The following is a 113,845-nucleotide window of genomic DNA, read 5'->3' as shown; positions in this document are numbered from 1 at the left end:
CCCAGGAGTACACCCCGTTCGAGGGCTTCGAGCTGACCGCCCGGGTCACCGACACCTTCGTCCGCGGCAACCGGGTCCTCGACGGCGGCAAGATCGTCGGTGACCCGGTGGGCCGCTACATCCACCGCCCCACCGGCATCGCCTGACCGGTTCCTGCACGCCGGGCCCCGCTCGAAGAGCGGGGCCCGGTCGCGTTCGTTCGTGGCCACGCCGCTTCGAACGCCCGGTGACCTCTCACAACCGGGAATGCGTCGAAAACGGCAGTGGTCCCGCGAGGCCGGCGAGGAGTTCCGGGAGTGCGGGTTCCGGACGGCACGACGGCGGTGAGGCGTTCGCGCCGGGCGTCCTCGCGGGAGGCCGGCGGTCAGGTCCTCAGAGCGCTCTCGTCATGAACGCGCTGTTCGGGTCGGGTGCGTAGTCCGCGAACGGGTCGCAGTACTCGAACCCGAACTTCTCATACAGCTTCCGAGCGGGCAGGAAGAACTCGGTCGCCCCGGTCTCGAGGCTCAGCCTGGTGAATCCCATGCGCCTGGCCTCGGTGACGATGTGCTCCAGGAGGAGGGAGGCGATTCCGCTCCGCTTGCGCGTCGGCCTGGTACGCATCGACTTGATCTCCGCGTGGCCCGCGTCCAGCCTCTTGATCGCGCCGCAGCCGACCAGGCTGTCACCGTCCATGACCGACCAGAACGTGATCTCGGGCCTGCGCAGGCTCTCCAGGTCGAGGGCGTGCTTGCTCTCCAGCGGAGTGATGGACCGCATCTCCTGGACGTGCTCGTCGAGGAATCCGGCGATCTCCGGACCGGAGAGGTCATCAACTACGATCTTCAATTCCGCGCCCATCCTCTCGTGGGAACAATCGATCTTCCCACCGAACACCGTGAAACCAGAAGGCGGGTGCCGCGGAGAACCGCAGCCGTCCTGAGGGCACGACCCACTCGCGCCGCTGGGCGGCGAGACCTCCTCGATCGCGCCGCGCGGCCCCTTGCCGCCCCGGTCGGGTGAGGGGTGAACGCAACCTGAGCTCCACGGGAAGTCCATCCCAAGTTATTGCAAGTTAGTTGCAAGTGATAGAAGTTCTCTTGTGACAAAACTTCTCCAGAAGTCCGCCACGTTGTGCGTCGTCCTCGCCCTGGCCGGTGCGGCCTGCTCCGCTCCCCAGGGGCCGGCCGACCCGCCGGATGACACGTTCGTCATCGGTCTGAGCTCGGAATTCGACAATTTGAGCCCGGTGCTCGGGTTCTCCCCTGACGGGGGCTCGTTGATCTTCGACGGGTTGATGAGCCGGGCACCCGACCTGACGATCAAGCCCGCGCTCGCCGCTGAGCCGCCCACCGTCTCCGAGGACGGGACGACCGTCACCTTCACCTTGAAAGAGGGGCTGAAGTTCCACGACGGCAAGCCGCTGACCAGCAAGGACGTGGAGTACACCTACGAGGCGCTGCTCGATCCCGGCAACAACTCCACGATCAGGAGCGACTATTCGGCGATCAAGGACGTGGCGGCTCCCGACGCGCGGACCGTGGTGTTCGGCCTCCGCTACCCCTATGCGCCGTTCGTGCAGCGCACCACGCTCGGCATCGTGCCGGCGGGCACGATGGAGAAGACCAGGCCGGTCGGCAGCGGCCCCTACCGGTTCGTCTCCTGGACGCCCGGAGACAAGATCGTGCTGGAGGCGAACAAGGAGTACTGGGGTGCCGCTCCGGCGATCTCCAGGCTGGTGCTCGCCTTCGCACCCGACGACAACGTGCGCGCGACCCGGGTCCGGGCGGGCGAGTTCGACGCCACCGTGCTGCCGCCGAAGGCCGCCGCCGGGCTGCGCGGCAGGCAGGACATGACCGTGTACGACGTGCCGAGCGCCGACTATCGCGCGATCGTGTTCCCGATGACCCGGCCGGTGACCGGCGACCTGGCCGTACGCAGGGCGTTCGGCCTGGCCCTCGACCGGCAGGCGATGGTCGACACGATCCTGGCCGGCGCGGGCGTCCCCGCCTACGGGCCGATCTCGCCCGACACCGGATGGCACAACCCCGAGGTGACCGGCGGCACCGACCCCGAAGCCGCCGGCAGGCTGCTCGACGAGGCGGGCTGGACCATGGGCAGGGACGGCATCAGGGAGAAGGACGGCAAGGACGCCGAGTTCACCCTGATGTATCCGGCGGGCGACTCGCTGCGCAAGGAACTCGCGCTGGCCGCCGCCTCCGACGCCAAGAGGATCGGCCTGCGGGTCGAGCCGATCGGCCTGGACTGGGACGCGATCGAGGCGCGACTGGACAGGGACGCGGCGGTCATGGGGTTCGGCAGCCCGTACGACCCCGACTACGTCAACTACGAGCTGTTCCACTCCGACTTCAAGGGCCAGGGCTTCTTCAACCCGGGCCGCTACGACAACCCCGAGGCCGACAGGCTGCTGGAGCAGGGCAGGGCCGCGGGCGAGCAGGCGGAACGCGAGCGGATCTACGCCGACTTCCAGAAGGTCGTCAGGGACGACGAGGTCTATTCGTACCTGGTCTTCCTCAAGCACGTGTACGTGATCCGCGGCAGGTACGAAGGGATCGTGCCGGGCGTGGACGGCCACGAGCACGCCACCGGCGGCCTGTTCGCCGGCATCCACACCTGGAAGCCGGTCGCGTGAGAGCGATACTCAGGATGGTCGCCTGGCGGACGGCCTTCGCGGTGCCGCTGCTGGTGGCCGTCACGATCGGCATGTTCGCGCTGGCCCAGGCGTCCCCCTTCGACCCGGTCAGGCAGTACCTCGGCGAACGCGCGCTGGTCACCTCTCCGGAGGTGATCGAGTCGATCAGGCGGAACTGGGGCCTGGACCGGCCGTTCCTCGAGCAGTACGCCACCTGGTTCGGCAATCTGGTCAGCGGCGAGCTGGGCGAGTCGCGCTCCTTCCACCGGCCGGTCAGCGAGATCATCGGGGAGCGGCTGGGCTGGACCCTGCTGGCCACCGGCTCGGCGCTGGTGCTGATGTTCGCCGGCAGCCTGGTGGCCGGCACCCTCGCCGCCTGGCGGCGTGGCTCCTGGATGGACCGGGTGATCACCGGCGGCGCGTTCGCCAACGAGGCCGCCCCGGTGTTCTGGCTGGGGCTGCTGGCCATCTGGGTCTTCGCGGTCCAGCTGGACTGGCTGCCGGCGGGGGGCCTGACCGACGCGGCGTCGACCACGACCAGCCCCGCTGACGTGGCCGCGCACCTGGTCCTGCCGGTCACGGTGCTGGCGATCTCCCAGTCCTCGTGGCTGGTGCTCTACGTGCGGGAGTCGGTCATCGGGGTGCTGCGGGAGGACTTCGTGATCGGCGCGCGTGCCCGTGGCCTGCGTGAGCGAACCGTGATCCTGCGGCATGCGCTGAGGTCGGCGCTGCTGCCCTTTCTCACCCTGCTCGGGACCCGGATGCCGGAGCTGGTCACCGGCGCGATCCTGGTCGAAACGATCTTCTCTTGGCCCGGCGTCGCCGCGGCCTCGGTACAGTCGGCGCTGGCCATGGACTTCCCGCTGCTGGCGGCGCTCACGCTGCTGGGTACGGCGGCGGTACTGGTCGGCAATCTGCTCGCCGACATCGCCTACACCGTGGCCGATCCGCGGGTGCGCACGCTGGGGGTGGGCTGAATGCCGGTGAGATTCGCGATCGGCACCCTGGTGCTGCTGGCGCTCGCCGTACTCCTGGTGCCGCCCGTCGTGCAACTCGACCAGAGCCTGGTGGACCTGCGCGCGGCCGGGCAGCCCCCCTCGCTCTCGCACCCCCTCGGCACCGACGAGGTCGGGCGGGACGTGCTGATCCGGTCGATCTACGGCCTGCGGGTCTCCTTCCTCGTGGGCCTGGTGGCCGCGCTGGTCAGCATGGTGATCGGCGGACTCGTGGGCCTGGCGGCGGGCACTCTGGGAGGACTGCCCGACCGTCTTCTCATGCGGGTGGTGGACGGCTTCAACGCCCTGCCGCACCTGCTGTTCGGCATCTTCATCGTCGCGCTGTTCGCGCCGAGCGCCGCCGCCGTGGTGGTCTCCGTGGGTGTGACGCACTGGACCACGGCGGCGCGGATCGTGCGCTCCGAGGTGCTCTCGCTGCGCTCGCGCCCGTTCGTGGAGGCGGCGATCTCCGGAGGCTCGACCAGGACGCGGGTGGTCCGCCGCCATCTCCTGCCGCACCTTCTCCCTCACCTGATGCTGGCGACGGTGCTGATGATGCCCCACGCGATCTGGCACGAGACCGCGCTGAGCTTCCTCGGCCTGGGACTCCCACCGCACCTGGCCTCACTCGGCAACATGATCAACGATGGGCAGCGCTCGCTGCTCACCGGCGACTGGTGGTCGAGCCTGATGCCCGGCCTGTTCATCCTGGCGCCCACGCTGGCGGTGTCGGTGCTGGCCCAGCACTGGCGCGACCGCCACAACCCCCGCTGGAGATCGGAGCTGGAACTGTGACCGGCAGGAGACGGCTACGGGTGCAGGGGCTGAGCGTCAGCTTCCGCATCCCGGGCGCGCGGGTGCAGGCGGTCAGCGAGGCGACCTTCGAGGTGCGACCCGGTAGCTGCCTGGCCCTGGTGGGCGAGTCCGGATGCGGCAAGTCGGTGCTCGCGCACGCGCTGCTCGGCCTGCTGCCGGACAACGCGACCGTCTCCGGCCAGGCATGGCTGGAGTGCGGCGAGAAGCCGGTGGAACTGCTCGGCGCCTCGCAGACCGTACTGGCCAGACGGGTGCGCGGGCGCGAGATCGGGCTCATCCCGCAGAGCCCGGCCACCCACCTCACGCCCGTGCGCACGGCACGGGCGCAACTCCAGGAGGCCGTACGCGAACTCGGCTCGCGTGCCACGGCCGATGACCTGGCGGCGCGGTACGGCCTGCGCCCGCGGGAGCTGGACCGCTACCCGCACGAGCTGTCGGGCGGCATGGCCCAGCGCGTGGCGAACGCGATCGCGCTGGCAGGCGACCCGTGGCTGGTGCTGGCCGACGAGCCGACCAGCGGGCTGGACCGGCCGCTGGTGGACCGGGCGATGGGAACGCTGCGCGAGCTGTGCGACGAGGGACGTGCCGTACTGCTGATCACGCACGACCTGCGCGCCGCCGAACGGGTCGCCGACGACCTCGCGGTGATGTACGCCAGCCGCCTGGTCGAGGTGGGGCCGGTGGCCGAGGTGCTCGGGCGCCCCCGTCATCCGTACACGGCGGGGCTGGTGGCGGCCCAGCCGGATCGGGCGTTCGTCCCCATCCCCGGCCTGCCGCCCGAGCTGACCCGGCTGCCCGAAGGGTGTGCGTTCCGGTCGCGCTGCGGCCACGAGACCGGGCGGTGCGCCGTGCCGCCGCCGATGGACGGCGGCGTGGCCTGCCATCACGCCCTGGAGGACAGGCATGCTTGAGGCGTCCGGAATCACCGTCAGGTACGGCGGGCACACCGCGCTGGACGAGACGTCCCTGACGATCACGCCGGGTAAGGTGACCGGCCTGGCCGGGCCGAGCGGCTGCGGGAAGTCGACGCTGGCCAGGGTCATGGCGCTGATGCTGCGTCCGGTGTCGGGCACGCTCACCGTGGACGGCGCGGTCGTGACGCGCTGGCGGCAGCGCGCGGCCCGCGACCTGCGCACCCGGGTGGCCCTGATCTACCAGCAACCCAGGCTCTCGGTGGATCCGCGCCTCAAACTCGCCGAGGTGATCGGCGAGCCGCTGGCCGCGAACGGCCGGCCGGACGAAGGGCGCGTCACCGAACTGGCCCGGGAGACAGGGCTGACCGGCGAACTGCTCACCCGGTGGCCGCACGAGGTCTCCGACGGGCAGTTGCAGCGGGCCTGCGTGGCCAGGGCACTGACCCTGGAACCCCGCTACCTGCTCTGCGACGAGATGACCACCATGCTGGACGCCTCCACGCAGGCGCACCTGGTCGGGGTGGTGAACGCCTACCGGGAGCGTACCGGGGCGGGAGTGCTGGCGATCAGTCACGACCCGGTCCTGCTGGATCGCTGGGCCGACGAGGTCGTCGGTCTCGCCGGACCCGGAGAGCCGTCTCCGTGACGAACACGATCTTGTACGTGGATCGCACCGGCATCCCGGCATCGCAGGAGCGAAACGGGGTGGGAACGGCCCCGTGACCCCCGGCTGTCCGGCCGCCTCGCCGGTGCCGATACTGGAACGATGCTGAGCAGCCAACGCCTGCGGGTGCTTCTGGAGATCTTCAGGACGGGAAGCATCGCGGGAGCCGCCCGAACCCTGCGGCTCTCGCCCTCCGCCGTGTCCCACCAGCTCTCCAAGCTGGAGGAGGAGGCCGGCATGGGCCTGGTCGAGCGGGGCGCGCAGAGCCTGCGGCTGACCGCGGCCGGGCGGCGGCTCGCGACCCGGGCGCAGGAGGTGCTCGACATCATCGAGGCGGCGGAGAAGGATCTGCTGGCGCAGGCCAGGGCCGACGCCGGGCAACTGCGGATCGGTTTCTTCGCCTCCGCGGGATACCGGCTGCTGCCGCTGGCACTGTCGACCTTCACCGCCCGCCACCCCGCCGTGGAACTCGACCTGGTGCTCGGCCAGCCGCACGAGCTCCTGCCCGACCTGGAGCGCGGCGCGCTGGACGTCCTGGTCGTCTTCGAGCACGCGCTCGATCCCTGGAAGCCGCCGGAGGGGGTCGAGGTCATCCACCTGTTCGACGAGCCGCAGCTTCTGGTCGTGCCGCCGGGCCATCCGGCGGGGCAGCGGCAGCGGGTACGGCTCGCCGACCTGGCCGGCGAGCCGTGGATCACCACGTACGGCACCGACACCCCGGTCTCGGTGCTGGAGCGTGCCAGCGCGCTGGAGGGGTTCAACCCGATGATCCGCTGTCGCAGCGACCACTACGAGGTCACCCTCGGACTGGTCAGGGCCGGGCTGGGGGTGGCGCTGGTGCCCAGCCTCGGCGCGCAGGGGGCCTCGGGCATCCAGGTGTGCAGGTTGGACGGGCCCCGCCTCTATCGCAGGATCGGCGCCGCCACCCGTCCGACCAACCCCAATCCGGCGCTGCGCTCCTTCATCGACTACCTGCGCGACGCCTCGGCCCAGATCCGCAACGCCCTGCGCTGACTCCTCGACGACCCGGCCGGACCCGGGATAGGACCCGCGGCGCCGAGCACGGCGGAGCTCCCGCGAGTCGCCGAAGCCGTCGAGTGGAGCGGCACCGGCTTCCAGCGGCGCCGCGGGCACCCGCGCGGGCGGAGCCGTCGTCGTCGAGGTGCCGGGGGACACGCCGGCATGGCCGGGGCCGGCCGGCGTGTCCCGGGTCAGCGGTCGAGAGGCAGGCCGGCCAGGCGGCCGATGGCCAGGCCGGCCTGGCGGGCACGCCCCACCAGGGTGTGCTCGCCGCCGGCGGGACCGTTGGCCAGCACGGCGTAGCCGATCCGGCCTCCGGCGCCGATCATCACCCCCACGTCGGCCCGCACGCCGACGTCGGTGCCGGTCTTGTTCGCCACCCAGACCGTCCCGGCGGGAACGGAGCCGGGGATCTCCCGCGCCTCCGGCTCGCTCGGCAGCAGGGCGGGAACCAGGCTCCGGTCGGTGTTGCAGGCCATCCAACCAAGCAGGAGCCGGGTCCACTCCCGCCGGCCGTCGAGCCCGGCCGCGAACCGGGCGAGCTCGCCCGCCGTACCGACGGCGAAGGTCGGCGGGTGCGAGGGCAGGCGCGGCTCGCGGATCCGGTCGAGGATCCGGGTCCGCGCGAAGCCGAGCGCGGCGGCGCCCTCGGCGACCCGGTCCAGGCCGAGCCGGCGCAGCAGCGCGTTGGTCGCGGTGTTGTCGCTCACCGACGCGGTGAGCACGGCGAGATCCCCGATCGCCCAGCGGCGGCCGGACAGGACGCCGAGGAGACCGGAACCCCCGCAGCGGTCGTCCTCCCGCAGCTCCACGATCTCGGCGGGGTCGAGCTCCCCCTCGGCGATCCCCCGTGCCACCACGGCGAGCAACAGCAGCTTGCCGGCACTGGCGAGGGTCAGCTCGACGTCCTCGTTGACGGAGATCAGCCCCGGCACCGACACGGCCACCCTGATGATCGCCGCGGTGGCGTCGCTCCCATCCCGCGGGCCGAACCCTGTCATCGCCTCATCCTTCCGTGGTCACCGTGGTCACCGTCACCGTCGATACCGTCGATCACGTGGCCAGCACCGTCCCCGGCCGGGCGCCGGTCCCGGCGCCGTCGCGGACCACGCTCTCACCGGCGACGATCACCAGGTGGACTCCGGTCGGCGGGACCAGCGGCGCGGCGAAGGTGGCGCCGTCGGCGATCGAGCCGGGATCGAAGACGACCAGGTCGGCGTGGGCGCCGTCACTGATCACGCCGCGCCCCGTCAGCCCGAACCTGGCCGCGGCCATGCCGGTCATCTTGTGCACCGCCGTCTCCAGGCCGAGCAGTCTCAGCTCCCGGGTGTAGTGCCCGAGCACCCGGGGGAACGTCCCCGCCCAGCGCGGGTGGGGGCGGCCGCCGGGCTTGGGCACGCCGTCGGAGCCGATCATCGAGTACGGCGCGGCCAGCACCCGCCGTACATCGTCCTCGACCATGGAGTGGCTGATGATCGTGACCTCGCCCCGCTCGGCGACGAGCAGGGCGGCGGCCACGTCGAGGGGGTCCTGGCCGCGGGCGGCGGCCAGCTCGGCGATCGTGTGCCCCTCCGTCTCGGGGTGGCGTGGCGCGCAGGCGATCGAGATGCGGTCCCAGCCGCCGTTGCCGACGGTGTTCTCCCAGCCGGGGACGCCCTCGGCGATGGCCCGGCGCATCCGGTCGCGCTGGCCCGCGTCGGTCAGCCGCGCCATCAGCGCGGACAGCCCACCGTCCGAGGCCCAGGGCGGGAGCATCGCGCCCAGCGCCGTGCTTCCCGCGGTGTAGGGATAGACGTCGCAGGTCACGTCCATGCCCTCGGCCCGCAGCCCGGCGATTCTGGGCAGGGTGCGCTCGGTGCGTCCCCAGGCGTACTTGCCCGCCGTCTTGTGGTGGGAGATGTGCAGCGGGGCGCCGCTCCTGCGCGCGATCTCGACGGCCTCCTCCAGCGCCTCCTCCACGCGTGACATCTCATCGCGCAGATGGGTGACGTACGGCTTGCCGTGCCCGGCCGCGACGGCGGCCAGCGCGACGACCTCGTCGGTGCTCGCGTAGGTGCCGGGGGTGTAGATGAGCCCGCTGGAGAGCCCGGCCGCGCCCGCCGAGAGCGCCCGGTCGAGCAGCGCGCACATGGTATCCAGCTCGCCGGGGGTGGCGGCCCGATCGACGGGACCGATCACTCCGGCGCGGAGCGTGCCGTGCCCGACGAGGGAGGTGAGATGGTTGGCGCGGGGTACGGCCGCGTGCGCGGCGGCGAACTCGGCGAAGCCCTCGTACATCCCGACGTCGCCGCCGAAGTAGACCCGGCTCTCCGCGCGCATCGCGGCCAGCCGTTCCGGCAGGGCGGGAAAGAGGCTGGAGCCGCAGTTGCCGCAGATCTCCGTGGTGACCCCCTGCAGGACGGCGGCCCAGGCCAGGTCGCCGCCCGGTTCCCCGTCGATCAGGGTGACGCCGTCGGAGTGGGTGTGCACGTCGATGAAGCCGGGGGCGACGACGAGGCCGGTCACGTCCTCGGTGTGGCGGGAGCCGGCCGGGGTTCCCGGGGGCAGCAACGTGAGGCGACCGGCGAGGACGCCGACGTCGGCGGGGCGGGCGGCATCGGGCGCCGCCGTACCGTCGACCACCAGGCCGCCCCGGAGCAGCAGGTCGAAGTGGGTCACAGGACCTGCCCGAGGAAGGCGCGGAAGCGTTCGTGGCGCGGGTTGGCGAGCACGTCGCGGGGGTGGCCCTGCTCGACGATCACCCCGCCGTCGATGAAGACCAGGCTGTCGCCGACCTCGCGGGCGAAGTTCATCTCGTGGGTCACGACCATCATCGTCATCCCGCTGGCGGCCAGATCCCGCATGACCGCGAGCACCTCCTGGACCAGCTCGGGGTCGAGCGCGCTGGTCGGCTCGTCGAAGAGTATGAGCTTGGGGTCCATGGCCAGGCTGCGGGCGATCGCCACGCGCTGCTGCTGGCCGCCGGAGAGCTGGGCGGGGTAGTGGTCCGCGCGGTCCGCCAGGCCGACCCGTTCCAGCAGTTGCACTGCCCTGCTCCTGGCGTCCTTCTTGGAGACGCCCTTGACGACCACCGGGCCCTCCATGACGTTCTCCAGCGCCGTGCGGTGCGGGAAGAGGTGGAAGCGCTGGAACACCATGCCGATGTCCTGCCGCTGGCGGCAGAGCCCGGCGGGGCTCAGGTGGTGGAGCCGGTCGCCCTGTTCGGCGTAGCCGATCAGGTCGCCGTCCACCCGGATGCGGCCGGAGTCGATGGTCTCCAGCCGGTTGACGCAGCGCAGCAGTGTCGACTTGCCGGACCCGGACGGGCCGACGACGCAGACCACGCCGCCTACCGGCACGTCCAGGCTGATGCCCTTGAGCACCTCGACGGAGCCGAAGCACTTGCGCACCGAGCGGATGCTCACCATGGGCTCGGCCATCAGACGTTCCCCCTGCTGAACGGCCGCAGGTTGCGGCGGACCCTGACCTGCAGGGCGTGGTGGCCGCGCTCGAACCGCTTCTCGATGAAGTGCTGGCCGACGCTGGCGATGGTGGTGAGCACGATGTACCAGATGGAGGCCACGATGAGCAGCGCGATCACCTCGAAGTTGCCGAGGTAGATGCGCTGGGAGACGGTCAGCAGCTCGGCCCCGGCGATGACCGAGACCATCGAGGTGGTCTTGAGCATCGAGATGAACTGGTTGCCGGTGGGCGGGATGATCACCCGCATCGCCTGGGGGAGCACCACCCGGCGAAGCACCTGCCGGTGCGACATGCCGAGCGCCTCGGCCGCCTCACGCTGGCCGGGGTCCACCGAGCGGATGCCCGCCCGGACGATCTCGGCCATGTAGGCGCCCTCGTTGATCGCCAGACCGAGCAGGGCCGCGGTGAAGGGCGTGATCAGCTCGTTGGCCTGCCACTCGATCAGCTTGGGGCCGTCGAACGGCAGGCCGATGCCGAAGGTGGGGAAGACCAGCCCGATGTTGAACCAGAAGATGAGCTGTACCAGCAGCGGGGTGCCGCGGAAGAACCAGGTGTAGAGCCCGGAGGCGCCCCGCAGCACGGGGCTGCCGGACAGCTGCATCACCGCGGCGAGGACGCCCAGCGCCAGGCCGATCACCATCGACAGCACGGTGAGCTGGATCGTGACCCACAGGCCGCCGAGGACCCTGCCGTCCATCAGGTACGCGGCGATGACGTCCCAGTGCAGGTTCTCGTTGACGATGATCGTGTAGGCCAGCCAGACCAGGACGAGTCCGGCGGCCGCCGCCGTGATCCACCGGCCGGGCCGGGGCGGGCGGAGCGCGTCGATCGGCAGGTGCGGATTCTCGGTGTCCGCGGCCGTTCTGGTCATTTCCATGGCTTGGTGTTGACCGTCACCTCGGACACCGCGTTGCTCGCGACGCCGTACTTCTCCAGGATCGCCTGGTAACCGCCGTCGGCGCTCAGTTCCTGCATGGCCTTGGCCACGGCGTCGCGCAGCGCGGTGTTGCGCTTGTCGATCGCGATGCCCCAGGGGCCGGCGTCGTACTGCTCGGGCAGCACTTCGTACTTGCCGGTCTCCTTGGCGTACATCGCCGCGACGGGCGAGTCCACGATGGTGGCGACCGCGCGGCCGGAGTCGATGCTCAGCAGGCCGGTCGGCGCGTCCTCACTCTGCATGATCTGCATCTTCTTGGCGCACTTCTCGTCCTGCCGTTGCCCGATCGCGAGGTTCGAGCTGCCCTTGGCCAGCACGACGGTACGGCCGCACAGGTCCTCAAGGGTCTTGATGCCCTCGGGGTTGCCCTTCTTGACCATGATGGCCCCGCCGGCGTTGAAGTAGTCGATGAAGTCGACGGCCGCGCGGCGCTCCTCGGTGTCGCTCATCGAGGACATCACCACGTCCCAGTTGCCCGCCTGCAGGCCCGGGATCAGGCCGTCGAAGGCGGCGTTGGTCACCTTGGCCTTCAGGCCGAGCTTGGCCGCGATCGCCTCGGCGAGGTCCGGGTCGACGCCGGTGAGCTGCTGGGTGCCCGGCTTGTACATCTCCATCGGCGGGTAGCCCTCCGAGGTCGCCATCCGGAGCTCGCCCTTCTCGCGGACGGCTTCGGGCACCAGTTCCTTGGCGGTCTTGCCGGCCGCCGAGGTGGCGCCCGCGTCGGCGTCGGTTCCCGACGACGAGCGCCCGCAACCGCCGGCGAATGCCGATACCGCCAGCGCGACAGCAATGACCGAATAAAGGCGCTTTGTCACGAAATCTCCTAGTTTGCGAAAAGTTGAGTTTATGGTGTCGACGGGAGGTAACGGCCCCAACACACATGAATGCTTGCGAGTCTCAGCATCGAAAACTTCGCCGCTAAGACCGGACAAAAGCCATCAGTCTCTACCTTCGACACCATGACCTTGGTGATGGAGAACGGCTGGCCGCGCACCGCGGCATGGACCGGCGGGGAACTCCGCATCGGCGGGATCGGCGTACGGGAGCTCGCCGCCGAATTCGGCACACCCGCCTACGTCCTCGACGAGGAGGAGTTCCAGGGCCGCTGCGCCGAGTGGCGGGAGGCGCTCCCCGACGGAGAGGTGCACTACGGCGGCAAGGCATTCCTCTGCCCCGAGGTGGTGCGCTGGCTGGAGGCGGCCGGACTCTGCCTCGACGTGTGCACCGGGGGCGAGCTGGCCGTGGCCCTGGCCGGGGGCATGGACCCCGCGCGGGTGGTCTTCCACGGCAACAACAAGTCGGTCGCCGAGCTGCGCCGCGCCGTCACCTGGGGCGTCGGCTGCGTGGTCGTGGACTCCTTCACCGAGATCGAGCGCCTGGCCGCCCTCGCGGACGAGGCGGGGATACGGCAGCGCATGATGATCCGGGTCACCCCCGGGGTGGAGGCGCACACCCACGAGTTCATCGCCACCGGGGGCGACGACTCGAAGTTCGGGTTCTCGCTCGGCGCCGGACTGGCGGCCGAGGCGGTCCGCCGGGTCCTGGCCACCACCTCACTGGAGCTGACCGGGCTGCACTCCCACATCGGCTCGCAGATCACCGATCTGGGCGGCTTCACCCTGGCCGCCCGCCGGATGGCCGACTTCCTGCTGGCCTGCGAGCTTGAGCACGGCGTGACGATCCCCAAGCTCGATCTCGGCGGCGGCCTGGGCATCGTCTACCGGCCCGGCGACCCGGTCCCGCCCCGCCCGGCCGAGGTGGTCGCGGCGCTGCGTGAGGCGGTACCCGCCCAGGTGCGGCTCGCCGTCGAGCCGGGCCGCTCGATCGCCGGACCCACCGCCGTCGCCCTCTACGAGGTGGGTACCGTCAAGGAGATCCCCGGCGTCAACACCTACGTCAGCGTGGACGGCGGGATGAGCGACAACCCGCGCCCCGCCATGTACGGCGCCGCCTACACCGCGCTCCTGGCCTCCCGCTCCTCGGACGCCCCCCCGCGTGAGGTCACCGTGGTCGGCAAGCACTGCGAGAGCGGCGACGTGCTCGTCCGGGACCTTCCGCTGCCCGCCGACGTACGGCCCGGCGACCTGCTGGCGATCCCCGCCTCGGGGGCCTACCAGCGGTCGATGGCGAGCAACTACAACCACGTGACGCGGCCCCCGGTGGTCGCCGTCCGCGACGGGGTCGCCAGGGCGATCGTGCGCCGGGAGACCGAGGAGGACCTGCTCCGCCTCTACCTGCGTTGACGGGTAGGAGAAACGCATCGTCTCGGCGCTCAACGCGCTGAACGTGCCGGGCTGGGATCGTTTCCGGCCCGACTTCCTGCTCACCGACGAGGAGCACTGATCGGCCCGGCGGATGCCCGGGTGAGCGGACACCGTTCTTCGCCCCGAGGTCGAGAACAGGCTCGGGGCGAAGAACCTCCGCTCAGTCGATGATCGCGGTGGCTTCGACCTCGACCAGATGGTCGGGTACGTCCAGTGCCGCGACGCCCAGCAGCGTGGCCGGCGGGACCGGGGTGACCCCCAGCCTCGCGGCCGCCCGAGTGATCCCCTCCAGGAGCAGGGGCATCTTGTCGGAGGTCCAGTCGACGACGTGGACGGTCAGTTTCGCCACGTCGTCGAAGGAACCGCCGACCTCGGCCAGGGCGGTGCCGATGTTGAGATAGCACTGCTCGACCTGGGCGGCGAGGTCGCCTTCGCCGACCGTGACCCCGTCGGCATCCCAGGCGACCTGCCCGGCGATGAAGACCAGCTTCGACCCGGTCGCGATCGACACCTGCCGGTAGGCATCGATTTCCGGCAATCCGCTGGGGTTCACCAGGGTGATGGCCATGCTGCCTGCCTCCTCGTCATGAGAGCCCGTGGGCTCGCCTCTACCAACCGAGACGCTCTTGGTCTCTTGTGGTTACTCAGGAACTGTAGGAGAGTGGCCGCTGACATGGAAGAACGCACTATTCAGTGACTGGGGAACCTTATGGTGACCAAGCAGTTCAAGGGCTCGCCCAACGAGGCGGACCTGACGCGCGCGGACTCCTTGGCGAGGGAGATCTTCTCGGACGTCGCCAACAAGTGGGCGTTCCTGATCATCGAGTTTCTCGGTGAACGCACCCTGCGCTTCAGCGAGTTGCGGAACGAGGTCGAGGGCATCAGCCACAAGATGCTCACCCAGAACCTGCGCATGCTGGAGCGCAACGGCCTGGTCGAGCGGCGCGTGTACCCCACCGTGCCGCCGCGGGTCGAGTACACCCTCACCGAGCCGGGCCAGGCCCTGCGGGCGACGGTCGACGGAATGTGCGGCTGGACCAGCCACTACCTCGGTCACATCGAGGCATCCCGCCGCCGCTTCGACGCATGAGGAGCGGAGCACGGCCACGGGCGGCCTGCACGGTCGGCCCGGAACGGACTCACGGAGAGATCCGCCCCGAGCCGACGTTTTCTCAGGCTATTTCAGTAGTAGAGATAAAGGGCGAAGCGGGAGCCTTCGAGGTCACACCTGTAAGCCTGGACGATGCCGCCGTTGGTGATGGCTGTGAAACCGGTCCTGTTGCAGTCGTTCTTGTACTGGTAGTAGCCCGCGAGGTGCCAGGATGGGGCGGCCTGCGCGGAGGCCGCCGTGGTGGCGGCCGCGGCGGGGCCGGCCATGGCGCCGAAGACAAGTCCACCGGCCACCAGTGCCGCTGTGGCCAGACGACGAGCTCTCATTTTCTTCCTGCCCTTCGTGAAGAAACACGTGCCAACTGAAATACGACTCCCGCGAGAATCGCGTCCCGAACACGTGACGTCCTGCCGGCAGAGTGTGTGATCTTCCTTGGAAGACGCTTGTGAGCCGCTGGGAAGGCTGGTGGGGCCTGTGCTGAGTTCGGATGGGCGAGCGGCCGGGGTCCCGCGGTCTGCCTCTGGCCTCAGGAATTCAGGTCGCCGGGTCTGGTGCGGGACGAGTGGTGGAGGCCGGTGAGTTCAGGACGTCGTGCAGATCGAGCGCGGCGGGTGGCGGGAGAGGCCCGGCCTGTTCGGCGCGGAAGGCGCTGAGCAGGTAGGCGACGAGCCGTCGGGACGCGGCCAGGGCCGCTTCGGCGGATTCGGTGATGACGCCGCAGTTGGCCTTGAGCAGCAGGGCGAGGTCGTCCTGCGCGAAGTCGGCGCGCAGCCGCCCGGTCGCCTTGGCGCGTCGCGTCAGCTCGGCGAACCCCTGTATGGCGCGGTCGCGTTCCTGCTCGATGTCGACCGCGTCGGGGAACGCCGCGACGAAGGCCGTGCTGAAGCCGCGGTCGACGGCCTGCATGGTGCACACCTTCTCGATGGCCGTGCAGAACCCGCGCCACGGGTCCGGATCGGCCAGCGCGTCGTCGAGGACCGACACGCATGCCTTGAACTGATCGGCGAACACCTCGGTGACCAGCGACTCCTTCGTGGGGAAACGGCGGTAGAGCGTCGCGATCCCCACCTGGGCGTGCCGGGCGATCGCGGCCATCGGCACGTCGAGTCCGCGGTCGGCGAACAGTTCGCGGGCGACCTCGACGATGCGGTCGCGGTTCTGCCGCGCGTCGGCGCGCAACCCCGCGGCCGCGTCGGGGACGGTCGGCATACGAGAGGTCTCGGCGCTCATGTCTCTCACTTTAGGCCAAGTGGATGGGGCTCTCCACTTATCGGGTTACGCTGGCCGGCAGTAGACACCCGTCATGATGGAGGTTCCGTGCGATACCGGAGAGCACTTCCGAAGCGAGCGGTTGGCCGTTTCAACTCCTGTGTCCTGACATTGCGCTCCTCGCCCCGATGGGGCCGGTTCATCAGCGGACACCTCACGGTCGTCACCTACACGGGACGCCGCTCGGGACGCACCTTCAGCACACCCGTCGCCTTCCGGCGTTCGGCCGACACCGTCACGATCGGCGTTCAGTTCCCCGACGCCAAGGTGTGGTGGCGCAACTTCCTGGACGAGGGCGGCCCGATATCGCTACAGCTGGACGGGGCCGACCGCACCGGGCACGCGGTCGCCAGACGTGACGAAGCGGGCCGCGTCACCGTCACCGTCCGGCTGGACGGCTGAGTCCCGTGTCAGCGACCGCGCGGGCCAGGCGCCGGTTGAGTCGAGGTTCTCGACCACGACCGTGCCATAGGTGGCCGCCGGACGGGCGGTGAACCTGTGCGGGCCGTCACACACGGGCGGGCGCCTTCCGATGTTCACGATCGCTCTCCAGCGGACCCGCATTCCGCACCCGGCCGACCGGTTCGGCCACGCAGCTGGATCATCGAGCTCGTCACCGGCCCGTGGCCTCCCACTGATCGACAAGTCGCTCACCAGTCGCGGTCTCTAGCTTCTCTCTGATCCCGCGCGCTCGAAGCGGCGCGGCAGGAGCAGATACAGACCTACACGTGACACCGGGAGGAAGAGCGGATGGCTGCGGCGATCACCGCGATGGCGTTCGGGCAGGCCGGATTCCTGGTCGTGGCGCGCGAGGACGGGCGGATCGAGTCCTGGGACCTCGGATCCCCCAGCACGGTGCGTGTGGTGCGCGACGACTCGGACGACCCGGTGCTGGACCTGGTGGCCGACGGCCCGCGAATCCTGGGCGTGTCGGCGCGGCGTGTCATCGCCTGGAATACGGCAATGGAGGTCGAGGCCGACCATGTGCTCGACCATCCCGCGCACTTCGTCACGGTGACACCGCGCGACGTGTGGCTGGCGGGCGACTCGTACGTCGCCCGGCTCGACCGCGAGCTGGGAGAGTCGACATGGACGCCGATCGCCGACGGAGAGACCACCGACTTCGACGTCCATCCCTCGGGGCGGCGCCTCGTGGTGGTCAAGGACCGCCTCCGCGTCCGTGTTCACGACGCCCGCACCGGCGCCGAACTCCACGTCTGGAACCGCGGGGGCAGGGACGGAGTCCGGCAGGTGTCGGTGCGCTTCGCCGACAAGCCCGATCACCTGTGGGAGGCCGACAATCCAAGCTGGCGGCTGCGGCGTGTCTCCGCGAAGAGCGGGCGGCAGACCAAAGACCGAGACCACCGGAAACTGGCCGGCGCATGGGCGGGCCCGCTGGCGTTCAGCCCGGACCGCGGGCATCTGGCGGTCCTGCAGACCGGCTGTGACGTTCAGGTCTGGGACCTGGAGGCCGACGCCGCCGTCTTCTACGTGGAACCGGTGGCCGACCGTTCCCAGGAGAAGGTGCTGGCCTCGCTCAGCCGCGTCCCGGAGTTCGCATCCGCGGGACAGGGGGTCCTCAGGCGGACGGGCAGCCGCCGCCAGCCCGACCGCGACGCGGCGGTGACCGCCCTCGCGGTCGCCGAACGGGGCGCCATGGTGGCCCTCGGCGGACGCGACGGCGTCGTCCACCGCTGCGACACCGTGACCGGAGCGATCGAACGCCTCGGCGAGCCCCGACTCCTGGCACCTCCGCGAGGTGCGGCGATCACCCGCTGGGCCGAAGGCGTCGCGCACGGCGCTCGTGACGGCGAGCACTGGATCGTCCGCGAGGGCACGCTCGCCAGGCTCGACTTCGAGCGGCCGGATCGGATGCGGGGGGTGGCCCTGGAGGACTTCCCCGCTCTCGACAGGTTCGTCAAGCGCCAGGCCACGCTGTTCTTCCGCGGCGACCTCGTCTGGCACACGGCCTGGGACACGCTGCGGGCCTGGGAGGTGGCGACGGGACGGCTCGTGTGGCACGCCCAGACCCCGGGGCCGCCGCAGATCGCGGGCGACACCGCCTACATGGTCGACGGCCACTACCACCCCCGGCCCGGTTTCCCCCTGCTGCGAATCGATCTGAACACCCGGGAGAGGACGGACCCCCAGAACTTCGCGATCGACGAGGCGTCCATCGACCTGAGCATCGCTCCGGTCAACTGGCCGAGGATCTCCGCGATCGGGCCGCACATCGTGCTGGAGACCTACTCCCGCCCGGAACGGGCGTTCCTGATCGATCCCGAGCGGTGCCTCCTGCTCCACGAACTGCCCCGGGACATCGGCCGGGACCCGCACGACGGCCGCCACGTGCTGCACCGGATCCCCGGCGGCTACGCGGTGATCGACCTGGAGAACCCGGCCGCTCCGCCGAGGATCCGTCAGTTCCCCGACCCGATCGGCGCCGTCCACTGGCACCAGGAGATCGGCGCCGACCGCGTCATCGGGTGGGACCGCGACGCGCGGCGCGTCGTCGTCGCCCGCACGAGCGGCGAACTCCTCGACCACTTCGTCGGCCACGGTGAGGAGGTGTCGGCCTTCTTCGTCTCGCCCGACGAGCGCACCCTTCTGTCGGTCGACCACGCGGGCTTCGTCCGCGCATGGCACCTGGACCGGTAGCGCTTCGTCAGGTCGGCGTGTCGTGGGGTTGCCGGGTTCTGTTCGTCGTCCGTCTGGATGGCTGAGTCCCGCGCCGGCGGCGCAGGACCCGCTCATGATCGACCCCTAGTCGAAGTCGCCGTTCCTGATGCCGTCGATGAAGGTGGTCCATGCGGGGGCGGTGAAGAGGAGAGCGGGGCCGGCGGTGTTCTTGCTGTCGCGGACGGCGTGGCGTCCGCCGGACAGCCTGGCGACCTCGACGCATTCGCCGCCGTTGCTCGCCGATCGGGTGGACTTGGTCCACGTCGCCGCTGCCAGTTCCCGGTTCAGGTCCATCGCTTGATCGTCTCCTTGATGAGTTTCAGGGATTCGCGCTGGGACAGTGCTTCGACGCGGATCGTCTCGTACCTCAATGCTAGGACGGCGACCTCGTCGGGTCGATCGGTTACCTGACCCGCACCGGCCGACTCGACATAGGCCGCGTTGAGCATTCCCCGGTGCGCCTGCGCGATGACAAAACCTCCGCTGACGCCGGTCGTCGTGCGGGCCCGGGTCGGGAGGACTTGGATCGCGATGTCAGGACGTTCGCCCGCCTCGGCGAGGTGCTTGAGCTGCGCCGCCATCACGTGGTCCTCGCCGACGGGACGGAACAGGACGCTCTCGTCGATGACCGCCCACAGCATGGGAGGGGTCGGCCGGCTGAGGATGGTCTGGCGGTCCATCCGGGCCGACACGTACTCCTCCAGTTGCTCGGGGGTGATGCGTGGCTCGCCGCGCAGCATGGCCTCGGCGTAGTCACGGGTCTGAAGCAGGCCCGGAACGACGAGAGGTTGCCAGGCCCTCAAGGTCTCGGCCTCCCGCTCGATCTCGATCCAGGGACGGAACCAGTCGGGCAGGTGGCTGCCCACGTGGTTGAGCAGGTCCCACAGATCCGTGAGGGCGGAGCCGAGCTCCAGGACCTCGTCGATCTTCTGGGCCATCTCCCGGGGCGCCTTTCGATGTCCGAGCTCGACCATGCTGACCAGGCTGGTCGACCAGCCGATGAGGTCCGCCAGCTCCTTCTGGCTGAGCCCCGCTTGCTTGCGGTATTTGCGGAGCTCTGCGGCGAAATATTCCTTTGGGGAGACTGTGGGGCTAATGCTCGGGGAGATGGACATTTCCCTTCCTTTCATCAACACACGGCCCTCCACATATATCTGTGTAGTGACCGTGAGTCCGGGGTTACTACCGAGCGTAGCCTTTTTTTGGGAATCTCGGAATGGCATCGGGCAGTCTCCGGGATGTATGGCGAGAAAGTCCGAAAGGCGGATCTGTGGGTTGGCGGAAAGGTCATCGTGATGCAGCCGATCGGAAAGTCAGCGGAGATCTTCCTGCGCAGAGAAGTCGAATCGGTTTCGCGCGCACGGGAATTGGTTCTCGATCTCCTGGGTGCCGATCATCCGGCTTACGAGCAGGTGCGGCTGGCCGTCTCCGAGATCACCACGAACGCCGTCGAACACTCGGAGTCCGGACCGGTGGGGGACCTGGTCATGGTCGTCCTGAAGGTGGTCGACGACTTCGTGCGGATAGAGGTCACCGACCCCGGTTCCGAGTCCAGCAAACCACACATACGGGAGAATCAATCCACGAATGCGGAAGACGGGCGAGGGCTTTTCATTGTCAACCAGCTTTCATCGGGAAACTGGGGCATTCGCGACTTCGGGGCCGGTGGCCGGACGGTATGGTGTGCGATCCCGGCGAATCCCTCAGGCTCCGATGAAATTCCCATGGATACGTATGCCATTCCCGCCGTCCAGCCGGAGGCGTAGCATTCGGTGATTTTCTTCAAGCGCGGCATGCGCTCAAAACCCGGTCCTCGACAGGCGTGGTGTGTACGTCTTCCTTGGGAAGAGCAGCCCCGAACCTGAATCGGCGGGGCCGCCGCCTCCACGCCGGGTGAGGCGTAGCTGTGAGGTCCTCTCCAGGCCCCGCCCCTGTCGCGGTTCCCTCCTCCGTCTCGCGAGGCACCACCTGGCCGATCCTCGCCACGGCGAGATCCGCCAGGCAGGGCCCGGTGCGTTTCGACTCTCCGCTCTGACGGGTCACGGATGTGGCGCTGAGATGTCCCAGAGTCGTGTCGCGCTGTCGTGGCCCGCGGTGGCCAGCAGGTGGCCGCCGGGATGGAAGGCCACCGCGCGGACGGACGCCCAGGAGCTGTGCCGGATGAAGGCGGAGTGCTTCCGGACGCCGTCGGGCGGGGCGGCTCGCGGGGACAGGCAGACATCGGCAAGCCTCTGCTTGACCTCTTCGGCCAGCTCGGAATCGAAGCCCTCGATGGCCAGCAGATCCCGTTCGCCGAGGGCGACCAGTTCACCGTAGGTGTGGAGGCCCACGCGCTTGAGGCGATTGTACGCACGGACCGTGAGGTTGAGTTCCTCGATGGGCAGAGCCAGGTCGTCACCCGACGAGTACCCCAGGCACAGTGGGTCATGGTCCGTCGTCCATGACTGGCGTAGTGACATCGTGGACCTTCCTTAAGATCACACTCTCCCCGGCGGGGAGTCTTTCCGCCGCCTGCCGAGGTGTCAACCCGCGTCGTTCCGCGGGGCGCCCGTCAGGGTGGGGGCAGGCCCTGTGCGCGCCGCGGTAGGTCGGCGACCCGGGTGAGTCCGGCTTCGACGGGACGGGTGGTCGCTCCCGGGAGGGCGCCCGTGCGGGTCGTTCGGCGGTGGGGCGAGGTCGTCGTGGACACGTTCCGTCACGGTTGTCCGTGGATCCGGGGCGGGCCGTGACTTGAAACCTACTAAACCAGTATGGAACTATGGTTTTTATGTTCGCGGCACTGACCACGTACAACAGGCGTCGCGTGCCGGAAATCATGCTGGTGCGCTGCCTGTTCGTCGACTTCGTACGGACCGACGGCGCCATCTGTCGCTGAGGCTGCACATCACCGAGCGTCAATGACGGCCCACGTGGGCCCGTCCTGCCTCGCCTCGACGGCGACGTCGCGGGGGCACCTCGTCTCTTTCTCCACCCGTCTGGCGAGCACGCCGTAGGAGATCTTTCGCATGGCCCTTGTGGTAGCAGTGATCGGCGGCCCGGTCCCGGGTTCCGCCACCGCGGCCCTCGCCGAGAACGTCGCCGAACGGCTGGAGTTGGAGGGCCACACCACGGTGCTGATCAGCCCGGCGGACCTGCCGCCCGCGGCGCTGATCGCCGGGGACTCCGCCGATCCGCAGATCCGTTCCGCGATCGAGTTGATCGAGCAGGCGGACGGGGTCGTGGTGGCCACCCCGATCTTCCAGGCGTCCTACTCGGGGTTGCTCAAGACCTTCCTGGACGTGCTGCCTCCGGGCGTGCTGGCGGGCAAGGCCGCGCTGCCGCTGGCCAACGGCGGCAGCCGGGCGCACCTGCCGGCCGTCGACCACACGTTGCGGCCGGTGCTGAGCGCGCTGGGCTGTCCGCAGGTGGGGCAGGGGGCGTTCGTGCTCGACACCGACATCATCCGGCACTCCTGCGGGGTCAGCCTGATCGGCGCGAGCGAATCCCGCGTAGCGGCGGTCTGCCGCCAGTTCGCCCACGCCCTGATCCCCGACCGGACCTCCGTCCGGTCCTCCGACCGGTCACTGTTCTGACCTCGGCCTTTCTCTCCTTCAACGACCTTTCCAGGTCGTCCTTTTGACAAGGGTTTCTCATGTTCGGATATTCGTTGTTCTCGACTTCCCCCGTCCGGGCGGCAGCCGCAGGGGCCGCGCTCGCGCTGCTGGCCGTCGGCTGCTCCTCTGGCGGTGAGGCCACCGCGGGCGCGGGCGGCGCCGACAGCGGCACGCCGGTACAGGGCGGCAACCTGACCATCGCGGTCTCCAGCTTCCAGCCGTGCCTGGACGTCTCGCTCACCGGCGGCCGCAACAGCACGGTCACCCACCAGATCCTGGACACCCTCACCGACCAGGACCCGAAGACGGGCGAGATCATCCCCCGGCTGGCCACCAAATGGGAGGTGAACGACGACTACACCGTCTTCACCTTCCACCTGCGCGAGGGCGTGACCTTCAGCGACGGCACCCCCCTGGACGCCAAGACGGTCGCCGACAACTTCACCACGCTCGCCGGACTGGTCGGCGAGGGCAAGACCGACACCCTGACGCTGAACGCGCTCAACAGCTTCTCCGGCGTCGAGGTGGTCGACCCCCTGACCGTCAGACTGAACTTCAAGCTGCCGGAACTGGGCTTCCTGCGCAACGCCAGCGACCCCTACCTGGCGATCCTGTCGGCGTCCACGCTGGCCACGACCACCGAGGAGCGCTGCGCGGGCAGGCTGGTCGGCACCGGCCCCTTCGTCTTCGACCAGATCGTCAAGGACAAGTCCATCACCCTCAAACGCCGCGCGGACTACAACTGGGGCGCCGACGGCGTAATCCAGCATCAGGGGCCGTCGTACCTGGAGGGCATCGTCTTCGAGGCGGTGCCCGAATCGGGAGTGCGGGTCGGCGGCCTGGTCAGCGGCCAGTTCGACATCAGCGACGACATCCCGATCACCGATCTGCCGCAGCTGCGCTCGGCCGGGCAGACGATCGTCTCGCGGGTGGTGCCCAACCTGGTCCCGGGCATGCGCCCCAACCCGTACAGCCCGCTGGGCTCCGACGACGCGGTCAGGCGGGCCATCCTCAAGGGCACCGACCGCAAGGAGATCACCGAGACCCTCTACCCGGAGATCTACAAGGCACCGACCAGCATCGTCTCCTCCGGCACCGCCGGGTGGAAGGACTTCGGCACGGACCTCGCGTACGACCCCGAGGGCGCCAAGAAGATCCTTGACGAGGCGGGCTGGAAGCCGGGTGCCGACGGGGTCCGGGAGAAGGACGGCGTACGCCTGGAGCCGAAGATCACCTACATCATCGGCAACTTCTTCGGCGCCACCCAGCAGGAACTGGAGCTCGCCCAGCAGCAGCTCGCCAGGATCGGGGTGAAGGTCGAGATCAAGGCCAACACTCCCGCCGACAACGCCGCGATGCTCAAGGACATCTCCAAGGCCGACTACGACTTCCTCACCGGCTCGGGCGCGAGCAAGGACATCGACTTCCTCGCCGGGCTGTTCAAGAAGAGCAACTCCGCGCTGCTCAACGCCGAGCAGCCCGAGCTGGAGGCCGTCGCCGACGCGCTGAACGAGGCGGCCACCCCCGAGGCCCGCACGAAGGCCGCGGACGACCTGCAGAAGTACGTCATCGACCACGGCCACTGGATTCCGCTGCGCGAGCAGACCAAGGTCGTCGCGGTCTCCCCGCGGGTCAAGGGCTACGTCCTCGACACCTATGCCGCGCACTTCTTCCACGACACCTGGCTGGCCGGCTGACCATGGCCCGCTACCTGCTGCGCCGCGCGGCCCAGGGCGCCTTCGTGCTCTGGGCGGCCTTCACCGCCGGCTTCGTGATCCTCTATCTGCTGCCCAGTGATCCGGTGGAGATCATGCTCGCCTCCACCGGATCCATGGGCGAGCTCGATCCCGGTGCGGTGGCCGCGCTGCGCGCCGAATACCACGTCGACGAGCCGTTCTACGTCCAGTACGGCATCGCGCTGTGGCGGTTCGTCCAGGGTGACTTCGGAACCTCCATTCCCCAGCGGCTGCCGGTCACCGAGCTGATCGGCCAGGCGCTGCCGGAGACCCTGGGCCTGGCCGCGCTGGCCTTCGCCGTCGCCGTGCTGCTCGGTGGGGGACTGGCCCTGCTCACCGGCTACCTGCGTGGGGGACGGCTGCGGCGGCTGCTGCTGTCGCTGCCCCCGCTGCTGGTGTCGATCCCCTCGTTCTGGGCGGGGTTGATCCTGCTGCAGGTCTTCTCGTTCCGGCTCGGCTGGTTTCCCGCGATCGGGAACCGGGGCTTCGCCTCGGTGGTGCTGCCCGCGGTGACGCTGGCCCTGCCCACCGCGGCGATCATCGCCCAGGTCCTGATCAAGAGCCTCCGCCAGACCTGGGACGAGGCGTTCGTGGTCACGGCCACCGCCAAGGGCGCCTCCAGGCTGCGCATCCTCTTCGTCGACGTGCTGCGTCACGCGAGCCTGCCGAGCCTCACCCTGGTCGGCATGACGGTCGGCAACATGCTGGCCGGGGCGATCGTGGTCGAGACGGTCTTCTCCCGGCTGGGGGTGGGCCGCCTGGTCGAGCAGGCCGTCTCCGCGCAGGACATCCCGATGATCCAGGGCCTGGTCGTGCTGTCGGCCCTCGTCTTCGTGGTGGTGAACCTGGTGGTCGACGCCGTCTACCCGCTGCTCGATCCGCGCATCCGGCCGTCGCGGGCGGCCACGTGAAGGAGCTGAGCGTGTCCGATCCCGCCACGACCCTCCCCGGCGGCCTCGCGCCGCACGAGCCATCCGATCCCGGGGCGCCGGGCCTCCCGCCCGGCCCCGACTCCGGCCTCGGATTCGCTCCTGTCTCCGAGCTCGGCTCCGAGCCTGGTTCCGGCTCCGATCTCAGGCCCGACACCGCCTCCCGCCCCGGCCGGCCGCGCCGTGGCACCGGCGGGGCACGCGCGATCATACGGCGCCCCGGACTGACACTCTCCGTGCTGTTCCTGGTGCTGGTGCTGGCCTGGGCGCTCACACCCGGGGCCTTCGCCCCCTTCGACCCGCTGGTCGGCTCGCCGAAGGACAAGCTGCTGCCCCCGAACGGCACCTACTGGTTCGGCACCGACCACCTCGGGCGCGACCTGTTCTCCCGGGTCGTGCACGGGGCCTCGCTCTCGCTGACCGCGACCGCCCTGGCGGTGCTGGTCGGATTCCTCGCCGGGTCGTCCCTGGGCCTGCTCTCGGGGTACCTGGGCGGCCGGTTCGACGACGCCGTCATGCGCTGTGTCGATGTACTGCTGTCGATTCCGGGACTGCTGCTCTCGCTGGCCGTGGTCACCGTGCTGGGTTTCGGCACGCTGAACGTGGCGGTCGCGGTCGGTGTGGCCGCGGTGGCCGGTTTCGCCCGGGTGATGCGGGCCGACGTGCTGCGCGCCCGCACCCAGGTGTTCGTCGAGGCGGCCGAGGCACTGGGCGTCGGCCGATGGAGATCCCTCATCCGCCATGTGCTGCCGCACGCGGTGGGCTCGGTGCTGGTGATGGCCGCCCTGGAGTTCGGCACGGCCATCCTGGCGGTCTCCTCGCTGAGCTTCCTCGGCTTCGGCGCGCCGCCGCCCGCTCCCGAGTGGGGGTCGCTGGTCTCCGAGGGGCGCAACTACCTGGTGAGCGCCTGGTGGCTGACCACCCTGCCCGGCGCGGTGATCGTGTTGACCATGCTGGCGACCAACCGGGTCGCCCGCGCCCTGGACACCGGCAGGGGAGACGACCGTTGAGTACACAGCCCCTGCTGCGCCTGACCGACCTGCGGGTCGGGTACGGGCCGGCCCGGCGCGGTGGTGAACGGCACGAGACGGACGCGGTACGCGGCGTCAGCCTGCGGGTGGACCGGGGGGAGGTGGTGGCGCTGGTGGGCGAGTCCGGCTCGGGCAAGTCCTCCACCGCGCACGCCGTCAACGGGCTGCTACCCGCCACCGGGCGGATCAGCGCGGGACGGGTCCACTTCGGCGGGCAGGACATCACCGGATGGCCGGACCGCGCGATGCGCCACCTGCGCGGCGCCGAGATCGGGTTCATCCCCCAGGATCCGGCGGTCGCGCTCAACCCGGTACGGCGCATCGGGCACCAGGTGGCCGACGTGCTGCTGCTGCACGGCCGGGCCACCCGCAGGAACGTCCGGGGACCGGTCGAGGCGGTCCTGGCGGAGGCCGGGCTGCCGGACCCCGCCGACTACGCCCGCCGCTACCCGCACGAGCTGTCGGGCGGCATGCGCCAGCGGGTGCTGATCGGTATCGCGCTGGCCTGCGCGCCCCGGCTGGTCATCGCCGACGAGCCGACCAGCGCGCTCGACGTCACCGTCCAGCGCCGCATCCTGGACCACATCCAGCGCCTGACCTCGGCGAACGGCACCGCCGTGCTGCTGATCACGCACGATCTGGGGGTGGCCGCCGACCGGGCGGACCGGATCGTGGTCATGCGGGAAGGCCAGGTCGTGGAGGAGGGGCCGACCGAGCGGATTCTCGGCGGCCCTCGGCACGCCTACACCCGCCGCCTGCTGGGCGCGGTCCCCACCCTGACCGGGCCGACGCTGATCGCCACCTCGTCGCCGGGTCAGGCGGTCCCCGGCGCACGCTCCGAGACGGAGACGGCCTCGGAGCCGCGTCTGGAATCGCGACCGCGCGCCGAGGCGGGGCCGAACCCGGAGACGCGTTCGGAGACCGATACGGAGACGGCGCCGCTGCTGGAGCTTCGGGGTGTCACCAAGGAGTTCAAGCGCGCCGCCTCGGTGACCGTTGCTGTCAGCGACGTGGACCTTGTCGTCGGCCGGGGCCGCACGGTCGGCCTGGTGGGCGAGTCGGGCTCCGGCAAGTCCACCACCGCGCGGATGGCGCTGCGGCTGGAGACCCCCACCCGGGGGCGGGTCCTGTTCGACGGCGTGGACATCACCACGGCCACCCGCGGGAAGCTGCGTCCGCTGCGGCGGCGCTTCCAGCCCGTCTACCAGAACCCGTTCGCCTCCCTGGACCCGAGGCTCTCGGTCGCGGCGCTCGTCGACGAGCCACTGGACGCGTTCGGCGAGGGGGACCGCGCCGCCCGGCGCCGCCGGGTCGCCGAGCTCGTCGACCAGGTCGCCCTGCCCTCGTCGGTTCTCGACCGGCACGCCACCGAGCTGTCCGGCGGCCAGCGGCAAAGGGTGGCCATCGCCAGGGCGCTGGCGCTCCGCCCCGAGCTGATGGTCCTCGACGAGCCCGTCTCGGCACTGGACGTCTCCGTACAGGACCAGATCCTGCGGCTGCTCGTCGAGCTGCAGGCGCGGCTGGGGCTGAGCTACCTGTTCATCTCCCACGATCTGGCGGTCGTCCGCCAGATCTCGCACGAGGTCACGATCCTGCGCTCCGGATCCGTGGTCGAGAGCGGTCCGGCCGAGCGCGTCTTCGACAACCCGCACCACTCCTACACGAAGGAACTTCTCATGGCGGTACCCGGACAGCTGGACCACGGCACGGACGCGAGCCCCCGATGGTGAGCCCGCTGACCGGCGCGCGTACCGAACGGCAGGTCCTCGCCGCGCTGCAGGAACTGGTTCCGGCGATCTCCGCCCGGGTCGCGAGGGAGGACCGGCCGCACGCGGAGACCTTCGCCGACCTCAGGGCGGCGGGCCTGCCCTCCTTCGTCATCCCGGCCGCGTACGGAGGCGGGGGCGCCACCCTGCCCCAGGCCAGCCGGGTGATCCGGACCCTCGCCGCCGCCGACGCCTCGGCCGCGCTGGTCCTCGCTATGCACTACATCCACGGCACGCGCCTGCTCTCGCCGCAGGTCCCCGGCCGGGGAGCCGCCGAGCTGGGCCGTACCCTCGCCGTCACCGACGGCCTGGTCAACTTCGCCAGCAGCGAGCGGCTGAGCGGCGCCCCCAGCAGGGGCGGCGCCGTCCAGACCCGCGCCACTCGCGGGGACGACGGGTCGTGGCTGCTGAGCGGCCACAAGCGCTACGTCACCGGCAGCATCGCTCTGGATCACCTGCTGGTGTCGGCCACTGTGGACGACGACGGCGACGACACCGCCGCCGAGCCCGTGGCGCGCACCTTCGTCGTCCCGGCCGACGCGGACGGGGTGCGGATCGAGCCGACCTGGGACACCTTCGGCATGCGCGGCTCGGCCTCGCACGACGTCATCCTCGACGGCGTCACCGTCTCCGCGGACGCCGTCGCGGAGGCGTACGACCCCGAGGTGGCCCCGGAGATCACCCGTACCTTCGGCGCCTGGTGGGCGCTGCTGCTGGCCTCGATCCACCTGGGCATCGCCGAGGCGGCTCGCGAGGCGGCACTCGTGTTCGCCACCGGTCCCCGAGGCGACGGCCGTCCGGGCAGCCGCGCCGAGCAGCCCCGCACCCAGGAACACGCCGCGCGCGTCGAGCTGGCCCTGCTGCAGGCGCGTCTGCTGCTGGAGGACGCCGCACGCCGGTGCGAGGGTGTCCCGGAACCCGCCGACGTCGTCCAGGCCACCGCCACCAAGCTCCTGGTCCACCGGCACGCCTCGGACGCCGTCGACCACGCCTGCCGCCTGGTCGGCGGAGCCTCCGTCTGGAACGCCTCACCGCTGGGACGCCACTTCCGTGACCTGCGCGTCGCCCTGTTCAACCCGCCCAACGAGGACGTCGTGATCGACGCCGTCGGCCGCGCCGCCCTCGGACTGAACGAGAAAGGCACCTGGACGTGACCCCGTCCCGCCGTACGATGTCGCTGAACTTCAACCTCAGCGGCGTCGGCCACCACACCTCCGCCTGGCGCCACCCCGACAGCCGGACCGACCAGGCCCTGGACGTCGAGTACTACGTGCGGCTCTGCCGGACCGCCGAGCGCGGCGGGTTCGACTCGATTTTCATCGCCGACACCCCGGCGCTGCGCGGCGACCTGAACGACGCCCTGGCCAACACCCCCTTCGAACCGTTGACCCTGCTGTCGGCCATCGCCACCCGCACCACCCACATCGGTCTGATCCCCACCGTCTCCACCAGCTACAGCGACCCGTACACCGTCGCCCGCCAGATCGCCTCCCTCGATCTGATCAGCAAGGGAAGGGCGGGGGTCAACCTCGTCACCTCCGCGGGTGACCACGTCGCCCGCAACCATGGCAGGGAGCGGCACATCCCGCACGCCGACCGCTACGCCCGCGCCCGGGAGTTCGTCCAGGTGCTGGAGCGGCTGTGGGGCAGCTGGGCGCCGGACGCGGTCCTGGCCGACCGCGAGGCCGGCACCATGATCCGTCCCGGCGGCATCACCCCGATCGACCACGTCGGCGAGCACTTCTCCGTGGCCGGGCCGCTGACCGTGCCGCCCTCGCCGCAGGGACGCCCCCCGATCGTGCAGGCCGGGGCCTCGCCCGCCGGGATCGAGCTGGCCGCCGCGCACGCCGACGCCGTCTACGCCCGCTCCATGTCGATCGACGAGACGCGAGGTGTCTACCGCTCCATCAAGACGCGGGCCGTCGAGCTGGGCAGGGACCCGCACTCGATCAGGGTCCTGCCAGGCGTGGTGCCCTACGTCGCGGCCACCGAGGCCGAGGCCAGGCGGCTGGTGCGGGAGATCGAGTCCCGGTTGGTGACCAACCCCAACGCCCTCACCGCCCTCGGCGTGATGCTCGGCATCGACCTGTCCGGATACTCCCCGGACGACGCCGTCCCCGTGCACCTGCTCCCCGCTCCGGAGGACTTCAACGGCTCGGTCACCGGCTTCGTCGAGCTGCGCACCATGGCCGTCGACGAGGGTCTCACCCTCGGCCGCCTCGCCGGTCGCCTCGGCGGCCTCGCCCCGCTGGGCATGTGGGCGCTCATCGGCAGCGGGGAGCAGGTGGCCGACCAGCTCCAGTACTGGTTCGAGAACGAGGCGGCCGACGGCTTCAACCTGATGATGCCGATCGCCCCCGGCGGCATCGAGTCCTTCGTCGAGCACGTCGTGCCGATCCTGCGGGAACGCGGCCTGGTGCGCGCCGGCTACCAGGGCGCCACCCTGCGTTCCCACTTCGACCTGTCCCTCGACACCCCGTCGCCACTTCACTGAGAGGAAGACCATGACCGTCTCGCCCGAGGACCTGCTCATCGACCCCGAGCAGGCCACCGGAAAACTCGCCGCCGGTGCGCTCTTCGTCGACGTGCGCCGCCCCGAGGCGCGCGCCGAACACGGCCTGCTGCCCACGGCCGTCGCCGTGGAGAAGGTCGACGTCCTGAGGAGTTTCGACCGGGAATCTCCGGAACTGCTGGCCGACGCCGCAAATCCGGACCGGGAGATCGTCGTCTTCTGTTCGTCGGAACGCGGCTCGGGGCCGGTCGTTCAGAAGCTCGCGGAGTTGGGGTACACCAACGTCACCCATATTCTTGGCGGGTTCAGCGCATGGAAGGAACAGGGCTTTGCGACACACCCCCATGACGGCGCGGTCACGGATGCCTGAACACCCGCAGGCACAGCCGTCCGCGTGCGACCGGGCTCGCTGAGGCCCAGGTGCGAATCTCGGCCAAGACCGACTACGCCCTGCGCGCCCTCACGCAGCTCGCGGCGCACGCGGACCGCCCGGTCAGCTCCGAGGAACTCGCGCAAGGGCAGGAGATCCCGCACAAGTTCCTCGAAGCGATCATGGCGGAGCTCCGGCGCACCGGGTTCATCACCAGCCAGCGCGGCACCGGAGGCGGGCACCGGCTCCGCCTCCCCGCAGACCAGGTCGTCATCGCCGACGTCATCCGTGCCCTCAATGGGCCGCTCACCGTCATTCGCGGAGAATGTCCTCAGGACATCGAGTACGGCCCGCCCTCGGAAGGGCTGCAAATCGTGTGGATCGCCATGCGTGCCACCCTCAGGTCCATCCTCGAATCGGTGACACTCGCCGACATCGCCGGGGGAACACTGCCCGGCCGTATTCGCGAACTCGCCGGTGACCCGGATGCCTGGGTGACCCACTGGTTCCAAAGTCCCGGCCAGATTCAGGAAACAGGCCGCAAGGTCTGATCCACGCCGTATTCGAATGTCAGAAGGACGGAACGTCGACATCCTCCCCGCCCTGAAGGGCGGGGTCTCCACGCTGGGGGTATTTGATGAGTGAGAGCCCGACCGGACTGATCGGTGCGGACGAGCTGGCCGAACGGCTCAGGTCTGGGGCGCGGGTCCGGCTTCTCGACGTTCGATGGCAGCTCGGTGACCCGCACGGCCACCGCGCCTACCTCGAAGGGCACCTGCCGGGAGCCGTCTTCGTCGACCTCGACGGCGAGCTGGCCGCCCCGCCCTCCGCCGAGGCCGGACGCCACCCGCTGCCGGACCCGGACGCGCTCCAGCGCGCCGCCCGCCGCTGGGGGCTGGACGACGGCGACGAGGTCGTCGCGTACGACGCCGGTGGCGGCCTGGCCGCGGCGCGCGCGTGGTGGCTGCTGCGCTGGGCGGGGGTGTCCTCGGTGCGGCTGCTCGACGGCGGCCTGCGGGGCTGGACGGAGGCGGGCCATCCGGTGGAGACCGGCGAGGTCCGGCCCGAACCGGGGAACGTGACGCTGGCCTCCGGTGCCCTGCCCGTCCTCGACGCCGACGCCGCGGCCGAGCTCGCCGGCACCGGCGTGCTGCTCGACGCGCGGGCCGCCGAGCGCTACCTCGGCCACACCGAGCCGGTGGACCCGCGCGCCGGGCACATCCCCGGCGCGGTCAACGCCCCCACCGGGGAGAACCTGACGCCGGATGCGACCTTCCTCGACAAGGAGGCGCTCGCCGGCCGCTTCGGCGCCCTCGGGGTGAAGGAGGGCAGCGAGGTCGGCGTCTACTGCGGTTCGGGGGTGACCGCCGCGCACACCGTCTTCGCACTGGAGCGGATCGGGATCCGCGCGGCCCTGTACGCCGGGTCGTGGTCGCAGTGGTCCAACGACCCCGAGCGGCCCGTGGCCACCGGCTGACGGGGACCCGGCACGGGGGCACTCGCCGGGACGACGGGCCGCGTTGTCGCCATCGCGGCCCGCCGACCCGATCGGGTGCCCGGTCTCGTCACGAGCTCCGAGGGGCGCCGGCCGCCCGCTCGTGCTCGGCCTCGGCCACGCGGAGCTTGATTCCGGTGATGAATCGCTCGACGGCGTAGCGGAACTGGCGCGCCATCGTCTGCACACCCGCACCCGGTGCGTATCGCATCAGGTTGGGGTACGGCGGCCCGGAACCCGCGGTCTCGCCCTCCGCCCGAGCCTCGCTGTAGCGGGGATTGCCCGGCGAGGTGCGCTCGCCCGCCACGAACCCGAACAGCAAGGTGATGAGCGCCATGTAGGAGTCGCCCACCTCGTCATCCGGCAGGCCGCTCTCCGCGACGAGCCCGACGAGGGCGTCCGCCACCCTCAAGGTCTCGGGCCCGAGTTCCCAGGCCGCGCGCCAGAGCACGTCGACGAGCGCGGGGCGCGGCAGCAGTGCCTCGTGGCAATGGACGAGGGTCTCGAGCAACCGTACGTCCCAGGTGCCGGCGGCGGGAACGGTGACCTCACGGAGGGTCTCGTCGAGGATGAGCAGCAGCAGTTCGTCCTTGTCCCTGACATGCCAGTAGAGCGTCGACGAGCCGGTGCCCAGTGTGTTGGCGAGCTTGCGCATGGACAGTTTCTCGACACCCTCCGTGTCGAGAAGCCGGGTTCCGGCCCTGATCACGTCCATGCGGGTGAACGTCAGCCGGCCTTTGGCGCGGGCCGAATCCGACCGGCGCCGCTCTGGTTCGAACTCTGCTCGTGACACACGAGCAGTGTACTGTCACTCGACCCGGTTCTCGGCGATCATGTCGTGGCGGCCTCTGCCGGGGGGCGACCCGGGTCCGTCTCCGTACCCGGGTGGCCAGGAGAGCACGGAGACGGGGCGAGGTCAGGCCCCGGTCCTGATCTCCGTCCCCTGGGCGGAGACGAGGCGCCATCCGGCGCCGGAGCCGGCGACGAAGACATGGGTGTACCTGCTGCCGCCGGTGAACGTGCTGCCGTCGGGGTTGGTGAAGTTCATCCCGGTCCGCCCGACGACGATGCCGACATCGCCGATCCGGCGCACGACGGCCTCGTCGGGAAAGGACTGGACGGCCGGGAACCGGACGGCTCCCGACGACACCGCGTCCAGCAGGACGGAGCCGGGTACCGCCGCGCCGTCATTGACGCTGACCAGGATGAAGTCGTCCGCCAGCAGTTCGCTCAGGCGGGCCGCGTCGCCGGCGACCAGGGCGTCGAAGAAACGCCGGTCGTGGTCGAGAAGGGACGCGCGGTCGTCAGGGGTGGCCAGGGTGTTCATCGGACTCCTCTTCTGCGATGGGGAGCGTCACCGCTCCTTGCTGATCGAACAAGCGGGAGCACCCGCCGGTGCCTCCGTGGAAGCGGCGCCGGGGTCGCCCGGCCGCCGTTTGGGAACGCTGATCGTGCTTCTGGAACAATGATATTGACACACGAGCACCGTTCGAGTGATAGTGGGCCCACCTTACCCGCCGCGCCTCCGGGCGGCCAGTCCTCGCTGGTCGAAGCCACGGCCGCGGCCATCTCAGGAGGTTCACATGACCCTTCGCACCTGCGTGCTGGTACACGGCGGCTGGCACGGCGGCTGGCACTGGGACGACGTCGCGGCGAGGCTGCGGAACGCGGGCGCCGACGTCCACGCGCCGACGCTGACCGGTCTGGCCGAGCGGGCGGGTGAGGCCACCGCCCGGACCGACATGTCGACGCACGTCGCCGATGTCGTTCGTGTCATCGACGAGCACGGGCTGGACGACGTCGTACTGGTCGGCCACTCCTACGGAGGGATGGTCATCACCGGTGTCGCGGCCGAGCGGGGCGATCGGCTGGCCGAGCTGGTGTACCTGGACGCCTTCGTGCCCCAGGACGGCCAGTCCGTGGGCGACCTGCTGGGCCCGGACTTCACCGCGGCCGCCCGGGCGTTGGCCGAGGCCGCGGGCACCCCCTCACTCATCCCGCCCATGTTCCCCGTCGAGGACACCACCGGCTGGTCCGGCGAGCGCGCCGCCGCGATCGCGCGGCGGCTGACCTCGCACCCCATCGGCACGATGGAGGAACCGGTACGGGCGCCGGCCGAACCGGCCGCCCGCCGTACCTTCGTCTACTGCAACGCCCGCCCTCTGGGGATCGTGGAACCGTACGCGAGCGCGGCGCGCGAGTCGCCGGACTGGGACTACTACGAGCTGGCCGGCCCGCACGACGCGGTACGCGTCATGCCGGCCACGGTCGCCGGGTTGATCGAGTCGCTCGCCTCCTGACGCGAGAGATCCCCGCACCACCACGGTCGTGGCCATGGCGGCCACGAATCCCCACCACCCCTGCCTTTCGAACAGGCCCGCCAGACTCAGATGGAGATTCCGCGATGACTCCCACACCGTACGCGCACCCGGCCGGCGAGGCGGGAGAGCCGAGGCCGCCGCTGACCCGATCCTGGTGGCCCGCCGAGGTGACGTCGCCGCTCGCCGACCTCACCGTCGGCGCCGCGCTTCGCGCCGCGGCGCAGGACAGCCCCGGCTCCGTCGCCCTCGTCGAGGGCGTACCCGACGCGGCACGACGCCGCCGGTGGACGTTCGCGCAACTGCTAGAGCAGGCGGAGGCCGTCGCCCGCGGCCTGCTCGCCCGTTTCGGGCCCGGCGAGCGAGTCGCCGTCTGGGCCGACAACCTGCCCGAGTGGGTGCTCCTCGAGTACGGCGCCGCGCTCGCCGGCATCACCATCGTCACCGTCAACCCGGCGCTGCGCGCGGAGGAACTGCGTCACGTCCTCAGGCAGTCCCGGGCGGCCGGGGTGTTCCTGGTTCCCGGCTACCGTGGCTCCGATCTCGCCGGGATCCTGGCGAAGGTACGCCCGGACCTGCCCGGCCTGCGGGAGGTCGTCAGTTTCGCGGACTGGGACCGGTTCCTGTCGGCCGGGCGGCCGGACACCCCGCTTCCCCGGGTCGACCCGGGCAGCGCCGCGCAGGTGCAGTACACCTCGGGAACCACCGGGACCCCGAAGGGCGCGGTGCTGCACCATCGCGGGATCGTCAACAACGCCCGCCTCTACGCCGAGCGATGCCGGCTCACTCCCGGCGGGGTGCAGGTGAGCCCGATGCCGCTGTTCCACACCGCGGGCTGCGTGGTGAGCGTGCTCGGCGCGCTCGCCGTTCGCGGGACGCTCGTGCTCCCGTCCGCCTTCGACCCGGCGCTCATGCTGCATCTCGTCGAGTCCGAGAGGGCGGACACGCTCATCGGCGTGCCCACCATGCTCATCGGGATGCTGGACCACCCGGAGTTCGCCCGCACGGACGTGTCCGGGCTGACCCGGGTGATCTCCGGGGGAGCCGTGGTGCCGCCCGAACTCGTCCGGCGTATCGAGACCCGGACCCCCGCGGTCGTCAGCGTCCTCTTCGCCCAGACGGAGGCGTCGCCGGTCATCACCGCGACCTCGTCCGAGGACGGCGGGCAGGACCGGATGGAGACCCTCGGCCGTCCCCTGCCCCACACCGAGGTGCGCATCGTCGATCCCTCCGACGGCACGACCCTCCCCGTCGGCACCGTCGGAGAGCTGTGCACCCGCGGGTATCACGTCATGACGGGTTACTTCGACGACGCCGTGGCCACCATGTCGGCCATCGACGCCGACGGCTGGCTGCACACCGGCGACCTGGCCAGCATGGACGAGCGCGGCTACTGCCGTATCGAGGGACGCCTCAAGGAAATGATCATCCGAGGCGGCGAGAACATCTACCCCCGCGAGATCGAGAACGTCATCTTCCAGCATCCCGACGTGGCCGACGTGGCCGTCGTCGGGGTACCGGACGACACGTGGGGTGAGCAGGTCGCCGCCTTCGTCCGCCCGGCGCCCGGTCGTACGCCGGACGTGGCGGGGTTGCGCGAGTACTGCCTGGCCCGGCTCGCTCGCCACAAGGTCCCGAAGCAGTGGTCCGTCGTCGAGGCGCTGCCGCTCACGGCGTCGGGCAAGGTGCAGAAGTTCCGGCTGCGCGAACGGCTCACGGGGGAGCGGACGCACCGGTCGTGAGCACGTGCCGGCGGCGACCGGTCGAGCCGGTCGCCGCCCGCGTGTCCCGGTACAGGGAAGTATCCAGACCGTCCGTGCCGTCCCCGCCGGCGAACACCGACAGGAGTGCGATGTGATCAAGCTGTTCACGCTGTGGAACCGGCGTCTCGACCAGACCCACGGGGAGGCCGTCGACTACTGGACGCGGGTGCACGCCCCGAAGGTGGTGGAGGCGCATGGTGAACGGTTGCTGCGCTACGCGTGCAATGTCGGGATGCCCGCCGACTATTCCGGCTGGGCCCCGGACGAGGCCCCCGCCTGGGACGGCGTCGCCGAGGGCTGGTACGACGTCGACGACCCGGCCGAGCTCGCCGCTCTGGTCGGCGAGACGTCCGACCGGCTGCGCGACGGCGAGCGAGACTTCATGGGCACCTTCCAGCACATGGCCACCGACCAGCAGGTCCACGTCGACAGGGCGCGTGCCCACCGAGGCGTCAAGGTGCTGTTCATGCTGGCGCGCCGGCCCGACATGACCCCGGCGCAGACGGCGGCCCGCTGGCGCGAGCGGCATATGCCTCTCGTTCGGGACGTTCTCGGCGACACGCTCGTCCGCTACACGACCAACGTCGGCCTGGCCGCCGACTTCCGCGGCTGGTCGCCCTATGAGGCCCCCGCCTACGACGGCATCGCCGAACTGGCCGTCGACAACCCGGTGTCCGACCACATGGCGCTGCTCCAGGCCCGCCAGGACGTCCTGCTGCCCGACGAGCACGTCTTCATCGGCACGTACCGGATGGCGTTCACCCGTGAGGTCCTCGTACTCGGGCGGCCGGACGAGCCTTTGCCGACCACGGCGGGTTGACGACGGGGCTTCCCCCCGGGCCGCGCATGGGACGTCGGCCTTGGGACTCCTGCGACGACGGTGGGGGCCGCCGCGGGAGCCCTGGGCCGGCGTCCTGTGTGACGATCTCCACATGGGCGAAAGTGCCCAAGGCGGTGGCGGACGTGCTCGCCGGGGCGGCCGGGGAAGGCCGCCCGTCTCTCACCTCCTGATCAACAACGCGATCTGGTAGGAGCCGATCCCCACCCCGAACAAGACCAGGTAGGGCGTGTCGACGACGTCGGCGGCGGCGGCGAGCGTCACCGCCGCGGAGGCGATGGTGAGGTTGCCGTAGTCGCTCAGCGTGTCGTGGTAGCGGGCCGGACGCAGGAGATCCCGCCAGTGCTCCAACAGGACGTCGGAGGCCTGGTGGCCGATCACGGTCACCTCCCCGAGGTCGATCCCGTGACGTCCGAGCAGCCTCCGGATCAGGTCCGGCGGCCCGTCCATCCCCGTGGACCGGAACGCTCCCACCCCCGCGTCGGGCTCGATGCGGTAGACGGGCCGGACGGTGTCGCCGGTGTCGCCGGCGTCCCGGCGGACGGCCATCGTCATGGCGCCGTACTCGGTGCTGCGCGTCTCGTGGATCCAGTCGACGATCACCATCCGTTCCGACCGGCGGAGCACGGCCGCACCCGCGCCATCCCCGATCATCCCCGCGTGCGGGTTTCGGGCGTCCACGTGACGGCTCCAGTTCGTCCCGACGCTCACCAGCGCGTGGGTGAAACGCCCGGCCCGCATGGACTCCCAGGCGAGCGCGAGCGCCATGACGAAGGTGCCGAACTCGCAGTTGACCGGCACCACGAGCGCGTGGCTCCCCAGTCCCAGGTCGCGGTGCACGCGGAACAGCCCGTTCGGGCTCAGGAATTCGGAGACCGTTATGTATCCGTACAGGCTGTCGATCTCGTCCACGCGGACACCGGCCTCCTCCAGGGCCCCGCGGCACGCCGACACCGCGAGATCCTCGATCGCCTCGCCGTCCGCCAGGACCCGGCGGCTGCGGGCCCCGCTGAACAGCCCGCTCTCGGCCGAGGGCCCGCTCCCGGTGGAGACCGCCTCCGCGACCGTCGGCGGCAGGGCCGATCCCAGTCCCGCGACGCCGATGCCGGAACGCGTCTCCCCGGTCATCGGGCGTCCCCCGCGACCGCGGCGAACCGCTCACCGTAGGGGGGACTCACCCGGTAGTCGATCTTGACCACGACCACCTGGGGTCGCGACCACCTGGCCGCCGCCGACCTGGCCTCGCCCATCGTCCCCCGCAGGGCTTCGGCCTTCTCGACGACGTAGGCGTCGGCGCCGAGCGCGCGGGAGAACTGGGCGAGATCCACCGCCCCCAGCCCGTAGAAGTCGTCATCCAGGGAGAAACGTCCACCGTTCTGCGCGTGCTCTCCGTGGTTGACCATCCCCAGGTAGCCGTCGTCGAGGACGATGAAGATCGCGCCCACCCGGTTCTTGGCGGCGGTCCTGACCTCGTTGCCGTTCATCAGGAACGCGCCGTCGCCGACGAGCGCGGTCGCGACACGGTTGCCGTCACCGATCCTCCCGCCGACGGTCGCGCCGCACGACCAGCCCATCGACGACAGGCCGCACGGGTAGAAGACGCGGGTCGGCGGATCGATCACCAGATGGTGGGTGGCCCACGCCGTGCAGTTGCCCATGTCGATGTACAGGTCGTCCTGACCGGTGAGCAGGTCGTTGAGGGCGAGCATCACCGCCGCCGGCGACACGCCCATCCCGCTGTCACGGGGAAGCGGCACCGGCGTCGGCCGCGAGGAGGAGGGCGAGAGCGTGGGTGCCCGCTTCACCTCGCCCAGCCCGGGCAGCTCGCGGCGCAGACCACGCAGGAAGACCTCCGCGTCGGCCTGAATGTGCTCGCCGCCCCTGAGGAACTGACCGAAGACCGTGGGATCCAGGTCGACGTGGAAGTACGACGAGACGGCCGCGAGATCGCGGTCGAAGCTCCTGGTCGCCCATTCCCCCAGACCGCTGCCGATCACCAGGAGGGCGTCGACCCCCGCCGCGGCGTAACTCGCCGCCCGCTCGCTGCCCGCCGTCCCCAGCACGCCGAGGCAGAGGTCGTCGCTCTCGGGGAAGACGCCCTTGGCACGCATGCTGGTCACGACGGGAACCCCCAGTGTGTGGACGATTTCCCGGAGCGCCGACTGATCCGAGCGCAGCGCCTGCCGCGCTCCGTTCCCCAGGAAGATCAGGGGACGTCGTGCCTGCGAGAGCGCTCCGAGGACGCGCCGCGCCTCGGCGGGGTCGAGTTCCATGCCGGGCCGCCGGGCCACCACGGTGGGCTTCTCGTCCCCGACCGGCATCCGGGCGATGTCCGCGGGAACCGACAGGTACGCGGCGCAGGGGCGGGGACCGGTCGCGACGTTGATCGCCTGGGAGAGGATTCGGGGAAAGGAGCCCGGGTCGCTCAGGCCGGTGGAGAACCCGGAGACGTGGGAGTACATCGCGGTCATGTTGGTGCCGAGATCGCTGCTGTCCTGAAGCGCCCTGAGGCCGAAGAGATCCGTCCGGACCTGACCGCCCACCACCAGCAGCGGAACCTGGTCACGGTGGGCGGAGGCGACCCCGGTCAGCGCGTTGAGGGCGCCGGGGCCCGCGGTGACCAGGCACACGCCCAGCTTTCCCGTCGACCGCGCGTATCCGTCCGCCATGAAGGCGGCTCCTCCCTCGTGAGAGGCGATGATGAATTTGATCTTCGGATGTTCTCGCAGTGCCTGAATGAACGCGGATATGTTTCCGCCGGGAATGCCGAAAACCGAGTCCACCCCCAGGACGTCGAGCTGCTCGAGGAGAAATTCGGCCACGGTCAGCTCGCTTACCGAATCTGTTCTGGTGTTCAGCATAACTGTTCCCCCCCGGGAAATGGAGCATTGGGATATCTAACGGGACAACGCGATATCTAACGACATATTCATCATCCGTTCGCCCACCGGGCATCACTCTCCAGGCGGACGCCGGATCACCCGTGCGGGGGAGGGGAGGGCCGCCACCGATCATCCGCACGGTGGAGAGGGGTGCTGTCGCCGGCGGGCGGGAGTCCGTTTTTCCAGGTCAAATGCACGGTGCGGGAATGGCGGCGTGGAGGGGCGCCCGCCGTCGAGGTGACGAACGCCCGGCATGCTCGAAATTCCCGGAGAACATAGAGTTAACAAACAAAGTGTTTATCGGGTGAATGGCGCTGTTTTGTAAAATCCGGAGACGTGAATCACGGAGACGGCCGAGACCGGTGACCTGACGCGTGAGGCCCTTTCCCGCCGCGGCGGCCACCGCCTTCGGGGAAAGGCCTTCCCCGGTGTCCGTCCGGCGCGTGAGGTCTCCCCGTACGGGCCGCCGAATCGGGGCCGCGACGCGGGACGGTTCCGGCGTGGTCCCGGCTCCGGCACGGAACCATGCCCGTCCACGGCGCGGCGGCGGAAGGCGTACCCGGGGCGGATGATGCGGAAGGGGGCATGGGACACTTGTCAGGACGACGGGGCGCGTTGTTGACATCGCAGCCCGTCGGCCCGGGACGATCATGCCCCGTGCCGCGCCTCCTGCCGCCGTCACCGCCGCACAGCGCGAGCGGAGACCCGCGGAGAAGCCTCTCGTGGATCACCCCCCTGTCACGCCCAACGCCCTTGCGCAGCCCAGGGCTCTTCCTTCTTCCTCATCCCTGTCCGAGACCCCCGCCTCCGCTTCCTCAGACGCCTGGCCGGAGGCGCCCGCCCCCCGGCTCGGAAGGGTCTTCGTCGCCCTGCTGCTGGTCACCTTCCTGTCCGCGCTGGACCAGACGATCGTCGCCACGGCCCTGCCCACCATCGTCGGCGAGCTCGGCGGCCTGGAACACATGTCGTGGGTCGTGGCGGCCTACGCGCTCGCCGCGGCGGTCGCGATGCCGGTCTTCGGGAAGCTCGGCGACGCCCTGGGGCGCAAGTCGCTGCTGCTCGGGTCGATCGTCGTCTTCCTGGTCGCGTCGGTGCTGTGCGGCGTGGCCCAGGACATCGTCCAGCTCGTCCTGGCCCGCGCCCTGCAGGGGCTCGGCGCCGCGGGACTGATGATCCTGTCGCAGGCCGTGGTCGCCGACCTGGTCCCGCCGCGCGACCGGGGCAGATTCCTCGGACCGCTGGGCTCGGTCTTCGGCGTCGCCACGGTGGTCAGCCCGCTCATCGGCGGGACGCTCACCGACGGTGCCGGATGGCGCTGGATCTTCTGGCTCAACCTGCCGCTCGGCATCGTGGCGTTCGCCCTCGCCGCCACCTCGCTGCACCTTCCCAAACGGCGCCTTTCGGCCCCCCTCGACGTGACGGGCACCGTTCTGATGGCCGTCACGACGACCGCGCTCGTCCTGATCGGCACCTGGGGTGGCACGCTCCACGGCTGGGCGTCCCCGACGATCCTGGGCCTGGGCGCGTTCGCGGTGCTGGGAACGTTCCTGTTCGTGCTCGCCGAGCGCCGCGCCGCCGACCCGCTCATCCCGCTCGGCATCCTCGCCGACCGTACGGTCCTGGTCGCCGGTGGACTGAGCCTCGTGGTCGGCGCCGGGCTGTTCAGCGTGGTCAGCTACGTGCCGTCGTACGTCCGCATGGTCTACTCGATGAGCGCCACCGCGGCGGGCCTGTTCCTGGTGCCGCTGACGCTCGGCCTGCTCGCGACGAACATCGGCACCGGTCTCCTGATCAGCAGGTTCGGGCGCTACAAGATCTACCCGATCGCCGGCACCGCCCTCGCGGCCGCCGCGATGTTGCTGCTCGGGTCGATGACCACGCAGACGCCCTCGTGGCTGCTGGCCGCCTACCTGGTGCTGCTCGGCCTCGGGGTCGGCTGTTTCATGCAGGTCTCGATCACCGCGGTGCAGATCGCGGTGCCCCAGTCCTCGGTCGGCACCGCCACCTCGACGGTCGTCTTCGTACGGGAGATCGGCGTGACGGTCGGGGCGGCGGTGATCGGCTCGGTGTTCGCCAACCGGGTGGCCGCCGGGCTGGGTCCCGCGCTCGCCGGCGCCGGCGACCCGTACCGCCTGACACCCGAGGCCGCCGCCGCGCTGCCTCCCGCCACCCGCGCGCTCGTCGCCGGGGCGTACGCCGACGGGCTGGTGCCGATGTTCCTGTGGCTGGCGGTGGTGTTCGGGGCGGGTCTGGTGCTGGCGCTGCTGCTCAGGGAACGCCCGCTCACCGGATCGTCCGACACGGCCGCCGAGGGGTAGTCCTCCGCGACGGCCCATCCGGAGTCCGTACCCGGGCGGCGGCCGCGTTGCCGGCCGCCGTGCCGCCGATCGCCCCGACGTCAGGAGCTCGTGAGGACGACAAGTCGCTGGGTCGCCCGGGTCATCGCCACATAGCGGTCGACCGCTCCTTCGACACCGTCGCCGAACGCCTCCGGGTCGACGAGGACGACCAGGTCGAACTCGAGCCCCTTCGACAGCTCCGGAGTCAGCGACCGGACGCGGGGCGTCGCCCGGAACGTGGGATCGCCGATGACACAGGCGATCCCGTCGGCATGCGCGGCGAGCCAGGCGTCGAGGATCGAGCACAGGTCCGAGGCGGATCCGTGTACGACGGGGACGTCGCTGCTGCGGATGGAGGTCGGCACGTTGGCGTCCGGGAGCACGGCCCGGATGACCGGCTCGGCTTCCGCCATGATTTCCTCCGGCGTCCGGTAGTTGATGCTCAGAGAGGCCAGGTCGATCCGGTCGAGCCCGATCCGCTCAAGCCGTTCCCGCCACGACTCGGTGAACCCGTGCCTGGCCTGGGCGCGGTCCCCGACGATGGTGAAGCTCCGGGACGGGCAGCGGAGCAGCAACATCTGCCACTCCGCGTCGGTCAGTTCCTGAGCCTCGTCCACGACGATGTGCGCGAACGGGCCGGCGAGCAGGTCCGGGTCGAGGGTGGGCAGCTCGGACTCGTCAACCAGATTCCGCTGGAGGTCCGCTCGGCGCAACTGCGTCACGAGGCCTTCGCCGTCGTCATCGGCCTCGATCAGGTTGTCGACGACCTGGGCCATGCGCTCGCGTTGGGCGGCGAGAGTGGCCTCGTGGCGGCGCCTGCGTCGTGACGCCTCCGGATCGCCGAGCCGCTGCCATGCCGCGTCCAGGAACGGCAGGTCGGACACCGTCCAGGCCTGGGCGTCCGCGCGCTGCAGTCGCCGGACCTCGTCGAGGCTGAGCCAGGGAGCGCACTTGCGCAGGTAGGCGGGTACCGACCAGAGGTCTCCGACGAGGTCGGCCGCTTCGATCAGCGGCCACGCGCGGTTGAAGGTGGTGAGCAGCTCCCTGTCCTGCAACAGCGACCTGCGGAGCAGGTCGGCCGAGACCTCGCCGTCGTGTTCCCTGCGGTCAACAGGCTCAATCGGCTCGGAGGCGAGAGCAAGCTCTCGCTTCTCTCGCCTCAATCCCCTGTGCTTGTCCGCCAGGATCGTGAGCAGCGCCTCCCAGATCTGGTCGCGCGCCTCGTTGTGCGGGGTACCGGGTTCCGGTGCTTCGAACGCCTCGGCCCAGTCGTCGGCGCTCAGCCAGATGTCGGACCAGTGGGTCGCGACCGTCATCCCCCTGGTGGGCGGATTCTCGTAGAACCCGACGGCCGGCTCGATCGCCTTCATCAGGTCCGCGGACGACTTCAGGCGGGCCACCTCCGGGTCGGACTCGATCGCGGCCGCGGCCCCCTCGGGGACGAGGTCCCGCAGGGTGCAGGTCTGCACGCCCTCCTCTCCAAGGCTGGGGAGGACGTCGGCGACATAGGCCAGGTAGGGCTGGTGCGGGCCGACGAACAGCACGCCGCCCCGGCGGTGACCGAGGCGAGGGTCGGAGTAGAGGAGGTAGGCGGAACGGTGCAGGGCGACGACGGTCTTCCCCGTGCCGGGACCGCCGTCGACGACGAGAGCGCCGCGCGATCCCGCGCGGATGATGGCGTCCTGGTCGGCCTGGATGGTGGCGAGCACGTCTCGCATCCGGGGCGACCGGTTGCCGCCCAGGCCGGCGATGAAGGCGGACTGGTCGTCGAGCGCGGCGTGCCCGTCGAACCCGTCGGAGGTGAACACCTCGTCCCAGTAGTCGCTGATCCGGCCGAGGGTCCAGCGATACCTGCGGCGGCTTGCCAGGCCCATCGGGTTGGCGTGGGTGGCTCCGAAGAACGGCTCGGCCGCGGGGGAGCGCCAGTCGAGCAGCAGCCGACGGCCCTCGCTGTCCGTGAGGCCGAGTCGACCGACGTACACGGGCTCGGGGTCGTCCGCGCCGACCATGTGTCCGAGGCACAGGTCCAGACCGAAGCGACGCAGTGCGCGCAGGCGAGCGGTCAGCCGGTGGATCTGCAGGTCCCGGTCCATCGCCTGCCGGCCTATGCCGCCGGGCGCCCTGCGCTCGGCGTCGAGGCGGCCGGACAGGTCGGCGATCGACTGCTCGAGGCTCTGCGCGATGGCCGCGAAGTGCTGCTCGTCGCCGGCGATCAGCGCCGGGTCGGCCTTGGGGGAGAGGTGTTCGGGAAGGTCGAACGCGCTGGTGGTCAGTGGGTTCACGTCGTTGGCTCCGATCTGAGGTTCGCGACCTTAGATCCAGATTCCGGCGCTCATGAGCGCGGCTGGACTCTGCTGAGAATGGGAACGAGAAATCGCCCCGCCGGTGCGGACCGTGCCGACGACGCTCGCGCCATCGAGCCCATCGGGTAGCGGCTCGGCGAACTCCTCGTCCGGCGGCGCGCAACCGCGCCGCGAGTCCCACCGGTGGTTCGACGTCCCGGGTGGCCCACCCGTCGACAACGACACACGCACGTCGCGGCCCCCGTTTCCGCGGTTTCCGGTCTCGGCCGACGATTCTGCGGCATGACCCGGGTCTTGCCGCAAGCCCCCCGGTGCGCTATACGTTGAAAGTGGAAAGGCGTGGATACTCCCCTTTCCCCTTCGTCGTCCGCTGTTGACGGACGACCTTCCTCGCGAAGCGGCGGCGCGCCGCGTACGGCGGTACCGTCGGCCCAGGGGATCTCCCGTGAACCCACGGACGCAGCCGGGCCCGGGACGAGAGCGGGCGGCGAGGCCGGCTCAAGGCCCGCCTTGCCACTTCCTTTACCGTGGCGTGAGCCCTGTCCTGCCTGCGACTCCCGCCCGGGCGACGCCTTGACCTCGGGTAAAACATCGCGGGAGTCGTACCAACCGGGTCCTTACTTCAAGTAGACAGTAATGAAGGCCCCCCGTCCGGCCCATCTCGTCGGCCGGCTTTCGCCCGCTGGGCGCCGGAGTGTCGGCGCCCGGCGTCGGGCCGGGGCATCGAATGATCAATCGGAAGTCGATCCATCATGAGTGCACACGTTCACGTCCGTCTCGACCACGGCCTGACCATGAACGAAAGGAGCGAACTGGTCGAGCTGAAACGCTGCCAGTGCGGTGCCATGTGGACCACGATCCACTGGGCAGGGGACGGCGACCTGGAGTGACCGGCAGGCCTGCGGCGGCCGGGGACCGCACGCGCCTCTCCCCGCTCGACCGGCCTCCCGCGCATATCCGACCAGGCCGCTGTGGTGGAGGGGAAAGACCGGGGCGCCGGCCTGCTCAGCCTGGCGAGCGGGTCCCCCTCCCGCCAGGACGTGGTCACCTAGGGCTTGAGGTCGAGTCGGATGCGATGGACGGTGCTCAGGAAGCGCTCGAAGCCGGTGACGACCGCCTCGCCGTACTCGCCGGTGTCGCGGACCCGGATCTTCAGGGGTCGCCCGAGATGCTCGGCGGTGATCCGGTAGCGGCCGATGGGCACGTCCAGCACCCCTGAGCCGTCGCCGCTGCGCTCGGCACGGCGGGTGATGACCTCGCCGACCGAGCCGTCGATCAGCGGCCCCTGCGGGGTCAGGGTGAGCGTGACGTCCTCGTCCCGAAGGAAGGTCTCCGGGGCCCGCGGGTCGTAGGACTCCAGATGGAAGAGGACCATGCCGCCGTAGAAGCCCAGCCCGTCGGACCGCTCACCGGTGAGCCGCCAGGTGAAGTCGCGGATCGCGCCGTCCGAACCGGCGAAGGGGACGTCGTCGTGGGGGGTCAGCTCCATCGTGTAGGCACGGCCCTCGAAGCGGCGGGCCACGGTGCCGGTCACCCGGAACGTGGCCACGGCCACGTCGGTGCTCACCCGGTAGCGGCCGTCCCTGTCCGTGGCCACGATCAGGTTGCTGTTGTACAGCAGCTGGTTGTTGGCGACGATCTCCGCGCCCGCGACGGGCCTGCCCGCCGCGTCGACGACCCGCCCCTTGAGCACCCCGGCCTCCCGTCCGGCGTCGACCGTACCCGTCATCCGCTCCCCACCTTCGACCGCGCGGCCGCTCAGGGCCGCGATGAGAACACCCGCGACGATCACCTCTCGCCACCGGTCACACTAGACGAACGATCTTGCAATCGACTTGGAACGGGCGGTCCGCCGACGGATCCCCGGCGAATGCCTCGTCTTGTGTTTTCCCCTGCTCAAGCAGAGAGAGCTGGCACGATACGAGAAACGGCGCACCAAGGCGGATCTCCTGGAGCACGACAGGCCGACGTCGTGGGATTACGGCGTCTACTAAGGAGTCAGAGGATGTCGGAATCACGCTACAGCTGGAACGTCTCTCACCCCGGTCTCCACGAGCTGCAAAGAACCATCGAACCGATCCGGGAGAAGATCCTCGCCCACGACGTCTACAACTCGCTGAACGAGCTCGACGACGTGGTCGTCTTCATGGAGCACCACGTCTTCGCGGTCTGGGACTTCATGTCGCTGCTGAAGAACCTGCAGCGGCGGCTCACCTGCGTGCGGGTCCCCTGGATCCCGCAGGGCCCCCGGACGAGCCGGCGCCTGATCAACGAGATCGTGCTCGTGGAGGAGAGCGACGAACTCGGAGAGGGCCACATCAGCCACTTCGAGCTGTACGTCGAGGGGATGCGGCAGGCGGGTGCCGACGCGCGGCCCATCGAGTCGTTCGTCGGCCACCTGAGAGACGGTGGAACGGTCCAGCGAGGGCTGGAGCTCCCCGGTGTGCCACCGGCGTCCGCCGACTTCGTCAGGACCACCTGGAAGATCATCGAGTCCGCTCCCCTGCACGCCCAGGCGGCGACCTTCGCCTTCGGCAGGGAGGACCTCATTCCGGAGATGTTCGACCGCGTGCTGCGGACGGACCGGCACGCGGAGGCTCTGGAGAAGTTCCGCGACTACCTCTGTCGCCACATCGAGGTCGACGGCGAGCAGCACACGCCGATGGCCATGCAGATGCTGGTCGATCTCTGCGGGGACGACCGGCGGAAGTGGAACGACTGCGCGACCACGCTGCGGGTGGCGCTGGAGGCACGCCATGCCCTGTGGGACGGCATAGCGGGACGTGTCTCCTCCAGCGCCGCTGCCGCCGCTGCCGCCGCTGCCGCGAAGACCGCCTGACCGTCGAAGTCCGGGGTGAGGGGATCGCGAGGCCATATCGTGTTTGGCGCGATCCTCTCGGTCGCTTGCGGATTGACACGGAACGATGGGAAGCGAAGATCAGCTATGGACACACAGGTCACCTACCCACACGGCGGCGTCCACGGGGTTTCGAGGGTGCTCTCGGCCACACCGCTGGACGGCGGCTACGGCGTGGTGACGGCGGAGACACCGTTCCATCCCCTGGACCACACCTGGCCGGACCAGCCCGCCGACCGGGGGACCGTGAACGGGCTGCCGGTCGTCGACTGCGTGACCGGCGCGTCGGACGGTGAGCGGCTCTACCTGGGGAAGGAGATCCCGGTACGCCGCGGCGCCGACGGCTGGGAGTGGCTCGTGGTCCACGTGCTGAAGGAGCCGATCGCCGGGGACGCCGAACTGGCCGTCGACGAGGCGTACCGGTCGGCGCTCTCCGCGGGGCACAGCGCGTGCCACCTCACCGCCCTGGCTCTCAACGCGGCGCTGGCCGACCGGTGGCGAAAAGAGGTGGCGCCCGACTCGCTCGGCCGGCCCGACTTCGACCAGGCGGCGATCACCACGTCACGGATCGTGGAACACGGCAGCGACGACGTCTACCGCCTGGGCAAGTCGCTGCGCAGGAAGGGGTTCGACGCCGAAGGCCTCGACCTCTCCGAGCTCACCCGGCGGATCGACGACCAGCTCGGCGCGTGGATCGCGGCCGACGCGCCGATCACGGTGGACAGCCCGTCCCCGTCCCTGTCCGCGCGGCGGATGTGGCACTGTTCGCTGCCCGAGGGCGAGGCGCGAATTCCCTGCGGCGGGACGCATGTCTCGCGGACCTCCGAACTGGGTTCCGTACGGGTCTCCCTCTCCCTCCAGGACGCGGAGCTCACGATGCGGAGCGTCGTGAGCCTTCCCGCCTAGCCGGAAGGCCGGCGACGGGGAGGACCCGGCCGCGGGGAGAGGCCGGCCCGCGGTCACCCCGGGCCGGCTCACCCCGCTCATCTCATCGGTCTTCCCCGCTCACCTGCTCACCGCGGAAGCCAGGGCGCGCACCCGCTCGGCGTTCTGGTCGTGGCCGATGACGACCGGTGGCTCGTTGTACGGCATGGCGTCGGAGGAGCGGCGCAACTTGACGTACTGGCCGCAGGCGTCGACGGCGTAAGGCTCCATGTCGTCCTGGAGCGCGCCGATCACCGTGATCCCGTACGTCTCGCCGATCCGGCGGAACAGTGCCACGGCCTCCCGGCGATGCTCCTTGCCGAGGTTGCGGCCCAGCTCGTCGAGGACCAGGCACAGGTGCCCGCCACCGGAGGACGCGATCGCCGCCGCGCAGACCAGTTTCACCGCCTTCTCGTCCATCAGCGCGGTGTTGGCCCGCCGGTTGTACGGCACGAACCCCTGCCCCTCACCCCTGCGCCACTTGGGCGTCACCCGCCACGCCCAGCGCTGCTCGGGGTCGGCTGGCGCGGGCGGCACGGGGAACTCCAGCGTCGCGCCGTAGCCTCCGTAGGAGGTGTCGAGCTTGTCGAACTCCTCGGCCACCCGGGTCAGCCGCGCCTTGATCGCGGCGGTCAGCGCGGCCCGGTGCACGGCGGTGGACTGCGCGGCCTCCTCGGCGCCCTTGGCGGCGGCCGTCAGGTCACGCTGCCGGGTGGTGATCTGCGTCTCGATCTGGCGGCGCCGGTGCCGTTCGTACTCCTCCTGGCCGCGCAGGTAGGACGCGAGCGCCGAGCACACGCCGGGGAACGTCGCCTGCTCGCGGGCGGTGCGCCCGGCGCCGGGCGCGGTCCGCTCCCGGACCAGGAAGCGCAGTTCCTCGGGCATCTCCTCGTCCGCGCCGGGGGACTCGCCGGGGAAGGTGTCGCGCAGTGCCTCGTCCAGGCTGCGCTCGGCGGCCCGCCACCACTCCTCGGCCGTCAGCGGGCGTTCCTGCTCGTCCAGGGCACCCAGCCACTCGCGGGCACCGTCGACGGGGCCGCCCCAGTCGCCGGCCAGCGTGTCAAGCCTGAGCGCCTCGCGGTCGGCGGTGATTCTCGCCGCCTGCTCGGTGGCCTGGTCTCGGTCGGACTCGTGCCTGGCCCTGCGGCCCTCCAGGCGCTCGACCTCCATGCTCCTGGTGCGGGCACGGAAGTCCAGGGTGCTCGCCCGGCGCTCGGCCTCGCCCACCTTCGGCGCGACCTCGGCCAGTGCCTCGATCAGCTCACCGAGCGCCTTCCGCCGCTCGGCCAGCCGCCGTTCGATGTCGGCCAGTTGCACCGACGCCTTGGCCCCCTCAAGCCGCCTGCCCGCCTCGGCCACGGCGTCCTCGGCGGCCCGTACGGCCGCCGCGGCGCTCTCCTGGGTGTCGCGTGCCCGGTGCAGCCGCTGCTCGGCGGCCTTGATCCGGGCCTCCCTGCCGGTGACGGCCACCTCGAACGACCCCACGACGGTGACTCCCGCCGCACTGACCAGCACCGAGCCGGGCAGTGCGTCCAGCGCCCGCGACGCGGCCTCCAGGTCGGCCGCGTCGACGATCACCGCGTGCTCGTGCGGCCACCCGCGAGAGCCCAGCGCGGGTGCTTTCCGCCCGGCCTCGTCCTCACGGGCCTGTTCGGCGACGTCGATCGCGTCGAGCAGGCCGGTCGCTCCGACATTCGCCTCGGCGAGCGCGTTGAGCTGGGCCGCCGCCGGCCCGCCCTCGGCGTCGTCCAGCGCGGCTTTGGCCCCCTCGACCTCGCGGTCGGCCACGCCCAGCGCTTTCAGCACCTCGGTCAGCCGCGTCCTGGCCTCGGCCAGCTCCGCGCCCGCCGCCGCCGTGTCGCGTCCGTCGGCCAGGCGGCGTTGCTCCTCAAGCCCGGGAATCCAGCCGCGCAGGTCGTCCACCGAGTTCTCCGCCACCGCCCGGTCGGCGTCCAGCTTCGCGGCGCGTGCCTGCAGGGTGGCCAGCTCCCTGCGAGCCTCGGCCAGGCCGCGCTCCAGCGTGTCGTCCTTGAGGGTGGCGATCTCCGCCCTGATCTCGCCGATCGCCTCCGTGGCGCGCTCGGCCGCCGCGCCGGCCCGTTCCAGCTCCACCGCCAGCGCCTCGTCCCGCTGCCCCGCGTCGGCGAGCCTGCGCGCCAGCCGTCCCCGCCAGCGGCGCATCGCCTCGGCCAGCCGGACACGGGCCCGGTCACGCCGGTCGAAGGTCTCCAGGAGCGTACGGGACTCGTCCTCGAACTCCCGCAGCAGTTCCATGGCCCGTGTCGCGCGCACCCGCCTGGCGTGCTCGTCGCGGCGTGCCTCCCGCTCCTGGTCGAGCTCGGCGTCCAGGCCGGTCAGCGCGGCGATCGCCTCGAAGACCCGCTCCGGGGAGATCTCGTTGAGCGGCTGGGAGAGCAGGTTGGTGGCGACCTTGCTCCGTACCGAGGTGGACAGGAACGACACGCACCTGACCCGGTCGCCGTACAGGAACCTGGTCAGGTCGCGCGCCACCACGTCACGTCGTCCCGCCGAGCGGGGCAGTGCCGCCCACAGCGCGTCGGCCCGCGTCACCCGCTCCGCCTCCGAGGCCGCCGACGCCAGGTGCACCCCCGGGGCCCACCTGATCTCCAGGTGCGGGGCCTCCTGGTTGACCCGCAGCCACACGGTCACCGCGTCTCCCAGGGAACCGGTGCGCGCCGGATCGGCGTCCGGAGAGTCGCCGTCCGGAGAGTCGCCGTCCGGAAGGCGGGGCCCCGCGGAGCCCGTGTGCACGGAGCCGGTCGGCGCGAAGACACCGACGATGTAGCCGTGGTCGGCGCTGGCCCAGGTCCGGCCGCCCCCGCCCGCGGCGAGTTCGGCGTTGAACAGCAGCTCCGACACCGACTTGGCGCCCGAGGCGAAACGCCACTGCTCGTCTCCGAGCAGCGCTGTGATCATCGCGATGAACGACGACTTGCCCGCGCCGTTGGAGTCCTTCGGACCGGCGCCCGCGACCACGATCAGCGTGCCCGGCACGGTCGGCACCGGGTGGGTCGAGAGCCGGGAGATGTTGACCGGCTGCACGGCGACCAGCACCCGGTCGCCCACCACGTTCTCGGTCGGAGCGGTGGCACGGATCTCCACGGGGACCAGACTCGCCTGCGTCCCGACAGAGGTCTCGGCTCGGCTTCCTCCGGCCGGCGTGTCCCCGGCCGGAGCGTTCGCACCCCGGCCGCCCTTGGCCGAGGTGTTCCCGGCTCCGGCCTGGACGGCTTCGCCCGTGCCCGTTCCCGCGCCGGCGGCCTTCACGCGGCTCCCCCGTGAACTCTTCGCGGCCTGGTTCCGCTGGTCGGTCAACCCCGTCGTTCCTTTCTTCCGTCCCGTTCCCGATACCGGGGACACCGCGTCCTCGGCACCCCCCGCCGGGGCCGACTCATCGCGTACTGTGGTCGCTTCACTCCCGCTCACCGCCGGTTGGCCCGTACGGCCGCGGCCAGCGGGGTGTGCGGCCCCGCCGCGAGGATCAGTTCCTCCTGCAGGCGCCGCCTGGCCTGCGGGGTCAGCCGGTGGAACTGCGGCCCCGGCACGTACCCGCCGGCCTCCTCGCCCGCCTTCACCTGGGTCACCAGACCCGCGTGACGCAGGGTGCGCAGCGCGGCCTCCAGCTCGCCGATCGGCAGCTTGGTGTGCCGCCGCAACTCGTCGATCTGGGCCGGGAACGGCGAGAGCCAGCTGTCGGTGGGCAGCAGGCCGTCGGCCCTGGGAATCGCCACCGAGTGGATCAGCACCAGCACCAGCACCGCCCGCCCGGCCTCGTCCAGCGCCGAGCCCGCCTGCGCCACCGCGCCCGCTCCTGGCGCCGTCACCGTTTTCGAAGCCGTGCCCGTGCCGAGTGTCTCGGCCGCGTAGCCGGAGATCCACGACTCGCGGTCGTGGATCAGGACCCGGCCGCGGCGCTCCAGCATCTCGGTGAGCGTGCGGCGCAGCACCGGGTCGCGCAGTGCGGAGAAGCGGGCCTCGTGCACCGGCTCGGCCGCGTGCTCCACCGCCATGAACGCCGCCACGATCTCGGCCCTGCGACGCTCGTCGAACGGGCCGAGCAGATCGCTGTCCACCTCGTCGGGAATCGTGACGCTCGCCCCGGCGTCGGCGTTCTCAGGGGCACCGGCAAGGCCGTCGTCGACGACCGGGAGCACCTCCGTGCCGCCCGGGGTCTCCTCCGCGGTGGGCAGGCGGCGCATCAGCTCCCGCAGCTGGGCGTGGGACGCGGGGGGCCAGGACGCGCACCGGGGGCCGAGCCGGACGAACCCGTCTGCGACCTCCAGCCAGGCCGAGTCGTGCAGGCGGCGCAGCGCGCCGATCGCCCAGTTGCGCATCAGATCGTCGCCGCGCCCGATCAGGGCACGGTACGTCGACAGCACGTCGTCCACCGGGGCGGGGGTGCCGGGCCACGGGTCGGTGGTCAGGTCGCTCCAGCAGCATCGCAGCGCCGCGGCCAGCACCCGCCGGGTCTCGCCGGATCGTTCCACCGGGACCGGCGCGACCTGGTACTCCTCCAGGAGCGAGGGGGTCGCCCCGTCGGGCCAGACCGGCAGCGCCATGCCCGTCCCGTCCCCGCGCCCCAGCCGCGCCATCCCCGCCGGGGCCGCCTGCCCGGCGCGGAGCGCGAGAGGCCCGACCGACCTGGCCCGGACGTGTGCCGTCGCGGGCGGCTCGGCCTCCGAGGCTCGCGGGTAGGTCTCGGCAGTACGGACGGACGCCGTCGCGGACGTTTCAGGTCCGGTCTCCCCGGTCGTCACCGGGTCTTCGGGGCCGGTGCTCGCCGGTTCGGTCGCCAAGGCCGGTACGCGTCGCGGATCAGCCGACACCGCCGGTCCTTTCCAGGTGGCCGTGGGAGAGCCAGGCAGGCTCGGCGCCGGGGGTGGCGGTGAGGCCGTCGGACCAGCGCAGGCGATAGGGGGAGTCGGGGCGCAGGTCGGCCGAGACGAGGTCGGCCAGCAGGCGGCGGGCGGAGACCCACTCGCCGTCGGCGGTGAGCAGCTCCTCCAGCCGGGCGGTGGAGCGCCCGGCGAGGGCGGCCTCGGCCACGGTGCTCAGATGGTCGAGGCCGTCGGCGGCGGGGGCGTGGGCGTCGGCGGGGCCGGCGTCGGGCAGGGCCGAGCGCGGGGGAGTGGGCTGGGCGGGTGCCGGGCGGGGGCTCTCGTCCACGGCCCTGACGATCGCCGCCGGGTCGTGCCAGGGGGCTGGGGCGTCGAAGACGAAGCCGTCGAGCACCGAGGCCAGCCGCTCCTTGCTCGCGGTCTGCGCGAAGGTGCGCCAGAGCTCCGCGGGGAGCAGAGTCAGGTTCCTCGTCGTACCCGCGGAGTCGGCCAGGCGCCCGGCGGCGCGGCGCGAGGCGTCGCTGTAGGAGTAGATCGCGGCGCGCAGTTCGGTACAGGTGCGGTCGAGGTCGGGCCAGCGGGTGAGGATGGTGCCGTGCAGGTTCTGCGCCCGCCGGGCGATCTCCTCGGTGCCCCACAGCTTGGGCGCCTGCTCGCGTAACTCCTCGATGGTGCCGCCGGTCAGCGTGATCAGCTCCAGGGCCCAGAGCCGGAAGGCGCGCGAGAGGTTCTGCGCGCTGGTGCGGGCCTCCTCCATCGTCGTGCGGGGGTCGGCCACGTTGAGGTCTTCGAGCGCGAGCAGCCGGTGCATCTCCGACTGGCCGCCGTCGTCCATCATCCGCCGGATGAACATCAGCCCCACCACACTGGTGAACGACGCGCGGTAGCGGAGCTGGTTGGGCTTGGGGAACACCTCGCGGATCGCGCCGAGGCCCCGCAGGACCCGGAGCCGGTTCTCGAACCGGTCGAGCGGATAGGCCCGGCAGACGTGGCGCATCTGCTCGTGGGTCAGCCACTCCTCGCCGGCCTCGGCGAACGCCGCGAACAGGGTCTCGGCGATGTCGACCAGCGCGGGGTCGTCCACCACCGCGCCGCTGTCGCGGGCGAGCGCCGCGAACATGCGGCGGTAGGTCGAGAGCACGGCCTCCTCGGTGAGGGCCGAGTCGAGCGTGAGCTCATGGTTCGTCTCTGGCACGCGCCCTACCGTAAGGCTTGCATCCGACATCCCCGACCCGCATCAGCGGAAAGCGCAGGTGGGACGGCCGACCGTAACTCTCTCGCCGACCTTCTCACGGCCTGTCGCAGGGGTCCCGGATAACGGAGCGGGAGCGCGCTCATCATCGTTCCACAACTATTCGCAACTTTCAGGACAGATCGCAACATCCGACGTACGGTCGGAGGATCAACCCCCCGCGGTGACGAGGTGACGGAGATGGCGACCTCCACAGCACGCATCGACGAGGCCAAAGGCATTCTCGCCGCCAGGCTCAGGGCGCTTCGCGCCGACGCCGGGCTGACCGGGCGAGCGCTGGCGGCCAAGACCGGCCTGGACCACACCAAGATCTCCAAGATCGAGAACGCGGTCCAGATGCCCAACCAGGCCGACATCCGGACGTGGTGTGAGGCCTGCGACGCGGACGAGCAGGTGGTCGACCTGATCGCGGCCGCCCAGAACATCGACGCCATGTACACCGACTGGCGCCGCCTTGAGGAGAGCGGCCTCGGCCACGTACAGCGCTCCTTCCAGCCGCTGTACGACAGGACCCGCCAGTTCCGCGTCTGGCAGCACTCGGCCGTCCCCGGCCTGCTCCAGACCGGCGACTACGCCCGCGGCCACCTGCGCGCCATCATCGACTTCCGCGGCATCCCCGACGACATCGACGCCGCGGTCGCGGCGAGGTTGAAGCAACAGGAGATCCTGCGCAACGGGAACAAGCGGTTCGCGTTCGTCGTCGGCGAGCAGGCACTCCGCACCCCGCTGGTCGGCCCGGCGGAGATGGCCGCCCAGCTCGACCGGCTGGCGGAGCTGACCTCGGGCGTCGCGAACGTGTCCTTCGGCATCGTCCCCGCGACGATCAGGCCGCCGCTCATGCCACCGGAGAACTTCTGGATATACGACGCCAACCGGGTCCGCGTCGACACCGTGCCGGGCCAGATCCAGCACAAGGCCCCGAGCGACGTGGGCGTGTACGAGAAGGCGTTCCGGGCCCTGAGCGGTGCCGCGGCCTACGGGCAGGAGGCCCGCGTCCTGCTGCGGGCCGCGGCGGCCGCGTTCGGCGAGAGGTGAACTCGCAACATCGCGCAACACCGTTGAGGCAGGCATCTCATGATCTCTAATCTCGCGAGCGTGACCGTTGATCACACATCCCCCGAAGATCTCGCGCCTCACCCGGCCGAACTCCGAGCCCGTGAACTGGCGGCCCTGCTGGCCCGGTCCCACAACATCCCGGCGGACGTCCACCGGCTGCCGTCCGGCAAGATAGTCGTCTCCGTCTACTACGGGCTGGTCGCCCGCCTCGACGACGCCTGCCGCTTCTGGTGGGTCGTCCCGGCCTTCACCGACCGGCACAGACCGCTGTGGACGAGTGCCGCCACCCCGGTCGCGGCCGCGTTCCGGATCGCCGCCCACTACCGGGAGATACGGGCCCACCCGCTGACCCACCTGATAGGCGGCGGCTACCTGCTGACCGACGTCCTGCTGGAACACCACGCGGCCGTCGCCCCGGTCTGACGCCGCCGGGACCTCCGCTCAGCGGGCCGGGCAGGGCGGCCGGTAGCCGATGTCAGGTATGTACAGCCCCCATTCCTCCCGCGTCAGGGCCATACCCGTGGTGTCGCATATGCGCTTGACCACGGTGGGGATGTCGATCACGCGGAGCCGGACGGAGTTGTCGTGCGAACCGGTCACCAGGCCACGGCCGTCGGGGGTGAAGGTCAGCGCGGCGACCCTGGAGGAGTGCAGTCCGAGGATCGTGGTGAGGATCGGCCTGGCGGGATCCGACACGTCCCACAGCCGGGTCACGGAGTCCCCGGCCCCGGTCACGACACTCCGTCCGTCCGGACTGAACTCGACGTCCCAGACAAGATCCGTGTGTCCCTTGAGAATCCCCGAGGGGATGGGGCGACCCGGATCGCGCACATCCCAGATCCGGGCGGTTCCATCACCGGCACCCGTCGCCAGCAGATCTCCGTTCGCGGAGAAGTCGACGGTGTCCACCAGCGCGGAATGACCTTCGATGACGCCTCGCTCGTCCGGGTGCGCGGGATCCGACATGTCCCACAGCCGTACGGTCCGATCCCCCGACGCCGTGGCCAGCAGGGAGCCGTCCGAGGTGAAGGCCACGTCCAGCACGGAATCGGAATGCTTTCGGATGACGGTGAGAACCTTCGGCCTGGCAGGACTCCGCACGTCCCACACTCGGGTGGTGTCGTCCTCCGCGCCACTGACCAGCGTGCGACCGTCAGGACTGAAGGCCACGGCCATGACGGTCTTGGTGTGCCCTTTCAGCGCGGCCAGCTTGACGGGCTTGGCGGGAGCGGTGATGTCCCAGAGCCAGATCTCGTTTCTGACCGTGCTCGCCAGGGTGTGACCATCCGGGCTGAACTTCACGTCGAGCAGGTAGACGTCTCCCGCCTTCGTCGTGCTCAACAGCGTGGGATGTGAGAAGTCCCTGATATCCCAGAGTTTCACGGTGCTGTCCGCTGCGACGGATGCCATGGTCCGCCCGTCGGCGGCGACGTCGACGCCGTACACCAGGTCCTTGTGCGACTCCAGCTTCGGCTGGAACTCGACACGGTCAGGATCATGAACGTCCCAGAGCCGGACACTTTGGTCTGCCGCGGCCGAGGCGAGGAAGCGCCCGTCCGGGCTGTAGGCCACTGACTGGACAGACTCGCCGTGGCCTATGAGCACCTGCCGCTGCGAAACGTGCGCGTAGTCCTTCACCTTCCACAGGGTGATCGAATTGTCCGTCGAAGACACGGCCAGCGTACGTCCGTCGGGACTGAAGGCGAGATCGGAAACGGGAGCGACGGCTCCCTGGAGGGTCGCGCCGTCGAGCGGGGCACGGCTGAGATCGCTCACATCCCACAGTTTCGCCGTGTTGTCGTCGTAGGCCACCGCGAGGATCTTCCTGTCGGGACTGAACTTCACCGCGTGGAGCGCACCGCCCGGGTGCACGCGCACGCCCCCGAGGAAGGATGGTCGCCGCTTGTCCCCGGTGTCCCACAGCCGCACCGTCTGGTCCTCGGACGAGGAGGCCAGGACATTGCCGTCCGCACTGAAGTCGATCGACTCGACCTGCTTCTCGTGTCCGGTCAGTTCCGCCAGGCGGCTTGGTGTTCCGGGGGTGCTCGTGTCCCAGAGCTCTATCGCACCGTCGGCGAACGCGATGGCCAGCACGTCCGCCGCCGGATCGAACGCGACCTCGCTGACAGCGCTCTCCCGCCGGTGCACGGTCGCCGTGAGGGCCGGGTGCCTCGGATCTCCGATGTCCCACAGGCGCACCGTGTCGTCCGCTGAACCGGTCGCCAGCAACGATCCCGATCGGTCGAACGCCACCGAGGACACTCCCTTCCCATGTCCTTCGAGCACCGCCAGCTGCGCAGGCCGGGTGAGGTCGCCGACATCCCAGATTCTCGCGGTCCTGTCCGCCGAGCCGGAGGCGACGAGCCTGCCACCGGGACTGATCGCGACGGTTCCGGTGAAGCCGGAGTGGCCGAGCAGTCTGGCACCGATGGTGTAACCCAGCGAGTCCACCATCGCGCCCCGGGCCTCCGGAGTGTCGGACAGGTTGTAGGCGGCCAGTGCCAGTTGCCCGGAGAGCGAGGTGTCGTTGAGCCGTTCGACGGCGTCCGAGACCTGTCGTGAGATCGCCGCGTCTCGCTGGCCGGTGGCCAGGTCCCTCTGGTCGTCGGCTATCCGGGACTGTTCCCGGGCGACGGCGCTCTGCCGCAGTGCGTAGCCGCCCGCTCCCACGGCGGCGACCAGCAGCATGGCGAGGGTCACGATGACGCTGAGCGTGATCCTGCTCCTCCGGCGGGCTCGGCTCACACTCGCGGCGAGAAAGGCGTGCTGGAGGGGACCGAGCTCACTCTGGCGGCCGCTTCCGACGGCCTCCTGGGCTGCCACCAGGCGGTTGTCCACGTAGAGGTAGGCGGGATCACGGGACTGTCTCCGCCATGTTTCCGCGTCCTCGGACAGCCGTTGCCGTACCAGCAGCCGCGCGCGGTCGGCGGTGATCCAGCCCTGCAGCTGCGGCCACCCGCGAATGAGGGCCTCGTGGGTGAGCTGGACGGAGTCCTCGTCGACGATCACCAGGCGCGCCTGCAGAAACGTGTCGAGGACGCGGCGGGTGACCGGGTACTCGGGGTCGTCCGGCTCGGGCAGCACGTCGTCGATGAGCACCCGGCGGCGGGTGTCGTCGGTGCCGTCGCCGAGGCGTACCAGATGCAGGAGCATCTCACGGGCGATGAGCTCTCCGCTCGGGCCGACGACCCGCATGACGGTGTCCGCGGTCTGGGCGAGCGACTGGGCGATGCCGCCTGACGCCCGGTATCCCGCGAAGGTCAGCACCCCGTCCTGACGACGTTGCCAGGTGGTGAGCAGGGCGTGGGACAGCAGAGGAAGGCCGCCGCCGGGCCCGGACGCAGCCTCCGAGGAGGCTCTCCCGATCCCGAGGTCCTCCAGCAGCAGATCGACCAGACCGGGCTGGATGGTGAGCCCCGCCAGCGTGGCCGGCCTCTCGATGACGTCGCGAAGCTGGTCCTCCCCCATCGGGGGAACGATCTCCGGCCGTTTCGTGGCGTCCAGCAACTCGGGGTAGGCGGCGCAGTGACCGAAGAAGTCCGCACGCAGGCCGATGACCACGGCCGCGGCGGGTGGTGTGCCGTTCCCGGCCTCGCACAGGGCGGCCAGCGCCCGGATGAAGGCGAGCCGCTGCTCCTCGTCCTGACAGGCGGTGAAGACCTCTTCGAACTGGTCGACGACGACGACCGGCCGACGCTCGGGAGTCGTTTCCGGAACGAGCCTGCCGAGCTTTCCCATCGGATCCGAACCCGGTGTCAGGTAGACGCGGGGCGAGGCGGTGGGCAGGGCGGCGATCAACCCGGCACGCAGCAGGGAGGACTTGCCCGCTCCCGACGGGCCGGTCACCAGCAGGGGCCCACCGGTCCTCTGCTGCGCACGCAGCCGTTCGAGAAGTGTATGGGTGAGTTCTTCCCTGCCGAAGAAGAACGCGCTGTCCTGGGGGCCGAAAGACGCCAGCCCTCGGTAGGGGCTCTCGGTGTCGTCGGCGGGCCACGGTTCCGGTGTCGCGGGTGCCTGCGGGGGCCGGTAGGCGGGGTTGGGGGCCAGCACCTCCTGGTCGCCGAGGTCGGCCGCCTGGCGGCGCGGCTGGGGCAGGCCCTTGTCCGGCAGGGAACGCGCCAGGAACCGGTAGACGTAGTCGAGGGTCAGCCCCGGGGGCCCTGTCGGTTCTCCCTCGGTCAGCAGCCTGATCAGCTCACCGCTGAAGGCCGTGTGCGGCTGCCCGACCGGGGCCCAGGCGGTCTCCGTGCGGCTGGTCGAGGTCAGCAGGTAGGCGCCGGCCTGCCTGGTGACGGTGAAGGCGTCGTCCGCGGCGCTGCCGGACACCCCGTGGGCGCGACCGGAGAAGCAGCAGTCAAGGACGACGAGGACCAGCCGGGCCGTGCTGCGCAGCAGCAGCCGCTGGACCGTGGAGTACGGCAGGGCCTGGTATTCGGGAGGTGTGCCAACCGTCAGGTCCGTCGTCGCCCGGGTCGCCAGATGGAGTTCGTTGGCCGGGCTGACCAGACCGTGTCCCACGTAGTAGAACACCAGCACCTCGGTCGCCTGCCGGGCCGCGTCGTCGAGAAGGCCGGCGAAGTGCTGCGGATCCGCCGGGTCGACGCACCTGGTGAGCCGCGCGGGATCCAGGCCCGCCCGGTCCACCAGGCAGTCCCCGAGGTCGGCAACCGTCGTACGGCTCGCCGGCACGGGGGACAGGCGTGAACCGGGCACGTAGTCGCCCGAACCGACGATCAGCACGCGCGTCCCCTCGTGGGACAGCAGGCTCACCGCTCGAGCTCCGAGGGACCGGAGACCACTTCGGAGATCTGGCCGGTGAGCGCCCGCACGCCTTCCGGGGTCAGCGACCTGACCCCCTTGGCGGTCACCTCGACCTCCTGGTCGCCGCGTGAGATCCGGATCGAGACCTCACCGGGGCGGCTGTTCAACCAGGCGATGACGATGCCGGCGAGGGCCGCCACCGCGCCTCCCGATCCGAGGGCCACCTGGAGGAGGTCGGTCGTCGGACCGAGTTCGTGAGGTGCCCCGTCCCGTTCGAGAAGTCGAACACGTCCGCGGAATTCCGGCTCCTCGATCAGCCACGAGTGGAGATCGCGAAGCTGGTCGGCCTCCGCCCGTACGGATACGTCCACGATTCCTCACCGCCTTTCCGCCTGCCGTCAATTTAGACGCGTCTCCCAAGAGATGAGGGCTCTTCAACGGTCTCAACTTCGCAACTCACGGCCGAGGTGTTCGAGTATTACCCATCCTTTATAGCTTGAAATATTGGCATATGTCCCGTAAGGAGGCTGAGTGCGAGATTGGAGTGATCTAGGGATATGAGATAAAAGTTGTCGGCATATCGGGTTGCCGACGAGGACGGGATCCGGATCCGGGTAATCCATGGCGAACTGGGATCATCGTCCACATGACCCGGATTCTCGCCCACCGTGACCTGATCGCCCTGCTCGACCCGGACGCCTGCATCGAGGCGCTGCGCGAGGGCTTCGTCCGGAGCGGCGCCGCGGCCGTCCCGGGGCAGCGGATCCACACCGACCTGCCGTTCCTCGGCACGGCCACCGCGCTGATCCCGGGGCTGCTGCCCGGGATCGACGCCTACACGGTCAAGGTCAACGCCAAGTTTCCCGGAGCCCGGCCCGCTCTGCGCGGGGTCATCTGCCTGCACAGCGGCCAGGACGGTGAACTGCTCGCGCTGCTCGACTCGGCGACCGTCACCGCCTGGCGAACCGGGCTGGCCGCGGCGCTCGGCACCCATGTCCTGGCCGCCGCGGGTTCCGGGGAGGGGACGGTCCTCGGCGTCATCGGCGCGGGTGCCCAGGCGGAGTTGATGGTCCTCGGTCTGCGACGGCTCCGTCGCGTGGGCGGCCTGGTCGTACACGACATCGATCCGGCCCGCGCGGCCTCGTTCGCCGCCCGGCACGGCGGTCACAGCGTCGGCACGGCCGCAGAGGTCGCCGCCCGCGCCGACATCGTCCTGGTCGCCACCTGGTCGCGCACCCCGCTGCTCCGTCTCGCCCTGGCCTGGTTCGCCTACCGGGAAGCCGAGCGCCGCGGCCTCGGCATCGAGGTCGACCTCCTCGGGCCTTCAGCCGGGTCGTTGTCGCCCGGGGGCCGGTGACCGCCTGTCCGGAAACCACTCGACCGGATCCGGATGCCCGTACACCGCGTCCGTGAACACCCTCAAGGAGTCGTCAGTGGAGGACAAGTCGACGGGGTGTTGAAACAGTCGGCACTTATTCGAGCTATATGTCCACACCATTACAGGGCCCACGGAGCGTGGTTCGGATGGCGTCGGTGACGGCAATCCTCCCTCGTAAGGAGGATAGCCCTATGTCGGGCGTTTCGGTGTTTAACGCTGGTGCGGAGTAATCGGCTGAATTCTGTGGGTAGTCTCCTCGCGGGTGGGTAGTGGTCCCGGGCCAGGCGCGAGCACACCGTGAGACGACGGGGAGACGATTCATGATCAGCGTCCTGATCGCCGAGGACATGCACCTGGTCCGGGGGGCCATGGTCGCCCTGCTCTCCACCGAGGACGACATCAAGGTCGTGGGAGAGGTCGGTCACGGCGACGAGGTGGTCCACTCCTGCCTGCACCACCGGCCGGACGTCGCACTCCTCGACATCGGCCTGCCCGGCACCGACGGGCTCACCGCCGCCGCGGAACTGCACAGAAGGCTCCCCGAGTGCGCCACGGTGATCCTGACCGGGCTCGCGACCCCGGCCGCGCTGCACCGCGCGCTGGACGCGGGGGTGCGCGGCTTCGTGGTCAAGGACACCCCGGCGAGCCAGCTCGCCGACTGCGTACGCCGGGTGGCCGCCGGCCAGCGGGTCGTCGACCCCGAGCTGGCCGTCGCCACCCTCAACGCGAAACCGAACCCGCTCACCCCGCGCGAACTGGAGGTCCTGCAGGCCGCGGCCGAGGGCGCACCGGTCGGCGAGATCGCCGACCGGCTCTGCCTGTCCGGCGGCACGGTGCGCAACTACCTGGCACGGATCCTCGCCAAGGTCGACGCCCGCACGCGCGTGGAGGCGGTCAGGATCGCCAAGGAGGCGGGTTGGCTCTGGTCCGACGACCTGACCGAACTCGGCCTGATCCGCTACCGGGGGATGAGCGGGCCGCCCGGCCGGGCGAACTCGGTTCGATAGGCCGCCGCCTCCGGGGTGTCGACCCCTGAGACGACCATCGACTTCCTCTGCATCGACCGGATATGACGATTTGTCGCACCAAGTGTGGTGTTGAGGAGAGTGCCCTGGCTGCCCTCCCTGTCCTGCTCCGCCGCATGCGGGGCGCCGGTGTGTGGGCGGTGGCACGCCGAGACGAGTTGACCTCAAGTTATCTTGAGGTAACACCATGGCTCGCATGAACGCGACAAGGATCAACGAACAGACCCGCGAGACCGAGATCGAGGCGATCAGGCGGGTGGTCGCCACGATCGAGCACTCCCAGAACAACGAACTCCCCGAGGAGTTCCTCGGTCTCTTCCGGCCCGACGCGATCTGGACGACGAGCGGGGGCAGACGCCTGATCGGCCGCGATGAGATCTCGGTCTTCACCCACCAGGTGCTCCCCGGCGGGATGAAGGACTCGACCGTCACCTTCGAGGTGGTGCACGTGCTGTTCATCCGCCCCGACGTCGCCGCCGTCAAGGTGCGCCAGCTGTACCGGACGCCCGACGGTCCCTCCGAGGGCACCCCGCTGTTCGTCATGTCCAAGGAGGACGGGCGGTGGCGCCTGACCGCCTGCCAGAACACCGGGGTTGCCGACTCGTGACCGGATCCGTGGGCGCGACCTTGGTCGGTGGCGGACACCGGCCGCCGCTCAGGATGAGAGCCCGGTGTTGCGGGCAGTGATCCTGGCCACTGCGTCCTCGGTAAGACCGCGGCTGGGCGGTTCAGGGTCGAGGCCGCGATGAATCGTGAGCCCTTCGATGAGGGCGTCGACCTGGCGTGCGGTGTCGGGGTCGAAGTGACGTTCGAGTTCGACGCGGCTGCGGCGCATCCACTCGTGGGTGATCGCGCGGAAGCGGGGTTCGCGGGCCGCCAGGGTGTAGAGCTCGAAGGTGAGGACCCGGTCGCGTGCCGCCCGCGGCCCGGTGAGGTCGTCGTGGATGAGGCTGACCACCGCTTCCTCGGCCTCGTCGATCGTTGTCGCCGCGCTGAGCCGCTCCTCGAAGCGCGTGATGATCGTCTCGGCGAAGCGGGAGAACGCCGCGAACAGCAACTCGTCCATGCCGTCGAAGTGGTAGGTCATCGAGCCCAGCGGTACGCCGGCCCGGGCGGCGATCTTTCGATGCGACGTGCCGGCCACCCCGGCCTCGGCGATCAGGTCCAACGTGACGTCGATCAGCCGACTCCGCCGGTCGGGTTCGGTGCGCCGGACCGTCACATGGTCTCCTCGTGGACTAGATCGACTTCACGACCCGCGCCGGGTTGCCGACCGCGACGGAGTTCGCGGGAACGTCCCTGGTGACGACCGCTCCCGCGCCGATCACCGAGTTCTCGCCGATGGTGACCCCGGGAAGGACGATGACGCCGCCGCCGAGCCAGACGTTGTCCCCGATCGTGATCGGTTTCGCCGCCTCCAGCTTGTCACGGCGCGGCTGCGGCTCCACGGGATGGGTCGGGGTGAGAAGTTGAACGTGCGGACCGATCTGGCAGTCCGCTCCGATCGTGATCGGGGCGACGTCGAGGGCGGTGAGGCCCGCGTTGACGAACGTGCGCGCGCCGACCGTGATGTGGCTGCCATAGTCGACGTAGACCGGTGCGCGCACGAACGCGGTCTCGTCGAGGTTGCCGAACAACTCGCGGGCGATCTCCTGCGCGGCGAGTCCGTCGTCGCCGTACGCCGCGAGAAACGTGGCCGACAGCTGCGCGGCACGCTGCTGCTGCTCGAAGATCTCGGGATCGTCGGCGATGTAGAGATCACCCGCGAGCATGCGTTCATGGTTGCTGCGGGAATCACCGGCGAAGTAGTCGCGGGACGGAGCGGGTGCGTCAGTCACGGAACGAACCTACAGCAGCATGTGTACGATCGTACACATGGCTTCTGTCTGCGGTTTGGCGCGTTTCGGATGTGGTGACGTCTGAGGATCCTCGGTCGTGGGCGGCGGGGCCGGATGGATCGGCTGACGTTTAGCGCCGTTGCTCCCACTCGGTCCGGGTGAGTTCGTACTCGACTTCGCCATGCTCGGAGCCTTCGATCGCCTCCGGCCAGTCCCCGGTGAAACTCCGGACGAACGACAGGCCCGCCTTCTCCATCACCCGCCGGGATCCCGTGTTGACCGCCATGGTGTTCGCGGTCACCCGCTCCACCCCGAGGTCGGTGAAGCCCTTGCGGATCAGGGCCCGCGATCCCTCCGTGGCATAGCCGCTGCCCCAGGCGGCCCTGTGCAGGCGGTAGCCGAGTTCGACCACGGTGGGGCTGTGGTCGGCCAGGGGCCTGAACTCGAACCAGCCCAGAAAAGCGTCGGTGTTCTTCTCCTCCGCGGCCCAGTAGCCACGGGTCCCGAAGCCCGGGTGGACATGGAGGAGCCGTGGCAGGGTCCACGCCTGGATCGTCTCAAGGCTCGTCGGCCGGCCGCCGTTGATGAAGCGCATGACGCCGGGATCGTTGTCCAGCACGAGCAGGTGGTCGGCGTCGGCCTCGGTGAACGCACGCAACACGAGCCGCTCGGTCTCCAGGAAGACGGGCATGCCCCGATCCTCACCGTCAGCGGCCGGGGCCGCCACGGAATATCCACGGCGGCAACCCGTCTGACCCGTCACCCCCGAGACCGGCCGATGTGGGATCGGTGGCGTGTCTCGGTGACAGGGCACACGGGCGACGATCTTGATCGTGTGGGAATCCCCGCATGCGGGATTCGCTTGACCTCAGTCATGGTCGAGGTTGCACGGTGGAGGCATGATCTTCACCGACGCAGAGTTGAAGTACCTCGTCGACCAGCATCTGGGCCGTCTGGCCACCATTGACCCCACCGGTGCGCCACAGGTCAATCCCGTGACATTCCAGATCAACCTGGACGCGGGAACCATTGACATAGGCGGTCCGGCATTCACACAGAGCAGAAAGTTCCGCAACGTTCAGCGTGACGCATGGGTCTCGTTCGTGGTCGACGACGAAATGGAAACACCCAACGCGTTGGGCCAGCGCGGTCGAGGCATCGAAGTGCGCGGACGCGCCGAGATCGTGGAACTGGATCCGCCCATGCTCGCGGTCTTCGACAGGGAGACCATCCGCATCCACCCACGGCGGATCGTGGCCTGGAACATCGAGGGGGTGAGCTACAACGGCCGCGATGTGATCTGACGGCAACCGCCCGCATCGGGGGGCTCGGTGCGGAACGGTTCCCGGGCCTGCCGGGCCGCGTTACCGGGAGGCAGGCGCCAGGCGGTCATCCGGTGAACTCCAGCGCCTGCTCACCGCCGTCGGAGCCGGGCGCGCTCTCAACCTCTACACCCGGATTTAACAGACCACTGGTAGTGGCGTTGCCGGTGCTTTTCGCGGCAGCGTATGGCCCGGCCGACGTATCTCGCAAACCGCCGATCAATCGGTTCTTCGGCAGCTGAGCCGGCGAGAGGTGCGCTGCCTGGCGGAGGACGCGGTGTTCGACGGGTGGTTGTCACGATGTGGCTCAGCGGAGCAGGCTGAGCTTGCCGACCAGTTTGTCGATCCTGTTGCGAGGGCCGACGAGGCTGAGCGCGCAGTAGGTCAGCTCCTCGCTCCCGGTGTCGGAGAGCCGGTCGAGGTATTCGTCGTAGACGCGCGAGGTCTGTGCGAGTTGGGGCATGTCGACGATCAGCAGTTCGTCTCCCTGGGCCGCGGCCCTGGCCCGAACGGCGCGAAGGGTGTCCGCGTCGGCGGCCAGGATGGAGCAGCCCGCCCAGGGCAGGCCCGGGTGGCGGCCACCGGAGGCGTCTTTGCCGTCATGCCCCACCATGTCGGGAAGGATCTTGCCGACGGTCGCGGACACGCAGGCGGCCGGCGGGCAAGGTCTCGTCGACGACGATGACCCACTTGAGTTTCGCCTGCCGGGTCGACAGGTCGGTACGGATGTCCGCACTGGACAGTTGCGGAGCGGACACCGGAGAGCTCCTTGAGGCTGCGGCGCGAACGGGGCGAGAAGGACGAGACGGGAGAGCCAAAGTCATCGATCGCCTCACCGAACGCCGTGAGATCGTGGAGGTGCAGACCGCGACGGTCTACGAGCACGTCCAGTCCCGCTGCATCGAGCTTGCCGGCGCCGACCGCTCCCGCACCTCGCGGAGAAGCCGCTGAGCACGGCGGCCGAGTGCCGCGCTGGCCGCCCGCTGTCCGAGGTCACCGCCGGGCGGTGAGGAGGTGTTCGGCGCGGTTCCGGGCCACCGCGCCGTCGTGACGCCGGCCTCGCGGGGCGGGGCGGTCCTGCCCCGCGAGGCCGGGAGGTCAACTCAGGAACGACTCCACCGCCTGCGCGGCCCGGTCGACGCCGCCGTCAGCCCGTACGGTCGCACGGATCTCCGCCAGGCGGGCGGCCACCTCCGCCGATCCCGCGACCTCCTCGACCGTGGAGCGCAAGGTCGCCGACGTGACCTCCTCGGTGGGCAGATGCCTTCCGACACCGAGTTGTTCGAGCATGGCCGCGTTGCCGAACTGGTCCACGGCCTGGGGGATCGCCACGGTCGGCACGCCGAACCACAGCGACTCGACGCATCCGCCCATTCCCGCGTGGGTGATGAACGCCGAGGCCTCGGCCAGTACGGCCAGCTGCGGCACGGTGCGGTGCACCTCGAAGCCGTCCGGGAGCGGACCGAGATCCGCGGGGTCGACGCGTCCGCCCACCGCGAGTACCACGTGCCAGTCCGAACCGGCGAAACCTTCGAGACACGCCCGGTAGATGTCGAGCCTGTCGTTGTAGGTGGTGCCGAACGAGACGAGCAGCACCCGCCTGCCACCGGCGGGCGGCGTCCAACCGGTCTCCGCCAGCCGCCGGGGAGAAAGGCACGGCCCCACGAACCGGACATTCGACGGCACCCGGTCGGCGTTGGGCTGCATCGCGCGCGGGATCAGGGAGAGGGCGTGGTCAGGGCGTGACTGCCAGTCCCAGGCGTCCCGCTCGATGCCGTTGTCGCGGAGCCAGGCGGTGAGCGCCGTGTGGTAGCGCTCGCCCGACTCCGACGTCCGCATCGCGTCGAGGGGTTCGGCCAGATCCTGCTCGTAGCCGTCCCACGCGACGAGCGTGGGGGAGAGCTGCACGGCGGGGATGCCGTACCGCACGGCCAGCACGGGCGCGGGCAGCCCGCCGATGTCATGGAGCAGGAGGTCCGGCCGGTCGTCGTCGTAGCGGTCGATGAGGTGCGGCAGCACCGCGATCGCCTCGTCGAGGAAGACGTGCATGGCCGAAGCGGGGTCGTCCGGCCAGTCGGCCTCGCTGGTCGGGAGCAGCGAGGGATGGGCGACGATTTCGGCGCCGGTGGGCTCCACCAGCCCGGTCAGGGCCTCACCGACCGCGTAGCTCACCCGGTGTCCACGGGATACGAGTTCGGCGATGACGGCCAGCGAGGGATAGATGTGACTCGGCGCGGTGCAGCCGATCATGGCGATGTGTTCGCGGGTACGCATGATGTCCTGTCGGTTCTCGAACGAGGTGTTCCGACGGCGCGCAGGAGAAGACCCGAAGGGCAGGGTCGCTCAAAAGGGGCCGCCCGACGGCGGGCAGGCCCGGCGGTCGCGCCGTGTCAGGCCGAGCGCAGGCGAATAAAATAGATCACGCGCGAGAGCCTAACCTGCCCACCCGTTTCAGCCAACCGAATTACTGCTGCGGCTTGTTCTTACGACGACTTCTTTCGATAGCGACAAGGGGGATCATCACGCCTGTCGCGTAGTCGGCCACCCCTGGCGAAGCCTCTGGGAATCCGCGCATGCGGGATTCGCTTGACCTCAATCATGGTCGAGGTTGCACAGTGAAGGGCATGATCTTCACAGACGCCGAGCTGAAGTACCTCGTCGACCAGCATCTGGGCCGTCTGGCCACCATTGACCCCACCGGTGCGCCACAGGTCAATCCCGTGACATTCCAGATCAACCTGGACACGGGAACCATTGACATAGGCGGTCCGGCATTCACACAGAGCAGAAAGTTCCGCAACGTTCAGCGTGACGCACGGGTCTCGTTCGTGGTCGACGACGAAATGGAAACACCCAACGCGTTGGGCCAGCGCGGTCGAGGCATCGAAGTGCGCGGGCACGCCGAGATCGTGGAACTGGATCCGCCCATGCTCGTGGTCTTCGACAGGGAGACCGTCCGCATCCACCCACGGCGGATCGTGGCCTGGAAGATCGAGGGGGTGGGCTACGACAGCCGCGATGTGATCTGACGGCGACCGCCGACGCCGGGGAGGGCACATGAGCACACAAGGCTCACGTGTCGGGGTGTCGTTAGGCTCCGCGTCAGGACGGGGCGAGGACGCAGAACTCGTGGCCCTCCGGGTCGGCCAGGCACGTCCACGGGACGTCGCCCTGGCCGAGGTCGAGGTCGGTGGCGCCGAGGGCCCGCAGCCGAGCCACCTCCGCTGCCTTGTCGTCACCGGGGTAGGGCAGCAGATCAAGATGGACGCGGTCTGGCACGGTCTTCACGCCGGGCGTGCGGAGGAACTCGAGATACGGGCCGACCCCCTTGGCGGAGCGCAACACCGCATGATCGTCGGTCACCTCGTGCAGGGTCCAGTCCATCGCCTCGCCCCAGAAGCGGGCCATGGCCCGCGGATCCGCGCAGTCGACCACCACCGCGGCGATCGGCCCGGTATCCAGGTAGGTCTCCCGAGGCTCCAGCACGCAGAACTCGTTGCCCTCCGGGTCGGCCAAAACCGTCCACGGCACGTCGCCCTGGCCCACATCGGCGAGCGTCGCGCCGAGATCCTGCAGACGCGCGACCAGGTCCGCCTGATGGTCCGCGGAGGTGGTGGCGAGATCGAGGTGCACGCGGTTCTTTGTTGTCGTCTTGGGTTCCGGGACGGGAACGATGTCGACGCAGACGGCGACCGGGTCCGGCCAGACGAAGTCGCCGACGGGTCCAACGTAGGTGGTCACGCCGGGGCTGTAAGCACTCCAGCCGAGCGTCTCCGCCCAGAACAGGCCGACCGCCGAGTCATCAAGCGCCTTTATGTTCACCTGAACAGGTCGCAGTGCCATGCCGGCGATCCTATGCACCCACTCTGCAACGACATCCGCAGATACCGTCGCCAAACAGAGATCAACCCGATCACCAGTCGCACGGCGCCAGGGCCCTGGCACGAATCGGCCCCTGGACCGAGGCCGCTGAAACCATGGCCGCGCACCGCGGTGTCGGCAATCGCCTCCTCGATGGTCGCCAAATCACGATCATGTCACTGATGGAACGCGGCCTCGGCCGGCAGGCTCGCGCCACAATCGAGTCCACCCCCTTGCGGAACCATGGGAGAACGCCGTCGCGGCCCTCCTGCGCAGTCGAGCCAGCGCGATGGCGCGCTCACGGAACTCAGACGAGTGAGGTGCAGGCACGAAGCACTTCCTTCCCAGCCGACACAGGGTCAACTCAGGTGAGGTGGCCGTGCTACGGGGGGAAGCTCAGTCGTCGCATCACATGGAGCGTTACATAGATGAAGCTTCAATCTCGCCACCGAAAGGCCACTCCGGACTGCCGCCCTCTTGGTGCCATAAATAAGTAAATCAGTTGTTTATGCTATTCACAACCAATGCTTGCGGGTAGATGCGCGGTCAGATGGCTATCCGTGGAACCAACGCCGCTGCGCGTCGTCCTTGGTTCGCGAGGGGCGACTCGCCAGCCCTGCCCGGAAGTCCCCAGAGGAGGGCACGGAAAGTGTGGCGGCTCTGGGGCATCCAAAGCCGCCGGCCTCAGAGCCCGTAGCGGCCGAGTATGTCTCGCCTGCGGGGGATGAGGAACTTCCGGGTCAACCGGCCGGTGGTGAGCCAGGCGATGGCGTCGCCGTTCCTGGTGCCGGCCAGCATCCGCTCGACCAGGTAGGGGGCGACGTCGTCGACGTGGTCGCACAGGATGTTGAGGATCCTGCGCTGTCTGTCCACCTGGTCCGGGGCGGCGGCGGCCTCCCGGAGCCATCCCTCGGTGATGAGGATGCCGGGTCTGACCTGCCCGACTCGTACGCCGGTGTCGGCCACCTCCTTGACCAGTGCCCGGGTGAAGGAGTCCAGGCCGCGTTTGGTGGCCGAGTAGACGCCCATGCCCGGACGGATGCTGCCGTCGCTGCCGCCGCCGAGGACGTTGAAGACCTGGCCGCCGCCCTGGGCGAGCATGCCGCGGACGGCGACCTGGGCGCCGTACACGGTGCCGAGCATGTTCGTGGTGACCATCGCGCGGACGTCGTCGGGTGTGGTCTCGATGATGGGGCGGGTGGTGTGGGCGACGCCGGCGTTGTTGATCCACAGGTCGACCCCGCCGAGCGCCTCCACCGCGGCGCTCCACAGCGCCTCGACCTGCTCGGCATCGGTGACGTCCACGGCGCGCCCGTGAACCGTGGCCTTTCCGGACGCCTCCGGGCGCAGCCGCTCGACGGCGTCGTCCACCGCCGCCTGGGTACGGCCCGAGACGAGTACGGAGTGCCCGCGCCGGAGCAGCTCGCGGGCGAACGCGAAACCGATTCCCTTGGTGCTGCCGGTGACGACTGCCTTCCGCATGGCCACTCCCGAAGACGTTCTCCCCGCCGCACCGGTCGCGATCCCGCAGGGGCGGTGCGCGGCAGCCGGCAGGGAGGCGGACAGCTGAGCATCGGCGTTGATCTTACGTCGCCGTCCACACCCTCGGATAGACCGATCACCACTGTCCGAGGACGCGGACGTGGGTGTTCAGGACAGGGCCGAGAAGTGAGGTGGGACGGTCGCCGATGGCGACGGTGCCCTCGCACCGGGGCGGAGGAGTCGGTCTAGGCCGCGGAACGGTTCGCGAGCGGACGGCGGCGCCGGGCGGTGTCGGCCAGCACCGGTGGGCGCCAGGCACCGTCCGGCTGGTAGGCGTTGGTCCCGGGCGGCACGATTTCGTCGATCCGGTCAAGGGTCGCGTCATCGAGGGTGAGTGAGGCGCCCTTCAGCAGCGTCTCCAGCTGGTCCATCGTTCGCGGCCCTACGATGACCGAGGTGACGCCGGGATGTGCCACGGTGAAGGCCACGGCCAGTTCGGGCAGCGAGCAGCCGATGCCGTCCGCGACCTCCACGAGCTGTTCGACGATGTCCAGCTTGCTGGCGTTCACCGGAAGCGAGGGATCGAAGCGTGCCGGTGTCAGTGCCGCACGACCGGTGGTGAGATCGATGGGCTGGCCTTTGCGGTACTTGCCGGTCAGAAAGCCCGAGGCCAGCGGGCTCCAGGTCAGCACCCCCATTCCCAGCCGCTGGCAGACCGGCAGCACGGAGGTCTCGATGCCCCTGGCCAGCAGTGAGTACGGCGGCTGCTCGGTCCTGAAGCGCAGCAGGCCGCGGCGCTCGGCGACGTGATGCGCTTCGACGATCTCCTCGGCCGGGAATGTGGAGCAGCCGAAGGCGCGGATCTTGCCCTGGTGCACCAGATCGCTCAGCGTGCCGAGCGTCTCCTCGATGTCGGTCGTGTGGTCGGGGCGATGGATCTGGTAGAGGTCGATCCAGTCGGTGCGCAGGCGCCTGAGGCTCTCCTCGACCTCCTTGACGATCCAGCGCCGGGAGTTACCGCTGCGATTCGGGCCCTCGCCCATCTGGAAGTGCACCTTGGTGGCGAGCACGACGTCGTCACGGCGGCCGCGCAACGCCTTTCCCACGATCTCCTCCGACTCGCCCGCTGAGTACATGTCCGCGGTGTCGACGAAGTTGATCCCCTGATCGAGGGCTGTATGGATGATGCGGGCACACTCGTCGTGGTCGGGGTTGCCGACAGCGCCGAACATCATGGTTCCAAGGCAGTGGGCACTCACTTCGATGCCGGTACCACCGAGAACGCGGTAGTGCATGGTCAAACTCCCTTAGTGGTCGCAAACCGGGGTGATCATGCGGCGTACTCTAGGTTCTAGAGTCGGCTCTAGGGCAAGCCCCTAAGGTGAAGGGCATGCCGAAAGTCGAACAGGATCTGAGCATCGGACAGGTCGCCGAACGCACCGGTTTGAGCGTGCACACGCTGCGCTTCTACGAGCGTGAAGGCGTCCTGGCCAATCCCGTGAGCCGTGGCCCCGGCAGACGTCGTCTCTACAGCGAGGACGACGTGGAGTGGCTGCGGCTCTGCGTCATCCTCCGCACCTCCGGCATGCCCCTCCCCGAGATCCGCCGGTACACCGACCTCGTCAGGCAGGGTTCCGGCACCGAGGGAGAACGGCTCGCGCTGCTGCGCCGGCACCGGGAGCAGGTGCTCGCCCAGATGGACAGGCTGACCCGGTGCCTGGACCTGATCACCTTCAAGGTCGGCGTGTACGAGGACCACCTCGAACACGGCCCCGCCAAACAGGGATGCGATGCGTCGTCACTGCCTGAGCGGCAAGAGCAGGATCAGCATGGTGTGTCACCTCTGTGAGTTGAGGGTGGGAGTACGAATCAGAGGCACACGTCACCAAGGAAAAGGTTCGCTTCCGTACACTCCCCGCGGTTGTCGGCTCCTCGACGTTGAGGGTGAAGAACCGGTTCTGCGGAGGTGATCTGCCGGCTTTCAAGGCGTGGACCATGGGAAGCGCGTCGGCGCCGACCTGCCAGCCGATCGATCAGCAGCGACGCGTCCAACGCTTGCCCACGAACACGTTGCGGCACTCGCTGGAGGTTGACTCCAGAGATTTGTGGCCTGGGCATCAGCGGTGTGACATCAGGCGTTCACGGCCGAGAAGCCGATCAGAGGTGCATGCCGGGTTTGTTGGCGAACACCCAGCGGTTGCTTGCCAGGGCGTCGTTCGGCTCAGGTAGTGGGCCGCGACCGTGGTGGCGGGTGAAGTCGAAGGGGGTGCGGGTCGCGGTGGACCAGCCCGACTCCCGCAGGTGGCCGACGGAGTCGGGGCGCGGCTCCCTGTCGAACAGGGCGAGCAGATCGATGCCGATCTGCTGCCTGGTCGCGAGGTAGACGGGGCCGGTGCGGACCTCCGGGGACTCCACCCCCAGCTTGACCTCGAAGGCCAGGGTGCTTCCCTCGGCGCTCAGGCGGTTCACGGTGTCGATGAGACACCGCTCGGCGGCCGGTGGGAGATAGAGCAGCAGGCCCTCGGCCAGCCACGAGGTCGGCACGGCCGGGTCGAAGCCGGTGTTCAGCAGCGACCGGGCCCAGTCCTCGCGCAGATCGGCGGCGATCGGGCGGCGGGTGACCGCCGGGGCGGCGGCGAGGTCGTCGAGCACCCGGTGTTTGAACGCCAGGACGCCCTCGCGATCGATCTCGTAGACGACCAGGCCCGGCGGCCAGTCGAGCCGGAAGGCCCGCGTGTCGAGGCCCGCGCCGAGCAGAACGACCTGCCGGGCGCCCGCGTGGACGGAGCGGATCAGGAAGTCGTCGAGGACTCGGGTGCGCAGGCCGAAGTAACGCCCCAGCCTGCCCCACAGGGGGTTGGCGTCCCCGTCCGGCACCTCCGCCGGGCGGACCGGCCAGGCCGCGGACACCTCGGCGGCGCGTACGAAGTGCTCGGCGTAGGCGTCGCCGGCCAGGGCGTCGGGCCGGTAAGTCTCGATCGCCCGCGCGGCGGCGACCATGAGGGCGGTCAGGCCGACACCGCTTTCGACACCCGGCACGAGTCCTCCTCTATTCCTTACCTCGAAGGCCGGACGTTTCAGCTGCCGTAATTCCGATCAGATCGGCCCACCGACCAGGTGATCGCCCGGAATTCCGATTTTTTCCGGATGGTAGTAGTCCTTGATGCCGGTGGCCCAGACCGAGACCATGATCTGGTCGGCGTCCGACGGCCCGAACGCGTCGAAGAGGGCGTCGATGTTCTCACGCTCGAAGCCGATGGCCGTCATGAGCGCCATGAAGACGTCCCGCTCGATGAGCCCGTCGCCGTCCGGGTCGCCCAGCGCGGCCAGTGCCTCGGCGAAGTCGGTGATCGCCGGGTCGAACCGCTCAGGGGAGAGGACGCACGCGGCGTACTCCTCGAAGCTGATACGGCCGTCGTGGTCGGCGTCCAGTTCGGCGGCGAGGGTCGTCCAATAGCGCCGGAAAGCGGCCAGCATGGCGGCTTTGGTCGCGTCGTCGGAATCGGGGGCCGCCGTGATGACACGGGTCGCCATGAGTTCGAAGTCCTCGGCTTCGAGGTGGCCGGTGCCGTCCGCGTCGAGCAGGACGAAAATGAGTTTTACCCGATCGATGGCTGCTTTCTGCATCTCCTGTTGCCTTTCTTTGGCTGCCACTCGCAATGAGGGCCGAGAACAGGGCTCCGACTGTACACGACCATGCCGGGCGATGACCCGGATGTTTGCGATGTGATCGGCGGCCGAAGAGGTCGAATACGACCAGCGGAATAATTGCCATTAAATATCAAATAGCCTAATTGTTCAGGCTGCTTGCGTCACCGCTCTGGTCGGCTGTTCACCAGGGGGTTCGGTGATGGCGCTCAGTTGTCCGGGGCCGGGTCGATCGAGGCTGTGGCGGGTGGTCCGCGTGACGGCGGGAGTGCCCGGGAAGGGTTCGACGATCAGCGGCGGTCCGCGGAACCCGCGATGACGTTCGAGGCATGGGGGCGGGAAGAACCGCTGTCCGGTGACGAGCGCGGGAGAGGTTGGACGGGCGTGCCGACGAGAGCTACGCTACTGGTCGTTCGCAACTATAAAACGCACACGTCTACCGGTTAATGATACCACGAGGAGTGCTGTTGTCAAGCGAGGCGCTGCGTGCGGAGCAGGAGTACGTGTCGATGCTGTACGGCCGGCTCGACGAGCTCTGTGAACACGTCACCGGACGGCTGGCGCGGGTGCTCGCGACCTCCGGTGGCAACGCCCAGGCACGTGTCGAGAAGGACGCCGCACACGCCGCCTACGCCGAACGCCTCGCCCGGCTCAACGCGGCCGAGCACGGCCTGTGCTTCGGACGGCTCGACATGCTCGACGGTGAGTGCCGCCACATCGGCAGGATGGGCCTGCTCAGCGAAACCGGGGACGCCGGGCACGCCGAGGACGCCGAGGACACGGCCCCGCTGCTCATCGACTGGCGGGCCCCGGCCGCCCGCCCGTTCTACCTCGCCACCGCGGTCACGTCGGAGGGCGTCCGGCTGCGCCGGCACATCAAGGACCGCGACCGTACGGTGACCGAGATCCATGACGAGTTGCTCGACCTCGAATCCGCGGCGGGGGCCAGGCACGAGGGGCTCGCGGGCGAGGCCACCCTGCTGGCCGCCCTGAACGCCGGCCGGACCGGCCGGATGACCGACATCGTCCAGACGATCCAGGCCGAGCAGGATCGCATCATCCGGTCCGAGCACACCGGGGTGCTCGTCGTGCAGGGGGGACCGGGGACGGGAAAGACCGCGGTGGCGCTGCACCGGGCGGCCTACCTGCTCTACACCCGCCGGCGGCAGCTGGCGCGGCGGGTGGTGCTGGTGGTCGGACCGAACACCACGTTCCTGCGATACATCGGGAACGTGCTTCCCGCACTGGGCGAGACGAGCGTGCTGCTGTCGACCGTCGGCGGGCTGTATCCCGGGGTGACCGCGGAACGGGAGGAGACGCCCGAGACCGCCGAGGTGAAGGGCCGGCTGGCGATGGCCGAGGTGGTCGCCGCCGCCGTACGCGATCGCGAGTGGGTACCGGGGGACCACCTCGAGGTGGAGTACGAGGGAGAGACGCTGCGCCTGGACAGGCGGACCTGCGAGCGGGCGCGCGACCTGGCGCGGGTCTCGCTGTCCCCGCACAACCCGGCCAGACCGCTCGTGGTCCGGGAGATCAGCAGGGTCCTCGCCGAGCAGTACGCCGAACGTGTCGGCACCGATCCGTTCGACGGTGAGCGTCTGCTGGACGACGGCCAGGTGGAGAGCATCCGCCGGGAGATGCTCACCGACGAGGCGGTCCTGGCCGCACTCGATGAGCTCTGGCCCGACTTGACGCCGCAGCGGCTGCTCACGGATCTGTTCGGCTCTTCGGACCGCATCGCCTCGGCGGCGCCGGGGTTCACCCCCGAGGATCGGGCGCTGCTGCTGCGGGAGCCCGGCGGCGGCTGGTCGCCCGCCGATGTGCCGCTGCTGGACGAGGCGGCCGAACTGCTCGGTGAGGACACCCGGGCGGAGCGGATCCGGCAGGAGTACGAACGGCGCGAGCGGGTCTCCTACGCCCAGGGCGTGCTGGACGTCGCGATGGGGTCGCGGGCCACCGATCTGGAGGACGACCAGGAGGCCGAGATACTCACGGTCAACGACCTGGTCGACGCGGACAGGCTCGCCGAGCGGCACCAGGAGGCGGACCACCGTACCTCGGCCGAGCGCGCGGCCGCCGACCGGACCTGGACGTTCGGCCACGTGATCGTCGACGAGGCCCAGGAGTTGTCGGAGATGGCCTGGCGGCTGCTGATGCGGAGATGCCCGGCCAAGTCGATGACCGTCGTCGGCGACACGGCGCAGAGCGGGGACCCGGCCGGCACCCTGTCCTGGGGGCGGGTGCTCGACCCCTACGTCAAGGGGCGCTGGCGGCTTGAGAACCTCACCCGGAACTACCGGGTGCCGGCTGAGATCATGGCCGTCGCCACCGAGGTGCTGGCGGAGATCGGCGCAGACCTTGAGGCGCCCGTCTCGGTACGGGAGAGCGGCGTCGAGCCCTGGGGGCTTCGCGTGTCACCGGAGGAACTCGCCGACCGGCTGATCGAGGTCGTCGCGATCGAGGCCGCCAGGCTGACCGACCGGCGGCTGGCGGTCATCACGCCGGACTCGCTGCTGGAGCCGCTCGGCCTCGCGATCGCGGCGGGTGTGCCGGAAGCGTCCGTCGGTGAGGACCCCAGTGCGCCCAGCCCCGTCGTCGTGCTGAACGTCAGGCAGGCCAAGGGCCTGGAGTTCGACGAGGTGCTGGTGGTCGAGCCGGGCCTGATCGTCGCCGAGTCGCCGCGCGGGCTCAACAACCTGTACGTAGCCCTGACCCGTGCCACCCGCCGGCTGGGCGTGCTGCACACCGCGGAGCTCACGCCGCCATCGGCCATGCCGCGGGTGCTGGACGCGAGGCTTGATCGGCAACGGAACGAGAAGCGGCGCTAGCGAGCCGACGTGCTCTTTGACCGTCTCCACGTCGGGCACCTGCCCGGCGCCGGCCACACCCAGCGGCGGCGCCCAGATCGAGGCTCCCGAACCGGGGCTGAACGGTGCCGGGCTTAACCGATGAAGTGCTCTATACCGATCCCCGCGGCCGCGAGAAGGGCGGAAAGGGAGGTGATGGCGAACAAGAAGAGAGCGCATCCGCCCGAGGGAGGTTTCGGCGAGTTCATTTTGGCGGCGGTCTCGCGGTAGAGCTTTACGGCGGGGTCGTTTTCGTCATTGTAGTCCCCGTCGTGGTAGCTGATCATCTTCGCGGCGCACAATGCGCAGAGCCTTCCCTCTGACACCTCATTGCCGCAGCCGTTGCATTTCGCCATGCTCTCCACCTCCGCGTGATCCGGTTATCGGAGCGTATCGATCTAGGCGGAGCCTTACACCCAATATGAGGGACAAACCAAGTAAGCCGGAAAAGGGCAACGGCGGTGAGCGCACAGGACAGAACGACAACTCTGGCCGGTCACCCGGCGTCACCCCGGGTCAACGTTTCAACGCCGGTTTCCTCACCGATCCGGTCTCGTGGATCGTCCGGTGGCAGATCACCGAAACCCGCTCTCACCGAGCGGCACCACGGGCCTCGTGGCATCGGTCGTCGTCCCTTTTCCGGAGCCCGGTGGTATCGGCGAAATTCTCAACGGATATGCAGGTCAGAGTTCCCCCAAGGACCTCCGTGCACAGCGTGGAAGTGTCGGTAGGAGTCGCGTCGCCAGGTACACGCGATTGAGTACGCCCAGCCCAACGGTGCCTTACTGGTCGCTGGGAAGGTGGCTGCCGGCGTCTTCGAGCTACCGGGCAGCGGCGGGGACGTCCGGCTGGCCCACCAGCTCAGGCGGGGCGGCACCTGCTGGAGCAGATCGCCCCGCTGATCGCCCAGGTCCGCTCCGCCGGAGGCGTCGCCCCGCCGGAGCCGACCCTGCACGACTGGCAGGCCCGCCTGTCCGCCCGGGGCCGCGCCATGCTCACCGGCGCCGCCGACCTGGACGCCTACCTCCGCGCCCGCGAACCCTGAGGCCGGGTCACGCCCACCACCGGAAGCGGCACGGCCACGAACGGAGACCGGGCACGGGTGACGGGGGCTTGCGCGGACCATGATCGGGCACGTTCCTGTCGGTGAACCTGGAGTTCGTGTCCGTTTTCGGCGGGGGGCGCGCTCCCGGACGAGCGCCGCCCGGCCTTGGCGGTAACCGTCGCCTTGTCGAATGATCCATCCGAACCGTTCGGTCGGCTGATCAACCGGCTTCCGGCTCGCTCCCAAAAGCAGCGGCCGGGCCGGGCTCAAGGACAGCGATCTCCCAGGAGATGCCCACTACGAGCTGCCCGTCCGGATGCCAGGCCAGAGCGGAGATCGGCCAGGGGAATCGCACCGGGGGCGCCGTCTGCTTCCCGGTCCGTAGGTCCCACATCCTGAGGGTCCGGTCCCAGCCTCCAGATACGGCCTGCCGCCCTCGGATCGCCACCGCTGTCACCGCGCCCGCGTGGCCCGCCAACGGCCGGTCCCGGCCGTCGCGCAGGTCCCACAGCCGCAGGCCTCCGCCTCCGACGAGGGCGAGGTCGCCCTCTACCGCGACCGCGTGGACCACGCCGGTGGGCAGACTCCCCAGCCGCTCACCGGTGCGCACGTCCCATAGCCGGGTCGTCCCGTCGGAGCCACCGGTGAGAATCGTCCGGCCCGTGACGGCGACCGCGTCGATCGCGCAGGGGGACACCGCGCATCGTGACTCGCCGGTCCGCAGGTCCCAGATGCCGACCAGGCCGTCCTCCCCGCCGCTGACGGCGGTGGAGCCGGTGGCCGCCAGCGCGTGTACGGCACCGACGTGGCCGGATAGGACCTGGATTTCCCCGGTTTCCATGCCCCACGTCCGGATCAAGCCGTCGTTCCCTCCGGCGGCGAGGACGATACACCGGCCGTCGACCGTGGCGGTTGCCACCGCCGTGATCAAGGAGCCCTGGCTTGTGAACTTTCCGGAATGGCGCGTGCCATCGGCCAGATCTTTGACGCCGAACCAGCGGCCTTCCTCGTACGCGAAGACGACGACGGGCCGCCCGTAGGCGACGCCGAGCGCGACGGCCCCGACCCGGGGATTGCCAGGGAGGGGCCTGCTCCGGCGGGTGCGCAGGTCCCATACTCGTACGGCCCCGGAGGAGGCGCAGGTAACGGCCAGATGCCCCACCGTGGCGATGCCCCGGCCGGACTCGCCGAGCGGCTTGCCCCACTCCTCGCCCGTGCGTAGGTCCCACACCCGCCCCCGCCTTCCGGCGGCCCCGGCGACCGCGACGGAACGACCGTTCACCTCGGCGGTGGCCACAGCCGTGACCCGGCCGGGCACGGATCTCCCACGCTGTCTGCCGGTACGCAGGTCCCAGATCCGCAACGTGTCATCCTCACCGGAGGTGACGGCGACGGGGCGCCCTGCCACATGAGCGGTCGCCACCGCACGCACCGGTCCGACGTGGCCGGTCAGCGGCTCGCCATACCGCTTCCCGGTGCGGAGGTCGAAGATCTGCACCGTTGCGTCGTCGCCGCAGGTGACGATTCGCTTACGGCCGTCCAGCCGTACCGTGGCCACGCCGTTGACCGCGGCACCGTGCCCGACCGTCCACACCCTCCGCCCACCGCGGACCCGCACCGTGTCGTAGCGCACGGTCAGGATGAGGAACCTCCCGACATCCTTGACCGTCGCCAGGGGCCAGGCCTGGTGAACGGCGTCAAACGTCCACGACTCGCCGGTGACCGGATTCCACGCCTCCAGGCGACCGTGGTAGGGCACGAGAACGATGTCGCCCATGAACGCCACCGTCTCCACCGGGTACCGCCCGAGCCGCCTCTCGCGCAGCGGCCGGGCCGTACGCAGATCCCAAGAACGCAGCACGCCGTTGTCGCTGCCGGTGATCGCGACGGGCATCCCGCCCACCATTCCCGCAGCCACGCTGCACACCCCACCCGTCTGGTTGTCCCAAGAGGGGCGTACCTGCTCATTCCACTGCATGCCGCCAGCCCAGGCGACCCGCCAGGCGTCGTGCTCCGACTCCAGGCGCGGCTCACCGGTCGCGCCGTAGCGGGCCGCGTGCACCTGCAGCAGCCACCTGCGAACATCGGGAACGGCCCGGGAGAACTCCTCTCCCGAGGCCAGGTAGGCCGTGCGGTAGCACTTGGCCCACTGGCCACCGACCTTGTCCAGCGTCGGGAACAACCGATCGGGATCGGCATGGATCAAAGGGCGAGCACCGTTCCACAGGAACGCATCCAGCCGCCCGCCCCGAATCGCTCGCTCAAGCCTCCCCATACGGAGATCGGACAGGTCACGCGTGGCCGATCCGCCTCGCGGGCAATCGCTGATCCGCGCGGCGGTGGCCGACCGGCTGTCTTCGGGGCTCACCATCTCCTCCCTTTGCCGTTACCGGCGTCCGCAGGCTTGGCCTTGGTCGCGCCAGATACCAGAGCCCATGACGAGGTTAGGGGCCGGTACTGGTAAACGGCTTGTGGATCACTCCAGCACCTCAAGAGGGGGCCCGCACTGGTGACCTCGCGTAATCAACCGTCGCGTATTCGATCTGGCGGAGGGCTGTCAGCTTCACCGAACGTAGCCGTCGATGGGGCATAGTGGCTGCGGCTTGGCCGTAGGTCATTCAGCGGCAGGGCGGCGCTTCTTCCCTTCCGGTGTGAAGGTGAAGGTGTCCCTGAATGGCCCCTTCCCGCAGCGGACGGCGAGGAGGATGGGCTCGCCATAGATCGGCGGCCAGGTCGACTCGGCTTCGAGGTCGGTTCCGTTCCAGAGGTGGAAGAAGAGCATCGGCTTCTTCGCCTGCTCGGTCAGGTAGCCGAGTGTCTTGCCGTAGAGGGGGTTGTTGCCGCCGAAGAGCACCGAAGGCGGACCGAAGGTCTCAAGCACCTCGCTGAGCAGGCGATCCTGGGCAACCCAGGTGCTGAGCTTCTGGCGCATGGACTCATGCTCGTCGGCCGTAAGCACCCTGTCTGCTTCCAGCCACCCACGAGCACGGACAAACTCCGCATAGACCGACGCAACGCCGTATTCGTAATCACCTGGCACCAAAGCCCTGAACGCTCCTGTCACGCCGATCGAGGTGAGGGTTCCGCGAGACTCCAGCGCCTGCCGCTCCTCGGTCCACGCCTCGTCCTGGCGCTCGACGTAGACGAGGTGATCGAGTAGCAGCTGCAGAGCCATCTCCCCGCCGAACAATCCAGGGCGGCGAAGTGCCTGGTTGAGCCGGCCGACGAGGTAGTCACGAATCTCAGAAGGGGAGCGTGGCCCGGAGGATGCTGTCATAACACCATCTTCGCCTCAGGAGGTGAGACGCCGGGGACCTCGCGTGATCGACTGTCGCATGTTCGGTTTGCGAAGGGTCACCGGATGTGGTCGTAGCCTGGTGCGTAGCGGCTCCAGGGGCTGCCGGCCTCGGCGGTGAGATGGGCGGTCTGCGGCGCTTGGAACGCCGGGACAGCCATTAGCGGTACGGGCTGTTCGAGCAGGTCAGGGCGGTGTACCCGTGGATTCGCCGGAACCCGAGGTCGTCTACGGTCAGCCGTTCCCGGAGCGGCACCGGGCGGCGCCCAGGACCCGTCGCCGCGAGACCACTCCGGCCCGGCGAGCGGTTGAGGCGCCTGAGCCGGTGTATGGCGCCACCCCCGCGTGAGCAGGCCCCCTCTGCCAGGGCGGCGCCCAGCACCGGACCGAGTCATCCCCGACCGGGGCCGGCACACGATTCCTCGGCTTCACCACCCCGACACCGCCAACGTGTGACACGCGGCGAATGGAGCGATGTTCCAGCAGGCCGCTAAGTTTGGATTATCTTTCCGTTCTTCGCGTTGTGTTCCTCGCCGGTTCATTTGGGCCGCCTAACGTCCCCTGCGTGGTTGAAACAACTGCTACCAGCATGAACGTGCTTGAACTTATCCGCTCGTCGGCGCCGGACCTGTCGCCGTCGGAGCAGCGGGTCGCACGGACGGTGCTCGCCGCACCCCTTGAGGTGATCCATCGCTCGGTGACCCAGATGGCTCAGGAGTCGGGCAGCTCAGTGGGGAGCGTCATGCGCTTCTGCCAGAGCCTCGGGCTGCGAGGTTTCCAGGACCTCAAACTGCGGCTAGCCCGCGAGTCCATCCCGGCCGAGCGGCAGCTGCTGGCAGAAGTAGCCTCCGGTGACGGGCCGGCCGAGGTCGCGCGGAAGGTACTCACCGGTTCGGCGGTCGCCCTTCAAGACGCGGCGCAGACCGTCGACACCGACCGGCTGGGCGCGGTCGCGGAGCTTCTCACGGGGACGCCGCGGATCCTGTTCATCGCGGTCGGCACCTCCGCCCCGCTGGCCGCCGATGTGGCCTACCGGCTCACCACGATCGGCCTGCCCGCGTCGTTTCCGGCCGACGTGCATGTTCAGCACGTGACGTCACGCATGCTACGCCCAGGCGACGTCTGCTTCGGGATCTCCCACACCGGGTCGACCACCGAGACGCTCGCTTCCATGCGCGCCGCCCGACAGAGCGGGGCCACGACCGTCGCGCTCACCAGCTTCGCCAGCTCCCCGTTGACCGAGCTCGTCGACCACCTGCTGGTCGCGGGGAGTAGAGAGACCGCGTACCGCATCGAGTCGATGACCAGCAGGGTCGTCCACCTCGTCGTGCTGGACGCGATCTTCACCCTGATAGCACTGCGAAGCCGCACCAGCAATGAGGCTCTGGCAGCCACCGCCGATGCCCTCACCGACCATCGGATCTGAAGGATCACCATGATCGGATATGTCGTCGACCATCTGGGCCGTCCGCGTGCGGGAGTGACCCTGAGCGACGGGATCACTCTCACCACCACCTCCGCCGACGGAAGGTTCCATATCGTTCCCCAAGGTCCGTTCGTCTTCCTCACCCGTCCGGCAGGCTGGACCTGCGCGCCCTGGTTCGTGCCCGCCACGGCCGCCGAGGTGACCTTCACGCTGACACCCGACAACCAGCCCGACCTCTACCGGTTTGTTCATATCTCCGATACGCACATCAGCACAGACAACGGTGCGAGGCTCTACCAGGAACCAGTCGAGATGGGCAGCCGCGACGGGCTGGCCGAGTTCCTGAGGAGCCTGCCCGAGCGAGTGCCGGGACTGCACTCGGTGATCGCCACCGGCGACCTGACCGATTCGGGAGTGGACGCCGAGTACGAGGCGCTCCGCCTCGCCGTCCACGACAGCCCCGTTCCCGTGCATCTGCTGCCCGGCAACCACGACCACATGGCGGGAAGGCACGGGTTCGAGACCTCCCGCAACAACTACTTGATCAACACCGGAGACCCCTCGGGCTACGAGCGCAACGTAGGCCCGCGTTGGTACTCCTTCGACCTGCCGGGCCTGCATGTGGCGGCGCTCGACTGGCACACCCACGAACTGGGTCTGGATCATGAACTCCAGGACGCCTGGCTGCGCGCCGACCTGGAGTCGCTCGCCGCGGGGACGCCGTGGATCCTGCTCAGCCACGACCAGCCCGGCCTGTCGATCCTGGAAGGCCTGCCCCACCAGCCGCTGGCCACCTTCTCCGGCCACTGGCACACCTCAAGGGTCATTGAGGTCGGCGGAACGCTGCACGTCAACACGCCCACGCCGCTCTTCGCGGGCCTGGACTACAGCCCGCCGTCCTACCGGGTGGTGACCTGGGACGGCGAGCGGATCACGCTGGAGACCCGAGCGGTCGCCCCCGCAGGTCTTGAACGCTCCACCTTCTCCGCGCCGATCCATGCCGTGGCGGTGCCCCGCCCGGTTCGCTGGCGGCACCAGCTTCCCGGCCCCGGACAGCGGGCCGCCGTCCGCGTCGCCGAAGATCTGGTCCTGTCCGCTGTCGTCGACGAGGACAGAGCCGCGGGCGGGGTCGACGCGATCGACCTGGCCTGCGGATCGCTGCGATGGCGTACGGCACTGCGTTCGGCGGTCAAGGGGACGCCCGCGGTCCACGCGGACGTGGTCATCGCGGTCGAGGTGTCCGGCGACGTCGTCGGCCTGGATCTTGCCGACGGGACGGAGCGGTGGCGTACCACTTCACCCGATCCGCTGCGGAGGTTCGCTTTCACTCCGCCCGTCGTGGCCGGCGACCTGGTCATCGTGGGTGACCTGGCGCACCTGCGCGCACTCGACGCCCGCACAGGCGAGCCGCGCTGGGAGCGCGTGGACCTGGCCCCGCACATCAACCTGGTCGGCAACGCGGCCCCAGTCGTGTCCGGAGACCTCGTCCATGTCGGCAGCCTGGGCGTCCCGCCCACCATGATCTGCCTGGAGGTCGACACCGGCGCCACCGTCTGGCCGACCGGCTACTCGACCGCCTCGCTCGCCGACCGGCTGCGGCAAGATGCCTCCCCGGTCGGCACGCCGCTCCTCGACAAGGGCGACCTGTACATCCCGACCAGCAAAGGCGTCGTCAAAGTGGACGGCGGAAGCGGCGAGGTCCTGTGGCAGGTGCGTAACCGCAGGGGGTTCGTGCCGACGACTCCAGTGGCGGTGCCGCACGGCATCGCGGTCGTGGACGGGGGCACCGACCTGGTGCTGCTGAACAGGAGGGACGGCGCGGAAATCTGGCGGACCACCTTCCAGGCCGCCGGCCCCTTCTCTATGACCAGCTACGCGGTCACACCGCACCCGGTCTTCGCCTCTCCCTCACAGGTGACCGTGGATGGTACGGAGCTCCTGCTGGTACCCGGCCTCGATGGGCGGATCCACGTGGTCATCGCGCAGACCGGAGAGCGTCGCGACGACATCGAATTGGATGTTCCGATCGCCGCGTCCCTGGCGGTGACGGGGGATACCTTGCTGGCCGTCGGCGTCGACGGCGGCGTGCTCGCGATCGACCGGCGGGTGCTGGGATGACATCCGATGCGTCAGTGCCGCCGCACGAACGGGTGACCGCCGCACTGCCGGTCGGATCCGCGATCGCCCTAGCCCCCACCGGCCATGGTCACAACACGCTGGGCATCAGGCCCGAGCACCTGCGGCTGTCCGCGGACGGACCGTTGACGGCGCGCGCGCCGAGGTCGCGCTGGTCGAGTCCGCAGGACTCTATGACGTCGTCCATCTCGACCTCGGCCGTGCCGGGCGCGTGGCCGGCGGGCACCGTCGGCGGGCCGGCAGGTCACGCTCTCCTGCGGCCCCGGCGATCTGCTGGCCTTCGACGACCGCTTCCTTGGCACCGTCGCCGAGCTTCCCCTCCTCGAAAGCAGCTTCTGCACCTCATGACCCACCTCAGCGACATGCTCGTGCTGTTCGACGTGAACGGCACGCTCATGGACGACACCCATCGCGCGCACGCCGCCACCAACGACGTCCTGTCCAGCAGGCGCCTCGCTCTTCTGTCCTTGAAGGAGTTCCTCGACCGGTTCCGCCTGCCGTTGCTCGATTTCCTCACCGACCTGGGCGTTCCCGACACCGACATCGCGCTCGAGGAGTGGAACCGTGCCATCGCCGACCGCGAGGCACCTGCCCGCGCCGGGGCCGAGTGTCTTCTTCGCAGCCTGCGCGCCGCCGGCGCCCGTGTGGGCGTCGTCTCCGCCGCGGCCGCCTCAGCCGTCCATGGCGACCTTGACCGCACCGGACTCGCCCCTTACCTGGACGTCATCGTCACCGACGCCGACGACAAGATCGCACATCTGGACGCCCACCGCGCGAATCACGCGAGGCTCGTCTACGTCGGGGACACCGAGTACGACATAGCCTGCGCCCGCACCGCCGGCTACATGGCCATCGCCGTCACCGGTGGTTACCGTTCGGAATTCTTCCTCCAGGCCGCCCACCCCGACGCGATCATCAACGACCTGGGCGAGCTGCCGCGCGTCCTGGGGCATGAGGCCACAGGCGTCACCACACGCGGCTCGGCAGGAGACACCGGGCCTGGCGGCCACGACTTCCGGTTCTAAGCACGCCCTCTATCGTCAGGAGACACAGGACACATGCGCGTACACCACCTCAACTGCGGCACGATGAATGTCCAAGGCATCCCACTCGTGACCCACATCCTGGTCGTCGAGACCGACCAAGGTTTGGTGCTCGTGGACACCGGCTTCGGCACCGCCGACGTCGCCGACCCCGCCGGGAGGCTCGGGCCGCTCCGCCTCCTCCTGAACCCGGCGTGCTCACCCGCCGAAACTGCAATCACCCAGATCCGGTCGCTTGGATACACCGCCGATGACGTTAGACACATCGTGCTGACCCATATGGACTTTGACCATATCGGCGGACTGCCCGACTTTCCGGGCGCGGTCGTGCACACCACCGCCGCTGAACAGCAGGCCGCGATGATCACCTCGGACGAGGTGGAGAAACAACGCTACCGGCCGGTCCAATGGGCCCATCGTCCCATCATGTCGCTCTACGAAGGCCCAGGCGAGCCATGGCGTGGTTTCACCGGCGCCTACCAGGTCAACGGGCTCGACGACCGATTCGCGCTCATTCCCATGCCAGGCCACACCCGGGGCCACGCCGCCGTCGCCATCGACGTCGGAGACGGCAGGCTGCTCCTGCACGCGGGCGACGCGCTCTTCGACGGCAGCAGCGCGAACCTCACAGACCACACCGGACGCCCGTTGGAACTTTGGCCGGAGTTCCGGCAGTTCGAACAGCAGGCCGCCATCGATCCCGGTGCCATCGCCGCCAATCACCGCCGGCTCGCCCAGCTCAACACCGAGCCCGGCGTTGAGATCGTCTGCTCCCATGACCCCCGTGTCCTCGCCGCGATCACAACTCTCCGTTCCGGCCTGTCTGCCGAATCCGGCGACCCCCTGACGAGGCCATAGGTGAGGCGGACCAGGCGGCTGACCGGCTGGGCATAGAGGAGCAGCAGGATCGCGGCGACGCGGGCGTGGGGAGGGCCGGTCTGGTCGATGAGGATCTCGCGGAGGAGGGCGAGCCGCTGCTGGGAGGTGAGCGGGGCGGCGCGCCGGCCCGTGTGCGGCATGAGCTTCGGGGGGCGCGCCAGCTTGTTGCGCTGAGACCACCGTAGGAAGGCGCGCAACGCGTTTCGTTCGTCCGCGGTGTGCTCGGTGACCCATGCGTCGAGGTGCGCCTGACGGCAGTCGGCCAGGGTGAGGTCCCGATCGGCGAGCCAGGTCAGGAAGCGGGTGGCGTAGATGATCTGCTGTCCGGCATAGCTCCGGCTGGAGGGCTTGACGGGATGGATCTGGCCGGTGCCGTCGTCGAGCAGTTCGGTCAGCCGATCGATGAGGGTGCAGCCGGTGCAGAGGCGCCGGGCGTGGAGCTTGCCTTCCTCGCCGCGGCGTGAACAGCGGTAGCACGGCTTGAACCCGGCGCAAGTGCTGCAGATCGGCTTCCCGTCCTCGGGCCGCAGGCCAGGCAGGACAGGTGCCGCGCAGCCGCAGCCCCCGGTCGACGCAGGTCCGGCAGACAGGCCCATCGGGCCACCACCCGGCGGGGTAGGACAACCGCCGGCACCGGGTGCAGGTCCGTTTCACGCTCATCCTTCGGGGGTGATCCGGGCTCGTCGGGGCCGCAGATGGGCAGGGGGCGGCGGGGTGGGGACGTCGCCGTCGGCGGTCTTGCGGACTCCGGCGTTCTGCGCCTCGACCGGGACGAGGTTCGTGGGCGTGGTCTGGAAGATGTCGCAGAATGCGGCCAGGAGCTGCAGGGACAGCCGTTCGGGGGGCCCGGTGACGAGCCGGTGGACCTGGGAGGCCGACAGCTTGATTCCGCGCTCGGCGAGCAGCGGGTCCAGCTCGGTCGTGGCGAACATGCCGTGGGCGGCCATGATCTCTCGCAGCCGCCAGGAGTAGGTGACCTTGCGCTTCACGACGGGCCGCCCTTCGCGGCGACGGCGGCCAGCGCCTGCGCCACCGTGGTGTCCAAGGCTCGTCTCAGGGTGCGGGTCCGGAAGTCGGAGGACACACAGGTGTAGATCGCCGTGGTCGAGGCGTGCTCGTGGCCGACCTGCTGGCCTTGCCGAAGCGCACCAGGCAGACGCCGTACTGGCCGAACCATGCCCGCCACCGCGAAGAACCCGAACAGCCCCAGAGCCAAGAAAGACCTGGACCGCAAGGCCCGGTCCGGCGCAGACGAGAACGCTCACCGGCGGGGCGGCAAGCGTCGCTGAGAATTGCCGAATTGTTCTTGCAGCCTCCGTGCGCATCTGGTCGTCCTTGTCGAACAGGCGGACGACACCGGTGCGAGGGGTGATGGAGACCGTCGTCGAGCCGCAGGCGCGTACTCCTCAGCACGGACGCCGGCACCCAGCAGCGTGAGGATGATGGCCGCGTGCGCACCATCCGTCCTTGACGACGGTGAAACCCTCACCCAAGGGCGCGGGCCAGGGACTCGGCTCTGCGGTGGTCGTACGGTGCGGCCAGGCGTTCGGCGGTCGCCATCGCCTGCTCGGCCGCCCGCCTGGCCTGCCTGCGCCCGCCCAGGGCGGCCAGGATCAGTGCGAGGGCCCAGCCGATCCGGGCGGCGGCGCCGGGGTTGCGGGCGGCGTACCGGGAGAGGTGCCCGAGCAGGAGGGGGGCCACGGTCCGGTCCTGCCCCGCGTCCCCGAGCAGCTCGGCGAGGCCGGTCCAGCACTCCAGCATGCCGAGTTGCACCGCCGGCAGCCGCTCGGCCAGCGTCAGCGCCTCGGCCAGCGCCGCAGGCGCCCGCGCCGGGTCCAGGCGGGCCGCGATGGTGAGCAGGCGCAGCTCCTGGATCGTGCGGCTCGCCGGGCTGTCGCGCAGGCCGATCTCCTTCGCGTGCATACGCCGCCGCTCGTGCGAGGCGCGGGCGGCCGCCAGCAGCTCCCGGATCCGCTCCACCGGCACCCCGTCCAGGCGCAACAGCGCTTCCGCCCGGCCGGTCAGGCACCAGTGGCGGCCGATATCGTCCCCGCCCACCCGCGCGACCGCCAGCTCCTCCGTCTCCGCGTACCCGGTGGCCGCCGCGGCGAACTCGCCCTGCCACAGCGCGGTCTCGGCGAGCATGCCGGCGCAGTTCTCGGCCACCCGCGGGTCGATCGTCCGCGACCGTCCCTCCGTGAACGACCGCCTGGCGTCCTCGAAACGGCCCGCGTGGAGCAGGTCGATCCCGCGGGCCAGCCGGGCCCGGTGCACGGCCTCGTCCGGGTGGTCGATGACGGAAAGTGCCCGGTCGGCGAGACTGCCGTAGTGGGTGGCGATCCGGTGGCGGCCGGCGAGGCGGGCGATGGTGGCGAAGTTCGCGTAGGACTCGGCGCGCAGGGCGGGGTCGGTGCCGCGGTCGGCGGCGTTGAGCTGACGCAGCGAGGTCACCAGCATCACGGGGAGGTCCTGCTGGTGGTAGGCGAGCCGGGCGAGCAAGGTCAGCGCCTGCGCGGCCTCGGCCTCGTCCGTACGGGGTACGGGGAGAAGACGGTGGGCGGCCGTGGTCGGCAGGAGGCGGTGGGCGGCCTGGCGGGTGGCGGCGGCCAGGAGAGCGGTCGCGAGGTCGGCGGGGGTGGTGGGGAGTGGCTCGCCGAGCGTGTCGAGGGCGGCGCGGGCCAGGCGGGTGGCGGCGCGTTCCCTGGCGAGCTGGTGGGAGCTCACCGCAGCCATCCGGAGCAGGCGGGCCCGCAGGCGCAGGTCTTCCGGAGGGCGGTCGAGGTGCTCGCGGACGATCGTCACCGACTCCTCGTACAGGCGCAATCGCAGGCACAACGTCCAGTAGTGGTCCAGGAAGCGCGGCTGCCCGGAGACCCGCCAGGCCAGGCGGATGTTGTCCATCTCGGCGCCGAGCACGCGGACGACCTCGGCGTCCGAGCCGTCCTGGAGCGCGGTGGCGTGCCGGTCGAGGAGGCGGGCGTAATGGCGGGCGTGCCGTTCGGGTACCCCCGGGTCCTCCAAATGGGCGGCGGCGAGCCGCTGGATGAGAGGGTGGAGGGTGTACCGGCCGGACGGGGTGAGCTGCAGCATGCTGTGGTCGACCAGGTGGACCAGCACCTCGGGGCTGGTTTCGGCGACCTCCAGGGCCGCGCGCAGGGTGCAGCCGCCGCCGAACACCGACAACGACGCCAGCGCCGACCGCCTCGCCGGGTCGAGCAGCCGCCAGGACGTCTCGAAGACCGTACGCATGCTCGCGTGCCTGGACCGTGCGGCGGGCCCGGCCGTGGAGAGCAGCCCCGTGTCCACGCCGAGGCGTTCGGCCAGGTCGGCACAGGGCACGGCACGCAGCAGGCCGGCCGCCAGCTCGATCGCCAACGGCAGCCCGCCGGTCGCGGCGCAGATCGCGGCCACCAGCGGGGCCTCGCGCTCGGCGTCGAACCCCGGCTGGGCCTTGAGCGCCCGCACGACGAACAACGCCTCGGCGGCCGACTCGGCAAGCCCCTCCACCGGGACGATCACCTGCCCGGGCACGTCCAGCCGCCGCCGGCTGGTCGCCAGCACCCGCACACCCGGCGCCACCCGCAGGATCTCCGCGATCACCCTGTCGAAGGACGGCAGATGTTCGAGATTGTCGAGCACCAGCAGCGTCGAACGACCGGCGAGGGCGGCGAGCAGCAGCTCGGCGGCGGGCCGTGGCGGCGAGAGGTCCACGCCGAGCCGGCGCGCGAGCGTCGTCACAGCCGCCTCCGCCCGCACCCCGGCAAAGGATACGAACGCGACATCCGCCAAGGAAGGGGACGCGGCGTTGTGCTCACCGGGCTTCGCGGAGGAGGGAGAGGGGGCATTGCGCTCGCCGGCTCGCGCGGAGGACACGGAGGATAGGGACGCGGTGTCGTGCCTCCTGATCCCCGTGGAGGCGAGGGACGCGGCATCCCGGCGCCCGACCTCCGCCGCGGCGATGGCCAGGCGGGTCTTGCCGATGCCGCCCGGGCCCGACAGGGTGATCAGGCGTTCCCGGGCCAGCAGGGCACTTAGGCGGCGGATGTCGGACTCGCGGCCGACCAGCTCCGACCCGGGGACCGGCAGGGCAGCCCGGCGGGCGGTCGCGGGCCGGGGCGTGAGGTCCTGGCGGAGCGCGCGGGTCTCGGGTACGGGATCGACGCCCAGCTCGCGCGCCAGCCGCAGGCGCAGCTCCTCGTAGCAGGCCAGGGCCGCGGCCCGGTTCCCGGTCCTGGCCAGGGAGGCGATCAGCACCCGGTGGGCCTCCTCGTCGTACGGGTCCAGCCCCGTCACGATCCTGGCCAGCCGTACGACGTGTTCGGAGGCGGCGGGCCCAGCGCGTACGAGCAGCTCGCGCAGCACCAGCCGGGCCCGCTGCCGCTCGCACTCCAGCCACCCGGTGAACGCGGGCGCGTCCCCGAAGGAGAGGCCGTCGAGGAACTCCCCGCGCCACAACCGGAGCGCCCCCGCCACCGTCGAGCCCTGGGTGAGCTGCCAGTAGTCCACGAAGCAGTCGTCGTCGGCGCGGAAGCCGACGTGGTCGCGGGTGATGTCGAGCCAGCCGCCCACGTCCTTGCGCAGCTCCGACAGCGCCAGCCGCAGGCTGCCCCTGGCGTTGGCGTCGGGGCGCTCGCCCCACAGCAGCCCCGCGAGCTCGGCCCGTGAACGCGCCCCCGGCGTGGTGGCGAGGTAGCAGAGGAGTGCCCGGGTCTTGGCGGAACGGATCCGCACCGGTCTTCCCCCGACAGCCAGCTCGGGCGTGCCGAGCAGCAGCAGACTGAAGGAGTCTCCCATACGAAGATAGTAGGCACGTGCCTGCCGCCCGACTATGTCAGAAGACACGGAGAGCGTGTGCTCTATGCCATTGACCTGCGATCTAACGATGCGCTCACGCTGCGTCCGCGACTCTGATGCCGCGTTTCGCGACGGTCGCGAAACGTCAGCGTCTCCAGGAGGAGCAGCATGCATTCTCGTAAGGTGATCGCCGCACTCGCCCTGGCCGGAGGTCTGGTGGCGCCGATGGCGTTGGCCGCGACCCCGGCGGCCGCCATGGCCGGCTCGTGCCGCGTGGAACTGTACGACATCGACGCCGGCAACGTGGCCGACCGGGACGGCCGGGACGAGCTCCGGTTCCTGGTCGATGGGAACCTGTTCCCCAGGATCAACGCCAACTACTTCGGCATGAACGCCGGTGACGACGGGGATCCCGGCGACTTCGAAGACCCGACCTCGATCATCCTGAGCACCCAGGACGTGGTCTTCGACCTGCGCGAGGTCGACGGCCCGATCTGGGGACAGGGCGACCGGCTCGGCACGGTGACCGCCTTCGGCAGCACGTGCGCCGGGCTCGCCACGGGCGCCACCAGGACCATCACGAGGACCCTCACCGGGACCGAGCAGACGGAATACTCGTACGTGGTCAGCCTTGAGATGACCGCTCTGTAACCGCCCTCGGAGCCGAGGCCGCGCTGCCGCCGCGGGGCAGCGCGGCATCCACACGCTGGTCGGCATCGACGATGAAAGCCACACGAGAGCCCAGGCAGCCGGCGACCGCCGGCGAGGTACCCGCCGAAGACGACGACTTTCAGCGGCGGGCGCTTGTCCTCGGAGAGGGCGCGGACGACAGCGCGGGACGCGACGCAAGACGCGCCCCGCCCTCCCGGCGGTGCGCACCTTCTCGCACTTCCAGGAGCGGCAGACCCGCCGCGTACCGCCGGAGGAAACCGGCGGTCGGGGTGTCCGCGGTCGCGACGGCGTCCGGGGTGCCCTCCGCGATCACCGCGCCCCCGTCCGGACCGGCTCCCGGCCCCAGGTCGATCACCCAGTCCGCGGACGCGGCGACGGGGATGTCATGTTCGGCCACGACGACGGTGTTGCCCGAGTCGAGCAGCACATCGAGCGCATCCACCACACGCTGGATGTCGGACGGGTGCAGGCCCGAGACGGGTTCGTCGAGAACGACAAGGCCGGCCTTGCGGCCCGCGGCACCGCGCTGGATCGCGGACGCCAGCTTCAGCCGCTGCGCCTCGCCGCCGGACAACTCTGTGGCGCTCTGGCCGAGCTGGAGATAGCCAAGCCCGACCTGGTTCAAGGCTCCCAGGGTTTCCGCGAGTTGCCGGGGTTCGGAGAACCGCTCCACAGCCTCGGCGACGGTCAGCTCCAGCACCTGATCGATGGCCAACCCCTGATACCTGATCTCCAAGGCCTCCGGCTTGTAGCGCCGACCCTCGCACGCGTCGCAGACCACCCAGACATCCGGCAGGAAGTGCATGTCGACCAGCTTGCGGCCATAGCCGGTGCAGGTTTCGCAGCGGCCGCCACCCGCGGTGTTGAAGCTGAACCAGGAGGCCTTGACCCCGCGTCCGCGCGCCACGTCGGTTTCGGCGAACAGCTTGCGGACAATGTCGAACGCCTTGCTGTAGGTGGCCGGGTTGGACCGCGGTGTCCGCCCGAGCGGTTCCTGATCGACGACGGCGACCCAGTCGACCCCCTCCAGGCCGGTCACCTGTCGCACCGTGTCGGTCGTCGTCCCGTTCAGGGCGGCCTCCACGTTCGCCGCGAGCGCGCCGAGCAGGCTGCTCTTGCCGCTGCCGCTCACCCCGGTCAGGCAGGTGAGCCGACCGGCGGGGAAACGCACCAGGTCCGCGGTCACGTTGTGCGCACGCAGGCCGTGCAGCTCCACCCAGCCGGTGTCATCCCCGGCCGGACGGCGGGTCCGGCGCAGCCGCGGCCCCTCACCGGCCAGATAGCGTCCGGTCAGCGACGTCGGGTGGGCGGCCGCGTCGGCGGGAGGCCCCGACACCAGGATCTCACCGCCGAGGCGGCCCGCGCCGGGCCCCATATCGATCACCCAGTCGGCCCGGGCGATCAGCTCGGGGTCGTGCTCGACCAGGAGCACCGTGTTGCCGGCCTTGCGGAGCTCCAGGGCGATGTCGAGCAGGTGCGCCTTGTCCGCCGGATGCAGCCCGGTCCCGGGCTCGTCCAGGACGAAGACGATGCCGCTCAGCTCGGTGCTGAGCTGCGCGGCGAGCCGGGTTCGCTGCAACTCACCCCCGGACAGCGTCACCGCGCTTCGGGACAGCTGGAGATGGGACAGGCCGAGCCGGTCGAGGATCCCGAGCCTGCGGCCAAGGTCCTGCAGCAGCGGCTCACCCACCTCGCGCTGCCGGGTGCCCAGGTCGCCGGCCACACGCTCCGCCCAGCCGCACACCTCCCGTACGTCCACCTCGAGCAGGTCGGGATAGGTCAGCCCGCCGAGCCGCACGGACCGGGCCACCTGGTCGTACCCGCTGCCGCCGCAGGTGCCGCACGGCTGTTTGCGCATGTACGGCAGGTAGCGCTGCTTGGCGCCGGAGGTCTGGGCGTTCACGAACACCCGCTCCACCTCGGCGAGCGCGCCCCGCAGCGGCTGGCTCAAGGTGTAGGTCACCGAGACCGTCTCCTTTTTGTTGGGCACGTCGACGGTCGCCTTGACCTTCTCCTCACCCGTGCCGTACAGCACGCAGCGGCGGAACTCCTCCGGCAGCGACTGCCACGGCCGGCCGAGGTCCACGCCGCGCTTCTCGGCGAGCGCCGGCACGAACGCGTGCTCCCCTGACCGCCACTTGGCGTACCAGGGCGAGGCCCCCTCGAAGAGCGGAAGCTCCGGATGGGTGATGACCAGGTCCTCCTGCGCCTGCCAGCGCCCGCCCACCCCATGGCAGTCCGCGCAGCTCCCTTCCGGGGTATCGCGGTTGAAATGAGCGGTCGTCAGATGCCCGTCCCCACTCTCCGTCGCCGGGTCCGCGCCGATCCCCGGAAGGCGCGAGTACAGCAGCCCCAGATGCCCGTCGATGCCGGTGATCGTCGCGACCGTGGACCGGGGGTTGCGGTTCAGACGGCGCTGGTCGACCGCGAGCGTCGCGCCGAGTCCCAGGATGCGGTCGACCTTCGGCCGATTGCGCTGGGTGATGTACTGCCGTACGAACGGCGAAAGCCCTTCCAGATACCGCAGCTGGGCCTCGTTGTGCAGGGTGTCGATGGCCAGCGAGGTCTTGCCGCTGCCGCTCACGCCGGTGAAGGCGGTGAGCCACCCCTTGGGGATGCTCACCGACACGTCCCGCAGATTGTTGGTACGAGCCCCCACCACCTCGATGGCCTCGCACCCCATACTGGCGACATCCCGTACGAACGCAGTCAACCTTCGTCCACCCTCTCGCAACACGGCAGAACATGGGCGGCCAGCCGCCACCCATGCCGAACAAACCGATCAAGCCACTACCCGGCGGCCGCTCGTCACAATGGCGCTGAGCGGCCGCTTCACCACCCCCGTCGGCGCCGACCGGTGAACCCATGGTCGCTCTGAAACCCGACGACTTGTGTCATGTTTTTCTTCCGTTCCGCGGACGCCGCCGGGCCGGCGCGGACTTGATGAACGCCGGCGCGTCGAAGTCGTCATCGTCGTCCGCTGACGTCTCACTCGCCTGCTCCTGGCGGTCTCCGGCCGCCTCGGCTCCGCCGGACGTCGAACGATCTTCGGCGGAGTCGGAGGTGAGCGAGTCCAGTTCGTCTGCTCGCCGGAGGTCCTTGGGGCGGCCGAGGGCGCGGCGCATCCGGATCAGGTCCTGTCGGGAGACGTAGTGCACTTCCAGGCCGCCCGGGTCGACTGCGGTGATCGCGTGGTCGAGGCACTCTCGGACGTGAAGGTTGCCCCAAGGGAGCGCCGGGGTGCAGCAGTCGCCGCCGGCTCCGGGTGAGGTGAACTGCACTTTGGGGCGGAGAAAGGAATCCGGGTGAGTTGCTACGGGGTTGCCTGTTTCGTCGGCGAGTTGAGCGTCGACGGAGGTGAAGGCGGCCGCCAGGGCCGGAGCGTGAGCCGGCACGCCATCCCAGAGCAGGTCCAGATCGCCGGTCAGTTCGGTGGATCCATGCATGATGCCGGCGACCTGCCCGATCACGACGGCTCGGACGCCGTGGCGGTGGAGGGCTTCGAGCAGCGGGAACGGGTCGAAGCCGAGGGCACCGTCGGTGCCGATCGTGCCGACGTCGTCGTCGGCGTCCTCGTGGCCCAGGCCGGTGCCCGCCCGGTCGAGAGCCAGTTCACGGGTACGTCGGGCGGCGGTACGGAGTCGTTCCAGCGGTTCGTCGATCATCTGACCCATGCAACACCCGGCCGCACTCATGGCGCACTCGAATCCAGCGGCGACCGGCCCGTTGGTCTGCCCGGCTGAAAGCCTGCTGCGCCGGTCGCCGGGGTCGTCTCAGGCATCCGGCACCGTGGCGAGGCCCGCTACCAAACGCCTGGTGGCGGGCCTCTTCGCGTGGACGTCTCCGGGTCACCTAAACGGAGAAGCTTCCGCTCCCAGGTGCGACGTGGGTGCCGTAGCCGGGCTGGACCGTGAGGGAGGGGCCGAGGCAGAGCGGGTCGGAGTAGGTGCGGACAGGTTTATCGGTCTGGTTGATGAGCACGTGGGCGGCGGGGGGCAGCTTCACGCAGCCGCTGGGATCGGTGTAGACCTTCAGCGGTATGGGCTCGACCTCGAAGACGACCACCTCGCCGGTGGCGGCCTGTGCCGGGACCGGGGTCCCCAGCAAACTCATGGTGGCACCTGCGGCCACAAGGGCAGTGAATCTCAGGCGAGACTTGAGAGAAACGGACACTGGCGCTCCTCGGGGGAGAGGGCCCACTTGCCGGGCCTGTTCTCTGTGGTGTCCCCCGTCTCAACTGTCTCACCAGTCAGGTATCACAGACGTCACCTGATTGGGCACGTACGGTAATCGCCCCTGGGTGATGCTCCAAGGTGCAAGCAGGCGACAGGTCCGGGCCTGGGCGGGCAACAGGTGGAGACCGCGAGCCGCTCAGTGTCAGGCTGTGTGCCGGTAGGCGGGGTAGGTGAGGTAGCCGGCATCGCCACCCTGGTACCAGGTGGACTCGTCGTGCGGTGCGATCGGGAGCCCCTGGCGCAGCCGCTCCACCAGGTCGGGGTTGGCGATGAAGGCGCGGCCGAAGCTGATCAGGTCGGCGCCGAGCCCCAGCCAGTGATCAGCGGCTGTCTTGTCCGTCTGCCGAGGGGCCATCGGGAAGACCGGGTTGACGATGAGCGCGGCGGGCCAGGCCTTGCGCAGCCCGACGAGCACGTCCTCGTCGGTGCTGGCCTCAAGGTGGACGTACGCCAGATCCAGGGGGGCCAGCTCGGCGAGCAGCGCGCCGTACAAGGCGGGGACGTCGGTGTCCTGCGCGCCCCAGATGCCCGCGCCGGGGGAGAGTCGGATGCCGGTCCGGTGGCCTCCCACCGCCTCGACGGTCGCGGACACCGCCTCCACGGCGAATCGGATCCGGTTGGCGATCGATCCGCCGTAGGCGTCGGTGCGCAGGTTGGCGGTACTGGAGAGGAACTGGGCGATGAGGTAGCCGTTCGCGCCGTGCAGTTCCACGCCGTCGAAGCCGGCGTCGACGGCCCGGCGGGCGGCCTCGGCGTAGGATCGCGCGTGCTCGGGCACCTCGGCGGTGTCCAACGCCCGCGGCACGGGTGCGGGCTTGGGGCCTGTCGGGGTGAACACCTCCCCGGCGGCGGGAACGGCCGAGGGGCCCACCGGCCGCATCCCCGTGGTGTCGGGGTGGGAGACCCGGCCTGAGTGCATGATCTGGGCGAAGACGCGCCCGCCGTTGGTGTGGACCGCATCGGTGACCGGCAGCCAGGCTGTGACCTGCGCGTCGGTGTACAGCCCCGGGGTGCCGGGGTTGGACTGCCCGACAAGGCTGGGCTGCACCCCTTCGGTCACGATGAGCCCGGCAGTGGCGCGCTGGGCGTAGTAGGTCACCATCGACGGTGTCGCCAGGCCGCCCGCACCCGCGCGGACCCGGGTCATCGGGGCCATCACCACGCGATTGGGCAAGCTCAGCGCACCGAGCTGGTAGCGGTCGAACAGGGTCGTCATTTCTGCGCGCCTTTCGGGGTTCCTGCGGATGGTCGCGTCCGTCGGCTGGATGCGAGGACTAAGCTAAGACCTGACACTGACGTCAGATGCAAGCGTTTAGCCGAGGATTTTCGATGGGAGGTGCGATGCGGATCGGGGAGTTGGCGTCGCGGACCGGGGTGAGCGTCCGTTCCCTGCGCTACTACGAGGAGCAGGGCCTGCTCGCCAGCACGCGCAGCACCAGCGGCCAGCGTCACTACACCGACGACGAGATCGAGCGGGTGAGGTTCGTCCAGCGCCTGTACGCCGCCGGGCTCTCCAGTCGTACGATCGTCGAGCTGTTGCCGTGCGTCGACTCGCCCAGCGAGCAGAACTCCGACGAGGCGTTCGAGCGGCTGGTACAGGAGCGAGACCGGATCGACCGGCACATCAATGAGCTCTCCGGCGCCCGTGACGCCCTCGACCGGCTCATCGACGCCAACCGCGCGCACCGCGATCGGCTGACGACTCGCCGACCTCAAGCCCTTCCGGGGACGCGTTGACCACTGGGCCTTCTCCTCCTCGGTAACGGCCTTCTTCAACGAGCCGCAGGACAAGGACGGTCCGCTCCGGGGCTCGTCACGCGAACCCGGACGGAGGGCCGACAGGGCGGGCGAGGTCTCGATCACCGCAGAGGCCTGGCCGGCCCGACGTCGGCCCCGGCGCGGTTTGGCCGCACCCCGCAAAAACGTTAAGGTTATTAACGTTATGAACGTTAACGAATCCGGGAATGAAGTCGCGGACGGACCGCCCGAAGCCCTGACCAGGTGGACCGGCTTCCTGCTGAACTGGGTCGCAGCCCACGCCCGCGAGGCCTATGAGCAGGTCGCGGCGCAGGTCGGGCTGAAACCACAGCACCTGGGCGTGCTCACCCAGATTCAGCACGGCCCGATGATCCAGGCTCGGCTGAGCGACCGGCTGAGGGTGTTCAAGCCCGTCATGGTCACCCTGGTGAACGAGCTGGAGGCGATGGATCTGGCGGAGCGCCGGCCGCACATCGGCGACCGCCGCGCGATGGAGGTACACATCCTTCCCGCCGGCCTGGACAAGATCCGGGAAGTCGAGCGGCTCAGCGAGCAGGCCTCGGCGGAGTTCTTCAGCCCGCTCACCCTCAAGGAGCAGCAGACCCTGCACGGCCTGCTCGCCAAGCTCGCCAAGGACGGCCCTACCGGCGCCTGGCAGTCCCCGCGCTGACGGAGAGCGCCTCGATCCAACCGCGCCCCCCAGAGCCGATCGACGCCTGGGGTCTTGTCAGGAGGAACACATGCACGACACGGTGCAGACCCAGCAAGGTCTGGTCCGCGGCCGTACCCACGAGGGCGTCGTCTCGTTCAAGGGCATCCCGTACGCCGCCGCACCCGATGGCGCGCGGCGTTTCCTGCCGCCGCGACCGGCCGCGTCCTGGAACGGAGTACGGGAGACCGGCGCTTTCGGCGGCGCGCCACCGCAACGACCGCCGGCGCCGGGGGTTCCGGCGGTGTGGCAGCCCGGCGACGGCCTGGACTGCCTGACGGTGAACGTCTGGACCCCGGCCCCCGGGGACACGCGCCTGCCGGTGATGGTGTGGATCTACGGTGGCCAGTGGACTCACGGCGCCGCGGCGATGCCGCACTACGACGGCTCGGTCCTGGCCGGATCCGGAGTGGTCGTCGTGACCTTCGACTACCGCACCGGATTCGAGGGCTTCGGTCACCTGCCCGGCGTACCCGACAACCGCGGCCTGCTGGACCAGCTCGCCGCGCTCGCCTGGGTCCAGGACAACATCGCCGCTTTCGGCGGCGACCCCGGCAACGTCACCGTCTTCGGCCAGTCCGCCGGCGGCGCGTCCGCCGCCCTGCTCGCCGCAGCGCCGGCCGCCGCCGGCCTGTTCCGGCGGTGCATCGTGCAGAGCCTTCCCGCGGGCCACCTCGGCGCCCCCGAAGCCCGGCGGGTCACCGAACGGCTCGCGGCAGCCGTCGGCACCGCCCCTACCCGAGACGCCCTGGCCGCGCTGCCCGCCGAAGCCCTCCTGGAAGTGCCGGACGCCCAGCTGACCGGCGGGCGCCCCGGCGGCGCGTTCGCTCCCGTCATCGACGGTGACCTGGTCACCGCACCTCCCTGGCAGGCTCTCGCCGACGGGCGTGCCCGCCACATCGACCTGCTCTGCGGCTTCACCCACGACGAATACCGCGGTTTCCCGCCCCCGGCCGACCCGGCGCGGATCGACCTGGCGGCCGTTGCGATCAGCTTCGGCCTCGCCCCCGACGCCGCCCCGGCCTATCGGGCCGCCTACCCCGACAGCACCGTCACCGAACTGTTCACCACGCTGATGTCCGACGCCCTGGTGCGCATGCCGACCACCTTCACCGCCGAAGCGCACGCCAGGACGGGCGGCCGCACCTGGCTGTACGACTTCGCCTGGCAAGGACCGATCGGCGCCGCCCACGGCATCGACCTTCCGTTCGTCTTCGGCCTGCCGCACACCCGCTACGCCGCCCGTTTCCTCGGCACCCCGCCCCCCGCCGACTTCGCCGCCCTGTCCCACCGGATCCGCACCGCATGGACCGCTTTCGCCGCTACCGGCGACCCCGGCTGGCCGCCCTTCGACACCCGGCTCGGCTCCACCCGCATCTGGGACATCACCCCCACCGACACCGCTTATCCCGTACCGGACTCCCACCGCATCTGGGAGCGGACACAGCCATCCCCCGCAGCGCCGAGTTGAGCGGGAGTGTGACAACGAAGCCCCGGCCCCCTGCAGAAGAGGGGGCCGGGGCTTCGTCCTGTCGGTAGTCGGTGAGGAGTCGTCCGCAAGCGGGCGGATAGTTGATCATCCGTCAGGCGGACGCCGTCTCCACTGTGCGCGACTCATACTTTGGCCCGCACCACGCGGCCTCCCTGGCCGTATTCGCACGGGGAAAGGAACCAACAAGATGAGGACGTACAGCAAGGCGGTACACGCCGCGGTGGTGGCCGCTTCGGCGGCGGCCCTGGCCGTGGTCTCGCCCGCACCGGCCGCGTCCGCGGCGGCGGTGACGATCAGGGTCGTACCGGCCTATTCCGAGACCCAGGAGGAATCCTCCTCCTGGTTCGTCTGCCCCACCAACCAGGTGCTCACGGGGCGGTCGCACCGCGGGGACGAGAACGCCGACACGACGTACACCTGTAGCTGGATTTTCATAAACGACGAGCAGGTGCAGGTGAGCATCGGCGACTGGAGCCTCGAATACCGGGAGAACAACTCCAACTACTCCTCCCCGCCGAACCAGGCGCTCGTCGGGCGTCGGCACATCCTCGACGAGAACGGCTGGACCCGGTACCGCTCCGCCTCCCTGGCGTGGCGGGGACAGACGGTGCGGCTGATCGATCCCCTGTGGACCGGCGACCTCAAGGAGAGCAACCACAACTACCAGACCGGCACCCAGCGGGTTCTGATCGGTCGCGCGCACTCCGGGGACGAGAACGGCAACACCCGCTACCAGCACGCCTACGTGACCATCGACGCCTGACCCCGGAAAGGAAGACGACATGAAGAAGTTCGCGTTCGCCGCGCTGGCGGTCGCCGCCGTCGCGGCGCTGAACATCCCGGTCCCGGCCTCGGCGGCGACGATCAAGGTCGAGTACGTCTACAGCGGAACCGTGAAGGAGTCGGGGGGCGAGGCCTCCTGCCCAGAGGGCCAGGTCATGACCGGGCGGTCGCACTACGGGGACGAGAACGCCGACACCACCTACCAGTGCAGTTGGATTTTCATCGACGGCGTGCAGGTGGAGGTGTTCACCGGCGACTGGTACGGCTACGCGAAGGAGAGCAGGTCGAACTTCTCCGCACCGCTGGACCAGGCGATCGTCGGGCGTTGGCACCACGGTGACGAGAACGGCTCCACCATTTACAAGACCGGGGCTCTCTACTGGCAGGGGATTCAGGTCCGCATCACCGACCGGACGTGGACGGGTTCCTACACGGAGAGCGGCCACACCACGCAGGCCGGTTTCAACCAGGTCATGACGGGGCGCAACCACAGCGGTGACGAGAACGGCAAGACGTACTACCAGTACGGAACGGTGACGTTCGCGGGCTGACAGGGCCGATCGCCGCCGCCCACCCCCGGGCGGCGGTCTTGTCACAGCGGCGACAACAGGACAAGGCGCCTCTCCCGGCACGCTCGCCGTGACGGTCGAGCCGACCACGGAGCACGGGAAGCCGTTCAGCGATCTGAGATATCCGCCCATTCGTCTCACAGATCTGAGGCATGATCGCTGAAGTGCGGTTCGCCACATCGGTGACCCCTGGAAGCCGGCACCCGATCGCCCTGGAGAAGTCGTCATGACCATGCCCGAGCACATCGCGACCTGGCGCGACGCTCGCTACGACATGCCCGTCAGCCGGCAGCTGGAGCGCTACAACGAGCTGGCCGCCAGGCACGCGTCGGCTCGCGCCCGGATCGAGCTGGTGGACCGGGGAATCTATGACCCCGTCCGGCATGGAGCCGATGACCGTCCTCCGCTCACCGTGGCCGAGCACATCGAGCTGCTGGCGCTGGCGGAATGCATCGCACGCACCGTGCGTCATCCCGCCAACGTCCACCACGCGTTACTGGCCGGGGTCACCTGGGCCGACATCGCCCGCATCGTCGACTCCGACGAGCCCACCGTCCGGCGGGACTACCGGCGGTGGGCCGACGACCAGCACGACCTCAACCGGCACGACCCCGGCCTCGGCATGACCGCCGACGAGCACGTCGCTGCGACCGCCAGAGCCGCGGAGGGGATTTAGAGCACCGCTCTAACAAGGGAGGAACTCCTGTTGATCCGGGGGCCGTCAGGCGGCGCCCTGAAGGACCTCCTCGACCGCATCGACGCCGACTGACCGGGGCCACACCGCCCGCGTGTGAGAAGGCGGGGCATGCGGGCGGCGCGGGGGTGGCCGTACGCCGTCAGGTGAGCGGGTCGTACTGGAACGCCCGGACCTCCTGCACGCAGCGGCAGGAGGCCGCGATCTTCTTCGCCCACTCCAGCGCCGCCTCGCGGGAGGGCAGGTCCAGGATCGAGCCCTGCGCCAAGGCCGTGCACCCCGGTCCTTCATGGTCGGTGAGACGGCTTTTCTCCGCCCCCTGACCATCGAGCATGAGCCAGATCATCGAAGCCCTGTCCCGTCGATGGAGCTGGCAGACTTCGACCTTGACCTTCTCCTCACACCTGAAGGCGGGGGTCTCCACGCTCAAGGAGATTCGATGACCGCAAAGACGATCACCGCCGCGGCCGCGGGCAGCTTCGAGCTCGGCGACCTGCCGGTCAACCGGATCGGGTTCGGCGCGATGCGTCTGGCGCAGCACGGCACGGTGTTCGGGAACAGCGTCCCGAGCGATCGCGGTCAGGCGATCACCGTGCTGCGCCGCGCGGTCGAGCTCGGGGTGAACCACATCGACACCGCGGCCTTCTACTTCTCGGCGCTGCGCTCGGCGAACGAGCTGATCAACCGCGCGCTGGCGCCGTACCCCGATGACCTGGTCATCGTCACCAAGGTCGGGCCGGGCCGGGATCCGTCGGGTGAGTGGCTGTGGGCCAGGCCGGAGCAGCTGCGCGGCCAGGTCGAGGAGAACCTGCGTCAGCTCGGCCGGGATCACCTCGACGTGGTGAACCTGCGCATCCCGCGGAGCCAGGCGACCGGCTCGATCGCCGAGCATTTCGGTGCGCTGGCCGACCTGCGCGACGCGGGGCTGATCCGGCATCTGGGCATCTCCAACGTCACGCCCGCGCACCTCGCCGAGGCCCAGGCCATCGCACCGGTGGTCTGCGTGCAGAACGCCTACGGCATCGGCGCACGGTCCGAGGACCACGAGTTCCTACGTATCTGCGGGGAGCAGGGGGTGGCGTTCGTACCGTTCTTCGCGATCGCCGGTGCCGGGCGCGAGGCGGGGGCGAGCGTCACCGACAGCGAGGAGGTGTTCGCCGTCGCACGCGCGCACGGTGTGACGGCCGCGCAGGTCCGGCTGGCCTGGACGCTGCAGCGCGGGCCACACGTGCTGGCCATCCCCGGCACCGGCAACCCCGATCACCTGGCCGACAACGTGGCCGCCGGCGCCCTGCGGCTCTCACCGGACGAGATGACCCGCCTCGACTCCCTTTAGAGGAGTAGGCATCGAGTGCGAGCGGCACGACTTCGGCCACTACGCTTTGCCGATGTCGGCGGAAAGAGAATTCGTGAGCTCTGATACGCGGTTGTACGACCTGCTTCTCTCGCACGTCGAGCAATACGACGACGAGACCAGCCCGTTCGAGCAGTTCGCCGCCCTCTGGTGCGAGGGCCGGGATCCGCGGTCGATCGCCGCCCTGCTCGGTGCCGATCTCGGCTCTGCCCGTATGTGCACCCTCGCCGGGGTCTGCGACGACCTGGACATCCAGTACGGTGACGGCGTGATCCTGGCCGGGCAGGCCGGTACGTGGACCCTGATCCTCCAGGTCGCGGGTTTTACCGTCGTGCTCGAAGAAAACCTCATGCGACTCTCCGAGGACGGCCGCCGGGCCCTGAGCGTGAGCTGGGACATCGGCGGTAACGAGGAAATCCACTACGCGGTGAACGGCACTGTGGCGGTGAGGCTCTCCTTCATCCTCCCCGAACACCGCACCGGGACGGATATGACCGCGCTGGATCCCTTCATGAACGGGCTGAGGTTCGAGCTGGACGAGTACGGCGAGTCGATCGAGGAGAGCATCTCGTCGGCTTTTGTCCTGGCGGGCCGGGTGACCGGTGAGGAGATCCACGCGGCCTGGCTGGATTCCCCGCACGAGCGCTTCGTTATCCCGCGCACGCGTTGACGGCTGCTCGCGGTGATCGAAGTGGCCCGGTGGGATACGGCCGGTAGCTCGCATGGATGATGCCTGGGTGCCGACGGACGGCTCCGATTCCGAGGTGCGACGTCGTGCGGGCATGGATTTTCTTGTGGCAGTCCATCGGATTCGAAGCTCACCCAGGGGGTGTGGCTCGCACATGATCCGTGCGGGGTCGGTCTGTCCAGCGGGAAGTCGAGCTGTTCAGGGAGTGGAACAGGTGAGTCTCTTGGTGAACGCCCGGTTGATGGCGGGGTCGCGGCCGTTGACGTAGCGGGCGGTGGGTTGGTAGCCGATACCGGTGTAGAGGGCGAGGGCCGCGGCGTTGCGTACGCCGGTCTCCAGGATGGAGCGCTGGGCGCCACTCCGTGTGGCGTGGTGTTCGAGCGCGGTCAGGATGCGTTCGCCCAGGCCGAGGCCGCGTAGGCGTGGGACGGTGTACATCTTCTTGATCTCGATGGTGTGGGTGGGTTCGTCGAAGGTGCGGTAGCCGCCGCAGGTCACCGGGGCGGTGTTGAGGTAGCCGATGAGGAACAGGCCGTGGGGTGGGGTGTAGGAGGCGGGGTCGGCTTCGAAGGGGTCGGCGTAGCCGTAGCGCTGTTGCTGGTCGTCGAAGAGGGCGCGGACCAGGCGGGTGGCGTCCGGGTGGTCGTAGGGGCGGGGCCGGATGAGGAAGCGGGCGGCGATCATGTCTGGGCCAGGGCGGTGTCGAGGTGGGGGAGGAAGGCCGCGACCGCCGGGGAGCGGCTGCGGCGGGCGAAGGCGGGGCGTAGGCGGCGCAGGTAGGTGAGCGCGCGGACTGACTGGACCTCATCCAGCCGGGTGAGTGCGGCCCGGCCCGCGTCGACCGACGCTTCCATGTCGCCGCGCAGCAGGTGGGCGTGGGTGAGGAAGGTGGTGTGCAGGAGGGCGGAGCGCGGGTAGTCGGGGCGGGCACCGATCCCGGAGATCGGAGCGAGGAGATCGATGGCCTCGTTGAGAAGGGGTTTGCGGTAAACGGTCATCTGCTCGCCCAGGACGACAAGGGCCTGCCCGGTCTCGGCGGCCAGTTGGTCGGGCTCCAGGTAGTAGAGGTAGGTCGGGGCGACCTCGGCCGAGTCCAGCAGTTGCCGGGCCTTCTCTGAGGCCTTGCGGAATGTGGAGAGGTCTCCGGCGGCGGCTGCGGCGGTGGCGACGCGGCCGGTGATCCGGGCTCGCGTGACGGGGTCGGCCGGGCAGCAGCGCTCGGCCGCCGAGGCGATGTGGACGGCTTCCTGGCCGTGGCCGGCGAAGGCGGAGATGTAGGCGAGCATGCCGATGGCGTTGGCGGCCCGGCCCAGCTCGCCCAGTCCTCGGGCGACCCGTTCGCTGAGGAGGAGGTAGCGTTCGGCGGCGCCGGGGCGTTGGGCGTCGAAGTGGACCCAGCCGACGAGTTGGGCGAGGTCGGCGACGATGGTCAGGAGCTGGTGCCCGACGGCGGGCTCGTAGTCGGCGCACTGCACTAGGTCGAGGACGTTGCGCAGTTCGCTGGTGATGTAGCGCAGGCTGAGCGCACCGCCGCCGTGCTGGTCGTCGAGTTTGCGCAGTGCTTCGACGTGCGCGCCGATCAGTCGTACCTGGGGTGGCAGGACGCGGTCGCGGCCCGTGTGCCGGTGGGGTTGTGACACGGTGGCGTGCAGGCCGTCGAGTACGGCGGCGGCTAGGTCGGGTCCGGAGGCGGCGGCGACGTCGGCGTGTTTTCCGGTGCTGAGGCTCGTCAGGTCGCTGAGCGACTGGAGCATGTCCTCGACGTTCGCCGACGGGCCGAGAGTGGCGACGGCGGGCAGAGGCGAGGGTTGCCGGGACGGCCAGAGCTGTTCGACCCGGATCGTGCAGCCGAGGTGTTCGGAGAGCACGATGGCCGCCACCGAGGGGATGGGGTCGTAGGGCTTGTAGCCGTGCCGGACCCAGGCGTAGGGGGCGGTGGGGTCGATACGCCGGGTACCGAGGCCGCGTCCTTCCAGCCAGGAGTTGATCGCGGCGGCGAGCTGGCGCGGGTTCATCTTGGCGCGTTGCAGGATCTCGGCCAGTGCCGTGGGCGTGTGCGTCATCCGGGCCTCCCTGTCTCCAGCGAACGGTAGCTCGATGGCTACAGCATGTGAATGGTCTTGGAGGTCAGGGCTGTTGACCTTCACGACCTTCACGGGGTGGTCGGGAGGTTCACGACCTTCACAGCGGAAAGTTCATCACTCTGTGTCGCGTCGCTGGTCCACTGGGTGACGGACGGCGGGACGGTATACGGCCTGTCGACGAGACCCGGGAGGTACGGCGTGGCACCCTCGATCAGGCTCCACGACTACCGCGTACTGGTGAAGACCCTGCGGCCCGGCTCCGCCGCTCATCGGGCCCGAGCCGTCGTCAGGCAGGTGCTCCAGAACGCGGGCTTCGACGGTGAGGAACTCAGCGACGCCGAGAGCGCCGTTGCCGAGTTGGCAGCCAACGCCGAGGAGCACGGCTGGCAGCCCTTCGAGTTGCGCGTCGTCTTCGTGGACGGTGAGCCGTCCTGGTGCGAGGTCATCGACGCAGACCGGGACCTCGACGGTATCCCCGCCATCCTCGATCGGCTGCGCGCCTGCGGTGACGAACCCGATCTGAGCCTGTTCGCCGAACGCGGGCGCGGGCTGCTGCTGGTGCACGCACTGTCCAAGGGCCGCTGCCGGGCGTATGTGACCCGGATGTGCGCCACCGGGACCCCAGGTAAGGCCGTCGGGTTCGCGCTGCCCACCAAGACCGGTCCGTGTCCGAGCTCCCCCGTGCCGGATGACGGACCGCCCCAGAAGGCCGGTGCCCACCTTCCCACGCAACCGTGGGCACCGGCCTTCCTCGACCACTGCCCGCCTTCTTGACCTCAGGGCCGGTGGCGGTGACCAGGGGCTTTACGTATGGAGATCCAGGCCGGTGTGGGCCGCGAGGAAGGTGAGCATGTCGGCGGCCAGGGCGACCGCGCGGCCGGTCGCGCGGGAGCCGTGGCCGACGCCCTCCTCGTGGCGGAGCAGGATCGGCCGCGAGCCCGAGGTCGCCCACTGCAGTGCCGCGCACATCTTGCGCGCGTGCAGGGGATCGACCCGGGAGTCGCCGCCGAAGGTGGTCAGCAGCGTCGCCGGATAGTCGACGCCCTCGGCGACGCGGTGGTAGGGGGAGTAGGACAGCAGCCAGGCCAGTTGCTCGGGGTCGTCGGCCGAGCCGTACTCCGAACGCCAGGCCGGGCCGAGCCCCGAGCGTTCGTAGCGGACCATGTCGAGCAGCGGTGCCGAGCAGACCGCGGCGGCGAACAGGTCGGGGCGCTGGGTCAGCGCGGCGCCGACCAGCAGCCCGCCGTTGGACTCGCCGCAGGCACCCAGTTGCGCGGGAGTGGTCCAGCCGCCGGAGACGAGCGCCTCGGCCGCCGCCGCGAAGTCGTCGAAGACGTTCTGCTTGCGCTCCAGCATGCCGTCCCGGTGCCAGGCGGCGCCCTCCTCGCCGCCGCCGCGCAGCTGGGCGAGGGCGAACACCCCGCCGGCCTCGACCCAGGGCAGGATGTAGCTGGAGTACGACGGGGTGAGCGAGAGCCCGAAGCCGCCGTAGCCGTACAGGATCGTGGGCCGGGGTCCTGAGCCGGGCCGCGCCAGCACGACCATCCGCACCGGGGTGCCGTCCGCCGAGGCGAAGACCACCTGCCGGGCCTCCAGCTCCGGCACCCGCACCGCGCCGGGCGCGGCGCCCCACAGCGAGGTCCGCCCGGTACGGGTGTCGTAGCGGTGCACACTCGGCGGGGTGACGCTGTCGGTGTAGGTGAACCAGACCTCGTGGCCGCCCTCGGGACGGGTGGTCATCGCGCCGGCCGAGCCGAGCCCCGGCAGCGGCACCAGGCCGCGCCGCTTCCCGGTCGCCAGGTCGTGGACGCTGATCTCGCCGATCGCGTGCCGGGTCCAGCCGACGAGCAGCGTCTGCCCGGCGATCGCGAACTCGCCGATCACCGCCTCCGGGTCCTCGCCGACCAACTCGATCCAGTGCTCGGTGCCGGGGCGCGCCGGGTCGGCCACGCAGAGCCGTCCCCGTGGCGCGTCCAGGGTGGTGAGCAGGTACAGGCGCCCGTCGCGGCCGACCGCGGGCACCGTCACCGCCCCCGCCGCCCGCTGGACGACCCGCAGGTCGGGGCGTTCGGGGGAGGAGGCGGACAGGTCGGCCAGCCAGAGGTCGTTGCCGTCGTCCGCCGCCGCGGAGACGGTCAGCCAGCGCCCGTTGTAGCTGATCCCCAGCCCGTAGGAGCGGTCCTCGCCCATGACCACAGCGTCGTCCTCGGCCGGGGTGCCGAGCCGGTGCAGGCGGACCCGGCGGGCGCGGACGTAGAAGAACGCCTTCCCGTCGGGCAGCCACGCCACCGGGGAGTACCGGCAGCGGTCGATCGGGCCGTCGACCACCCGCCGGGTGGCGACGTCCATCACCCGCAGCTCCGAGCGCTCGTCGCCGTGCGTGGAGAGCTGGTAGGCCACCAGCCGGCCGTCCGAGTCGGGCTGCCACCGGTCGAGCGTGGTCAGCCCGCTCGGGTCCAGCTCCATCGGGTCGATCAGCGTCTCCTCGGCCCCGTCGGGGCCGATGCGACAGAGGACCGCGTGCTCCTGCTCAGCCGTACGGCGCAGGAAGAACCGGCTCCCGCCGCGCCACATCGGCACGCCGGCCATCCCGGCGCCGGTCAGCGCGGCCACCCGCGCGTGCCACCGGTCATGTCCGGGCAGCGCGGCGGCGTGGCCGCGCCACAGCTTCTCCTGGGCGGACATCCAGCCCCGCGTCTCGGGGCTGCCGGGGTCTTCCAGCCAGCGGTACGGGTCGGGCACCGGGTGGCCGTGCAGGTGGTCGACGACCGGTTGCCGCTCGGCGGGAGGATAGATCATCGAATCTCCTTCGGCGTGCACACCCAGGGCTCTGGCTTCGGGGAGAGTCAAGGCACCAGCTCCTGGCTGCTCGACGGATTCCACTGTCCGGCCAGGTCGGCGTAGAGCGGGGAGACGGCGAGCATCTCCTCGTGCGTGCCCAGCCGGACGCTGGTGCCGTCCATCACGAGGATCCGCCGGGCCCGCAGGGCGGAGGTCAGCCGGTGGGCGATGACGAGGAGCGTGCCGCCCCGGCGGGCGAACGCCTCCTCCGCGCGGGCCTCGGCCGCCGGGTCCAGATGACAGGTCGCCTCGTCGAGGATCACCATCCGGGCCGGGGCCAGGTAGGCGCGGGCCAGGGCGACCAGCTGCTGCTCGGCGGGCGAGAGCAGGCCGGAGTCGATCTCGGCGGAGTAGCCGCCCAGCCGCGCCACCAGGTTCGTCAGGCCGACCTCGTCCACGGCCCCGTCCACCGCCTCCTTCGGAGCGCCGGACAGATAGGTCAGGTTCTCCAGCAGGGAGCCGCGGAAGACGTACGCCTGCTGGGGGATGAGCACCCGGTCGGCGGGGTCGAGGCGGTCGGCGGGCACACCGCCCACCATGACCTGGCCGGAGCCCGGCAGCAGCACGCCGGTCAGCAGCGCGGCGAGGGTGGACTTGCCGATGCCGCTCGGCCCGACCACGGCGATGTGGTCCCCCTCGGGGACCGACAGGTCGAGGCGGTCGATCACCGGTTCGGCGTGCGGGCCGTAGGCGAACGTCACACCGCGCAGCTCGGCCCCGCCGCTCTCGGCCGCGAGCCGCCCGCGCACCCGTACGGGCGGGTCGCCGTCGCGCAGTAGCCGGTCGAGTGCCACCCGGAGCCGGACGCCGTTGATCCCCAGCCCCTCCACGAGGTTGCCGAGTGCGGGCGCCAGCGACTGGGTGACGTAGGCCAGCGCGCCCAGGATCACCCCGGCGCCCGCGCCCTCGCGGAGCAGCCAGGGGGTCCCGGCCAGCACCAGCAGCACCGGCAGCCAGCCGCCCACCGCCAGCGACGCGGTGCGCAGCGCGGTCACCCGCGCCAGCGACCTGGCCGCGCGGGCCTGCTCGGTCACCCGGAGGCCGACGTCACCCGCGACCCGCTCCTCGGCCCGGCAGGCGGTGATGTCGCGCAGCCCGCCCACCATGTCGGCCAGTGCCCCGGCGGTACGCTCGTCGGCCAGGATGAAGTCCCGCTGCCGCCTGGCCAGGGCGCGCAGCGACAGGGAGAAGAGGACGAGGCCCGCGCAGAACGGCGGCAGCACCAGCGCGAGCACCCCGGGGACGAGGGTCGCCATCCCGAGCACCACGCTCACCACGGTGAACGCGAACGACCTGACCACGGTGATGACCGAGGCGAAGGCGTCGCGGGCCAGCTCGACCTGGAGGTTGGCGCGGGCCACCGCTCCCGCCCCCGGTCCCTGCCCGGAGGCGGCCGAGTGGCGCAGCGCGTCGTCGACGACATGCGCGAGCAGCTCCTCGCGGAACGGTTCCACGATCGCGGCGACGGCCAGCACCACCTGACGCGCGCCGACGGCGGCCAGCAGCCAGGCACCGCCGAGCAGGGCCAGCCAGGCGAACCCGGTCGCGGGGCGCCCCGCGCCGAAGCCGTCGTCGATCGCCCGCGCGATGGCCAGGCCGATGACCAGCGCGGGCGCGGCCTCCGCCACGGACCAGCCCGCGAGCCTGACCAGCTGGTACGGGTCCCTGCTGAGCGCCCGCCGGATGGGCCGGTTCACCGGGCGCCCGCCAGGAAGAGGGCGCCGTCCCGAAGCCGGTGCGGGCCGGTGGCGGTCATGAGGCGCCCGCCTGGAAGACGGCGCGGTAGGCCGGGTCGGCCCAGAGGGCACGGTGGCTGCCGCAGGCGCGTACCCGGCCGTCGTCCAGCCAGATCACCCGGTCGGCGGCCGCGGCGGTCGCCACCCGGTGGGTCACGATCAGGCGGGTGCGGTCGCGCAGCTCCCCGGACAGCGTCCGGGCGACCTGGCGCTCGGTGACGGTGTCCAGGCTTGAGGTGGCGTCGTCCAGGATGAGCAGGCGCCGCCCCTGCGCGAAGGCGCGGGCCAAGCCTAGCCTTTGCCGCTCACCGCCGGACATGGGTGCCTCCTGCAGTGGTGTGTCGTATCCGAGCGGGAGGCGCCGGACGAAGGTGTCGGCGCGGGCCGCCCGCGCGGCGGCCCGGACGACCTCCCTGTTCGCGCCTGGCCGTTCGGCCTGGCCTTCCCCGGTGCGGCGGCGGCCGCGGCGGCCGGTGCCGGGGGTGCGAGCGGAGGTGTCGACGCCCAGGGCGATCGCGGCGGCGACGGTGTCGCCGAGCAGGACCGGGCGCTCGAAGGCGTACCCGACGGCCCGGCGGAGCGCCTCGCGGGAGAGTTCCGGCAGCGGCACGCCGTCGAGGTGGACCGTGCCGTGGCGCGGGTCCACCAGCCGTCCGGCGACCGCGGCGAGCAGTGACTTGCCGGCGCCCGAGCGGCCGACCACGGCCACCGCCTGCCCGCCGGGGATGACGAGGTCCACCTCGCGCAGGCCGCCCGCGTCCACGCCGCGCAGTTCCAGCCTGCCGGGGCCCGGCGGCAGCGGCCGTGTGCCGTAGGCCCGGGGGCTCTCGGCGACCAGCTCGTCCACCCTGGCGGCGGCGGCCCGCGCCCGGGCCAGGCGGCCGATGTAGCCAAGTGCCGAGCCGAGGCCGGCGCCGAGCACGACGTAGCGGGCGGCGGCGTACAACTCGCCGGCCGTGAGGTCTCCGGCGGCCAGTCGCAGCCCGCCCACCCCGAGCACCGCGACCTCCAGCAGCGGGACCACGGCGCCGGCCTGCACACCGGCCCGCGCGTTGGCCCGCCACATGGCCATGGCGTGCCTGCGCAGCAGGGGCAGCGCGGTCAGCACCCGTGCCCGCTCCCGATCGGCGGTACCGGCCGCGGCGATCGTACGGGCCCCGGCGAGCGCGTCGACGAGACGGGCGGCGATGTCGCCCTGCGCCGCCTGGTAGTCACCCGCGATCGCGGTGCTCACGGTGAGGAAGGCCCGCAGGACGAGCGCGATGAGGACGAGCCCGACGACCAGCGTCGCGGTCAGCGGGGGATCGATGAGGGTGAGGGCCACGATGCCGCCCGCGGTGGGGATGACCAGCGCCGCCCCGGTGACGAGCGACTCGGGGGCGTGTCCGATCTCCTCGGTGTTCAGGCCCATCCGGGTGACCAGGTCCCCTTCGGGGAACCGGCGGGTGATCGTCGGCCCGATGCCGAGGACGCCGCGCACCACCCGTTCCCTGAGCCAGGCCGAGGAACGTGCGCCGCTCGATCCCGAGGCCCAGACGCCGAGGGTGTCGCAGGCCACGGTCAGGATGACCACGCCCGCGCAGGCGCCGAGCCAGGTCGCCGCGCCCGTGCCGTCGGCCACGAGTTCGTCGACGGTCCTGCCCAGCACCAGGGGGAGCGCGAGCTGAGCGAACGCGCCCAGCACGGAGGTGACCGCGAGGACGGCCAGCCAGGGTCCGCCACGCCGTACGGTCTCGGTCACCAGCCGGTCGGCTGCCCGCACGGTCCCTCCTTCCTGGAACGGGTGTGCCCGGGGCGGCCGCCGTCGCTGGCCGTCCCGGGCACGGGGTCTCACTAGTGGCAGAGCAGCAGGCTCAGGTTGCTGG

General features: G+C 70.3%; 102 protein-coding genes and 2 pseudogenes (1 of these 104 only partly in view). 54 read left to right on the top strand and 50 right to left on the bottom strand.

Annotated elements, in window-relative coordinates:
* Positions 1–146: the final stretch of a dihydroorotase family protein gene (locus AB0K21_RS06020; RefSeq protein ID WP_364148197.1), read on the top strand. 1,324 nt of this gene lie to the left of the window's left edge; only the last 146 of its 1,470 coding nucleotides appear in the window; its start codon lies off the left edge, out of view; it ends in the stop codon at positions 144–146.
* A 226-nt stretch (positions 147–372) separates the two neighbouring features.
* Here the strand turns inward: AB0K21_RS06020 and AB0K21_RS06015 are convergent, their stop codons facing one another.
* Positions 373–828 carry a GNAT family N-acetyltransferase gene (locus tag AB0K21_RS06015; RefSeq protein WP_343963337.1) on the bottom strand — a complete coding sequence of 152 codons (456 nt, stop codon included), beginning with the start codon at positions 826–828 and terminating at the stop codon, positions 373–375.
* 253 nt (positions 829–1,081) lie between these two features.
* On the opposite strand from AB0K21_RS06015, the gene AB0K21_RS06010 reads away from it, so the two are divergent.
* From AB0K21_RS06010 to AB0K21_RS05985, 6 genes are all read left to right on the top strand, one after another.
* Positions 1,082–2,632, top strand: coding sequence for an ABC transporter substrate-binding protein (locus tag AB0K21_RS06010; RefSeq protein ID WP_364148194.1), 1,551 nt, complete (start codon positions 1,082–1,084; stop codon positions 2,630–2,632).
* Positions 2,629–3,609 carry an ABC transporter permease gene (locus tag AB0K21_RS06005; protein WP_343963339.1) on the top strand — a complete coding sequence of 327 codons (981 nt, stop codon included), beginning with the start codon at positions 2,629–2,631 and terminating at the stop codon, positions 3,607–3,609. Before AB0K21_RS06010 ends, AB0K21_RS06005 begins: the two co-directional genes overlap by 4 nt.
* Complete coding sequence (locus AB0K21_RS06000; RefSeq protein WP_343963340.1) at positions 3,610–4,422, top strand: ABC transporter permease; 813 nt, start codon at positions 3,610–3,612, stop codon at positions 4,420–4,422. It abuts the gene before it with no gap.
* Entirely contained in the window at positions 4,419–5,354 is a 936-nt protein-coding gene (locus AB0K21_RS05995) for an ABC transporter ATP-binding protein (RefSeq protein ID WP_343963341.1), read from the top strand. The genes AB0K21_RS06000 and AB0K21_RS05995 overlap by 4 nt, the downstream gene beginning before the upstream one ends.
* Positions 5,347–6,003, top strand: a complete 657-nt coding sequence (locus tag AB0K21_RS05990; protein WP_343963342.1) for an ATP-binding cassette domain-containing protein — start codon at positions 5,347–5,349, stop codon at positions 6,001–6,003. Before AB0K21_RS05995 ends, AB0K21_RS05990 begins: the two co-directional genes overlap by 8 nt.
* Positions 6,004–6,123: 120 nt before the next feature.
* Positions 6,124–7,035: a LysR family transcriptional regulator gene (locus tag AB0K21_RS05985; protein ID WP_343963344.1), complete on the top strand. Its 912-nt coding sequence runs from the start codon at positions 6,124–6,126 to the stop codon at positions 7,033–7,035.
* 197 nt (positions 7,036–7,232) lie between these two features.
* Here the strand turns inward: AB0K21_RS05985 and AB0K21_RS05980 are convergent, their stop codons facing one another.
* Genes AB0K21_RS05980 through AB0K21_RS05960 form a run of 5 tightly spaced genes read right to left on the bottom strand, consistent with a single transcriptional unit; the run spans position 7,233 to position 12,255 of the window.
* Entirely contained in the window at positions 7,233–8,042 is an 810-nt protein-coding gene (locus AB0K21_RS05980) for a serine hydrolase (protein ID WP_364148188.1), read from the bottom strand.
* Positions 8,043–8,094: 52 nt separating this feature from the next.
* Positions 8,095–9,699: an amidohydrolase family protein gene (locus AB0K21_RS05975; protein WP_364148185.1), complete on the bottom strand. Its 1,605-nt coding sequence runs from the start codon at positions 9,697–9,699 to the stop codon at positions 8,095–8,097.
* The gene (locus AB0K21_RS05970; RefSeq protein WP_364148182.1) at positions 9,696–10,460 is read right to left on the bottom strand and encodes an amino acid ABC transporter ATP-binding protein; all 765 of its coding nucleotides are present in this window, start codon (positions 10,458–10,460) and stop codon (positions 9,696–9,698) included. The genes AB0K21_RS05975 and AB0K21_RS05970 overlap by 4 nt, the downstream gene beginning before the upstream one ends.
* A complete protein-coding gene (locus tag AB0K21_RS05965; RefSeq protein ID WP_364148179.1) occupies positions 10,460–11,380 on the bottom strand; it encodes an amino acid ABC transporter permease in 921 nt (306 codons plus the stop codon). The genes AB0K21_RS05970 and AB0K21_RS05965 overlap by 1 nt, the downstream gene beginning before the upstream one ends.
* Positions 11,371–12,255, bottom strand: coding sequence for an ABC transporter substrate-binding protein (locus AB0K21_RS05960; protein WP_343963350.1), 885 nt, complete (start codon positions 12,253–12,255; stop codon positions 11,371–11,373). The genes AB0K21_RS05965 and AB0K21_RS05960 overlap by 10 nt, the downstream gene beginning before the upstream one ends.
* Positions 12,256–12,399: 144 nt before the next feature.
* Here AB0K21_RS05960 and lysA point away from each other — a divergent pair, with 144 nt between their 5' ends.
* The gene (lysA, locus tag AB0K21_RS05955; protein WP_343963351.1) at positions 12,400–13,683 is read left to right on the top strand and encodes a diaminopimelate decarboxylase; all 1,284 of its coding nucleotides are present in this window, start codon (positions 12,400–12,402) and stop codon (positions 13,681–13,683) included.
* A gap of 181 nt (positions 13,684–13,864) precedes the next feature.
* On the opposite strand, the gene AB0K21_RS05950 is transcribed toward lysA, so the two are convergent.
* Positions 13,865–14,272 carry a RidA family protein gene (locus AB0K21_RS05950; RefSeq protein WP_343963352.1) on the bottom strand — a complete coding sequence of 136 codons (408 nt, stop codon included), beginning with the start codon at positions 14,270–14,272 and terminating at the stop codon, positions 13,865–13,867.
* Positions 14,273–14,413: 141 nt separating this feature from the next.
* Between AB0K21_RS05950 and AB0K21_RS05945 the strand changes: the two genes are divergently transcribed.
* Positions 14,414–14,794 (top strand): helix-turn-helix domain-containing protein, encoded by a 381-nt coding sequence (locus AB0K21_RS05945; RefSeq protein WP_364148174.1) that lies wholly within the window; start codon positions 14,414–14,416, stop codon positions 14,792–14,794.
* A gap of 92 nt (positions 14,795–14,886) precedes the next feature.
* Here AB0K21_RS05945 and AB0K21_RS05940 read toward each other — a convergent pair whose 3' ends face one another.
* Positions 14,887–15,141, bottom strand: a complete 255-nt coding sequence (locus AB0K21_RS05940; RefSeq protein WP_343963354.1) for a hypothetical protein — start codon at positions 15,139–15,141, stop codon at positions 14,887–14,889.
* 208 nt (positions 15,142–15,349) lie between these two features.
* Positions 15,350–16,045, bottom strand: a complete 696-nt coding sequence (locus AB0K21_RS05935) for a helix-turn-helix domain-containing protein (RefSeq protein WP_343963355.1) — start codon at positions 16,043–16,045, stop codon at positions 15,350–15,352.
* An 87-nt stretch (positions 16,046–16,132) separates the two neighbouring features.
* On the opposite strand from AB0K21_RS05935, the gene AB0K21_RS05930 reads away from it, so the two are divergent.
* Together AB0K21_RS05930 and AB0K21_RS05925 are read left to right on the top strand one after the other, a co-directional pair.
* The gene (locus tag AB0K21_RS05930; RefSeq protein WP_364148170.1) at positions 16,133–16,486 is read left to right on the top strand and encodes a hypothetical protein; all 354 of its coding nucleotides are present in this window, start codon (positions 16,133–16,135) and stop codon (positions 16,484–16,486) included.
* 348 nt (positions 16,487–16,834) lie between these two features.
* A complete protein-coding gene (locus AB0K21_RS05925; protein ID WP_364148167.1) occupies positions 16,835–18,742 on the top strand; it encodes a WD40 repeat domain-containing protein in 1,908 nt (635 codons plus the stop codon).
* Positions 18,743–18,847: 105 nt separating this feature from the next.
* Here the strand turns inward: AB0K21_RS05925 and AB0K21_RS05920 are convergent, their stop codons facing one another.
* Complete coding sequence (locus AB0K21_RS05920; protein ID WP_343963360.1) at positions 18,848–19,057, bottom strand: DUF397 domain-containing protein; 210 nt, start codon at positions 19,055–19,057, stop codon at positions 18,848–18,850.
* Complete coding sequence (locus tag AB0K21_RS05915; RefSeq protein ID WP_364148164.1) at positions 19,048–19,878, bottom strand: helix-turn-helix transcriptional regulator; 831 nt, start codon at positions 19,876–19,878, stop codon at positions 19,048–19,050. The genes AB0K21_RS05920 and AB0K21_RS05915 overlap by 10 nt, the downstream gene beginning before the upstream one ends.
* A gap of 123 nt (positions 19,879–20,001) precedes the next feature.
* Here AB0K21_RS05915 and AB0K21_RS05910 point away from each other — a divergent pair, with 123 nt between their 5' ends.
* Positions 20,002–20,529 carry an ATP-binding protein gene (locus tag AB0K21_RS05910; RefSeq protein ID WP_364148161.1) on the top strand — a complete coding sequence of 176 codons (528 nt, stop codon included), beginning with the start codon at positions 20,002–20,004 and terminating at the stop codon, positions 20,527–20,529.
* Between the two features lie 273 nt (positions 20,530–20,802).
* Here AB0K21_RS05910 and AB0K21_RS05905 read toward each other — a convergent pair whose 3' ends face one another.
* Complete coding sequence (locus AB0K21_RS05905) at positions 20,803–20,925, bottom strand: hypothetical protein (RefSeq protein WP_364148392.1); 123 nt, start codon at positions 20,923–20,925, stop codon at positions 20,803–20,805.
* A gap of 27 nt (positions 20,926–20,952) precedes the next feature.
* Positions 20,953–21,156: pseudogene (locus AB0K21_RS05900) on the bottom strand (DNA-directed RNA polymerase subunit alpha C-terminal domain-containing protein); the annotation flags it as partial.
* Positions 21,157–21,768: 612 nt separating this feature from the next.
* Here AB0K21_RS05900 and AB0K21_RS05895 point away from each other — a divergent pair.
* The 10 genes from AB0K21_RS05895 (at position 21,769) to AB0K21_RS05850 (ending at position 32,177) form a co-directional block, all read left to right on the top strand.
* Positions 21,769–22,335 (top strand): NAD(P)H-dependent oxidoreductase, encoded by a 567-nt coding sequence (locus AB0K21_RS05895; RefSeq protein WP_364148158.1) that lies wholly within the window; start codon positions 21,769–21,771, stop codon positions 22,333–22,335.
* Positions 22,336–22,394: 59 nt separating this feature from the next.
* The gene (locus tag AB0K21_RS05890) at positions 22,395–24,053 is read left to right on the top strand and encodes an ABC transporter substrate-binding protein (protein WP_364148156.1); all 1,659 of its coding nucleotides are present in this window, start codon (positions 22,395–22,397) and stop codon (positions 24,051–24,053) included.
* A 2-nt stretch (positions 24,054–24,055) separates the two neighbouring features.
* On the top strand, positions 24,056–25,003 hold the full coding sequence (locus AB0K21_RS05885; protein ID WP_364148153.1) for an ABC transporter permease: 948 nt from the start codon (positions 24,056–24,058) through the stop codon (positions 25,001–25,003).
* An 11-nt stretch (positions 25,004–25,014) separates the two neighbouring features.
* Positions 25,015–26,031, top strand: coding sequence for an ABC transporter permease (locus tag AB0K21_RS05880; RefSeq protein WP_343963375.1), 1,017 nt, complete (start codon positions 25,015–25,017; stop codon positions 26,029–26,031).
* On the top strand, positions 26,028–27,782 hold the full coding sequence (locus AB0K21_RS05875; protein WP_364148150.1) for an ABC transporter ATP-binding protein: 1,755 nt from the start codon (positions 26,028–26,030) through the stop codon (positions 27,780–27,782). Before AB0K21_RS05880 ends, AB0K21_RS05875 begins: the two co-directional genes overlap by 4 nt.
* Positions 27,776–28,972: an acyl-CoA dehydrogenase family protein gene (locus tag AB0K21_RS05870; RefSeq protein ID WP_343963381.1), complete on the top strand. Its 1,197-nt coding sequence runs from the start codon at positions 27,776–27,778 to the stop codon at positions 28,970–28,972. Before AB0K21_RS05875 ends, AB0K21_RS05870 begins: the two co-directional genes overlap by 7 nt.
* Entirely contained in the window at positions 28,969–30,312 is a 1,344-nt protein-coding gene (locus AB0K21_RS05865; protein ID WP_343963383.1) for an LLM class flavin-dependent oxidoreductase, read from the top strand. The genes AB0K21_RS05870 and AB0K21_RS05865 overlap by 4 nt, the downstream gene beginning before the upstream one ends.
* 10 nt (positions 30,313–30,322) lie before the next feature.
* Entirely contained in the window at positions 30,323–30,700 is a 378-nt protein-coding gene (locus AB0K21_RS05860; RefSeq protein WP_364148146.1) for a rhodanese-like domain-containing protein, read from the top strand.
* A gap of 50 nt (positions 30,701–30,750) precedes the next feature.
* A complete protein-coding gene (locus AB0K21_RS05855) occupies positions 30,751–31,251 on the top strand; it encodes an Rrf2 family transcriptional regulator (protein ID WP_343963387.1) in 501 nt (166 codons plus the stop codon).
* Positions 31,252–31,337: 86 nt separating this feature from the next.
* A complete protein-coding gene (locus tag AB0K21_RS05850) occupies positions 31,338–32,177 on the top strand; it encodes a sulfurtransferase (RefSeq protein WP_343963389.1) in 840 nt (279 codons plus the stop codon).
* Between the two features lie 88 nt (positions 32,178–32,265).
* On the opposite strand, the gene AB0K21_RS05845 is transcribed toward AB0K21_RS05850, so the two are convergent.
* Together AB0K21_RS05845 and AB0K21_RS05840 are read right to left on the bottom strand one after the other, a co-directional pair.
* A complete protein-coding gene (locus AB0K21_RS05845; RefSeq protein ID WP_364148141.1) occupies positions 32,266–32,988 on the bottom strand; it encodes a TetR family transcriptional regulator in 723 nt (240 codons plus the stop codon).
* A gap of 123 nt (positions 32,989–33,111) precedes the next feature.
* On the bottom strand, positions 33,112–33,522 hold the full coding sequence (locus AB0K21_RS05840; protein WP_343963395.1) for a nuclear transport factor 2 family protein: 411 nt from the start codon (positions 33,520–33,522) through the stop codon (positions 33,112–33,114).
* Between the two features lie 256 nt (positions 33,523–33,778).
* Between AB0K21_RS05840 and AB0K21_RS05835 the strand changes: the two genes are divergently transcribed.
* From AB0K21_RS05835 to AB0K21_RS05825, 3 genes are all read left to right on the top strand, one after another.
* Positions 33,779–34,495 (top strand): alpha/beta hydrolase, encoded by a 717-nt coding sequence (locus AB0K21_RS05835; protein ID WP_343963398.1) that lies wholly within the window; start codon positions 33,779–33,781, stop codon positions 34,493–34,495.
* Positions 34,496–34,599: 104 nt separating this feature from the next.
* On the top strand, positions 34,600–36,255 hold the full coding sequence (locus AB0K21_RS05830) for an AMP-binding protein (RefSeq protein WP_364148138.1): 1,656 nt from the start codon (positions 34,600–34,602) through the stop codon (positions 36,253–36,255).
* Between the two features lie 112 nt (positions 36,256–36,367).
* Entirely contained in the window at positions 36,368–37,096 is a 729-nt protein-coding gene (locus AB0K21_RS05825; protein WP_364148135.1) for an EthD domain-containing protein, read from the top strand.
* A 180-nt stretch (positions 37,097–37,276) separates the two neighbouring features.
* Here the strand turns inward: AB0K21_RS05825 and AB0K21_RS05820 are convergent, their stop codons facing one another.
* Together AB0K21_RS05820 and AB0K21_RS05815 are read right to left on the bottom strand one after the other, a co-directional pair.
* Positions 37,277–38,242 (bottom strand): hypothetical protein, encoded by a 966-nt coding sequence (locus AB0K21_RS05820; RefSeq protein ID WP_343963404.1) that lies wholly within the window; start codon positions 38,240–38,242, stop codon positions 37,277–37,279.
* Complete coding sequence (locus AB0K21_RS05815) at positions 38,239–39,975, bottom strand: thiamine pyrophosphate-binding protein (protein WP_364148132.1); 1,737 nt, start codon at positions 39,973–39,975, stop codon at positions 38,239–38,241. Before AB0K21_RS05815 ends, AB0K21_RS05820 begins: the two co-directional genes overlap by 4 nt.
* 743 nt (positions 39,976–40,718) lie before the next feature.
* Between AB0K21_RS05815 and AB0K21_RS05810 the strand changes: the two genes are divergently transcribed.
* Complete coding sequence (locus AB0K21_RS05810; RefSeq protein WP_364148130.1) at positions 40,719–42,314, top strand: MDR family MFS transporter; 1,596 nt, start codon at positions 40,719–40,721, stop codon at positions 42,312–42,314.
* 80 nt (positions 42,315–42,394) lie between these two features.
* Here the strand turns inward: AB0K21_RS05810 and helR are convergent, their stop codons facing one another.
* Complete coding sequence (gene helR / locus AB0K21_RS05805) at positions 42,395–44,617, bottom strand: RNA polymerase recycling motor ATPase HelR (protein ID WP_364148127.1); 2,223 nt, start codon at positions 44,615–44,617, stop codon at positions 42,395–42,397.
* A gap of 773 nt (positions 44,618–45,390) precedes the next feature.
* Here helR and AB0K21_RS05800 point away from each other — a divergent pair.
* Positions 45,391–45,528: a hypothetical protein gene (locus tag AB0K21_RS05800; protein WP_343963414.1), complete on the top strand. Its 138-nt coding sequence runs from the start codon at positions 45,391–45,393 to the stop codon at positions 45,526–45,528.
* Positions 45,529–45,686: 158 nt separating this feature from the next.
* Here the strand turns inward: AB0K21_RS05800 and AB0K21_RS05795 are convergent, their stop codons facing one another.
* Complete coding sequence (locus AB0K21_RS05795) at positions 45,687–46,430, bottom strand: carboxypeptidase-like regulatory domain-containing protein (protein ID WP_364148124.1); 744 nt, start codon at positions 46,428–46,430, stop codon at positions 45,687–45,689.
* A 213-nt stretch (positions 46,431–46,643) separates the two neighbouring features.
* On the opposite strand from AB0K21_RS05795, the gene AB0K21_RS05790 reads away from it, so the two are divergent.
* On the top strand, positions 46,644–47,477 hold the full coding sequence (locus AB0K21_RS05790) for a DUF3050 domain-containing protein (protein WP_364148122.1): 834 nt from the start codon (positions 46,644–46,646) through the stop codon (positions 47,475–47,477).
* Between the two features lie 105 nt (positions 47,478–47,582).
* Entirely contained in the window at positions 47,583–48,401 is an 819-nt protein-coding gene (locus AB0K21_RS05785) for a metal-dependent hydrolase (RefSeq protein ID WP_364148119.1), read from the top strand.
* A 99-nt stretch (positions 48,402–48,500) separates the two neighbouring features.
* Here the strand turns inward: AB0K21_RS05785 and AB0K21_RS05780 are convergent, their stop codons facing one another.
* From AB0K21_RS05780 to AB0K21_RS05770, 3 genes are all read right to left on the bottom strand, one after another.
* A complete protein-coding gene (locus tag AB0K21_RS05780) occupies positions 48,501–51,707 on the bottom strand; it encodes a chromosome partitioning protein ParA (protein ID WP_364148116.1) in 3,207 nt (1,068 codons plus the stop codon).
* Positions 51,708–51,862: 155 nt separating this feature from the next.
* Positions 51,863–53,266: a hypothetical protein gene (locus AB0K21_RS05775; RefSeq protein ID WP_364148113.1), complete on the bottom strand. Its 1,404-nt coding sequence runs from the start codon at positions 53,264–53,266 to the stop codon at positions 51,863–51,865.
* Positions 53,256–54,473 (bottom strand): hypothetical protein, encoded by a 1,218-nt coding sequence (locus AB0K21_RS05770; protein WP_364148110.1) that lies wholly within the window; start codon positions 54,471–54,473, stop codon positions 53,256–53,258. Before AB0K21_RS05770 ends, AB0K21_RS05775 begins: the two co-directional genes overlap by 11 nt.
* A gap of 237 nt (positions 54,474–54,710) precedes the next feature.
* Here AB0K21_RS05770 and AB0K21_RS05765 point away from each other — a divergent pair, with 237 nt between their 5' ends.
* Positions 54,711–55,565, top strand: a complete 855-nt coding sequence (locus AB0K21_RS05765; protein WP_343963429.1) for a helix-turn-helix transcriptional regulator — start codon at positions 54,711–54,713, stop codon at positions 55,563–55,565.
* A 60-nt stretch (positions 55,566–55,625) separates the two neighbouring features.
* Positions 55,626–56,009, top strand: a complete 384-nt coding sequence (locus tag AB0K21_RS05760) for a hypothetical protein (protein ID WP_343963431.1) — start codon at positions 55,626–55,628, stop codon at positions 56,007–56,009.
* A gap of 18 nt (positions 56,010–56,027) precedes the next feature.
* On the opposite strand, the gene AB0K21_RS05755 is transcribed toward AB0K21_RS05760, so the two are convergent.
* Positions 56,028–60,356, bottom strand: a complete 4,329-nt coding sequence (locus AB0K21_RS05755) for a caspase family protein (protein ID WP_364148107.1) — start codon at positions 60,354–60,356, stop codon at positions 56,028–56,030.
* The gene (locus AB0K21_RS05750; protein ID WP_343963435.1) at positions 60,353–60,718 is read right to left on the bottom strand and encodes a hypothetical protein; all 366 of its coding nucleotides are present in this window, start codon (positions 60,716–60,718) and stop codon (positions 60,353–60,355) included. The genes AB0K21_RS05755 and AB0K21_RS05750 overlap by 4 nt, the downstream gene beginning before the upstream one ends.
* 275 nt (positions 60,719–60,993) lie before the next feature.
* Here AB0K21_RS05750 and AB0K21_RS05745 point away from each other — a divergent pair, with 275 nt between their 5' ends.
* The 3 genes from AB0K21_RS05745 (at position 60,994) to AB0K21_RS05735 (ending at position 63,357) form a co-directional block, all read left to right on the top strand.
* Positions 60,994–61,704, top strand: a complete 711-nt coding sequence (locus AB0K21_RS05745) for a hypothetical protein (protein ID WP_364148104.1) — start codon at positions 60,994–60,996, stop codon at positions 61,702–61,704.
* A 341-nt stretch (positions 61,705–62,045) separates the two neighbouring features.
* On the top strand, positions 62,046–62,732 hold the full coding sequence (locus AB0K21_RS05740; RefSeq protein ID WP_364148101.1) for a response regulator transcription factor: 687 nt from the start codon (positions 62,046–62,048) through the stop codon (positions 62,730–62,732).
* Positions 62,733–62,946: 214 nt separating this feature from the next.
* Positions 62,947–63,357, top strand: coding sequence for an SgcJ/EcaC family oxidoreductase (locus AB0K21_RS05735; protein WP_364148098.1), 411 nt, complete (start codon positions 62,947–62,949; stop codon positions 63,355–63,357).
* Between the two features lie 48 nt (positions 63,358–63,405).
* Here AB0K21_RS05735 and AB0K21_RS05730 read toward each other — a convergent pair whose 3' ends face one another.
* From AB0K21_RS05730 to AB0K21_RS05720, 3 genes are all read right to left on the bottom strand, one after another.
* Positions 63,406–63,972 carry a TetR family transcriptional regulator gene (locus tag AB0K21_RS05730; protein ID WP_364148094.1) on the bottom strand — a complete coding sequence of 189 codons (567 nt, stop codon included), beginning with the start codon at positions 63,970–63,972 and terminating at the stop codon, positions 63,406–63,408.
* A gap of 16 nt (positions 63,973–63,988) precedes the next feature.
* Positions 63,989–64,522: a sugar O-acetyltransferase gene (locus tag AB0K21_RS05725; protein ID WP_364148389.1), complete on the bottom strand. Its 534-nt coding sequence runs from the start codon at positions 64,520–64,522 to the stop codon at positions 63,989–63,991.
* Between the two features lie 196 nt (positions 64,523–64,718).
* Positions 64,719–65,279, bottom strand: a complete 561-nt coding sequence (locus tag AB0K21_RS05720) for a GNAT family N-acetyltransferase (RefSeq protein ID WP_343963445.1) — start codon at positions 65,277–65,279, stop codon at positions 64,719–64,721.
* A 208-nt stretch (positions 65,280–65,487) separates the two neighbouring features.
* On the opposite strand from AB0K21_RS05720, the gene AB0K21_RS05715 reads away from it, so the two are divergent.
* Positions 65,488–65,892, top strand: coding sequence for a PPOX class F420-dependent oxidoreductase (locus AB0K21_RS05715; protein ID WP_364148090.1), 405 nt, complete (start codon positions 65,488–65,490; stop codon positions 65,890–65,892).
* Positions 65,893–66,217: 325 nt separating this feature from the next.
* On the opposite strand, the gene AB0K21_RS05710 is transcribed toward AB0K21_RS05715, so the two are convergent.
* Entirely contained in the window at positions 66,218–66,556 is a 339-nt protein-coding gene (locus tag AB0K21_RS05710) for a DUF2000 domain-containing protein (RefSeq protein ID WP_364148087.1), read from the bottom strand.
* A 35-nt stretch (positions 66,557–66,591) separates the two neighbouring features.
* Between AB0K21_RS05710 and AB0K21_RS05705 the strand changes: the two genes are divergently transcribed.
* The gene (locus AB0K21_RS05705; protein WP_364148085.1) at positions 66,592–66,861 is read left to right on the top strand and encodes a hypothetical protein; all 270 of its coding nucleotides are present in this window, start codon (positions 66,592–66,594) and stop codon (positions 66,859–66,861) included.
* Positions 66,862–67,008: 147 nt separating this feature from the next.
* On the opposite strand, the gene AB0K21_RS05700 is transcribed toward AB0K21_RS05705, so the two are convergent.
* Positions 67,009–68,184 (bottom strand): macrolide family glycosyltransferase, encoded by a 1,176-nt coding sequence (locus AB0K21_RS05700; protein WP_364148082.1) that lies wholly within the window; start codon positions 68,182–68,184, stop codon positions 67,009–67,011.
* Positions 68,185–68,534: 350 nt separating this feature from the next.
* On the opposite strand from AB0K21_RS05700, the gene AB0K21_RS05695 reads away from it, so the two are divergent.
* Positions 68,535–68,939, top strand: a complete 405-nt coding sequence (locus AB0K21_RS05695; protein ID WP_364148079.1) for a PPOX class F420-dependent oxidoreductase — start codon at positions 68,535–68,537, stop codon at positions 68,937–68,939.
* A gap of 73 nt (positions 68,940–69,012) precedes the next feature.
* Here the strand turns inward: AB0K21_RS05695 and AB0K21_RS05690 are convergent, their stop codons facing one another.
* The 3 genes from AB0K21_RS05690 to AB0K21_RS05680 all read right to left on the bottom strand — a co-directional run bounded on the left by AB0K21_RS05690 (position 69,013) and on the right by AB0K21_RS05680 (position 72,548).
* On the bottom strand, positions 69,013–69,753 hold the full coding sequence (locus AB0K21_RS05690) for a VOC family protein (RefSeq protein ID WP_364148077.1): 741 nt from the start codon (positions 69,751–69,753) through the stop codon (positions 69,013–69,015).
* 702 nt (positions 69,754–70,455) lie between these two features.
* Complete coding sequence (locus AB0K21_RS05685; protein ID WP_364148074.1) at positions 70,456–71,253, bottom strand: SDR family oxidoreductase; 798 nt, start codon at positions 71,251–71,253, stop codon at positions 70,456–70,458.
* A 245-nt stretch (positions 71,254–71,498) separates the two neighbouring features.
* Positions 71,499–72,548, bottom strand: a complete 1,050-nt coding sequence (locus tag AB0K21_RS05680; RefSeq protein ID WP_343963463.1) for an aldo/keto reductase — start codon at positions 72,546–72,548, stop codon at positions 71,499–71,501.
* Positions 72,549–72,643: 95 nt separating this feature from the next.
* On the opposite strand from AB0K21_RS05680, the gene AB0K21_RS05675 reads away from it, so the two are divergent.
* A complete protein-coding gene (locus AB0K21_RS05675; RefSeq protein WP_343963465.1) occupies positions 72,644–73,102 on the top strand; it encodes a MerR family transcriptional regulator in 459 nt (152 codons plus the stop codon).
* Positions 73,103–73,410: 308 nt separating this feature from the next.
* Here the strand turns inward: AB0K21_RS05675 and AB0K21_RS05670 are convergent, their stop codons facing one another.
* Both AB0K21_RS05670 and AB0K21_RS05665 read right to left on the bottom strand, forming a co-directional pair.
* The gene (locus tag AB0K21_RS05670; RefSeq protein WP_343963467.1) at positions 73,411–74,292 is read right to left on the bottom strand and encodes a class I SAM-dependent methyltransferase; all 882 of its coding nucleotides are present in this window, start codon (positions 74,290–74,292) and stop codon (positions 73,411–73,413) included.
* Positions 74,293–74,349: 57 nt separating this feature from the next.
* Positions 74,350–74,880, bottom strand: coding sequence for an EF-hand domain-containing protein (locus AB0K21_RS05665; protein WP_364148069.1), 531 nt, complete (start codon positions 74,878–74,880; stop codon positions 74,350–74,352).
* Between the two features lie 482 nt (positions 74,881–75,362).
* Between AB0K21_RS05665 and AB0K21_RS05660 the strand changes: the two genes are divergently transcribed.
* Complete coding sequence (locus AB0K21_RS05660; RefSeq protein WP_364148066.1) at positions 75,363–77,729, top strand: AAA family ATPase; 2,367 nt, start codon at positions 75,363–75,365, stop codon at positions 77,727–77,729.
* A 113-nt stretch (positions 77,730–77,842) separates the two neighbouring features.
* Here the strand turns inward: AB0K21_RS05660 and AB0K21_RS05655 are convergent, their stop codons facing one another.
* Positions 77,843–78,103 (bottom strand): hypothetical protein, encoded by a 261-nt coding sequence (locus AB0K21_RS05655; protein WP_364148064.1) that lies wholly within the window; start codon positions 78,101–78,103, stop codon positions 77,843–77,845.
* Positions 78,104–78,586: 483 nt separating this feature from the next.
* Between AB0K21_RS05655 and AB0K21_RS05650 the strand changes: the two are divergent.
* Positions 78,587–78,792, top strand: a pseudogene (locus AB0K21_RS05650) (MerR family transcriptional regulator); the annotation flags it as partial.
* Between the two features lie 220 nt (positions 78,793–79,012).
* Here AB0K21_RS05650 and AB0K21_RS05645 read toward each other — a convergent pair.
* Together AB0K21_RS05645 and AB0K21_RS05640 are read right to left on the bottom strand one after the other, a co-directional pair.
* Complete coding sequence (locus tag AB0K21_RS05645) at positions 79,013–80,998, bottom strand: WD40 repeat domain-containing protein (protein ID WP_343963474.1); 1,986 nt, start codon at positions 80,996–80,998, stop codon at positions 79,013–79,015.
* Between the two features lie 408 nt (positions 80,999–81,406).
* Positions 81,407–81,967, bottom strand: coding sequence for a hypothetical protein (locus tag AB0K21_RS05640; RefSeq protein ID WP_343963477.1), 561 nt, complete (start codon positions 81,965–81,967; stop codon positions 81,407–81,409).
* A gap of 709 nt (positions 81,968–82,676) precedes the next feature.
* Between AB0K21_RS05640 and AB0K21_RS05635 the strand changes: the two genes are divergently transcribed.
* From AB0K21_RS05635 to AB0K21_RS05620, 4 genes are all read left to right on the top strand, one after another.
* The gene (locus AB0K21_RS05635; RefSeq protein WP_343963480.1) at positions 82,677–83,513 is read left to right on the top strand and encodes a MurR/RpiR family transcriptional regulator; all 837 of its coding nucleotides are present in this window, start codon (positions 82,677–82,679) and stop codon (positions 83,511–83,513) included.
* Positions 83,514–83,522: 9 nt separating this feature from the next.
* Complete coding sequence (locus AB0K21_RS05630; RefSeq protein ID WP_364148060.1) at positions 83,523–85,631, top strand: PQQ-binding-like beta-propeller repeat protein; 2,109 nt, start codon at positions 83,523–83,525, stop codon at positions 85,629–85,631.
* A gap of 362 nt (positions 85,632–85,993) precedes the next feature.
* Complete coding sequence (locus AB0K21_RS05625) at positions 85,994–86,674, top strand: HAD hydrolase-like protein (RefSeq protein WP_364148058.1); 681 nt, start codon at positions 85,994–85,996, stop codon at positions 86,672–86,674.
* Between the two features lie 33 nt (positions 86,675–86,707).
* Positions 86,708–87,550: an MBL fold metallo-hydrolase gene (locus AB0K21_RS05620; protein ID WP_343963486.1), complete on the top strand. Its 843-nt coding sequence runs from the start codon at positions 86,708–86,710 to the stop codon at positions 87,548–87,550.
* 677 nt (positions 87,551–88,227) lie between these two features.
* On the opposite strand, the gene AB0K21_RS05615 is transcribed toward AB0K21_RS05620, so the two are convergent.
* The 3 genes from AB0K21_RS05615 to AB0K21_RS05605 all read right to left on the bottom strand — a co-directional run bounded on the left by AB0K21_RS05615 (position 88,228) and on the right by AB0K21_RS05605 (position 92,365).
* The gene (locus AB0K21_RS05615) at positions 88,228–88,560 is read right to left on the bottom strand and encodes a helix-turn-helix transcriptional regulator (RefSeq protein ID WP_343963488.1); all 333 of its coding nucleotides are present in this window, start codon (positions 88,558–88,560) and stop codon (positions 88,228–88,230) included.
* Positions 88,557–88,787, bottom strand: coding sequence for a hypothetical protein (locus AB0K21_RS05610; protein WP_343963490.1), 231 nt, complete (start codon positions 88,785–88,787; stop codon positions 88,557–88,559). Before AB0K21_RS05610 ends, AB0K21_RS05615 begins: the two co-directional genes overlap by 4 nt.
* Before the next feature lie 269 nt (positions 88,788–89,056).
* Positions 89,057–92,365, bottom strand: a complete 3,309-nt coding sequence (locus AB0K21_RS05605) for a BTAD domain-containing putative transcriptional regulator (protein WP_364148054.1) — start codon at positions 92,363–92,365, stop codon at positions 89,057–89,059.
* 168 nt (positions 92,366–92,533) lie between these two features.
* On the opposite strand from AB0K21_RS05605, the gene AB0K21_RS05600 reads away from it, so the two are divergent.
* Positions 92,534–93,016 (top strand): hypothetical protein, encoded by a 483-nt coding sequence (locus tag AB0K21_RS05600; protein WP_343963494.1) that lies wholly within the window; start codon positions 92,534–92,536, stop codon positions 93,014–93,016.
* Between the two features lie 139 nt (positions 93,017–93,155).
* On the opposite strand, the gene AB0K21_RS05595 is transcribed toward AB0K21_RS05600, so the two are convergent.
* The 4 genes from AB0K21_RS05595 to AB0K21_RS05580 form a co-directional block, all read right to left on the bottom strand.
* The gene (locus AB0K21_RS05595; RefSeq protein ID WP_364148051.1) at positions 93,156–95,750 is read right to left on the bottom strand and encodes an excinuclease ABC subunit UvrA; all 2,595 of its coding nucleotides are present in this window, start codon (positions 95,748–95,750) and stop codon (positions 93,156–93,158) included.
* A 181-nt stretch (positions 95,751–95,931) separates the two neighbouring features.
* Positions 95,932–96,702, bottom strand: coding sequence for a hypothetical protein (locus AB0K21_RS05590; protein ID WP_343963498.1), 771 nt, complete (start codon positions 96,700–96,702; stop codon positions 95,932–95,934).
* 187 nt (positions 96,703–96,889) lie between these two features.
* Positions 96,890–97,150, bottom strand: coding sequence for a hypothetical protein (locus tag AB0K21_RS05585; RefSeq protein WP_343963500.1), 261 nt, complete (start codon positions 97,148–97,150; stop codon positions 96,890–96,892).
* A 264-nt stretch (positions 97,151–97,414) separates the two neighbouring features.
* Positions 97,415–98,488 (bottom strand): alkene reductase, encoded by a 1,074-nt coding sequence (locus AB0K21_RS05580; RefSeq protein WP_364148047.1) that lies wholly within the window; start codon positions 98,486–98,488, stop codon positions 97,415–97,417.
* Positions 98,489–98,613: 125 nt separating this feature from the next.
* Here AB0K21_RS05580 and AB0K21_RS05575 point away from each other — a divergent pair, with 125 nt between their 5' ends.
* The 6 genes from AB0K21_RS05575 to AB0K21_RS05550 all read left to right on the top strand — a co-directional run bounded on the left by AB0K21_RS05575 (position 98,614) and on the right by AB0K21_RS05550 (position 103,259).
* Positions 98,614–99,009, top strand: coding sequence for a MerR family transcriptional regulator (locus AB0K21_RS05575; RefSeq protein ID WP_343963537.1), 396 nt, complete (start codon positions 98,614–98,616; stop codon positions 99,007–99,009).
* A gap of 205 nt (positions 99,010–99,214) precedes the next feature.
* Positions 99,215–99,700 (top strand): MarR family winged helix-turn-helix transcriptional regulator, encoded by a 486-nt coding sequence (locus tag AB0K21_RS05570; RefSeq protein WP_364148044.1) that lies wholly within the window; start codon positions 99,215–99,217, stop codon positions 99,698–99,700.
* A gap of 70 nt (positions 99,701–99,770) precedes the next feature.
* Positions 99,771–101,210 carry a carboxylesterase family protein gene (locus AB0K21_RS05565; protein WP_364148041.1) on the top strand — a complete coding sequence of 480 codons (1,440 nt, stop codon included), beginning with the start codon at positions 99,771–99,773 and terminating at the stop codon, positions 101,208–101,210.
* Between the two features lie 208 nt (positions 101,211–101,418).
* Positions 101,419–101,994: a hypothetical protein gene (locus AB0K21_RS05560; protein ID WP_343963510.1), complete on the top strand. Its 576-nt coding sequence runs from the start codon at positions 101,419–101,421 to the stop codon at positions 101,992–101,994.
* A gap of 19 nt (positions 101,995–102,013) precedes the next feature.
* Entirely contained in the window at positions 102,014–102,565 is a 552-nt protein-coding gene (locus AB0K21_RS05555; RefSeq protein WP_343963512.1) for a hypothetical protein, read from the top strand.
* A 244-nt stretch (positions 102,566–102,809) separates the two neighbouring features.
* Positions 102,810–103,259, top strand: coding sequence for a hypothetical protein (locus AB0K21_RS05550; protein ID WP_364148037.1), 450 nt, complete (start codon positions 102,810–102,812; stop codon positions 103,257–103,259).
* A gap of 160 nt (positions 103,260–103,419) precedes the next feature.
* Here the strand turns inward: AB0K21_RS05550 and AB0K21_RS05545 are convergent, their stop codons facing one another.
* Entirely contained in the window at positions 103,420–103,707 is a 288-nt protein-coding gene (locus AB0K21_RS05545) for a hypothetical protein (protein ID WP_364148034.1), read from the bottom strand.
* A 9-nt stretch (positions 103,708–103,716) separates the two neighbouring features.
* On the opposite strand from AB0K21_RS05545, the gene AB0K21_RS05540 reads away from it, so the two are divergent.
* Together AB0K21_RS05540 and AB0K21_RS05535 are read left to right on the top strand one after the other, a co-directional pair.
* A complete protein-coding gene (locus AB0K21_RS05540) occupies positions 103,717–104,613 on the top strand; it encodes an oxidoreductase (protein ID WP_364148032.1) in 897 nt (298 codons plus the stop codon).
* Between the two features lie 73 nt (positions 104,614–104,686).
* Entirely contained in the window at positions 104,687–105,301 is a 615-nt protein-coding gene (locus AB0K21_RS05535) for a DUF6461 domain-containing protein (RefSeq protein WP_343963519.1), read from the top strand.
* 216 nt (positions 105,302–105,517) lie between these two features.
* Here the strand turns inward: AB0K21_RS05535 and AB0K21_RS05530 are convergent, their stop codons facing one another.
* Together AB0K21_RS05530 and AB0K21_RS05525 are read right to left on the bottom strand one after the other, a co-directional pair.
* Complete coding sequence (locus AB0K21_RS05530; protein WP_343963520.1) at positions 105,518–106,003, bottom strand: GNAT family N-acetyltransferase; 486 nt, start codon at positions 106,001–106,003, stop codon at positions 105,518–105,520.
* The gene (locus AB0K21_RS05525) at positions 106,000–107,382 is read right to left on the bottom strand and encodes a hypothetical protein (RefSeq protein WP_343963522.1); all 1,383 of its coding nucleotides are present in this window, start codon (positions 107,380–107,382) and stop codon (positions 106,000–106,002) included. The genes AB0K21_RS05530 and AB0K21_RS05525 overlap by 4 nt, the downstream gene beginning before the upstream one ends.
* A gap of 219 nt (positions 107,383–107,601) precedes the next feature.
* On the opposite strand from AB0K21_RS05525, the gene AB0K21_RS05520 reads away from it, so the two are divergent.
* Positions 107,602–108,177: an ATP-binding protein gene (locus tag AB0K21_RS05520; RefSeq protein WP_343963524.1), complete on the top strand. Its 576-nt coding sequence runs from the start codon at positions 107,602–107,604 to the stop codon at positions 108,175–108,177.
* Between the two features lie 30 nt (positions 108,178–108,207).
* Here AB0K21_RS05520 and AB0K21_RS05515 read toward each other — a convergent pair whose 3' ends face one another.
* Genes AB0K21_RS05515 through AB0K21_RS05505 form a run of 3 tightly spaced genes read right to left on the bottom strand, consistent with a single transcriptional unit; the run spans position 108,208 to position 113,742 of the window.
* On the bottom strand, positions 108,208–110,202 hold the full coding sequence (locus tag AB0K21_RS05515; RefSeq protein ID WP_364148027.1) for a prolyl oligopeptidase family serine peptidase: 1,995 nt from the start codon (positions 110,200–110,202) through the stop codon (positions 108,208–108,210).
* A gap of 47 nt (positions 110,203–110,249) precedes the next feature.
* A complete protein-coding gene (locus AB0K21_RS05510) occupies positions 110,250–111,941 on the bottom strand; it encodes an ABC transporter ATP-binding protein (protein WP_364148024.1) in 1,692 nt (563 codons plus the stop codon).
* Positions 111,942–111,996: 55 nt separating this feature from the next.
* Positions 111,997–113,742 carry an ABC transporter ATP-binding protein gene (locus tag AB0K21_RS05505; protein ID WP_364148021.1) on the bottom strand — a complete coding sequence of 582 codons (1,746 nt, stop codon included), beginning with the start codon at positions 113,740–113,742 and terminating at the stop codon, positions 111,997–111,999.
* Between the last annotated feature and the right edge of the window lie 103 nt (positions 113,743–113,845).

The organism is Streptosporangium sp. NPDC049248 (genome assembly GCF_040678965.1).
In the GTDB taxonomy this organism is placed as follows: Bacteria; Actinomycetota; Actinomycetes; order Streptosporangiales; family Streptosporangiaceae; genus Streptosporangium; species Streptosporangium fukuiense.
The sequence above is the reverse complement of the archived record's forward strand: the minus strand, read 5'-3'. Positions and strand labels throughout refer to the sequence as shown.

Coding starts and splice junctions, on each gene's coding strand:
- AB0K21_RS06000 (WP_343963340.1), top strand. CDS start 3,610: ATGCCGGTGAGATTCGCGATCGGCACCCTGGTGCTGCTGGCGCTCGCC.
- AB0K21_RS05990 (WP_343963342.1), top strand. CDS start 5,347: ATGCTTGAGGCGTCCGGAATCACCGTCAGGTACGGCGGGCACACCGCG.
- AB0K21_RS05985 (WP_343963344.1), top strand. CDS start 6,124: ATGCTGAGCAGCCAACGCCTGCGGGTGCTTCTGGAGATCTTCAGGACG.
- AB0K21_RS05980 (WP_364148188.1), bottom strand. CDS start 8,042: ATGACAGGGTTCGGCCCGCGGGATGGGAGCGACGCCACCGCGGCGATC.
- AB0K21_RS05970 (WP_364148182.1), bottom strand. CDS start 10,460: ATGGCCGAGCCCATGGTGAGCATCCGCTCGGTGCGCAAGTGCTTCGGC.
- AB0K21_RS05965 (WP_364148179.1), bottom strand. CDS start 11,380: ATGGAAATGACCAGAACGGCCGCGGACACCGAGAATCCGCACCTGCCG.
- lysA (WP_343963351.1), top strand. CDS start 12,400: ATGACCTTGGTGATGGAGAACGGCTGGCCGCGCACCGCGGCATGGACC.
- AB0K21_RS05950 (WP_343963352.1), bottom strand. CDS start 14,272: ATGGCCATCACCCTGGTGAACCCCAGCGGATTGCCGGAAATCGATGCC.
- AB0K21_RS05945 (WP_364148174.1), top strand. CDS start 14,414: ATGGTGACCAAGCAGTTCAAGGGCTCGCCCAACGAGGCGGACCTGACG.
- AB0K21_RS05940 (WP_343963354.1), bottom strand. CDS start 15,141: ATGAGAGCTCGTCGTCTGGCCACAGCGGCACTGGTGGCCGGTGGACTT.
- AB0K21_RS05935 (WP_343963355.1), bottom strand. CDS start 16,045: ATGAGCGCCGAGACCTCTCGTATGCCGACCGTCCCCGACGCGGCCGCG.
- AB0K21_RS05925 (WP_364148167.1), top strand. CDS start 16,835: ATGGCTGCGGCGATCACCGCGATGGCGTTCGGGCAGGCCGGATTCCTG.
- AB0K21_RS05920 (WP_343963360.1), bottom strand. CDS start 19,057: ATGGACCTGAACCGGGAACTGGCAGCGGCGACGTGGACCAAGTCCACC.
- AB0K21_RS05915 (WP_364148164.1), bottom strand. CDS start 19,878: ATGTCCATCTCCCCGAGCATTAGCCCCACAGTCTCCCCAAAGGAATAT.
- AB0K21_RS05910 (WP_364148161.1), top strand. CDS start 20,002: ATGTATGGCGAGAAAGTCCGAAAGGCGGATCTGTGGGTTGGCGGAAAG.
- AB0K21_RS05895 (WP_364148158.1), top strand. CDS start 21,769: ATGGCCCTTGTGGTAGCAGTGATCGGCGGCCCGGTCCCGGGTTCCGCC.
- AB0K21_RS05890 (WP_364148156.1), top strand. CDS start 22,395: ATGTTCGGATATTCGTTGTTCTCGACTTCCCCCGTCCGGGCGGCAGCC.
- AB0K21_RS05885 (WP_364148153.1), top strand. CDS start 24,056: ATGGCCCGCTACCTGCTGCGCCGCGCGGCCCAGGGCGCCTTCGTGCTC.
- AB0K21_RS05870 (WP_343963381.1), top strand. CDS start 27,776: ATGGTGAGCCCGCTGACCGGCGCGCGTACCGAACGGCAGGTCCTCGCC.
- AB0K21_RS05860 (WP_364148146.1), top strand. CDS start 30,323: ATGACCGTCTCGCCCGAGGACCTGCTCATCGACCCCGAGCAGGCCACC.
- AB0K21_RS05850 (WP_343963389.1), top strand. CDS start 31,338: ATGAGTGAGAGCCCGACCGGACTGATCGGTGCGGACGAGCTGGCCGAA.
- AB0K21_RS05840 (WP_343963395.1), bottom strand. CDS start 33,522: ATGAACACCCTGGCCACCCCTGACGACCGCGCGTCCCTTCTCGACCAC.
- AB0K21_RS05835 (WP_343963398.1), top strand. CDS start 33,779: ATGACCCTTCGCACCTGCGTGCTGGTACACGGCGGCTGGCACGGCGGC.
- AB0K21_RS05830 (WP_364148138.1), top strand. CDS start 34,600: ATGACTCCCACACCGTACGCGCACCCGGCCGGCGAGGCGGGAGAGCCG.
- AB0K21_RS05820 (WP_343963404.1), bottom strand. CDS start 38,242: ATGACCGGGGAGACGCGTTCCGGCATCGGCGTCGCGGGACTGGGATCG.
- AB0K21_RS05815 (WP_364148132.1), bottom strand. CDS start 39,975: ATGCTGAACACCAGAACAGATTCGGTAAGCGAGCTGACCGTGGCCGAA.
- AB0K21_RS05800 (WP_343963414.1), top strand. CDS start 45,391: ATGAGTGCACACGTTCACGTCCGTCTCGACCACGGCCTGACCATGAAC.
- AB0K21_RS05790 (WP_364148122.1), top strand. CDS start 46,644: ATGTCGGAATCACGCTACAGCTGGAACGTCTCTCACCCCGGTCTCCAC.
- AB0K21_RS05785 (WP_364148119.1), top strand. CDS start 47,583: ATGGACACACAGGTCACCTACCCACACGGCGGCGTCCACGGGGTTTCG.
- AB0K21_RS05765 (WP_343963429.1), top strand. CDS start 54,711: ATGGCGACCTCCACAGCACGCATCGACGAGGCCAAAGGCATTCTCGCC.
- AB0K21_RS05745 (WP_364148104.1), top strand. CDS start 60,994: ATGACCCGGATTCTCGCCCACCGTGACCTGATCGCCCTGCTCGACCCG.
- AB0K21_RS05740 (WP_364148101.1), top strand. CDS start 62,046: ATGATCAGCGTCCTGATCGCCGAGGACATGCACCTGGTCCGGGGGGCC.
- AB0K21_RS05735 (WP_364148098.1), top strand. CDS start 62,947: ATGAACGCGACAAGGATCAACGAACAGACCCGCGAGACCGAGATCGAG.
- AB0K21_RS05725 (WP_364148389.1), bottom strand. CDS start 64,522: ATGCTCGCGGGTGATCTCTACATCGCCGACGATCCCGAGATCTTCGAG.
- AB0K21_RS05720 (WP_343963445.1), bottom strand. CDS start 65,279: ATGCCCGTCTTCCTGGAGACCGAGCGGCTCGTGTTGCGTGCGTTCACC.
- AB0K21_RS05715 (WP_364148090.1), top strand. CDS start 65,488: ATGATCTTCACCGACGCAGAGTTGAAGTACCTCGTCGACCAGCATCTG.
- AB0K21_RS05705 (WP_364148085.1), top strand. CDS start 66,592: ATGACCCACTTGAGTTTCGCCTGCCGGGTCGACAGGTCGGTACGGATG.
- AB0K21_RS05700 (WP_364148082.1), bottom strand. CDS start 68,184: ATGCGTACCCGCGAACACATCGCCATGATCGGCTGCACCGCGCCGAGT.
- AB0K21_RS05695 (WP_364148079.1), top strand. CDS start 68,535: ATGATCTTCACAGACGCCGAGCTGAAGTACCTCGTCGACCAGCATCTG.
- AB0K21_RS05690 (WP_364148077.1), bottom strand. CDS start 69,753: ATGGCACTGCGACCTGTTCAGGTGAACATAAAGGCGCTTGATGACTCG.
- AB0K21_RS05685 (WP_364148074.1), bottom strand. CDS start 71,253: ATGCGGAAGGCAGTCGTCACCGGCAGCACCAAGGGAATCGGTTTCGCG.
- AB0K21_RS05680 (WP_343963463.1), bottom strand. CDS start 72,548: ATGCACTACCGCGTTCTCGGTGGTACCGGCATCGAAGTGAGTGCCCAC.
- AB0K21_RS05675 (WP_343963465.1), top strand. CDS start 72,644: ATGCCGAAAGTCGAACAGGATCTGAGCATCGGACAGGTCGCCGAACGC.
- AB0K21_RS05665 (WP_364148069.1), bottom strand. CDS start 74,880: ATGCAGAAAGCAGCCATCGATCGGGTAAAACTCATTTTCGTCCTGCTC.
- AB0K21_RS05655 (WP_364148064.1), bottom strand. CDS start 78,103: ATGGCGAAATGCAACGGCTGCGGCAATGAGGTGTCAGAGGGAAGGCTC.
- AB0K21_RS05640 (WP_343963477.1), bottom strand. CDS start 81,967: ATGGCTCTGCAGCTGCTACTCGATCACCTCGTCTACGTCGAGCGCCAG.
- AB0K21_RS05635 (WP_343963480.1), top strand. CDS start 82,677: ATGAACGTGCTTGAACTTATCCGCTCGTCGGCGCCGGACCTGTCGCCG.
- AB0K21_RS05630 (WP_364148060.1), top strand. CDS start 83,523: ATGATCGGATATGTCGTCGACCATCTGGGCCGTCCGCGTGCGGGAGTG.
- AB0K21_RS05625 (WP_364148058.1), top strand. CDS start 85,994: ATGACCCACCTCAGCGACATGCTCGTGCTGTTCGACGTGAACGGCACG.
- AB0K21_RS05620 (WP_343963486.1), top strand. CDS start 86,708: ATGCGCGTACACCACCTCAACTGCGGCACGATGAATGTCCAAGGCATC.
- AB0K21_RS05605 (WP_364148054.1), bottom strand. CDS start 92,365: ATGGGAGACTCCTTCAGTCTGCTGCTGCTCGGCACGCCCGAGCTGGCT.
- AB0K21_RS05600 (WP_343963494.1), top strand. CDS start 92,534: ATGCATTCTCGTAAGGTGATCGCCGCACTCGCCCTGGCCGGAGGTCTG.
- AB0K21_RS05590 (WP_343963498.1), bottom strand. CDS start 96,702: ATGATCGACGAACCGCTGGAACGACTCCGTACCGCCGCCCGACGTACC.
- AB0K21_RS05585 (WP_343963500.1), bottom strand. CDS start 97,150: ATGAGTTTGCTGGGGACCCCGGTCCCGGCACAGGCCGCCACCGGCGAG.
- AB0K21_RS05580 (WP_364148047.1), bottom strand. CDS start 98,488: ATGACGACCCTGTTCGACCGCTACCAGCTCGGTGCGCTGAGCTTGCCC.
- AB0K21_RS05575 (WP_343963537.1), top strand. CDS start 98,614: ATGCGGATCGGGGAGTTGGCGTCGCGGACCGGGGTGAGCGTCCGTTCC.
- AB0K21_RS05570 (WP_364148044.1), top strand. CDS start 99,215: ATGAACGTTAACGAATCCGGGAATGAAGTCGCGGACGGACCGCCCGAA.
- AB0K21_RS05565 (WP_364148041.1), top strand. CDS start 99,771: ATGCACGACACGGTGCAGACCCAGCAAGGTCTGGTCCGCGGCCGTACC.
- AB0K21_RS05560 (WP_343963510.1), top strand. CDS start 101,419: ATGAGGACGTACAGCAAGGCGGTACACGCCGCGGTGGTGGCCGCTTCG.
- AB0K21_RS05555 (WP_343963512.1), top strand. CDS start 102,014: ATGAAGAAGTTCGCGTTCGCCGCGCTGGCGGTCGCCGCCGTCGCGGCG.
- AB0K21_RS05550 (WP_364148037.1), top strand. CDS start 102,810: ATGACCATGCCCGAGCACATCGCGACCTGGCGCGACGCTCGCTACGAC.
- AB0K21_RS05540 (WP_364148032.1), top strand. CDS start 103,717: ATGACCGCAAAGACGATCACCGCCGCGGCCGCGGGCAGCTTCGAGCTC.
- AB0K21_RS05530 (WP_343963520.1), bottom strand. CDS start 106,003: ATGATCGCCGCCCGCTTCCTCATCCGGCCCCGCCCCTACGACCACCCG.
- AB0K21_RS05525 (WP_343963522.1), bottom strand. CDS start 107,382: ATGACGCACACGCCCACGGCACTGGCCGAGATCCTGCAACGCGCCAAG.
- AB0K21_RS05515 (WP_364148027.1), bottom strand. CDS start 110,202: ATGATCTATCCTCCCGCCGAGCGGCAACCGGTCGTCGACCACCTGCAC.